The following is a 115,343-nucleotide window of genomic DNA, read 5'->3' on the forward strand; positions in this document are numbered from 1 at the left end:
TGCTCCCGTTGCTCCTGCTGGACCGGTTGCTCCCGTTGCTCCTGCTGGACCGGTTGCTCCTGTTGCTCCCACTGGGCCGGTTGGGCCTGTCGCTCCTGCTGGACCCGTTGGACCCGTTGCTCCCGCTGGACCCGTTGGACCCGTCGCTCCTGCTGGGCCGGTTGGGCCTGTCGCTCCTGCTGGACCCGTTGCTCCCGTTGCTCCCGCTGGACCCGTTGGACCCGTTGCTCCTGCTGGACCCGTCGCTCCTGCTGGGCCGGTTGCCCCTGTTGCTCCTGCTGGACCCGTTGGACCCGTCGCTCCTGCTGGACCGGTTGCTCCCGTTGCTCCTGCTGGACCGGTTGCTCCCGTTGCTCCTGCTGGACCGGTTGCTCCCGTTGCTCCTGCTGGACCGGTTGCTCCCGTTGCTCCTGCTGGACCGGTTGCTCCCGTTGCTCCTGCTGGGCCGGTTGCTCCCGTTGCTCCTGCTGGACCGGTTGGACCCGTCGCTCCTGCTGGACCCGTTGGACCCGTTGCTCCTGCTGGGCCGGTTGCCCCTGTCGCTCCTGCTGGACCCGTTGGACCCGTTGCTCCTCCACCTGGTCCTGGTGGGCCTGTTGGACCCGTTGGACCTCGAAGTGTAGGGATATTCGCTGCCGCCTTCATCTTAGATTCTAAGATTAACTCCTTCTTAAAAATCGTTTCTAACATCGACTGTGTACTTTCATTAACCGATAATATCTCTTGCAACGAAGAAGGTGGACCAGTCATACCAGGTAAAGTACCTAAAGCATATTGGATTTTCTCACCTTCTGCATTGATAATATGAGCTAATCCCATCTCTTCCATTGCAATAGAAGTCAGCAAAAGATTCACTACATCTTCACGAGTTAGTGAAATAGTCGGTGTGATATTCGGCATGTTCGGTTGCGACAATAGAGTTTCCTCCTTTTCTAGATATTTTTCAGATAAGGATCAGTCATTCCATCTTCTATAAAAAAGAAGCACCAACAACTTCTCCGGAATGGTTTTCCTATCTTCAATATGCTATGTGTACCATAATTTTTTTGATTGGGGATACGTCTTGATTCCGCGAAGTCGGGGTTGGTCACTTTTTAAACCTTATTATATTTGCACCAATATATATTTCTGAATAATATATATAGAATACAAATTGAAAGGAGAATTATTCTATTGTCACAGCCAAGTATTCCAAATATTACACCGAACATAACGTTAACTAGAGATGATGTCGTAAATCTTATGTTGGCCTCTATTGCATTAGAGGAAATAGGTTTATCACACATTATTAATGCTGAAGGAGAAAAAATACAGTATGTCTTAGGAACGTTGACAAATAACCCAGGTCAGCACGCTTCCTTAAAAGAAATACTAGCAATTAACGAAAGTACACAATCCATGTTAGAAACCATCTTTAAAAAAGAAATTGTACTAGAATCTAAATTAAAGAACGCTTTAAAGATCCTTAACTCCTGACATATCAAACGGGCAAAGTAGATTCCTTACACATAACTTTGCCCTTAAAACGAACAACTTTCCAATCGGATACGAAATAAACATACTCGCTAATTCGTTAACGAGTGCACTCCTGCTTCGAAGCCGACTGGAAAGATTGTTATACATAACGCTGATAATAAAACTCTCCAAATCTCGACTAGTGAATCCCTCGAGATTGGGAGAGTTTTTATAGTTTTTTATCAAATGTTTACCATCTTCTGGTGAATTCATTAGGTCTTATTACGAAGAATAATTACGATTCTTATTGTAGCTTTTGTAAACATTTTTCTTTTAAATCAACAGCTCGGAAGCTCCCTGTTCCTTTCAAGATCAAATAGTTATGGTTTTCCTCACCTAGTAGCAAACAGTGGTCTAACACCTCAACTGCTTCTTGATATTTTCCCAAATGAAACAGTACGGTAGCCTTTAAATAATATAAATCAACATAATCTGGATATAACTCAATCGCTTTATTAATACTTGGCCATGCGCCCTGATAATTTTCAGATTCTACGATAATCGAATATTTCAATCGATATACAATTGCAGGTGGTAATACACCTTCCTCCACAAATTTCAAAATGGCATAATTAACAAAGTGAAATGCCTTTTCATAGTCTTTGGCGTTATAATATTCTGATGCCACATGATAATCAATCCATGGACTATGCCCTTCCGACTCTAATTCAAGCTTGAGTATATCTAAATTACGTTCATGCTTATTCTTCGTTTCGATTTCAGCATTAAGATAGCCATAATGCTTAATTAGTGAAGGAAGAATCGCATATTGAAAATCCTCAACAGGGATATGGATTTGCTCATGGATTTTATTCTGGAAGGTTATCCCTTTATTATTCTGAAATATTCGCGCCTGAAAAATCGTATACACATCATGTTCAGAAATAGTATCACCTATATAGTTTCGTACAGGTACATAAAGAAAGGTTTCTTTTTTATGCTGTAATACTGATTTTAAATCTTCAAATGTAGTGCGGTCGAATTCCTCATCTGCATCTAACCATACAATCCAATCTCCCGTGGCAAATTGTAAACTGTAGTTTCTTGCTTTTGCAAAATCATTCTCCCAATCGACAAGATGGATATGATTCGTGTACTGTTTACAAATAGATAGCGTGTTATCCGAACTGCCTGTATCAACAATAATTATCTCATCCACTAAATCACGGACACTTTTTAAGCATCTCTCAATGGATGATTCCTCATTTTTTACAACCATACACAACGAAATCGTAGCATCCGCCAATTATTTCACCTCTTACCGTTTAATTTCATCTCTATCTAAAGCTTCCGGTCAGGTTTCTCCCCCATTTGTTGTACGAATCCGTCACATATGTTTGTCTTTTCCATGATGTTTATGTTTGTCATGGTGTTTGTCTTTATCATGATGCTTCTCCTTGTCATGATGTTTTCCAATCAATTTACCAATTTCATGTTTATGGGGATCCTCATGACATTGATTCTTGTCAATTCCATGGTCATGCTCTTTTTTAGTACCACCACCTGGAATAGAAGCTGTTTCCTCTAGCTTTAGTGAAAGAAGAAGTTGTGATTTTACTACTGTTTTCAAAGTATCATTGATACTTTTATTAATTAATAAAAGCTCTGACAATGATGCATGCTTCATTTTTAGAAAGCTTTGTATTTTTTCTCCTTCAGCATTAAGGATGTGAGACAAACCTATTTCTTCCAAGGCGATAGAAGAAAGAAGCAAATTAATTGTTTCATGTCGTGTTAAGGATATGTTTGGGGTAATATTAGGGATATTTGGTAAAGACATAACGTACCTCCTTCTTTGAGATATCACTGAATACCTCTCGTTTGTATTATTGCTTTTTTTCAAAGCATCAGCTTGAGTGGTTATCTGTACACTTTTAAGATATACATCAACATGGGTACTTGTGAGCCATTTAGTTAAAAAACTGGGTATTTTTATTAAAATAGTTATTAGAACCAACGTTCGTTAGAATAACAAAGTATTATTACTTCAGCATAAGCCTATTTCCTGAAATGGCGTTATTAGCGGATATCGAATCCTCCTTATTTTTCATACCTTAAACTAGATGGATCAAGATTTGGATTAAGGAGAGAAAAGATTATGGAAAAAATAGTAGGGATAATCGGATTAGGATATGTAGGGTTACCTTTGGCAATCCAATTCGTTAAACAGGGCTTTACGGTTATTGGGATAGATGTCGATCACCAAAAAATAAATTCCTTACAGCTAGGTACATCCTATCTCCAAACAATTACACACTCTGAAATCAAGCAACTAATTCAATCTGGAAAATTTACACCGTCGGATGATTTCACGAAGCTCAAGGAGTCAGATGTTATCATCATCTGTGTGCCAACTCCATTAAAAAACGAGAATGAACCAAATTTGAGTTATATTCAATCAGCTGTCACATCCTTCCTACCTTATTTAAAAAAAGGACATCTTATCATTTTAGAGAGTTCAACCTATCCAGGAACTACCGAAGACTATTTAAAACCATTGCTGGAGGATAGTGGTTTGGTGATTGGTCAAGATATCTATTTAGGATATTCCCCAGAAAGAATAGATCCAGGTAATGAGTACCTCCTAACCTCCATTCCAAAAGTAATTAGTGGAACAACAGATAATTGTCTCGAGCAAATCCGACTTATTTATGAGCAAGTATTTGAAACACTTGTCCCAGTAAAATCACCTAAAATAGCCGAGATGACCAAATTACTAGAAAACACACAGCGTTTCATTAATATCTCCTTTATCAATGAAATGGCAAGAATATGTGAAAGGATGGACGTTGACATTTGGGAGGTTATTAAAGCAGCAAGCACCAAGCCATTTGGATTTACTCCTTATTATCCAGGTCCAGGAATTGGTGGTCACTGTATTCCTGTTGACCCACTTTATTTAAAATGGAAGGCTCAACAAGAGGGAATTGATACATCCTTTATCGACCTCGCCAAAAAAACCAATGATGAACAACCTGCTTATATTATTAGTCGAATGGAAAAGCTGCTGACAAAAAACTCTAACGTGACTAATCAACCAAGAAAAGTCCTCTTAGTCGGTGTTACCTATAAACCAAATGTGAATGATACCCGCGAATCAAAAGCAATTACAATCTTTAATATGCTAGAAACTTCTGGCTACCTAGTCGATTACCATGATCCATATGTAGATGAACTGGCAACTCATACTCGTCTTCACATATCTGTACCACTAACAAAGGAAACTTTAAGGCAATATGACTGTGTCATCATCATAACGAACCACACTAATATCGATTATGCATTGCTCTTGCAGCATTCCTCCTTACTATTCGATACTAGAAGAAGTTTTGATGAGAATCATCCACATGTATTTCGATTATAACTACTACCCGGAAAAGATATGAGACGTCAAAAAGGAGGATATTATGATTACGATAAGTTTGTGTATGATTGTAAAAAACGAGGAGGAAGTACTAGCACGTTGTTTAGATTCGGTAAAAGACTATGTCGATGAGATAAACATTGTTGATACTGGATCAACAGATACTACAGTGGAAATCGCCAAACAGTATACAGATCGCGTTTTTTTCTTTGAATGGACCGGAAATTTTGCCCAAGCAAGAAATGAATCATTTAAATATGCGACACAGGATTATATTTTATATCTTGATGCAGATGATGTCATACTCGAAGAAGATCAGCAAAAACTAGCACAGCTTAAAGAAACATTAGATCCAGCTGTTGATTCTGTATCGATGTACTACAATGCTGGTGTGGACGCATTTGGAAATATCACGTTACGCTACCGAAGAAATCGGTTAATCAAACGCACACGCAACTTCAGGTGGGTCGGGGACGTGCATAATTATTTACAAGTGTATGGCAATGTCATCAATTCCGATGTTGCCATCACTCACAAAAGCACCGAGCACGCAGTCGGCAGAAATCTAGCAATCTATCAGCGAAAAAAAGAGCGCGGCGACACATTTTCAACACGGGATTATTTTTATTATGGAAACGAGCTGCGGGAAAACAACCATCTTGAGGATGCAATTGAAGCCTATAATCAAGCAGTAGCTCAGGAAACAGGCTGGGTAGAGGATAAATTTTATGCGTGTATATTCCGTGCAGACTGTTATCGATCCTTGGATAAATCGGATCAGGAACTCGCTTCATTGCTTGAATCGATCCGCTTTACAAAATCACCTAGACCAGAAGCGAGTAGCCGGATTGGAGATTATTTTAAACGAAAAAAAGAATTCCGTCATGCCATAGTCTGGTATGAATTAGCAATTGCAGCCAAGCCCGATGCTAACCAGTGGAGCTTTAGCTATCCCGCCTATTCCACATGGTACCCACATCTGCAATTGTGTGTCTGCTATGACATGCTTGGCGATAGCCAAAAGGCATACTATCATAACGAAGAAGCACGAAGCTATCGCCCAGAAGATCCTTCCGTTATTCATAACCAGAAGTATTTAACTAAAAAGCTCGGATTGGACTCTCTTACTACCTCTGCCACCGACTAAATTTTATTATATGGATCACTCACTTCACTATTGAATAGTTATCCTGGGTGTATTATTCAACTATTGATTAAACCAATCCATTCCATAAAAATTGGAAGACCTTTTCTTCGTGAATTTCAATCAAAACTGAAATTACGTTGAAAAGGTCTTCCTTATAATTATCGCTTCCCGTTAGTTACCACCTTAGACTAATACCGGGTTTATCCAGGGCGGATTAGCATTTTGGTTATCTGTATGCATTGTATCCACTACTGAAATAATTTCTTGATTTAATAACTCCTGTAATAGTAAAGTACATTTTCGATGGTACTTCCGGTCAAAGAATGGTTCCTCGCAAAATGCCTTATACATTTTTTCTAAACAACTTTTAGTCGTATAGGCTAATCGGAGTAATTCTAAATTAGTTAGATCGTCTTTAAATTTCGGAGATGCTTCGACATGTAATAGTTCCAAATGGTTAACGATAAATTTAAATAGATACAAAGACTGGTACAGACTTTTTTCGATTTGTTTTACGTCATTTGGTTTTAGATTATCTGATGTCGCGTATGAAAGTAGCTCCAGCAGAAGTAAACTGTGATGCTTTAAATAAAAAAGATAGCGCTCCAATAATAATTCTGTTTGTAGCTCTTTTTTATGGTTTTCAAAGTAATTCACCCATACACCTCCTTACCCATTCCATCCTGTTCGGCTTGTTATAATCTGCTCGCGGGGTTTCCTACTACCGTTTCATTAGCAGGAACAGATTTGGTTACGACCGCCCCTGCTCCAACAATCGCTTTTTCACCAATTTCAATATTCGGCAACAGGGTTGCATTATTCCCTATCTTTGCACCCTTTTTAAGGATTGGGCCTGTATGAGTTCCTTTTCCACTTGCCATATATTTATCATTAGACATCGAACAGCATGGGCCTATGAAAACACCATCCTCAATTATAGTATCCGCCGTTATATACGAACTTGTTTGTATTGTCACGTTTGAGCCGACGGTCGTACTCGGTTCTATCATAACGTTCCGTCCTATTATCGTATGACTACCGATAGTAACCTGTTCACGAATACTCACATGATCTGCTAGATAAGCACCATCTCTTATCCCTGTTCCAGCATACAATGTTACATGACTTCCAATGACACTACCCGGTCCAATTTGAAGTGGTCCAAGATTTGTTGCTGGTTTCCTAGCCATCTGGTTATTCGTTGTCGGCAATTTACCGAGGATAACGAAATCCCCCATCTTCACTCCTTCTCCAATAATCGTTCCTTTTTTTATTACACAATGACTTCCGATTTCTACGTCATTTCCGATGACCACATCCGCTTCAATGATTGTATAATGGCCAATCGTCACATTCTCTCCTAATGTAACATCTTCATGAATATGCACTTCATCTCCTCCGATTACGACTCATTGTTCCATTGTTTCATTAACCCTGAGGAAAAAGAGGACAATGGTAATGAGACTTTCTTTTTTTGCAAAACAGAGGCATAAAGAGCAAAAATTGCTTCTAATGCCTTTTCCGATTCCTGGCCATCGACTGGGAAGCCCTGTTCATTTCCTTTAATTTTTGTAATAATTTCTTGATACATGGTTAGGTGCTCCATTCGATCATTCTTCAGATCATCTAGCTCTTGATCAGAATATGTTTGGCCACTTATTTCGAATCGTTCAATCTGGTCCAGCTGCTTACCACTAATGATAATAGTTCCTTTTTCCGCAAATAATCTAATCGAGTAACCGAAATTCTCTGGTAGTGTAATAATATTTGCCTCAATTAAACCCTTTGCACCATTTTTGAATGTGAGTAGCCCTAATGCGATATCCTCGGTTTGTTTTTGGTTATTCACCCGGGTAATTTCGCCATAAATATTCTCCAAATCACCTAAATACCATACTAAAAGGTCAACAAAGTGAATACCTTGGTTAATTAACATGCCACCATCATGTTCCCATGTTCCCCGCCAGGATGCTTGATCAAAATAGGCTTGAGAGCGATTTATAGCCATCGTCACAATCCCATAATGTACTGTACCAAGTAACTCACTATCAATTAATTCTTTTATTTTCAGCATCAGCTTTCGATACCTTAGTTGGTAACAGACAAATAAATGACGTCCCACTTGATTAGCTAGAGCAGTTAACTTTCGAGCTTCTTCCAGTGAGAGTGTCAGGGGTTTTTCCACGATAACATGTTTTCTAGCACGTAATGCTTTTTCGGCTATTTCGGCATGTAAACCTGACGTAGTTGTAATTAGAATGATATCAATCGAATCCAGCTTTAGCATTTCCTCGTAATTAGTGTGCATCGAGATAGCTGCTGCATTAGACGATATCAGATTATGAACATGACCCATCCTATCCGTTGAAATATCACTTAAGGCGATAATGGTTATGTCATCTAACTGTTGAATTGTCTCGATGTGCTTTTCAGCCATTCGTCCACATCCGATTATCCCGATTTTGTTCATAGCGAATTTCCCCTGTATGCTTTTAGAACACGAATCACTTCTTGCTGTTCCTCAGCTTTAAGAGATGGATGCATTGGCAGTGCCAGTAGGCGGCTTGCTTTTTCTTCCGCAACTGGAAAATCACCCAGGTGATACCCTAGATGCTTATATACTTCCTGACGATGTAACGGGAGGGGATAATACGCCCCGCTTGCTACCCCATTTCTTTCTAAATAAGCCATTAGATTGTCTCTTTCAGCATGTTCAACACAATACAGATGATATATATGAGAATGTCCTGGTTTACGAAATGGTATCTGTAGTCCATTTACACCTGCCAATTCATCATATCCATACGCCTTTTGTCGACGTTCCTCGTTCCAAGCATCGATATAAGCTAAACTAATTCGAAGAATCGCTGCATGAATCTCATCAAGGCGACTATTATAACCAATCTCAGCATGATAATACTTTTTAGTAGAGCCATGATGCCGTAATTGTTTTAGCCGCTTCGCAAGCTTCTCATGCTTGGTTACAATCAATCCACCGTCACCAATCGTAGATAAATTCTTTGTTGGAAAAAAAGAAAAACAACCAATGTCACCGATTGTGCCTAATTTAACACCATTTTCTTCTGCCCCGAAGGCTTGACAGGCGTCCTCGATGACAAAGAGCTTATATGAATCTGCCAATTCCATTAATTTATCCATATCACAGGACTGGCCAAATAAATGAACTGGCAAAATTGCCTTCGTTTTGCTTGTGATTTTATCCGCAATTTTTGAGACATCAATCGTATACGTTTTGGGGTCAATGTCCACAAATACAGGCGTTGCCCCTACTCTTGAAATCGCCTCTGCTGAAGCAAAAAAAGTAAAGGGCGTTGTAATGACCTCGTCTCCTGGACCAATATCCAACGCATCCAGACTTAATACTAAAGCATCAGTCCCATTGCCAACCGAAACGGCGTAAGGACTAGATAAATAGTCACTCACTTCTTTTTCAAACATGCTACCTTCTTGACCAAGAACATATTGACCACTAGTAATAACACGATCAATTGCCTCAAGTATTTCATTTCGCATTTCTTGAAATTGTCTACTAACATTTATCAATGGTATCAAGTACATCACCTGTCTCTACATATAGTAAATTGTTCATCTGTTTTACTAATCTATATATGTAAGGACAACTCTCATCGTTCACTTTTTATCCAATTTACAAAAGTAATCGATGCAGTTTTGTCCTTACCTTTTTTTGTTGCCTATGCTTGTTTTTCAGTTAGATAATCCGTAACAAAAGTAATAAATTGTTTTGCACGCACTTGATTCGTATGGTGCTCGTGAATAAATTTATACCCTGCCTTTGTAATTTTTTCCCGTTCCGCTTCGTTCTCAAGGTAGTACTGTGCTTTCTCATAAAAATCCGTTCGATTACACGCCACGTAATTAACCCCATCCTGGAACCCTAAGTCCTCAATATCCCTATTTGGCTCTGCAAGTAATAAGGTATGACAACCAGGTGCTTCGAAGAATTTCAGTACTGCAAATCCACCCGTTTTGTTCGTACTGCCACATGTAAAGAATATCTTCGAGCGGTTTAATTCCTTCGCATACCTCTCATTTATTCGCAACCTAGCTCCCTTCGCAAAATGCCCCGGATGTGGATAAAACACAAATCCTGGTTCATCCTTCATTCTTTTCAAAACCGCATCCCGAAAAGCATATCTTCCTTTTTGTGATTTAACTCTTAATTTCAAGCTAGGATCATCAGAATAAACCAAACCCATTAGCAAATAATCAATATTCTTCTCTTGCTTCCAGTCTTTAATCACATTAGGATCAACAGACCATGGTAACCAGCGCATTTTATCCTCGAACTTCGGAAAGGTTGCTAAAAACGGGTATTTACTTACAGAAAAGATTAAATCAATCTTGTTTTTCGTAAAGTAAGCTGCTCTTTTTTTGTTATTCCAGTGCAAATCAATCACGAAACAGCCTTTAGGAATATCTATTTGATCTAGTCCTGTAATATTTGGTGCTAACGCATATTTATCCCAAGCAATGTCGTAATGAAAGATAAAATCAGGTACAATATTTAATTTTGTTAAAATATCGTGAATATCTCCATTTTGATGCCAATAATATACATCGGCGTATTCCTCAATTGCTCGAATCATATCCATTTTTGGCTTGTGTTTCGGATAGGTCTTATCGAAGCGTCTGATTAAGATTAACACCTTTAATCGATCACTCATGTCCCTCACCTCAACTAGAATTTTCAAATCCATGATTACTTAATCAGCACTACATCCTGACTCTAAAGCACCGATCATACCTTATCCTATGATAGACACAAAATCACTGCCTGTGCTTATGGTAAGCAACTCCGTCTAAATCGGTGTATAGTATAGGCCTTCATTTTCTCCATAAGAAAAACCCCTATGTGCAACATTATGTTGACATAAGGGTTTGAAAGAAATATGTTTATGCTTGATGCTCTACCTTCACGCGTTTAATAAATATCGAGATTATTAAACCGACAACTGATACAACAATCGCAAACACAAATGCTCGCTGAACGCCTTCTGTAAAGGCAAGTACTTGATTAACCGGATCTAGTGGGTTTGCCACTTTTGCCAAATAATTATTCATGCCAGATGAAAGAATTGAAATCGCAACCGCAGTACCAATTGCTCCAGCAACTTGTTGCAATGTGTTCATAATCGCTGTTCCATCTGGATACAGCTCCCGTGGTAATTGATTTAGTCCATTCGTCTGTGCAGGCATCATAATCATGGAGATACCAACCATCATTACAATATGCAGTCCGATAATGAATGCTAAGCTAGTCTCTGTATCAATGGTCGAAAAACCAATCATACTCCCAGTTGCAATAATTATCCCAATCGTTACTAACCATTTTGGTCCAAATTTATCAAATAATCCACCCATTACTGGCGATAGGAAACCATTAATAATTCCGCCTGGTAATAGCATTAGACCAGCAGCAAACGTGCTAAGCGCCAGCGACGTCTGTAAATATAAAGGTAATAAAATCATGGAAGAAAGAATAAGCATCATGCACACTGTAACCATTAATAAACCAACCGTAAACATTGGATATTTAAAAGCACGTAAATTTAATATCGGTTGCTTCATTGTTAATTGTCGAATAGCGAACAAGAGTAATCCAATTCCACCAACAATTAGGGACGTGATAACTATTAGACTTCCCCAACCTTCACCTGCATTACTAAATCCAAATACAATTCCCCCAAAACCAATCGTTGATAAGATGATAGACAATACATCAATTTTAGGTTTCGTCGGCTTGGTCACATTCCCCATAAAGATAATTCCATAGGCAAGTGATGCTATTAATAAAGGAAGCGAAATCCAAAAGATCCAATGCCAAGACATTGACCTTAAGATCAGTCCTGAAATTGTTGGTCCTACTGCAGGAGCAAACATGATTACCAGACCGATGATTCCCATTACTCTTCCACGTTTATATGGAGGAATAATAACCAGAATCGTGTTAAACATGAGTGGAAGAAGTAAAGCTGTTCCTATTGCTTGTACCACTCTTGCGATCATTAAAACACTAAATGTTGACGCAATCCCTCCAATAAAGGTCCCGATAATCGAAGCGATTAACGAAGCAATAAATAATTGTCTTGTCGTAAACCATTGTAAAATAAGTCCTGAAACTGGTACTAGAATACCTAATGTAAGTAAATAACCTGTTGTTAGCCATTGTGCGGTAGTCTCATCTATTCCAAAGCTTGTAATTAGATTATTTAGCGCCATATTTAAGGCTGTTTCACTAAATAATCCAATAAAACCCGCCACAACAAAAGATATGATGATGGGAACGGTTTTTAAATTTGTCTCTGTTCCCTTCATCGATTCATTCATACTCATATTGTATTTCCTCCTGATAGTTATCATTCATGAATACAGGTTAACATCCCTGTCGTTCATGTAGTTTTTTATGAAAAATAATTCCTTTCAAGCGAAAAGTGCAAGTATTCACTGTTACCGTGAATTTCCTTGCACTTTATCATACCCTATTATTTGTTAGAGTATATCAAACGCCGCTTTTCACATAGAGTTAAATATACTGTTTATTATCTTAATCGTCAATCAAATAGTTCTTAGCTATAATTTTTTTACTATAATCAGAGTATATATTGAAATAACACAAGTACAATAGCTAATGCAGGACCAAGTATACATACACCAATTAGTAAAGATTTTATTATGTCCCACAAAATAGTAGATGGTTTACCTTCTTGCTCGCTTGCGCTTCTTGCATTTAGTTCTTGTAATGATTGTTTAATCTCCTGTAGATCCGATAAAATTTGCTCTTCTGTATTTTTTTCCAATCCCAAACACCATCCTTACTTAAGAGATTAAAAAGTCTCCCCTAACACCTTACATATCTCCGCTTAAATCCTAACCGCCCTCTATCTAAATCCTTTTGAATACTCTCAGAAGCATTTAAAATACTGTTCTTTTTATTATCTCGTTTTATTTCAACTAGTCCAATTGCCTTTGCGGTTTCCACTGCCTTCTCATGGAGAGGAACATAGGAAATTGCTGCTGTGTAAACAAAGTTATTCATCGATACTTTTGCCCGTTCTGGAGCATCGTGAATGGTATCTCTCACTTGATCTAGCATATCGGAAATCTTATCCGGGGCAAATTCCACGTCTTGTCGATTACCGAATAGCCAGCAATAACAACTCCATCCCGCTGACATCCGCAGTTCTTCCCCACTTGCAATCCATTTATCAGAAATCTCTTGTGCAATTTCAGTTTCAGCCAATGTAACGGCAACAACATAATCGGATAGCATATAGAAATAAGCATCATCCATCCAGCGTTCGAAATCCTCTTCTGTCATAATTGTCGGATCAGCAATTACGCCCGCAAAATACATGGCATCATAGTTTCCCGTAGCATAAAGCTGTTCTGCTAAAGGTTGATTGCCTTTTACTTTTTTAGAAAGTGGTTTCATTGCACCTGTTGCCACCCCAAACACTGGCTCATGCGCTCCATTATTCATGTACATCTTCTTTAATCGCTCTTTACCAAGTGCTTCTAGTTCTTGCATAATAGTTTCAAAATCCACGGTCTACACTTCCTTCCATTTCAAACATTTATTAAATCCTATTCTCTCATTTGATAGCAAAGTTGTACAACACCCGAGGAAAAACTTCTAGTATTCACCAGCACAAAATTTTTCCGCTCCATAATTTCACTAAACAATGGTTTACCTTCACCTAATATAACTGGATGGACACTTAATCGCATTTCATCAACCAGACCTAAATTTATAAATGACGTAATTAGGCTAGAACCACCATAGAGCCAAATATCTTTACCCGGTTTATTCTTTAACATATTTATTTCTTCGGCTATATTATCTTTTATAAACGTAACATTAGTGTCCGTACTTTTATAGAATCTGGAGAAGACATATTTATCTTTACTATGTACGGCCTTCCACATTTCTTTTTCGGTTTCTGATTCCTCTTCTTTTGGTACATATTGTCCCCATATATCATAACTCTTTCTACCGTAAAGAATGGTATCAATCTGATCCAGAAATTTAGTAAAGTCCATTTCCGGTTCCATATTACACCAATCAATTTCACCATTTTTCCCTTCAATAAATCCGTCCAATGTAACAGCTAAATCTAATATAACTTTTCTTGCTGCATTCATTGTATCTCCTCCTCAAGGCATTCAAACCGAAATGAGCTTCTTGATTTATCCCCATACCTTTTGTTAGTGGTGCATCTAGTAACAAATTATTACCTTCACTCGCTTCTATTAATTCATTTAAATCATATGTAGCCTAATTAAAGTATTTACAATAGACTAGTTTACTAATCTCTCATCTTGTACAATTTCATAGAAAGTTGTAAACATCATAAAGTTACTCATAAACTCACCATGAAGATTATGGAATTGTATCCTTAAAGATTTTCTAGAGTCAAAACTGTTTGTTTTTAAATCTGTAAGAAATTCCTCTAGAGAAATTATATTTTCAATACTTGATATTAAATACTGCCTTTGTTCGCTAGAATAGTCCACTTGCTTTACTAAACTCATCAATGTATCTATAGTATTTTTCACCTCAAATAACATTTTCTCTAAATCTGCTTTCTTCATTTTAAGTGTATTTTTACTTACCAACCAATCCTGCTCGAATAAGGGTAGAATATATTGCGCCCTATCCACTGTTAAATCGATTGTTCCTTCGGTATATATTCCCTCCATATCCGACTCAAAAGATTCCTTAAATTCATTTAAGTCACGAACATAACCGTCTACCATTACAGGGTCAGGATTATAATAGTACGTTTTATGCAAACTGAAAATCGAATACGGATAAAGCCAAGTCATTATAAGAATAAAGAGTATCATTAAACCCACAAAAATCATAATCATTCTTTTTCTTGTATTCGTCACACTTAGTCCCCCACTGTTTATTCCAATACTATCCTAAAACTACATTATAATACTACCATAATCTTCCGAATACACATGGCAGTATTTTTCCTAACGTTATCGAAAGGTTCCACTCTGTTTTTCTTCGTTAAATGATAAAGCTATAAAAAAACCAGTCTCCCTTTATCAACAATAGGGAGACTGGCCTTTATCTTTTCAATTAAAGCATCCTTATATCATCAATATCTCACGAATATCCGCTTCTGTTAATGCATTGAGTGTTTTTTCGTCTGAATCAACAATTTCTGCAATAAGATTTCGCTTTTTCTCTTGTAGGGCATTTATCTTTTCTTCAATCGTCCCACGTGCAATAAGTTTAATTACTTTCACTTCATTTTTTTGCCCCATACGGTGTGCTCTGTCTGCTGCTTGTTCCTCTACGGCTGGGTTCCACCATAAGTCATAGAGGATAACAGTGTCTGCACCTGTCAAATTGAGTCCTGTGCCGCCAGCTTTTAATGAAATTAAAAACAAATCCTGTTCGCCATTATTAAAACGATTGCATAGTTCTACTCGTTCCTCGGGGGGTGTTTGTCCGTCTAGATAAAAATAGGTTCTCCCATCATTGGTCATCTCCCTACCTATCAGCTCCAGCATTTTCGTAAATTGTGAGAAAATCAATACTCTTCTTCCAGATAGCCTGGATTCCTCTAGTACCTGCAAGAGCTGTTCAAATTTCGCCGATTTGCCTTTGTAGTCATCTACAAACAAGGCAGGGTGACAACAGATTTGGCGTAATCTTGTTAAACCTGCCAATATTCGAATCCGATTTTTCCGGAATGTATCTTTATCAAGATGTTTTAAGGTTTCTTCACGAAGCTTTGCCAGAAATGCCGCATATAGTTTCTTCTGTTCGGGAAGCAGTTCGGATACTTCAAGAAATTCCTGTTTATCTGGTAACTCTCCCAGTACATCTTCTTTTACACGACGAAGTAAAAACGGCCGTACTCTTCTTGCAATAGCTTTTCTTGGTAAATGGCGATACTCCTCTAATCCTTTAAATAGCTCAGGGAAGATCACATGGTAAATCGACCAGAGCTCTTCCAACGAATTTTCCATAGGTGTTCCCGATAGCCCAAAGCGATAATTCGCTTGTATTTTTTTAACTGATCTCGCAGTTTGTGTATATGGATTTTTGAATGCCTGTGCCTCGTCAAAGAATACAGTATAAAAGAGTTGGTCTTTGTACCATTCAATATCCCGACGAAGTAGCGGATATGATGTAATCAATACATCAAATTCATTTGCCTGTTGCTGCAGTGCATTTCGTTCCGTCAAATTTCCATCGACGACAATAGTTTGAAGCTCAGGTGCAAATGTCAGTATTTCATGTAACCAGTTATAGGTTAATGAAGAAGGGCAAACAATGAGTACGGGACATTTCTGCTCACGAATCGTTGGAAGTTCTGAAACAATGAATGCAATACTTTGCAATGTTTTCCCAAGTCCCATATCATCAGCCAGAACCCCTCCAAATCCGTATTTAGCAAGTAGCTTCATCCAGTTGTATCCATCGCGTTGGTAATCTCTTACAATAGAAGCTAAACTTTTTGGCACCTTGAAATCGAGGGTGCCTGGATGTAGCAATTGATCTAGAAACTGTCGAAACGATTCCTCCGGTGCAAAAACCGGGCTATCCTGTATCAAATCAAGAAATTTAAGACTATCTAAGATCGGTCTGTCTAATGTAACTTCATAGTTATCATCTTGGATCGGTCCTGCTTGTAAAAACGCACGGATTTCTTCCATTTCCTTTGTTTCCAGCGAGAATAATGACCCATTTGGAAGCCGATAAAATTTCTGTTTTAATTCAAGTGCCGCTAGTAATTCTTTAATCTCTTTATGTGGAATTCCATCCATTTCAAATTTAAACTCTAGCCAATTGGTTCGTTCCTTTTGAACTCTAACGCGAATTTTTGGAAAGACGGATTTTTTCACAATCCGATTTCGGACAGCAGTTGTCGTATAAACTTGAGCGACTTTTTGAAGTTTTGGCACGGCATGCATTAAGAATTCATACTCCAACTCTTCATTCTGCATGAAATAGCCGCCTTCGGTTGATGTGAATCCACTTTCTTCCATTATTTGGAGGATTTCTGCTTCTTTTTCAAAATCTCGTATAACGATCGGAGTTTGTAGATTTTCTTGGTTCTCCAATGGTTGAATAACAATGTGATTATAATGAAATTCCAATCCTGCGAGCAGTCGGTTACGCAAGCGGTCCAAATAAATTTTCGCAACAAGGGGGGTTTTCTTCATTTCGTTCGTTAATGCTGGTGAAAGCCTCACATCACCAATTCTTTTTAAACCTGGCACCACTTTTTCTAAGAAAAAATTAAGCTGGTTAATGGGAATCGGGATATAAAACTTACTAGGACTTGCAATCATTTGTTTAAGTTCTGTTAATCGTTCCATATCTTGCATTGCTAAAGGATAAATTTTCCCATCACATAATACCGAATGATAGCCACTAAGCACCACCATTTGGTTAAAACCGTTCATCATCAGCCTAAAATCCCTGCTATCACTTTCTTCCACACGAAACTGTATCGGTGGTGTTTCCTCCACAATTTCTACTTTTTCATAGACTCGTCCGTTCATTACAAGAGACATGAAGGACACTTTATTCACTATTTTCGCAAAGCTTGTCCATGCAGAGGGTGGAATTAATACAATATGTGACTGCTCTTTATAGTCAGATTGGTTAGGTAATACGTCGAACAAGACCTGTTCATCCAATACTATCCGTATCAGGATATGAAGTAATGCATCAGCATCATTAGAAAAACAGTGCCGCTTCGGATCATACGTAATTCGAGGAGCTATACTAAATGCTATTCCTTCATTCACCGCATTCAAAAATCCTCGAATATCGTCAATGTGCGTCTGAGCAAGCTTTACCTCTATTCCGACTAAATGCTGATCTTGTCCAATTGCAAATGGGATCAGTTTAAAATGCACGTCCAGTACTTCTCTATTTTCAAAATGAAGTTGTTGACCACTTGAGTGCGCCACTCTATTTTGAAAAAGGGATAGAAATTCTGCCGGCAATCCTTTTTCATCTGTCGGTATTTGCTTTTCTCCAGTTACCATTGTTTCTTGACGCTTTTGTTCATAAATGGCGATTAGAACAGCTGCCACATGCTGGCAGGATTTGCTGTAATTTGCTAGTGTTGGACAGCTGCAGGTTGTCTGAATGTTGCCGGATGAGTCCTTTTCAATACTGACTTGAAAAAGGTCTGTTCCTTGTACAGTAGCATTACAAATATCTGAATGATATTCATGAATTACTACTTTATTCGCTCGATAAAAAGAGTCTCCTCGTTTGAAGGAGACAGTTCCACACATTTCTTTGATGATTTTCTGACTAAGTTTTATGTTCATGGTTAACTGCTCCTTTACTCAAAGACTCTTTCATCAACTACATTCTTTTTCTATTGTCAGTTTATCATTTTTTTAAGTTCGTATCGAGATTTTGGTTTGGTCCACTCCAGTTCGTTCTAATAGAACAATTCTTAACCAAAAAAAGAAACTAACCTTTAGGCTAGTCTCTTTATCACACACGAATTATTTTCCAATAAATTGTTGTGTCCAATAATTTCCTTGTTCCACATAACCAACACCAATATGTGTAAAGTTACCATTTAAAATATTTGCTCGGTGTCCTGCACTATTCATCCACGCATTCACGACTTGTTCAGGAGTGCTTTGACCTTTAGCAATATTCTCACCCGCTGTACGGTATGTGATTCCAAAGCTCTTCATCATATCAAACGGAGAACCGTAGTTTGGACTATTGTGATCAAAATAGTTATTTGCTGCCATATCACGGGATTTTTCTTTGGCTACTTTACTTAGCTCGGTATCCATTTGTAATGGTGCCAAACCATTTTTCTGTCTTTCTTGATTCGTAAGTTCTACTACTTTTTGTTCAAACTGGCTTAAAGCAGATTGCTGTGATTGACTATTGTTTTCTTCTTTTGCTTGATCATTTGGTTTCCCTTGACCTTGTTCAGGCGCTGGTGTTGGAGCTGGCGTTGCTACTTGTTCCGGAGCTTTTTCTTGCTCCTTTTCTGGTGCTGTTGCTTGTGTTTGCTCCTCAGCTGGATCTTGGGCAACCGGCTCTTTTACTGTTTCTTCTTTTTGACTAGCTTGCTCATTTTGAGCAGGCTCTTCTTTTGCAACAGGATGTTCTTTATTAACTTGCTTATCATTTAACTCTGGCCAATTTATAGTTATATGATACTTCTCCATCAGTTGATGAATTAGATCATTAATTTTTGATTGTGCGTCCTTCCCAATTAAACTACCATTTTCTCCATTAATAGAATAGTAGAATTTATGGTTCATTGAATTAGTTGCTTCAACATCCGCTTTATCAAAACCAGTTCCAAAAATCATAGCTGTTGATAAGGCAGTGATTATACCAATTTTCTTAAACATGTATCTTCCCGCTCCTTTTCGGTTGAAAGTTTGTAAATTAACTTACGTCCACATCATAGCACGGGATTTTTGTAATATTTATGGGGTATTTTTCCATTATTATTGAAGGAAATTGTTCGATGATAACCAAAAAGGTATTCAACCCTTGACTAGTATCAAAATTCGTAAGAAACACATGATATAAATTGATTGGAACGAAATTCATCATCTGGTATAAATTTCATGATAAATCGTATTGACAACTTTTTATTGACCAGGATTTTGTTACAAACGTAACCGGATTGTCACTATTCACGTTCAAGTTTTTTACTAACTATCATAAATAAGTATTAGCATATTCCACTTCAAATAGATTCGACTCCTCTAGAAATTGGTTGACTGTATGAAGATGATCACATCACATATATATATTTATTGCCTCAATAATAATACAATATTCAAAATATAATTCCATAACTTGTATAAGCTATGAAGATTTTTGTTTGGTTTATATTTTTCCTACCTCAGACCACTACATAGCCCACAATTTTCTAGACGGATTACATACAATTTCTATAGAGGTGATGCAAAGTGGCAAGAGTAAAATATACAGATAAAGATGTTGATTTAGTTGCAAGGATGATGCGAGCTGAGGCAGAAGGTGAAGGAAAGCAAGGCATGCTAATGGTTGGCAATGTCATTGTAAATCGATTAAAAGCGGATTGTTTAGATTTTGGCGATTTACGATCAATATCAGACGTAATCTATCATGTGCAAGGTGGAAATTACTCATTTGAAGCAGTTCAAAAAGGTAATGTTTTCTATAATAGAGCGAGAGAATCAGAAAAAAGATTAGCAAAGCAGACGTTGGATTACTGGAGAGAACATCCATCCAAGTTTGCACTTTGGTATTTCAATCCTTACGGGCCATGTCCAGCAACATGGTATGATCAACCACATTCTGGTCAGTATAAACAGCATTGTTATTATGAACCAGCACCGAATTCATGTGAAAGTGTTTATCTTGGGTAAGTCGAATCATTTAAATTAAACTGCACCACAGTGTGTGCAGTTTAATTTTTGCAATCAAAATCAAAAAGTCGCATACCTATTATTATAGGATATCCGACTGCCTGCTACCTTTATTATCGTTTCTAACGTCTATCCTTTACCAGCTTCAAGGTCGCCACAATAAGAAAACTTACAATTACTAATAAAAGCCATGAACTTACTTTTCCTAGATGAACCAGACTCCATGCCTCTGATTGATTTGGATATTCCCATGCTCCAAAAAACGTTGCTATATTTTCCGCTATCCAAATAAAAAATCCAATCAGCACAAATGAAAGGGCAAGCGGCATGCGGTAAACTGTTCCATTAACGACATATTTAACCCATGAACGCCAAAAGATAATGATGACAAGCCCAGCAAGAATCCAACGTACATCAACCCAATAATGATGAGTGAAAAAATTCAAATAGATCGCAGCCGCCAGTGGTACAGCAAGCCAAAACGGTGGCCATTTAATCAGTTCTACATTTAATCTTCTCCACGCTTGGCAAAGGAAGCTCGCTACACTTGCATACATGAACCCACTATACAATGGTACGTCAAACACCTTGAAATAACCATTGTCAGGATATGCCCATGAACCCATATGAACTTTGAAAACTTCAAGCGCGAGACCGATAAGGTGGAACAATGTAATTACTTTAAGTTCATCCTTCGTTTCTAGTCCAGATCGCACCATGACCCATTGCATGAAAAGGCAGATGATGAGTAGCCAATCATAGCGTGGTAGGAAAGGAAGCGGTATGATTTGAGTAATAGCCAAAGAGGTAAAAATAACAACCGGAAACAAACAGGACAAGCCCATTTCCCAGCCAAAACGCACGAGCTGCGTTAATGCTCTTGTAGTCCGTACTATCGATTCATTTAACAAATGGCTACCTTCCCTGTATGAATCCCCCTTAAAACGACTACTTCCATTCTCCTCATCAACTAATTCGCCCTTATTCATACTGAGTACCTTCATCATGTCGGTATTCTAAAATATCACCTGGTTGGCATTCCAGCGCCTGGCAAATGCCCTCTAATGTAGATAAACGGATTGCTTTTGCCTTCCCATTTTTCAAAATAGAAAGATTCGCCATCGTGATTCCAACTCGCTCTGAAAGCTCCGTTACACTCATCTTTCTTTTCGCTAACATCACATCAATATTAATAATTATCGCCATTGTCCTCACCTCAGACCGTTAAATCATTTTCCGATTTTATAGCAATTGCTTCTTTTAGAAGCTTCTCTAGAACTGCCGCAAACACTGCAATTACAGCCGAAGCAAATGGAACAAGCAATCCGACAAAGATCACACCAGGTGCGTCGTCAATCTCCGCAAAGCTATAAAAGAGTGGCAGTAATAGAACTTGCAAAGAACTAATCGTTATTGCACAATATTTGATTCTCTTTAACGCATCGACGGAAATTTGTGAGAAAGCCTTATTTTTATCTATATAACGCAAAAGTTTGAATGCCTGATATAAAGCAATGTAAAAGGGTATTGCAGATGCATAAAAAATCAAAGGAACGAGATAATTTATATAAGGAAAATCCGGAAGTAATTCACCTGCGACATTCCCGATTTCTGGCACCAAAAAGATACACATAACCAAAACCGGAACTCCAATTAACATAACCGTCACTTTTAAAAAGAGCGTTGATACTTGTTTCATAAAAGCACCTCACTAAAATATTTTCTATTTGAATTTAGCACATTATTTATCGTTTTACAATAAATATTTATTCTTTTGTTTATTTTTTTTATTGTTTTGCACAAAAATCACTCCTCATGAAATATCTGCTTGGTTGATTACCAAAAAACAAAAGAAATCTTGGTACTAAATTTTCCATATAAGGAATTACTTCGAATCTTCTGTCAGAAAAAATCAAAGTGTTTCCAAAAAATTATTATCTGGTCTTAAAGCCTGATTCTAACTAGCTTTCTGTGGACAAAACGGTATTAATACGATGTTTCAAGAGCGCACATTTCTTTTCTTTTTTATTTTGGTGCCCTATAATGTGTCATTGTAATGATACTTCAGATTTGAAGGTATCCATCTAAGAGAACCATCATTATGAATAAAAGGAGATTGTATATGACAGCAAAGTCGAATGCATCAACGTATAAGTTTTTTATAAACGGAGAATGGCGTGAAAGTAAATCTGGTCAAACAGTTGACATCGTTTCCCCATATCTACGTACTTCCGTTGGACAAGTACAAGCAATTACACAAGAGGAAGTAGATGAAGCAATTAAATCTGCTCAGGTGGCCCAAAAGGAATGGGCACAAACATCGCTTCAAGATCGTGCTAGCTATTTATATAAATGGGCTGACAACCTATTGGACATGCAAGAAGTAATCGCAGAAATTATCATGAAGGAAGTCGGAAAAGGGTTCCAAGATGCAAAGAAAGAGGTTGTTCGTACAGCTGACTTTATTCGCTATAGCATTGAAGAAGCACTTCATATGCACGGAGAGAGCATGATGGGTGATAGCTTCCCTGGTGGTTCCAAATCGAAGCTTGCCATTGTTAGCCGTGTACCACTAGGTGTCATTCTAGCCATTTCACCTTTCAACTACCCTGTAAATTTAGCAGCAGCTAAACTAGCACCAGCACTAATGGCTGGTAATGCCGTTGTCTTTAAACCAGCAACAAACGGTGCTATTAGTGGTACGAAAATGGTTGAAGCACTAGCTAAAGCTGAACTTCCAAAAGGACTAATAAGCTTAGTTACAGGACGAGGCTCTGTAATTGGCGACTATTTGGTAGAACATAAAGGAATCAACATGATTTCCTTCACTGGTGGTACGAAAACAGGTACACATATCGCAAACAAAGCAACTAAGATCCCACTTGTACTAGAACTAGGTGGAAAAGATCCTGCGATCGTACGTGAGGATGCGGATTTACAAGATGCAGCAAAGCATATTATCAGTGGTGCATTCTCATACTCTGGACAACGTTGTACCGCAATTAAACGTGTCTTAGTAAACGAAAAAGTTGCAGATGAACTTGTACCATTGTTAAAAGCAGAAATTGAAAAATTATCAGTTGGTTCTCCTGAAAAAGACAGTGTCATCGTTCCATTAATCGATGACAAATCAGCTGACTTTGTACAAGGTTTAGTGGATGACGCTGTTGATAAAGGTGCTACTGTAGTTCTAGGGAATAAGCGTGAAGATAACTTAATTTACCCTACACTACTTGATCATGTAACAGGTGACATGCAAGTAGCTTGGGAGGAACCATTTGGACCAATTCTTCCAATCATTCGTGTTTCTTCTGATGAAGAAGCAATTGATATTACCAATGAATCGGAATTCGGATTACAGGCAAGTGTCTTCACTAAAGATATCAACAAAGCTTTTAACCTTGCTAACGTAATCGATGCAGGATCTGTTCAAATTAACGGCCGTACTGAGCGTGGACCAGACCACTTCCCATTCATCGGTGTAAAAGGATCTGGTATGGGTGTACAAGGTGTGCGTAAGAGTATAGAGTCGATGACTCGTGAGAAAGTTACTGTATTGAATATCGGGGAGTAATTTTCTTTAATTCCATTTAGAATTGTAGTATGAATAAAGTAAAGGAGTAAATCTAGTTGAATAGGTTTACTCCTTTTATGTTTTAAAAAGAACTCGCCTAACGATAAAAATTTATTCGAGCAAACATTTTTTGATTTATAACAACAAAAAAACCACCAACATATGTATTGGTGGAGACGGTGGGAATCGAACCCACGTCCAAAGGTATCGGCACTCAGGCTTCTACACGTGTAGTTGGTATATTATCATTCGCTAGCTCTACAGCCTACCAACAGGCTTTCGAGTAGCTAGTCTGATTAATTTCTACGACCATCCACAGACGGAGGATTGCCGTAAGAGCCCGCTATAGTTGAGACCCTTCAATCCACTCCACGGGCGAGTGTGGGAAGGATCCTTCAGCTAGCGCTTACGCAGCTGCTAAAGAGTAATTGTTTTCTTTGCCAGTTATATTTAGGCGAGTAACGTTTTACGAGTCGTAACCTCGACGCGCAACCTGAGCTCGACCTACCCCTGTCGAATCCGTAACGTCCCCATAAAGGAAAACGATCGGGTATGTCAATCGAGCACAATTATTATTTAATTGTTGTCACTTCGTAGCGACATGTTTCATTATAACATACTACCATACGATATCAAGTAGCCATCACGTGGGATGTTTTGCCATTGTAACAAGCGATTTCCATATAAGGACACCAACCTATTCCTTAGCGATTATAATCCTTTATCGCACGATCAATCTCACGCTTCACTTGCTTTTTCTTCAAGTCCTCACGCTTATCATATTTCTTCTTCCCTTTACCAAGACCAAGTAGAACCTTTGCAAAGCCATTTTTAATATAAATCTTTAATGGGACTAGGGCAAACCCTTCTTGTTGGGTTAAGCCAATTAACTTATCAATTTGCTGGCGATGTAGCAATAGTTTGCGAGTTCTTGTTGGGTCATGGTTAAATCGATTCCCTTGTTCATATTCTGAAATATGCAGATTTATTAATTGAACCTCACCACGACGATCAATACGCGCATGAGAATCCTTTAAATTCACACGTCCTGCCCGGATCGATTTAATTTCTGTTCCTTTTAGAACAATTCCACATTCATATGTATCTTCTATAAAATAGTCATGTGACGCTTTTTTATTTTGTGCAATTACTTTACCTTCACCTTTAGGCATTTTTAGCCCTCCTACAACTTCCGTGACATTCATTTTATCAAATATTCACCTGTTATTAAAGCGAAATACGATACCACAGGCTAAAAAAGAAAATGGAATACCAGAGGCACTCCACTTTTCTCCCTTATGCTAACAATAATAAACTAACCGCCATTAATGCCATCCCACTGATTAACCCATAAATCGAAACATGTGCTTCATCATACTTTTTCGCTGCTGGTAATAATTCATCTAATGAAATGAATACCATAATTCCTGCTACACCAGCGAAAATAACACCAAACATTAAATCATTTAAGAACGGCATTAGAATTAGAAAAGCAACAATGGCACCAACAGGCTCTGCTAGACCAGATAAGAACGATAATTTAAATGCACGTTTCTTATCATTGGTTGCATAATAGATCGGTACTGACACTGCAATTCCCTCTGGAATATTGTGAATCGCAATTGCAATCGCAATGGCAAATCCTAAGGTAGGATCTTCAATTGCTGACATAAACGTTGCGATTCCTTCTGGAAAATTGTGAATGCCGATAGCGAGAGCTGTAAATACACCCATCTTTAATAATTCTGGGTTCTGCGTTACAGCACCATTCTTTTCCATATCCTCTACTTTTTTCAGTTCATGAGGATTAGATTTCGACGGTACAAATCGGTCAATAAGCGCAATGAGTAACATCCCCGCAAAGAAAGAGCCCACGGTTAACCACTGTCCGCCGTGCTTACCCAACTCACTAACAAGCGAATCCTGTGCCTTCACAAAAATCTCGATCATCGACACATAAATCATAACACCTGCAGAAAAACCTAAGGCAAACGATAAAAATTTTGTATTCGTTGTTTTGGCAAAAAACGCTAGTAAACTCCCAATCCCAGTTGCCAATCCGGCAAACAGCGTAAAGAGAAATGCAATTATTACTTCATGAGACATAGGACTTCTCCCTTTCTTAGTTGTACCAATTAACTTATTTTTCCTCGGGGAAACTTTTTTAGTTATTGTTATATTTTATTTGAAAACTAATAAAAAAGCAATTATTTTTTTCTGCAATATTGGGACTTCCTACCTATTGTTAATTCCTTATACAAGAATAGACTAATCCTGCTGATAAAAGACAGAATTAGTCTATGCAAAAACCACATGTCATACGCCTATTTTCTTTTTCGTACAGGCGGTTTCTTTGATTTGGTTGATCCTTTTGCCGCTCTATTTTGTTTCGATTTCTTATCGTTATTCGTTGGCTTAGGCTTACCTGGTTTGCCTTGCTTTCCGCCACCAATGATTTCAAAGTCTATCGCATGCTCGTCCATATTGACACTTGTGACACGAACCTTCACTTCTTGTCCGATACGATAAACCTTACCAGTTCGTTCCCCAATCATCGCATAATGTCGTTCATCGAAATGATAATAATCATCGGTTAGATAACTTACATGGACTAATCCTTCGATAGTATTCTCCAATTCAACAAATAGTCCAAAGCTTGTCACAGAGCTTATCACACCAGTATATTCTTCCCCAATTCGTTCAAACATGTACTCTGCCTTTTTCAAGTCATCTGTATCTCGCTCGGCATCCACTGCTGTTCGCTCCCTCTCAGATGAATGACGTGCAATCTCTGGCAGTTTATCCTTCCATGTACCAATTGTTTTGGCATCTAAGCTTTTTTCAATTAAATAGGTACGAATCAAGCGATGAACAATTAAGTCTGGATAACGACGTATTGGCGAAGTAAAATGTGTATAAAATTCTGTCGCAAGCCCAAAGTGACCAATGCCCTGTGAATCATATTTCGCCTGCTTCATAGAGCGAAGCATTAGTTTGGAAATAATCATTTCCTCTGGTTCGCCTTCAGCCTCTTCCAATACCTTCTGCAAGCTCTGTGGATGAATCTCATTAGCCGTTCCTTTCACCTTATAACCCAATCCAGCTAAAAATTCAAAGAAGTGCTGTAGCTTGCTTTGGTCTGGATCCTCATGAATACGATGAATGAACGGAACTTCCATCCAGTGAAAATGCTCTGCGACTGTTTCATTCGCTGCCAGCATAAATTCTTCAATTAAACGTTCTGCAACAGATCGCTCCCGAATGACAACATCCGTTGGCTTCCCTTTTTCATCAACAAGGACTTTTGCTTCTTTAAAATCAAAATCAATAGCACCACGTCCCATGCGCTTTCCTCTTAAAATAGAAGCTAGCTTTTCCATCTGTTCAAACATTGGAACTAACGGACGATACTTTTCGCGCAATTCTTCGTCTTGATCGACTAAAATTTTATTCACATCACTATAGGTCATTCTTTCCGTTGTCTTGATAACGCTTTGGAAGATTTCATGGTTGACGACTTTACCCGTCGTATCAATCTCCATCTCACAGCCTAATGTTAGCCGGTCCACTTTTGGATTTAAGGAACAAATCCCATTCGATAATCGGTGTGGAATCATCGGAATAACACGGTCAACTAAGTAGACACTTGTCCCACGCTCTAATGCCTCCTTATCGATTGCTGAACCTTCTTTTACATAATAACTAACATCGGCAATATAAACACCAAGCTTATAGTTGCCATTGTCTAATCGTTTCACAGTAACAGCATCATCAAGGTCTTTCGCATCTGCACCATCAATTGTCACAATGACTTCATCTCGAAGATCACGTCGGGAACCAATTTCCGATTCGTCAATTGTTTCTGGTGTGTTCATTGCTTGTTCTAGTACTTCAGGTGGGAAGTCCATTTTAATACCGTGCTTATATATAATGGAAATAATATCAATTCCAGGATCATTTTTATGTCCAAGAATTTGAACGATTTCTCCCTCAGCACTTTTACGGTTCTCTGGATACTTGGTGATTTTAGCAATAACCTTATGCCCACTTACAGCACCATTAATACTGCCCTTTGGAATAAAGATGTCATTCGGAATACGTTTATCATCCGCAATAACAAAGCCAAATGCTCGATTATCTTCAAAGGTACCAACGACCTCGGTAATTGCTCGTTCTACGATACGAATCACTGTACCCTCTGGTCGGCTACCAGTAGCATCACGCTTTTCAATTCGCACTAGCACCGTGTCATTATTCATCGCAGAGGCTAGATCAGAATGATGAATGTACACATCCGTCTCATTTTCATCATCTGGGATTAAAAAGGCAAATCCTTTCGCATGCATTTGAATCCTACCACGAATAAGATTCATTTTCTCTGGTAGGCCGAATCGGTTTTTCCTGGTTCGAACAAGCTCACCGTTATGCTCTAATTCATTTAGTGCTTTTACAAGTTCCTTAAAATCAACCACATCAGTAATTTCTAGAATCTCTTCTAGCTCTTCAACAGCTAATGGCTTCGAATCATATGTTTTAAAAAATTCTCTTACTTTATCGATCATTATTTCACTCATCCTAACACCTTCTTTCACTTTCCATTGTAAACCTTTTGTTAATCAGCATTATTCTTCCCAATCTAATGATTCTAAAAACTGATAAATATCTTCATGAAGCTTTTCTTTCTCTTTATCCAATGTAATAACGTGTCCGGATTCCTCGTACCATTTTAGTTCTTTATGATCCGCTTCCACATTTTCGTAAATATATGTAGCACTTTCTGTATTTATCATCTTATCTAACCTAGCCTGCACAACCATTGTTGGCGTGTAGATCGTGTCGATATTTTGCTGTACATCTTTAATCAGCTTACCTAATTCCGTAAACATCGGACTAGAATTTTCCATCAAAGAAGCAACCTCTTCGCTTATGACTTCCGCTTCTTTTCCTTCTAGCTGCTTGTATTCCTTTGAAAAGACTTGGAAACCAGCCGTTAATTGTTTTTCATTATCAAAAAACATCGGTGCGCACATTGGAATTACTGCTTTTACATTTTCCGAATAAGATAGCTTTAAGCTCAGTACGCCACCAAGTGATAATCCACAAACAGCAATTTCCTTATATCCTAATGTTTTCAACTGTTGAAAAGCTTCCTGAACATCGCTCCACCACTGGTCTGGTCTTGTTTGAATTAATTCCTCGGGCGGCTTTCCGTGACCACGATAAATTGGAGCATGTGTCGTATACCCCTTCTTCTCTAAAAAACGGCCAAGCATGCGGACATCAGCTGAATGACCTGTAAATCCATGTAATAATAGAACTGCTCTAGGTCCTGCTTCAAATGTAAATGGTTTTGGTTGAATAACTCTCATCTTACGAAAACTCCTTTTCCCCACTATGATAGGATTACATCTTTTGATTAGTTAATTAAAGTCCCTATCAGGTTTATAACTATTATATACTGTCCCCCTTATACAGGAAAACTACACGATTATAAAATAAAAAACCCTCACCACGATTCATGTGATAAGGGTTACGCTTACTATTGTAAAACGTATGCACTAAGAAAAGCTAGGATAAAGAACAATACGCCTGTCACAACGGTTGCACGGTGTAGGACTAAGTCAATACCTCTTGCTTTTTGTTTACCGAATAACTGCTCTGCACCACCAGAAATCGCTCCTGATAATCCAGCACTTTTACCACTTTGTAATAAAACTAAAACTATCATTATAATTGCGTCAAGTACTAGTAAAACATTTACAAAACTAGCCATGTTACCATGACACCTCCTGAACATATGCAGACAAATACTATTCTTACTTTAGCATAATATTGAATACGATATCAAGCAATTTTTCTAAAAACGATAGAATCGATACACCAGTCATCCATATTCGCAATTTCACAAGCATTCATCTATGATAAAAATAACAGAATAAACGAGGGAGTGATACTATGAAGACAACATTTTGGCTCAAAACGATAGATAACGTTGAAATCTATGTTGAAAAATGGACCGACCCAGATAAACAACCAAAAGCTATTCTTCAACTCGCTCATGGAATGGTCGAACATATTCAACGCTATCATGATTTCACCCAATTTTTAGTAGAACACGATATTTTCGTCTATGGTAATGATCATCGTGGTCATGGAAAGACAGGTCAGAAACAGGGGTTAATGGGTTATTTAGCAGAGCAAGATGGTTTTACAAAGGCGATGAATGACCTATATCACATTACAAAGGTTATTCAGGAGGAATACCCATCGATACCTATCTTCTTACTTGGCCATAGTATGGGCTCATTCCTCGCTAGACACTATATTCAGGAGCATGGTGAAGCGATTAACGGTGTTATCTTATCTGGAACTGGCTACTACCCAAGTCTTTCAACTGCGTTTGGTAAAGCACTTTCAGCTAGACTTTCCCCTAAGAAAAAATCACCTATGATGAATAAACTTGCCTTTGGCGCATTCAATCGAAAAATAACAAATCCAAAGACACCATTTGATTGGCTATCACATGATGAATCTGTCGTCCAAGCGTATATGCAAGATCGGTTTGCCGGCTATATCCCAACTGCACGATTTTTCTATGATTTAATGTGCGGACTCCAGTTTATTCATAATCAACAAAGAAACAACAACATACGGAAGGATTTACCGATGTTATTCATTAGCGGTAATGCTGATCCAGTAGGTAATTATGGAAAAGGAATTCAAAAGACGGTATCTCTCTATAAAAATGTCGGTATAAAATCAATAGAAACAAAACTTTTCGAGGATGGTCGACATGAGATGCTAAATGAAGTAAATAAGTCGGAGGTTTATCAAGAAATCGTACAATGGATTTTTCAATATTTACCAGACCATCACCAATAAAGCGTTTTCATTGTGAATAATTTATTTCAGTTCGATGAATTGCTTGAATCAATGACCTGAAACGGTTAACATGGAATAGTAATAATTGATTATATTATGTCGAAGGGTTGGTACAATAGTATGACAAACATCCAAGGAATTGCCGCATCTTCTGGAATTGCAATTGCAAAGGCTTACCACCTTGTAACGCCAGATTTAACGTATACGAAGACAACAATTGAAGATCCATCTAAAGAGATCGAGCGTTTAGATAGTGCACTTGCCATTTCCAAGCAAGAATTAGAAAAAATTAAAGCGCATACGCTAAAAGAGCTAGGTGAAGAACATGCAGAAATATTCTCCGCTCATTTATTAGTGTTAGGTGATCCAGAACTTATTAATCCGATTAAAGATAAGATTCAAAATGAAAACGCTATGGCTGAAGCTGCGCTTGAAGAAACCGCTTCAATGTTTATTCAAATGTTTGAAAGCATGGACAATGAATACATGCGTGAACGTGCTGCTGATATCCGTGACGTAACAAAACGCGTGCTTGCTCATTTGTTAGGGGTATCCTTCCCTAACCCAGCATTAATTGACGAAGAAGTTATCGTGATTGCAGGGGATTTAACCCCATCAGACACAGCACAATTGAATCGTCAATTTGTTAAAGGGTTTGCAACAGACATCGGTGGACGCACATCACACTCTGCCATTATGGCAAGATCATTAGAAATTCCAGCAGTTGTTGGTACAAAAACAGTAACGACAACCGTTGCGAAGGATGATATCGTTATTATTGATGGTATTGATGGAAACGTAATCGTTAATCCTTCAGAAGCAGACATCAAGGCTTACGAAGAAAAACAAGCTAACTTTGCCAAACAACAGGCACTATGGGCTGAATTAAAGGACGAGCCTACGCTTACTTCCGATGGCGAACAAGTAGAGCTTGTCGCAAACATCGGTACACCAGATGATGTAATCGGTGTTCTTAACAATGGTGGCGAAGGTGTTGGATTATACCGCACAGAATTCTTATATATGGGTAAAAGCGAACTTCCAACAGAAGATGAGCAATACGAGGCATATAAGTCCGTGTTAGAACAAATGGGAGAGAAGCCAGTTGTTGTGCGTACCCTTGATGTAGGTGGCGACAAAGAACTTCCATATCTAGATCTTCCAAAAGAATTAAACCCATTCTTAGGCTTCCGAGCTATTCGCTTCTGCTTGGAAAATGAACATGTCTTCCGTCCTCAACTACGTGCATTACTACGCGCTAGTGTACACGGAAATCTAAAAATCATGTTCCCGATGATTGCAACACTGGAAGAGTTCCGGAAAGCAAAAGAAATTTTACTAGACGAGAAAGCAAACTTGACGAAAGAAGGACATCAAGTATCAGATTCAATCGAAGTTGGTATCATGGTCGAAATCCCGTCAACAGCTGTTATTGCAAAACAATTTGCAAAGGAAGTTGATTTCTTCAGTATTGGGACGAATGATTTAATTCAATATACAATGGCTGCTGATCGTATGAATGAGCAAGTATCCTACTTGTACCAGCCATACCATCCGGCTATCTTAAATTTAGTGAACAATGTGATAGAAGCCGCTCACCAAGAAGGCAAATGGGCTGGAATGTGTGGAGAGATGGCTGGAGATCCAATCGCCATTCCAATCTTACTTGGACTTGGTTTAGATGAATTTAGTATGAGTGCTACATCAATTTTACCAGCACGTACACAATTAAAAGGCATCTCTAAGAAGGATCTTGCTTCCTATAAAGAACAACTACTATCTATGTCCACAGCAGAAGAAGTAGTAGCATTTATAAAAGAAAAAACTGAATAAAAATAACAAATGCAAAGCTCCGTTTGGTATCAGACGGAGCTTTTTTTGATAACATATGTTAATGCCATTTAATCTAGTTTAATCCCATTACAAGAAATGTCCATCACTGTTGGGTAAAATTTTGCCCTGTCATTGTACTCATGAAATCATTAAAAAAACTAGGATAGTCGAAGTCAAATGCTATTCGGTGGGTTTTAACTTCCTGTTCTGTCTCCTCTTCTAAGCTTCCAAAGGGTCTAATATCTGCAATACTTTGACCACGTTCTGTCCCTTGGGTCGCTTGGACAATATACACCGGTAAATCCCGAAACGTAAACATATCCTCGCGATCAACAGCCATTAGTGTTAACACGTCATGTAGCGGACTCCCTTGGATACTAGGATCACGTTCTTTATAATAATTAAAGTAATAGTCAATCAATGGCTTAACGATGTCAATCGGTCCTAATTGGTCTATATAATCTACCATCTCGGGAGTAGCAATCGCGTATTCTGTAACATTAAGCGGTATGATCGTAATATTTTCACCATAGGTCATTACAATCTGTGCAGCCACAGGATCTCCATGAAAATTCGCCTCCGAGACTGCTGTTACATTGCCCGGGACCCAAAATGCTCCACCCATAATATAAATCTCCTTCACCTGCTCCATTGTACTTGGGTAAAGCAGATACATGGTGGCTAGAGAGGTTAATCTTCCTATATTTACAATGATTAACTCATCTTTATTTTCTTCAATAATTTCAAGAATCCGAAAGAAATTTTCAAAAGAAACATCCTCTCCCGCTGTCGGTGGTGTAATTGGACCAAGCCCATATTCACCATGTATTTCAGGAACAAAATCAGGTCTATCCGATGTCATCGGGTTTCGTGCCCCTGCAATTATTTCGATATCACTTTCCCCAATAGAATTAAAGATATTCCGCAAATATTGTGTCGTAGCCAAAGCGTTCTCTCGGGGTATATTTCCGTAATCAGAAACAATCCCGACTATATCAATACTTTCCTTTAGAAAACCATAAATAAGGGCAATTGAATCATCTATTCCAATATCAGCAAAAATCAGTACCTTTTTACTCAACATGTATCTTCCTTTCAAAGTCATGTTTTGTAGTCATTTCTATAGCTTAATGCAAAATGGACTTGTCCTGTGAAGAAGTTAATAGTAGTTTCACCACTAACACCAAAAATAAGGAATAAAAATGAGAACGGCATTTAATAAAATGGAAAAAGAGAGCGAAACAAAAAATATACCCTAAATTAACATAAAAAAACGCTTGGAAAAATAATCCAACCGCTTTATAATTCCTGCTATTCTTCTTGCTCAACTAAACACTTTTTTAGGGTGCTTTTGCATAAGTTGTTTTTTGTAAAACTACCTATACTTTAACCATAAAATCCGATGATGTTTAGGATTAAAACGCCAATAATAGTAACTCCTATTCCAGTAGCAAACACAATCCCGCTTGTTTTAACTTCTTTTGTATCAAACCATACAACAAGAGTTAGTATCACTGAAAATATCAGACCAAAAAAAATGGAGGCAAAAGGGTTAGTAGGCTGAATCCAGTCATACCAGTTTAGTAAATCCATTAAATCACTCCCCTAAACATTAGTAACTAAACTTTTTGTTATTGACGAAAGTACAATTTATCACGTTTTAAATTTTAATACGAATAACACATAATCTTGGTTTCAAAAATACACTGATTCTCTTAGTTATAGTATGATTCCTCTGTGAATTTCCGGTATTTATTCATATAATCATTGATTTAACGACAAAGAAAAAATGTAGTGCTAAACTCTTCAAGAGTTAGCACTACATTTAACTTGTCATTATGAAATTTTCGTCACAACAACAACAACTGAATTACTTACGATAAGAATCATCGCAGCCTTTTCAACATTTATTACTTATTTTTTAAGTTATAAAATGAATTTAGCCCACCATATTCACCCATGCCAGCTAATTCATCTTCAATGCGAAGTAATTGATTGTATTTCGCTACACGGTCTGTACGAGATGGTGCACCAGTTTTGATTTGACCAGCGTTAGTTGCAACAGCAATATCAGCAATAGTTGCATCTTCAGTTTCACCAGAACGGTGAGAGATTACTGCAGTGTAACCAGCACGCTTCGCCATTTCGATTGCATCAAATGTTTCTGTTAATGTACCGATTTGGTTAACTTTGATAAGGATAGAGTTTCCTACACCTTGCTCAATACCTTGTGCAAGCTTTTTCGTGTTTGTAACGAATAAATCGTCACCAACTAACTGTACTTTGCTGCCAAGACGCTCTGTTAATAATTTATGACCTTCCCAGTCATTTTCATCTAAACCATCTTCAATAGAGATGATTGGGTATTTGTTTACCATTTCTTCGTACCAATCAACCATTTCTGCTGAAGTACGTGTTACACCTTCACCTTTAAGAACGTATTTACCATCTTCATACATTTCAGAAGAAGCAACGTCCATAGCTAATCTAACTTCTTCACCTGGCTTGTAACCAGCTGCTTCGATTGCTTCTACGATTGTTTGTAAAGCTTCTTCATTAGAGCTTAGGTTAGGAGCAAATCCACCTTCATCTCCAACAGCAGTATTGTAGCCTTTAGCCTTCAATACATTTTTAAGAGAATGGAAAATTTCTGCACCAGTACGTAATGCTTCTTTGAATGTAGGAGCTGCAACTGGCATGATCATGAATTCTTGAATATCAACGTTGTTATCAGCATGCTCACCACCGTTTACAATGTTCATCATTGGTGTTGGAAGTGTTTTACCGTTGAACCCACCTAAGTAGTTGTATAATGGAACTTCAAGGAAGTTAGCTGCTGCATGGGCTACCGCCATAGATACACCAAGGATTGCATTCGCACCTAATTTACCTTTGTTTTCTGTTCCATCAAGGTCAATCATTAGTGAATCAATAATGTTTTGACGAGTTACATCAAGACCTAATAGTTCTGGAGCAATAATTTCATTTACATTGTGTACTGCTTTTTCTACACCTTTACCAAGGTAACGACTCTTGTCGCCATCGCGAAGCTCAACTGCTTCATATTCACCTGTAGATGCTCCACTTGGCACCATAGCTGAACCGAAAGCCCCTGATTCTGTAAAAACTTCTACCTCAACTGTTGGATTTCCTCGTGAGTCTAATACTTCACGTGCATAAACGTCTGTAATGTATGGCATTAATAATCTCTCCTTTTACTTTTTAATTAATGATGAACCTGTCATCTCTTTTGGTTTTTCAACTTCTAATAAATCAAGCAATGTCGGAGCTAAGTCTGCTAGAATTCCGCCATCACGTAATTCGATATTATCCTTTGTAACAATTACTGGTACTGGGTTAGTCGTATGGGCTGTCATTGGATTACCCTCAAGTGTTACCACTTCATCAGAGTTCCCATGATCCGCAGTAATAATCGCACTACCGCCTAACTCGACTATTTTATCCACAATTTTGCCAAGACATTCATCAACTGTTTCAATCGCGTCGATAGTTGGCTGTAACATTCCAGAATGCCCAACCATGTCAGGATTTGCAAAGTTTAAGATAATGGCATTTACTTCACCAGCATCTAATTCATTTAGCAATGCATCGGTTACTTCATATGCACTCATTTCCGGTTTCAAATCATAGGTTGCAACCTTAGGTGAATCAATTAAAATTCGCTTTTCACCTGGAAATTCTTTTTCACGTCCACCACTCATAAAGAAGGTAACATGTGGATATTTCTCTGTTTCAGCGATACGCAATTGCTTCATATTGTTTTGTGCCAGTACTTCCCCAACTGTATTATCTAGGTTTACTGGTTCATATGCAACAAAACCGTCTACTGATTCACTAAATTGGGTTAACATAACGAAATCTAGATTCTTCGGTACGCCTGGTCCTCGGTCGAAATCACGGAAATCTTCATTGGCAAACGTACGTGAGATTTGAATGGCACGGTCTGGTCGGAAGTTATAGAAAATAATCGAATCATCATCCTCCACTTTACCAACTGGTGTACCAGATTCATCGGTAATCACGGATGGAATAACGAATTCATCATAGATTCCATTTTGATAAGAATCTTCTACAACCGCTTGTGCACTTGTATAGCTTGGTCCTTCACCATAAACCATCGCATCATACGCTTTTTTCACGCGATCCCATCGTTTATCACGGTCCATCGAATAATAACGTCCTGAGACTGTTGCAATTTCACCAACACCAAGCTCTTTCATTTTCACTTCGGTTTGTTCGATATAGCCTTTTGCAGTCTGCTGACCAACATCACGACCATCTAGAAAAGCATGTAAATATACTTTTTCTAGTCCTTGGTCTTTTGCTAGCTTCAATAGGGCAAATAAGTGTTCAATATGACTATGAACACCACCATCTGATAAAAGGCCAAAAATATGTAGTGCTTTATTTTTTTCCTTCGCACTAGCAATCGATTTTAAGAAGGCTTCCTTTTCAAAGAAATCTCCTTCACGAATGGACAAATTCACACGAGTTAGACTTTGATAAACAATACGTCCAGCTCCGATGTTCAAATGTCCTACTTCTGAATTACCCATTTGACCTTCTGGTAGTCCAACTGCTTCCCCACTAGCAATTAACTGGTTGTGAGCATATGTTTCCCAGTAACGATCGAAATTAGGCTTCTTCGCTTGCTTGACTGCATTTCCTTTTACTTCATCTCGAATGGCAAACCCATCAAGAATAATTAACGCAGCTAGTTTGTTTCCACTCATTTTGCTCCAGCCTCCACAAGCTGTAAGAATGAATCAGCTTCTAAGCTAGCGCCACCAACTAATGCTCCATCAATATCCGATTGTGCTAATAATTCATCAACATTAGAAGGTTTAACACTTCCACCGTATTGAATAACTACCGCGTCAGCAGTTGCCGCGTCTGTAACAGATTTCACGACATTACGGATATGTGCACAAACTTCATTAGCATCCTCGCTTGATGCAGTCTTACCAGTACCAATTGCCCAAACAGGTTCATACGCAATGATTGTTTTAGCAACTTGATCATTAGATAGACCAGCTAAACCTTTTTTCACTTGCGTTTCTACTAATGACATTGTTTGATTCGCTTCACGTTGCTCAAGTGTTTCACCAACACACACAATTGGTGTTAGACCATGATTAAATGCAGCATGAGTTTTCTTGTTCACAGTCTCATCTGTTTCTGCAAAATACTCACGACGCTCTGAGTGACCTAATACAACATGTGTTACGCCTAAGTCTTTTAGCATTACAGGGCTAACTTCACCTGTATAGGCACCATTATCTTCAAAATGCATGTTTTGCGCACTAACTTTTAAGTTAGTACCTTTACTTTTCTCTACTAAAGTAGCTAGATATGGAAATGGAGCACAAACAATTGCTTCTGCTTTATCATCGGCAGGAATCTTACCAACAACCGCATCAACGAATTGGGTAGCTTCTGCAAGTGTTTTGTTCATTTTCCAGTTACCTGCAATAATATTTTTACGCATGGTATTCACCTCTATCGTTAATTTCCACTTTTTCTTGAAGTGGGGTCTTACTAGGAGAAACGCTGAATTAACATCGGTTGCTGCTGAAATATCTCGAGAAACGCTGAAATCCCACGAGTTCCCGCTGAATTATTACTGTGCTTCGCTGAATCATTCACGTGTACCGCTGAACCATTCGATTTCTACAATTTCCAGCGAACAACCATTAAAAATTACTTATCGCTTAATGCCTCAACACCTGGAAGTACTTTACCTTCCATGAATTCTAGTGAAGCTCCTCCACCAGTGGATACATGATCCATTTTATCAGCTAAGTTGAATTTTTCTACAGCTGCAGCAGAATCTCCACCGCCAATTACGCTGTATCCTTTTGTTGTTGCTAGTGCTTCAGCAACAGCTTTTGTTCCATTTGCAAAAGGAGTTAATTCAAATACACCCATTGGTCCGTTCCAAATGATTAGCTTGGAATCTGCAACAAGTTGGCTATATTTTTCACGGGTTTTTGGACCAATGTCCATTGCTTCCCAATCAGCTGGAATTTCAGAAATAGCTACTTCTTTTGTATTGGCATTCTCAGAGAAGTCATCACCCACGACAACATCCTCAGGTAATACAAAATTAACACCTTTTTCTTCAGCTTTTCTCATGAATTCTTTTGCTAATTCAATCTTATCCTCTTCTAATAGAGATTTTCCAATTTCATAGCCAAGTGCTTTCACGAATGTGTAAGCCAATCCACCACCGATAATTAAGTTATCAACTTTATCTAATAGGTGATCGATAACACCGATTTTATCTTTAACCTTAGCACCACCGATAATAGCAGTGAATGGACGGTCAGGATTTTCTAGTGCTTTACCAAGTACAGATAGTTCTTTTTCCATTAATAATCCTGCAGCAGATGGAAGTAATTTTGCAATACCTGCTGTTGAAGCATGGGCACGATGTGCTGCGCCAAATGCATCATTGACATAAAGATCAGCTAGGCTTGCAAGTGAGCGAGCTAATTCTGGATCGTTTTTCTCTTCACCAGCTTCGAAGCGAACATTTTCAATCAATAGCAAATCGCCTTCATTTAACTGAGCAATAGCTTCTTCAACTTCTGCACCATAGACAGCATCTGTTTTCACAACTGCTTTCCCAATTAAATCGCTTAAACGTTTTGCAACAGGATCAAGGCGTAATTCTTCTACCACTTCACCATTTGGACGTCCTAAATGACTTGCTAGAATTACTTTAGCACCTTGTTCTGCTAAATATTGAATTGTTGGCAATGCTGCTCTAATTCTTGTGTCATCCGTAACTTCTCCGTCCTTCATTGGAACGTTGAAGTCAACACGACAAAATACTTTTTTTCCTTTTAAATCAAGGTCTTTCATTGTCTTCTTGTTCATTGGATTCCCTCCCGAAATGTATGTAGGCATTACATACTAGGTTTCCCTAGTCCTGTATCATTACTCATGATACAAAATATTGAAAGGACACAATTTTCATGATGTCTTATCTGCTAATTTACATGAGAAAAGGAGGAGAATTCTTCCTCCACCTTCTCATGTTTATTTGCCTAAATCTGTATCTTATAGTCCTTTTTGACCCATGAATGCAACTAAGTCTACAACACGAGTAGAGTAACCCATTTCGTTATCATACCAAGATAATACTTTTACCATGTTGTCTTCCAGAACCATAGTTGAAAGACCATCAAGGATTGAAGAATGTGTGTTACCAACGATGTCACTAGATACTAATGGTGCTTCACTGTATTCTAGAACACCTTTCAATTCACCTTCAGCCGCTTCTTTGAACGCTTTGTTCACTTCTTCAGCTGTTACGTTTTTGTCTAACTCAGCAACTAAGTCTACCATTGATCCGTCTGGAACTGGTACACGTACTGCCATACCGTTTAATTTACCTTTAAGTTCTGGTAATACTAACGCTACTGCTTTTGCAGCCCCAGTAGTTGTTGGGATAATGTTTTCAGCAGCCGCACGAGCACGACGGTAGTCTTTGTGTGGTAAGTCAAGAATTTGTTGGTCATTAGTGTAAGCATGAACTGTCGTCATTAGACCACGCTTAATTCCGAATTTATCGTTAAGCACTTTCGCAAATGGTGCTAAACAGTTTGTTGTACAAGATGCATTTGATACTACATGGTGTTTGCTTGGATCGTATTGATCTTGGTTAACACCCATTACAACTGTTAAATCTTCGTTATTAGCAGGAGCAGAGATGATAACTTTTTTCGCACCAGCATCAATATGTTTTTGAGAAGAATCACGATCAACGAAACGACCAGTAGATTCAACTACTACTTCAACACCAAGTTCACCCCAAGGAAGGTTAGCTGGCTCGCGTTCAGCAATTACTTTAATTTCTTTTCCACCTACAACGATATTTGAACCATTTACAGATACTTCCTCTTCAAGAACACCATGAACTGAATCATATTTTAATAGGTGTGCAAGCATATTAGCATCTGTTAAATCGTTAACTGCTACTACCTCAACATCGTCTCTTTTTAACGCTTGACGAAATACATTACGTCCAATACGTCCAAATCCATTAATACCAATTTTTACTGCCATTGTATATTCCTCCTATTTTTAAAAACTAACTATATTTATTTAAAGGGAAGTATCCCTTAAAATCTGTTCCGCTGCTGCCTCATCTGTAATCAGCAGATTACTTTTCGCGCGTTTGAAGTATGATTCAATCGCTTTAGCTTTTGACTTGCCACCTGCTACAGTGATGACATATTCCATTGTTTCCAAATCCTCTAATTGTAGACCTACTGTTCGAACCTTATGAACAACATTACCTTCTTGATCAAAATAATAACCAAATGCTTCACTAACCGCTTTTTTCGCTTTTAGCTTTTCCATTGTTTCACCGGACGTTTTACGGCGCTGAGCCATTGTTTGTGCATCACCTATACCATGCAAAACAATATCGGCATTTTTGATAAGCTGTAAAATCTCGATAATGGACGGCTCCTGAATAATATTATGATAAGAAGTTTCACTTAGCGGATCTGGGACATACAGTAGGCGATAGTCACCCTCTGCTTGTCTGGACATTTGCGCCGCAATCGTGTTGGCTTGATTCTCTACCTTTTCACCAATTCCACCACGCGCTGGGACAAAAAGATAATGTTCTGCTTTTTCAAGTGGCGTCATTTCATTGGCTACTGATGCCATCGTTGTTCCACCTGTTACGGCAATTGTTGCATTAGATGTAATGATCTTATTTAGGTAAGAGACACAAGTTTTACCCATCTCCTGTTTAACCCATTCAGATTCATCACTATTCCCCGGTACAACAATAACATTCTCTAGTTGTAATTTATCCTTAATTTCTTTTTCTAAAACACTTATCCCCATCATTTCACTCATGAATTCGGACAGTTGCTCCAGTACTAGCTTTCCTTGCTCGGTAATAAGCATTCCCTTTGTAGTAACTTCTAGTAATCCTTGTTCATGCAATAAATCAATCTCGCTACGAACCTGTCTTTCCGTCAAACTACTACTATCGGCAAGCCCCCTTCTACCTATGGGTTGATGAAGGTTAACAGTGTGCAAAAGAGAATATCGCGCCTGCATGATAGTTAACAGGTCAGGAATTAGTTTTTTCTGTAAATCAATTATTCCTCTCATGCCATTGCCCCTTCATCGGGAACAAAAACGTCCCGCAACTTCACAAAATGTCCCACGTGTTTCAAAAAAATACACATAGAATGCTATGTACATTATTATCATACCATAATGAATGAAATATACAAACAAAATGTATTCTTTTTTGGTGTATTTTTACTTACTCGAGACGTTTGTTTTTAAAAGCTTTTCCAATGCATCATAATCGAGTTGCTCACAGTCCAATTGATTGCCATTTACTTCGATAACTGGGATGACCAAATGATAAGCCTCTAACCATTCATCCTTCGAATAAATGTCACGTTTCTCCACTTCGAATTTATATTGCTGTTGAAACATTTCTAGTAAAACCTCTGCCTCATCACAAAGTGAGCAAGATTCTTTCGTATAAAATAATAATTTTTCCATAAGGCACCTTCTCGTTAATAATTAGAACGTTTTTTAGTATACAGAAATCAACCGCCTGATTCAAAAAGAATCGTTATGCGCCAAGCTTTTTCTGAATTGGTCCAGCTGATAATATATTCTGCTTGGTAAACATTCTTATTTTCTTCCGCCAATAACAATAAGCCATAATCGTATGTTCATCCATCCGAATCACGCGAACGTATCGCTGTGTTACTCGCTCGTACTGGTCCATGTATATGATTACGATTTTTTCTTTCTTTTCGATCGAACGTAGAAATAAACCTTTCATGTGCAAGGATCACCTCGTTAGAACATTTGTTCTTATTTTATCACATAGTAAGAATTTGCGCAATTTACATATTCATTTTATAAAGTGCGCTATCAACTATTCATTTCCACAGGCACCAACCTATTACGAGACACATATTCTGGCTATATAATTATAGGAGGTGTTTCCACATGCCAGATAAACTTGACTATACTTCTCCATCAACAAAATTTACGTTTGATGTTAATAAAAGCCATCTGTTTGTGAAGGATAATCAAAATCTCATTAATGTATTAGGAAAAGATCAGTTGAATACATTGGAAAATACATCACTACTTGATATTTTTCTAAGTGTGAACAATATAGTAGAACCACACTATCATCAGAATGCAGCTGAATTAGTTTATTGTATTTCTGGAGCAGCCACGGTTTCGATTTTAAACCCATTCACAAAAGAAATTATGAATTTCCCCATTACCCCTGGCCAAGTAGCGAATGTGCCACAAGGCTGGTGGCATTATGAGGTAGCTACCACGGACAACACACATTTATTAGCAATTTTTGACGCACCAAATCCTGAGGTGATTTTAGGCTCCGATATTTTAACATTCACACCAGCCAATGTGATGGCACATACGTATTGCCTCGATGAGAATCAGTGGAAGGCCGTCACCAGTCCAGTAAAGCCAAGCACTTATATTGGACCGTATACGGACTGCCAGAAACCTTTAAATACACCACAGCAGTATAGAACTTTCCCTCCATATCCGTATTATCCGTATTAAATTTAAAGCCACTATAAGAGACAAGAAATAGATGCTTCTTATAGTGGCTTTTCTTACTTTTAATTATTATAAATCTCCTTGTAGGCAATAACCTTCAAGGCCATTATTTCCTCTTCGGTAAAATTCTCTTCAATTTCTTGTAGGATTTCATTTCTCGTAATGTCTCCTGCCTGAACTTTGGATTGGATATCTTGAATTCCGGATATCCCTACCTTTTTCACAATCATTCTTGTAGCTTCTTCTTTCGTGGTAAAAGGTAACGTTCGCTCATCGACGGTTTCTGCGCCCTCTAAGAAACCTTTAAGCTGTGGATCATTTTCAATAGCCTGTTTAATCGTTTCCATTTGTCCACTATTCTCTAACTCCGTTGATACCACTTCCATTAGCTTATCTGAAGCTACCTTTGTCCCAAAATAATAGACACCATATCCGATTACTCCTAGGAAAACAACAATAATCAGTAACCATTTTATAAGTTTCATATGCTTTTCTCCCCCTTCCACTATTACTATACAATAAATCTTGGCTAAAAGATTAGTGAAATTCGAATTAATCAAATTCTTCTCTTTTTGACGCTATAATGGACTTGATACTCACTTCGTCTGTTTCAATAGCTCCAAATAAGGATTCCTCGTCATCTTCTATTCCCAAAACAAAAAGCAAGGGCAGAAAAAACATTCTAGCCCTTGCTTTCGTTTATTTGAATGGACGCGCCCAGAGGGATTCGAACCCCCGGCAAACCTGGTACCGGAAACCAGTGCTCTATCCAGCTGAGCTATGGGCGCATTTTAAAGAAAAGCCTTCAGTCCATTTAGGACACATAGGATATTATAACGTCTGAAGAATGATTAAACAAGTATTTTTAGTACGGAAGGTTTATTTCATAGGGCTTGCGGGTATGATGGAAAGTGTGTTTTATAAGGAATGGACAAGGTGCATTATTCGTCGAACGTTTTTGTTTGACCTTAATTGACCATTGGTATATCATAAAATTATCCAAAGATTGGATATATCCATAGAAAAAGTCTCAAGGAGGAATTCCAATGAATTTAATACCTACAGTTATTGAACAAACAAACCGTGGCGAACGCGCATACGATATCTACTCCCGTCTGTTAAAAGACAGAATCATTATGCTAGGAAGTGCTATTGATGATAATGTTGCAAACTCCATCGTGGCCCAGTTACTATTCCTAGAAGCTGAAGATCCAGGAAAAGATATTTCGTTATACATTAATTCACCCGGTGGATCGATTACAGCTGGTATGGCAATTTATGATACAATGCAATTTATAAAATCCGATGTTTCTACTATTTGTACTGGTATGGCAGCATCAATGGGTGCCTTCCTATTAGCTGCTGGTGCAAAGGGTAAACGCTATGCACTACCAAACAGCGAAGTGATGATTCACCAACCACTAGGTGGAACACAAGGGCAAGCAACCGATATCGAAATTCATGCAAAACGTATTCTACAAATGAGAGAAAGCCTAAACAAAATTCTTTCTGAGCGTACTGGTCAACCAATCGAAGTAATCAACCAAGACACAGAACGTGATAACTTCATGACAGCAGCTGGTGCTGTTGAATATGGTTTAATTGACAAAGTGCTTGAACGTAAACCTGATTAATGATACAGGAAAGAGGTTGAATCAACATTCAACCTCTTTTCTTTTTGTTATTATTTTCACATAATTAGCTGCATAACTATTTATTCGTTACAAATGTAGTCAAATGATTTAATGCAATTTCCTCATCAGATCCATCTGCAATAAGCTTGATGGACTCTCCATTAGTAATTGCCAAACTCATGAGACCCATGATACTCTTTGCATTTACGCGTTTTCCTTCTTTTTCTAGAAATAAATGTGCCGCATAACGATTTGCCTCTTGAACGAATAGTGCAGCAGGTCTTGCTTGTAAACCGCTTTCTAACTCAACCGTAACAACTCTCTCAACCAATTACCTCACCCTCCCCCATTCGTAAGCGGTACCAAAATATCGTAACATTTGAAATAAAATAAAAAACATCCATGATATATTATATCACGGATGTTAATTTTTTTAAACGAAGTTATGATAAAATTTCGCCTTGTTTAATTTTTTCTGCAAATTCATCAATTTTCTTCAAACGATGGTTAATTCCAGATTTAGAAATTTGTCCACTTGAAACTAATTCTCCTAATTCCTTTAACGACACATCTTCATGCTGCACACGCAAAATTGCAATTTCCTTCAATTTCTCTGGCAGTGCATCGAGTCCAACCGTTTTTTCGATTAGTTTAATATTTTCTATCTGGCGAAAAGCAGCACCAATGGTTTTATTCAAATTAGCTGTCTCACAGTTAACCAAACGATTTACCGAGTTTCTCATATCACGAACAATTCTTACATCTTCAAATTTAAATAATGCATTATGCGCACCGATAATATTTAGAAATTCAGTTATTCTTTCTGCCTCTTTCATATAGACAATATACCCCTTCTTGCGTTCTAGTTCTCGCGCATGAAGGTCAAAGGAATTCAACAACTCACATAAAGCAGCATTATGTACTTCATGTGTATTAAAAATTTCTAAATGATAAGAAGAAGTTTCTGGATTATTAATCGATCCACCTGCTAAGAAGGCGCCTCGTAAATAAGCACGTCGACAGCAATCCTTTTTTAAATAACGCTCAGAGATTTCTCGAACAAAGGAATAAGAATCCTTCATGATTTCCAACTCTGTCAGCATCTCATGGACATCTTCTTTTAAGCGAACGATATAGACATTATTTTTCTTAAGCTTCATCTTTTTCCGCACTAATAGTTCCACTGGAAGTGATGAAAAGCTAGCTTTAATTAATGTATAAATACGTCTCGCGATTGCTGCATTCTCCGTTTGCACATCCAATGTGTATCTGAGCTGTGACACGGATACTGTCCCGTTCATTCGTATTAAAGCAGCTAACTCTGCATAGTTACAACAATCCTCATGTTCAATGGAAGTTAATTCCTTTTTTATTTCCGAAGCAAAGGACAACTTACTCCCTCCCTTCCCTAATTATTTCTCAAGCAATGAATATAAGAGCTTCGCAATTTTTTCTGTATCGTGGCGAATCGTTGACTTCGTATGATCAATGATATCCCCTTCTATGATTTGCAAGCCCATATCTAACAATCGATCAATGTCAAACTCTACCGGTTCGGCATTTTCTCCTGCATAGGCATCTCGAATTTCTGGATCAATTTTTTCATTATGAACGACAATAGCATCAATAATGGTTTCTCCTACATGGTTTACGATAGCTTGGACATGATCACTTGCTGAAAAACCAGTCGTTTCACCAGCTTGTGTCATGACATTACACACATAAACAACCTTCGCAGCTGTATTCCGCAATGCCGTGTCAATCTGTGGGATGATTAAATTTGGCATAATACTCGTAAACAAACTACCTGGTGAGATTACAATTAAATCTGCTGATTCAATCGCTTTAATCGCATTCGGTAGTGGCGCAACATCCTCTGGTTCTAAATAAACACGCTTTATTCGTTTATTCGCAAGTGGAATATTGGATTCCCCTTCAACAATCGTCCCATCCTGCATTTCTGCATGTAAGGATATATTTTCATTCGAGATTGGATAAATCTTACCCTTGACATTTAAAACTCTCGATATTTCTTTAATCCCTGTGTAAAAATCACCAGTTATAGAAGTCATTGCTGCCAAAAGTAGATTCCCCATAGAATGGCCGGACAAATCATTACCATCAGAAAATCGGTGTTGAAAGAGCTGCAACAACATGGGCTCAACCTCTGACATAGCAGCAATAACATTTCGGATATCACCTGGAGCTGGAATTGCCATTTCATTTCGCAATCTGCCGGTACTTCCACCATCATCTGCGACGGTCACCAATGCGGTTAGTTGCACCGGATAATTTTTTATGCCTCGGAGAAGAACTGGCATCCCAGTTCCACCACCGATTACCACAACACGTGGTTGTTTCTGTACTGACATTAGTTAATGACCCTTTCTCTTGTCGATATCACGATGACTGACATGCGTAATATAATTGGTTGCTAATTTCTTTGCGAAGTATTCTGCTAAAGCGACAGAGCGATGCTGTCCGCCTGTACAACCGATTCCTACCACGAGCTGGGATTTGCCCTCTTTCTTATACTGTGGAAGCATAAATTGCAATAAATCTAACACCTTTTCTTGGAATTTCTGTGTTTCTGACCACTTGAATACGTAGGAGGACACATCTTGGTTTAGTCCTGTTAACGGCTGCAAATGTGCTACATAATGTGGATTTGGAAGAAAACGTACATCAAATACTAAATCAGCATCAATTGGTATACCATACTTAAATCCAAACGAAACCATATTTACAGAAAAGATTTCCTGTTTTTCCTCGGCATATACCTTCAGGATTTTCTCACGCAATTGAATAGGCTTCAATGTTGTCGTATCAATTACACGATGAGCGCGTCCACGCATCTCATCTAAAATCTTCCGCTCTTGTTTAATTCCCTTCAGTGGTAAATCACCAACGGCAAGTGGGTGGGAACGTCTTGTTTCTTTATAACGGCTTACAAGCTTCTCATCCTTCGCATCTAGGAATAGAATATGCTCATCTAGCCACTCTTCATCACTCAATAAGTCTAATGCTTCAAATAAAGAATCAAAAAACTCTCTACCACGTAAATCCATTACAAGGGCTACTTTATGGATATTATTAGTTGAGTCACGCATTAGTTCCAAAAACTTCGGAAGTAATGCTGGTGGTAAATTATCCACACAATAATAACCTAGATCCTCAAAGCTCTGGATAGCAACAGTTTTTCCTGCACCAGACATCCCCGTTATAATGACCATTTTGGTCTCTTGTAGTTTTTCAGTCATTCTAGTCACCTCTCGCCATTCGATTAACGAACACGCATTTATCGTTAGCTTTCTAACCATCAGGTTATCCCGATCCTTAGAAAGAAATGGAGTCTATTTCCTATAACCATTATACATGGAATCATTTTAATGCCACAAGAAAATGATTATTTTTCCTGATCGAAGCAAAAAAAATGCGCAGATTAGAAAATCTGCGCCAAAAACTAATCTATTTATTAAAAAGGGGGTCAATTAGTTAACCTTATTGTAACTGATTTATATTTCGTGCGTGTTACAACAACGTTAAGATGCCTTTACTTTCGTAAAATTTTAAGAATTTGCTGTTTTTAATTTATCATGTAACTCTTCGATATAAGCTTGTGCTGCTTCTGCAGCGATTGACCCATCCCCAGTAGCGGTAACAATTTGCCGTAATTTTTTCTCTCGAATATCACCAGCTGCAAAAATTCCAGGGATTGTTGTTTCCATATTCTCATTTGTCACGATGTAGCCCTCATCATTGGCAATACCTAATGACTGGAATGGTTCGCTTAATGGTACCATACCGATATAAACAAATACACCGTCTGCAGGTTTTTCATATTCATCACCAGTGCTAACATCTTTTAATGTGACACTACTTACTTTTCCTTCTGGTCCATTGATTTTTTCTACGGTTGTATTCCAGATGAAATCAACCTTTTCATTATCAAAAGCACGTTGTTGAAGAATTTTTTGTGCACGTAATGCATCACGTCGGTGTACGATTGTTACTTTGCTAGCAAATTTAGTTAGGTAAACTCCCTCTTCTACAGCAGAATCTCCTCCACCAATGACGATAAGCTCGCGTTCTTTGAAGAAGGCACCATCACATACTGCACAGTACGATACACCTCGTCCACCTAGTTCTGCCTCACCAGGTATGCCAAGCTTCTTATACTGTGCCCCTGTTGCAATAATTAACGTTCTTGTTTTGTACGTTTTATTGCCTGCAATGACTGTTTTAACATCACCATGATCTTCAATGGACTTAATATCACCAAATGCATATTGCGCTCCAAATTTCTTCGCGTGTTCAAACATCTTATTCGATAAATCTGGTCCTAATATGTTTTCAAATCCTGGGTAGTTCTCAACATCCTCTGTATTTGCCATTTGGCCACCAGGAATACCGCGTTCAATCATTAACGTTTCTAAATTCGCACGAGAAGCATATACTGCGGCTGTCATACCAGCAGGCCCTGCTCCAGCTATAATTACATCATAAATTTTCTCTTCGGACATTATAAACGCCCCTTTCTAAAAACAATTATTACCTTCTTGTTAAGCGTAAAAGATTTCCCCTAAATTCGTCTAATTATATGCTCAAGAGGTCCACGGACCATCCTCTTCCGACAATTTAGGAAACCGGCGACAGCCTTCTTCCCATAACGACAATGCTTTGGATGGTTCACCTAGTCGAAAAGCAGTCATACTATACCAACGAAAATAAGAAATATGACTATTTACTGCAGCTTTATCTAACATACGGAAGCGAGCATATGCTTCTTCTAAATAACCCGTTCTTGCTAATGTGGTCGCAATTCGTAACTTTTGTTGTTCATGAATTGGATATATATTTAGTAATGCACGAATATGCAGTTGGTATTCTTGTTCCGACTGTATCTCATAATAAAATAAGGCCAAATTGGTATGGCTAAATAAATTATTTGGATCCGCTTCAACCAACTCAAGCTCTTTTTGAATTGCCTCTTCTTTTTTTCCAGAAAAGAACAATGCATGTGCATATTCATGTTGTGCAGTTTTGTGATCTGGAAATAATACCAGCATTTCCTCTAATAATGTTAATGCTTTATCCCATTCTTTATTTTCCAAGTGATGAAAAACGGTTTCCTGAAAGACGAGTAGTTCATCCTCATCCTCAAAATCCCAATCTTCATCATCAAAATCATCATCGATTTCAATTAATTGCAATAACGTTTTGGCATCTTCACTAAAATCACCATTTGGTTCCTTATCAAGATAGGATACGGCAAACTTTTTCGCATCGTTAAGTAGTCCCAAATGGGCATAATTATTCGCTAATAAATAATAACAATCAACATATTGATCACCTGTTGCTTGCAATACATTGGTCAGAATTTGATTTGCTTTATGAAAAGCACCGGTCTCGGTATAAATGATGGACATTTGACATTGATATAATGGATTCTTTGGTGCAGATTCTACAGCCTTAGTTAACCATTTTAAAGCAATATCAAATTTTCGCTTACGAAAAGATTCAACACCTTTCGCAAAATAAAAATCGCCATCTGGAATAAAAGGGATAACATTATTTAATTTTGCTAATTTGTTTTTGTTATCAACTTGTTGCATGCATATCCCCCTATTTTTTCACATATTGAAGAAAGTATACCATACTTAAAACTAGAATTATATAGCTGATCACGAATTGATGATAAGGCTGATATACAAGTTTATTAATAAGTTCTGAGCTTGTGCACACAATACCCATCACTTATTCCTCTTGCAACGTCAACAAAATTCTCCTATGTTACATTAGGGATTTGATTATTTTTAATAGTTTTCATTATCCTTCTACCACAGCATTTAGCTTTTAATCGGTTGGATTGACTGCTTGTTCTAGTAATATATCTAATTCCTTGGTGTACCGAATTTTTTGTTCTGCTTTCCAGTTTAGTTGGTTATTCATGCTCGCTATAACAGTTTCTTTATGTGCTCGGACCCAATCAATATCGAAATAGAGGGCGCCTGTTCTACGAATAAAGAAGTCTGTGGGATGGTAAACTAGTTCATACGCAACCCCATATCGTAACTGGGCATAGACTACTGGATCAAGATTTGATTCTTGCGCCTCTTTCCTATGCATCTCATATAATTCAAATACTTTTGTAACATTTGCGCCGTACCGTTTTACTAGTTTTTTGGCGTCTTTTTCTGACATACCAAGTGCAACACCAGCTGCCGTTTTTTCTTCCATATATGTTCTAAACCCCTTAGAACCGCCAACCTCCCCACCAGAAATTGCTAAATGCATCGTTTCCGATTCGGAATAGTGTTTTCCTTTTTCTTGCCTCCACTGTTCGACTACTGTATCTACTGCTTGCTCAGCCATTTTCCTGTAGCCTGTCAATTTTCCACCCGCCATAGATATTAAGCCTGATTCCGCTATGAAAATTTCATCTCTTCGTGAAATTTCACCCGGATTTTTTCCGTCCTCTTCGATTAATGGTCTTAGCCCCGCCCAGCTTGATTCGACGTCATCTGCTGTAATGGCGAGCGAAGGAAACATATAGTTAATCGCATCAATAATATAGTCACAATCGGCTTTGGTCATCGTTGGGTGTGCGATATCACCCGTATAGGTTGTATCTGTCGTCCCAACATACGTCTTATCCTCACGCGGAATCGCAAAAACCATCCGTCCATCTGGTGTATCAAAGTAAATGGCTTGTCGCAGTGGAAAACGTTCTTTCGAAAAAACAATGTGAACACCTTTGGTTAAGTGCAGATGCTTTCCTTGCTTCGATCCATCTAGTTCCCGAATTTCATCTACCCATGGACCACCCGCATTAATAATTTTGTCTGCATAAATTTCATATGTCTTACCATTCGTTTGGTCTTCAACAAGAGCCCCCCGTAATCGTTGATTGTCATCATATAGAAAGGAAACTACCTTCGTATAATTAATGGCTTGAGCCCCTTTTTCCACTGCTTTTTTGATGACCTCAATGGTCAACCGCGCATCATCCGTTTTATATTCTACATAATAACCTGCCCCTTTTAATCCATCTGGCTTTAGCAATGGCTCTAGCTCTAATGCGAGTTGTGCCGACAACATCTTCCGTCGCTCAATCCGCTTTACACCTGCTAAATAATCATAGGCACGCAACCCAATATTAGTCGTAATAGGACCAAATGTTCCACCTTCATGAAAGGGCAATAGCATCCATTCTGGTGTTGTAACATGTGGTCCATTTTCATAAACGATTGCTCTTTCTTTTCCGACCTCTGCTACCATTTTTACTTCAAATTGTTTCAAATACCGAAGCCCACCATGCACCAATTTTGTCGATCGGCTCGATGTTCCAGAAGCAAAATCCTGCATTTCCACCACAGCTGTTTTTATGCCTCTTGTCACCGCATCTAAGGCAATTCCCGCTCCCGTTATACCCCCACCAATTACTAATAAATCCAATGTCTCTTTTTGTAGATTCGCTACGATTTCATGCCTTCTCCTGCTTGAAAATGTTGTCATCAATTATTCCCCCTCAAAATAGTTTGTTTATTATTAATACTATTGATAGGTTCATATGATTTAGAATCAATTCTAGTAGAAAAATCCTAGCTGAGAAATGAACGACAAAAAAACCACTACCAGTATTTTTTACTGCTTAGTGGTTTTTGCTTCATCTTTTGCTTCATCTTGTATATCAGGAAATACGTCTTGGTCATTTCTTGCTTGCATTTCCTCTTTTGTGTAAATTAACTTCATAGGATTTCCCCCAACAAACGTGCCGGGTTGAACGTCTTTATGAACCAATGTCCCCGCTGAAATGATTGCACCGTCACCAATCGTTACGCCTGGAAGGATCGTACTATTGGCTCCAATTAGAACCTCATTTCCAATCTGTACTTCTCCAAGGCGATACTCCTTTATTAAGTATTCATGGGCTAATATTGTTGTATTGTAGCCAATTACCGAATTATCCCCAACCGTTATCTTCTCTGGAAACATAATATCGGGCATTACCATTAATGCGAACGATGTTTTTTGACCTACCTTCATACGTAGGAATACACGATACAACCAATTTTTCACACTTAAAAAAGGGGTATATCTAGCAATTTGGATAATGATAAAATTTTTCATCACTTTCCAAAACGACACCGTTTTATATATATGCCAAAGTGAATTCGCGTTTGGGACAGGATGACGTTCAGTTTTTCGCACGGCTTACACCTCAATAAGTTTTAGTAAATCATGCATATCATGAAGCATATAGGTTGGTTGATAGCTTTTTAATACTTTTTCTCCCTTAAGTGACCAGGCAACACCTGCCGTTAGCACCCCAGCATTTTGACCGGATTCAATATCATGAGAATTATCTCCGACCATTAAGGTCGTCTCTCTTTCCGCATTTAGAGCCTTCATGGCCTGCAATACTGGTTCAGGATGTGGTTTCGCATTGGTAACATCATCAATTGCAATAATCGTATCAAAATAAGAATCAATTCCCGTAAATTTTAATCCTCTTATGGCAGTTTTACGCATTTTTGTAGTAACAATTCCGAGTGAGATACCGTTGTCTTTTAACAGTTGCAAAGTCTCTTTCACATTCGGAAATGTTTTCACATACTCATCATGATGGGCTAAGTTATGCGACCGATATGTTGTAATCATGGCTTCCGCTTTGTCTAAGTCAATTTTTTCAAATGTCTCCTTTAATGGTGGTCCATTAAAGGCCAAAATTTCTTCATCGCTAAAGCGCAGTCCATATTCATTAAATGTATGGAAAAAAGACGCATTGATTAATTCATTTGTATCAATTAAGGTTCCATCTAAATCAAATAGTATTGTACGTATGTTCATTGGTGATTTCCTTCCGTTTTCGTTGATCCATTCGTTTCCAAACAAAAGCAATTGTCATTGTTAGGATAATTGCTGTCAGTAATCGAATCATAAGAAGTGGCCAAACCGGAATGCCAAGTGGAATAAAGATTAACGTGTCTTCTACTACCGCATGGCATGCGACTAGGAAAATTAACGCTAATGTCATATCACGTTTTGATACACCATCTTCTTTTACCGCTTGTATCATTAAACCAGCACCATAAGCAAGACCAATCGTTAGACCCGCCACTAATGTCATTGACGTATTCTTCTTCATTCCTAGTATGCTTGTTACTGGCGCAAAGCCATTGGAGAGCTTCGTTAGCCAGCCTTTTTCACGAAGAAATTGCATGATTACCATTAATGGGATGACAATCAGTGCCAGCTGAATGATGGCGATAATTGCTGTTTGTAATCCATGTAGACTTATTTCTCCCCAACCGGTGTATGTAGCACCAGTTTGTGAAATCATCCCGTATTGGGCTGCCTCAGATCCGCCACTCCAAAACAGATTTATCATAATAGCCGCAAGCACTGCTAACAGTATGCGAATCCCAACAATCAACCACCATTTTATACCTACCTTTGACGCAACGGCAGATTCCACAAATAGATTGTGAGAGAAAGAAAGCATCATAGCCATTATAAATACTTCTTTTACGGAAAAGTCAAAGGAAATAATGGCTGCAATTCCAGCATAGAGATTCAACACATTTCCCAGAACCATTGGTACCGCAGCCTCACCTGACAAACCAATGAGCTCCATTAATGGACTTACTGCTTTAATAATCCAAGGTAATACTGGTGTATATTGTAAAATCGTGACCAATAACGTGATTGGAAAGATAACCTTACCTAAAGTCCACGTTGTATGCAGTCCCTGAATTAATCCCCTTTTTCCAATTGCAAGCATGCTGTGTCCCTCACTTTTGTAGGTAGATTATTTCTTTTTCTTACCTGACTTCTTCTTCGTATCGACATCTTCATAATGCTCTGATACTGTTTTACGACGATAAAATATCAGGATAATAGCACCGAGAATTAATAGGATGGAAATCAATTGTGCAGTACGAAGATTCCCTACTACATACAAGCTGTCTGTACGCATTCCTTCAATGAAGAATCTTCCGACAGAATAGGTTGCTAGATACGTTAAAAATATGGTACCTCGAATCGGATTTTTCCTGCGTAACCATAATAATAAAATTAGAACTAAAATATTCCACACAGATTCATAGAGAAATGTTGGATAATATACAGTACCGTCAATACACATTTGATTCATAATAAAATCAGGAAGCAAGGCATTGTGCATATCTAAAATCCCTTGATCTGTAATTGGCCCGCCATGAGCCTCTTGATTCATGAAATTCCCCCAGCGTCCGATTGCCTGCCCTAAAATCAAACTAGGTGCTGCAACATCAGCTAGCTGCCAGAACTGTATTTTCTTGACACGTGCAAAAACAACCGCAGTAAGCACAGCACCAATTAGTGCTCCGTGGATGGCAATACCGCCTTCCCATACGGCGAATACTTTCCACCACGGTCCTCCTGCATAACGATCCCACTCAAACGTTACATAATAAATCCTTGCGCAAATAATAGAGATTGGGATTGCAAATACAACCAAATCAACAAATAAATCTTTTTTTATCCCTAATCGATCTGATTCCTTCATCGCTAGGTACAACCCAAGAAACGCCCCAACCGCAATGATGACACCATACCAGTAGATGGAAAACGTGCCAATATGTAATAGCTCCCTAGGAAGAGCCGGTGCAGCACAACTCATATTCCTTCACTCCTATTCGAAATCTTCTTTTTCTTGTACAATCATCGTTGATAATCGTTCTGAGAATTCTTCTGCTGCATTGACGCCCATCCGTTTTAATCGGAAATTCATTGCTGCAACCTCAATAATGACAGCAAGGTTACGACCGGGCCGAACTGGAATCGTTGCTTTTGGAAGCTCCACATCCATAATCTTCATTTTTTCTTCATCAAGCCCTAAACGGTCATATTGCTTTTTGGAATCCCATATTTCCAGATCCATTATCATCGAGATCTTTTTATTACTTCGAACCGAACCCGCACCAAATAACGTCATCACATTAATAATTCCAAGTCCGCGTATCTCCAGTAAATGTTCAATTAATGGTGGCGAGTTTCCGATTAACGTATCATAATCTTCTTGTCTAATTTCAACGCTATCATCCGCAACTAGACGGTGGCCACGCTTTACTAGTTCAAGTGCAGTTTCACTTTTACCGACACCACTTTGACCAGTAATTAGCACTCCTACACCGTAGATATCGACTAATACCCCATGAATCGCTGTAAATGGCGCAAACTTTGCCTCTAAATAATTCGTAAGTCTACTGATGACCCTTGTAGTCTTTCGTGGGGAATGCAGAATCGGAACACCTGCTTTATTCGCCACATCAATCATTACCTGCGGAACAGCCATGCCTCGTGTTACGACAATCCCAGGGGTCAAATCCGTGCAAAGACGCATAATCCTGTCATACTGATCCTCTACATTCAATTCCAGGAAATATGTCATTTCCGTTTTGCCAATTAATTGCAACCGCTCTTTTGGATAATATTTAAAATAACCCGTCATTTCAATTCCGGGACGGGAGATATCACTCGTTGTAATCTCTCTATGTAAGCCTTCTTCGCCAGCAACTAATTCCAAATTAAAGTTTTCCAATAAATCTTGCGTTCGTACAATTGTTGTCATTTGGTTTTCCCTCCATACCAGCCTAACTGCTTCCCATTGTAGCATATTTTACAGAGCATGTAACTTGCAGTAAATCTCACTTTATTAGTATAACCTAACTTAAACCAGAGGGCAGAATATAAGCTTGGCTGGAAGCACTAAAAAAGGCGAGTCAAAAGTATTTTTAAAAAAGCAAGATAAAATCCACTCATCGTGTCCACCCCTAATAAAGGTAGTAACTTGGTATTTTTCACTTGCTTAGTTAAGCTTTTGCCCGCCTGCAATTATTTAGAGGTTAGCGTGTCCTTGACTAATCGATTCAATAATAAATTCAATATCGAAAGGATAACCGCTGCCAAGACCGCTGTTCCAAATCCGTTTATAATAAACGAATCACCAATCACACCCTGCGTAATCATTAACGTTATGGCATTAATAACAAACAAGAATAGACCTAATGTAAAAATTGTTAATGGCAACGTAAAAATAATTAACAGCGGTTTAACAATTATATTGAGAATGGCTAAAATTAAACTTGCTAACAGCGCCGTTCCGAATCCCTCTAAGTGAAAGGAATCAAATAATTGTGCAACAGTAATCAACGCCACTGCGTTCAATACAATCGATAAAACACCTCGCAATAACAATACATCCACCATCCTTCCAATATGCTTTCTACTCATAGTATTCGACATAGTAGTGAAAATTCCTTCCCATTCGAATGTTCCATCCAATTAAATACTATAGTAAAATCCCTGCACATTTCGGTACAGGGATTTCACTATCATTAATATTTCCAAGTATAAAATTGTTCGATGCCTAATCGCTGTTTGGCTTGCTTTTTTAGGTCCTCGGTGTATTCATCGTTCTGACTCCAGCTTCGAATTACGCCGCTCGCCTGCGATTTATGACAAAGTATTGCTTCCATTTTTTTATCGAATAAATCTGTTACATCATTTACAACATCTGGTTGACCAAGATCATCGATGTATGTATTCGTGATTGCTTGTGCCCAAACAGTTGGGCGCTTATTGGGATCCATAAGACGTACTGCTTCTATTGCTGCAGCACCTAAGGCATTATGATCAGGATGTACGGCATGATCAGGATAATGGGTAATTACTAAAGATGGATCAATTTCTTCTAGAATCCGTTTTAAATTCTGGGCAACTTCATTGCGATCCTCATATTCTAAGGTTTTATCCCGATAACCTAGTAAACGTAATTCCATATCAAGCACCTTACAAGCATCAATAATTTCTTGCTTCCGAATTTCCGGTAATGTTTCACGATTCGCAAAGGTTGGAGTACCCATATTGCGTCCCATTTCTCCTAGTGTTCCACATAAATAAGTAACGGGTACACCTTGTGCGCGGAATTGAGAAATCGTTCCGGCTGCTCCAAATGATTCATCATCAGGATGTGGATATATAACAACGACATGCTTTTTCATTCTACTCACCTATCTTTCTCATCTCATTAATACTTAAAAGGGGTTTCACTGATTTGTAGGGCGACCATCAATCGCCCTTCTCGATCATGACCAGCCATCAGTAATTTTTTACCTTCAAAAATTTCCCAATCGGTTAGGCCTTCTGCATAAATCCAACCCATATCCATTTTCAAGCCTGCACGATAAGACTTTCCATCGCCAACAATCTTTGCCTGTGAAAAACGGACCTTGGCATTTCGAATATAAACACCGACATTATATGCCTTTTCATTGACGTGTGATGCGTATGCGCCGTTTGTTGTTTCTAAATGCACGTAGACATCTTTATTTATATAGCCTTCAAGCTTTTCTTGTACTTTTTCCAGTGCGATTGGTTTCATTCTATTTCCTCCTTACACTTCTACTTCTAACATTACCGAATCTAACAGAATGCGTCAAAAAGTTTGAACCGAAAAAAGACAGCAAGAATAGTCATCCCTGCTGTCTACGTTACTTACTTGGACGTAACTTTTTCCTTTGCTTTTAATGCTTCCTTCTGTCTTTTCGTATCCCGTTCTAATAATGGCTTTAAATATTGACCGGTATAGGAAATCGTTTGTTCAGCAATTTTTTCCGGCGTTCCAGATGCAATAATCTGTCCACCACGCGCTCCTCCTTCAGGGCCTAAATCCAAAATATAATCCGCTGTTTTGATAACATCTAAATTATGTTCAATAATAAGGACTGTATCCCCATTATCCACTAAGCGCTGAATCACTTTAAGGAGCCTGCTGATATCATCAACATGAAGTCCTGTTGTTGGTTCATCTAAAATATATAATGTTTTCCCATTGGAACGACGATGAAGTTCACTTGCCAGTTTAACCCGTTGTGCCTCACCACCAGATAATGTAGTTGCTGGCTGCCCTAGTTTAACATATCCCAATCCTACATCATAAATTGTTTGTATCTTGCGTTTGATTTTAGGAATATTGGCAAAGAACTCTAGTGCTTCCTCAATGGTCATATCGAGTATTTCAGCAATACTTTTTCCTTTATATTTAACTTCTAAGGTTTCTCGATTATAACGCTTCCCGTGACAAACCTCACAAGGAACATAGACATCTGGTAAAAAGTGCATCTCGATTTTAATAATACCATCTCCACGACAAGCCTCACAACGTCCACCTTTAACATTAAAACTAAATCGTCCCTTTTTATACCCTCTAATCTTCGCTTCGTTTGTTGATGCAAACACATCACGAACATCATCAAATACTCCGGTATAAGTAGCTGGGTTGGAACGAGGCGTACGACCGATTGGTGATTGGTCGATATCAATTACTTTATCAATATGCTCGATTCCTTTTAATTCTTTATGCTTCCCTGGACGATGCTTTCCTCGGTATAACTCTTTTGCAAGCCCCTTATAAATAATTTCGTTAACAAGGGTACTTTTTCCAGAGCCAGATACACCAGTAACCACTGTCATCAAACCAATCGGAATTTTAGCAGAGACATTTTTCAAATTGTTTGCTGCTGCACCAACTACTTCAATAAACCGCTTATCCGCTTTTCTACGCTTCGGGGGAAGTGGGATATATTTATTACCAGATAGGTATTGTCCTGTGAGTGATTTCGGATTTTTCATCACTTCTTCTGGTGTACCACTTGCTATAATTTGTCCACCATGCTCCCCAGCACCTGGACCAATATCAATCAACCAGTCCGCTGCAAGCATTGTGTCTTCATCATGTTCCACTACAATTAATGAATTATCTAAATCTCGCATATTCTTTAACGTCTCAATCAACCGATCATTGTCACGTTGATGTAGTCCAATTGATGGCTCATCCAACACATACAATACTCCGGTTAATGCTGATCCAATTTGCGTCGCCAATCGAATACGCTGTGCCTCACCACCAGATAATGTACCTGCTGCCCGTGATAAGGTTAAATAATCCAAGCCAACATTATATAAAAACTCCAACCGATTATTAATCTCTTTTAAAATTAAACGAGCAATTTGTTCTTCCTTTTCCGTTAGGTTTAAGCTTTGGAAGAAATTCATCGCCTCTGTAATAGAAAATTCGGTTACCTTACTAATATGAAGATTATCAATTAATACTGCTAATGCTTCTTCTTTTAATCGATATCCTTTACAGGTAGGACAATTTTTTTGGGACATGTACTTTTCTAATGTCTCCCGGATAAAGTCTGAAGAAGTCTCTTTATAGCGACGCGCTATATTATGTAGCACACCTTCAAATTCAATCCTATTGTCTCGAATATTTCCAAATTCATTTTCATAGTGAAAATGTATTTTTTCTTTCCCACTACCGTGTAATAGCTTATCCATTTTATCCTTTGGAATATCCTTAACTGGTATATCCATATTGATATCGAAATGATCACAAACACTCTTGAGTAGCTGCGGGTAATATTGCGAGCTAATAGGCTCCCAAGCGACAATTGCATGTTCGTTTAAGGATTTAGACCAGTCAGGAATGACCAAATCAGGATCGACCACTTGATTAGTACCTAGACCATCACAGGTTGGGCATGCTCCGAACGGGCTATTGAAGGAAAATAATCTTGGCTCTAATTCACCAATCGAGAATCCACAAATTGGACAAGCATGATTTTCACTAAATACTAATTCTTCTTGATCGATTATATCGACGATAATCTTTCCTTCACCGAGCTCTAAAGCCGTTTCAATCGAATCACTAAGCCGACCAGCTACACCATCCTTCACGACAATACGGTCAACTACAACTTCTATTGAGTGCTTTTTATTTTTTTCTAGTTTTATGTCCTCTGTTACCTCGCGCATTACTTTATCAACACGAATACGAACATAGCCCTCTTGCTTTAGCTTTTCAAAAACCTTTACATGCTCACCCTTACGACCCGATATAATCGGTGCTAGAATTTGAATTTTAGTTCGTTCTGGGTATTCTAAAATCCGGTCAACCATTTGCTCCACGGTTTGTGATGAGATTTCTGTTCCGTGTATGGGACAGGTTGGTCTGCCGACTCTAGCAAATAGCAATCGTAAATAATCATAAATTTCCGTTACCGTTCCAACTGTTGAACGAGGATTTTTACTCGTTGTTTTTTGGTCAATGGAGATAGCAGGTGATAACCCGTCAATTGTATCAACATCAGGTTTATCCATTTGACCTAAAAATTGGCGGGCATAGGCTGATAACGATTCTACATATCGTCTTTGTCCTTCTGCATATATAGTATCAAATGCTAAGGACGACTTACCCGAACCGGATAATCCAGTTAACACTACAAGCTTATTTTTTGGAATAGAAATATCAATATTTTTTAGATTATGTGCTCGTGCACCTTTAATGTTAATCATTTTACTTGGCATTCACAGGTCATCCTTCCGCTTTTAGTTCAAATAGAACATCACGAAGCTCTGCCGCTTTTTCAAAATCAAGCGACTTTGCAGCCTCTCGCATTTCTTTTTCCATTTGTTCGATAACTTTTTGTTTTTCTTTTTTGGTTAGCTTTGTAAAGCTTGTTGTTTTCTTAGTATCGTACGCTGTCTCTTCCTCTGCAGCAACCGTTGCGCGAATAACATCGCGTACTTCCTTCTTGATTGTTCTAGGAGTAATGTGATGCTCAACATTATAAGCCATTTGTATTTCACGACGGCGCTCGGTCTCCTCAATCGCTTTTTTCATGGAATCAGTAATCTTATCTGCATACATAATAACGCGACCATTCTCATTACGGGCAGCACGTCCCATCGTCTGAATAAGTGATCGTTCGGAACGTAAAAACCCTTCCTTATCCGCATCCAAAATAGCGACCAATGACACCTCTGGAATATCCAGACCTTCCCGTAATAAGTTTATACCGATAAGCACATCAAATTTTCCAACACGAAGATCACGGATTACCTCAATCCGCTCTAATGTCTTAATTTCGGAATGTAGATAGGCAACTTTTATGCCTACCTCTTTTAAATAATCCGTTAAATCCTCAGACATCTTTTTCGTTAAGGTTGTCACTAGCACGCGCTCTTGGAGGTCCACACGTTTGTTAATTTCACCGATTAAGTCATCAATCTGCCCTTCAATTGGACGGACTTCTACTTCCGGATCTAATAATCCTGTAGGACGGATAATTTGCTCGGTCATAATTGGTGTGTGTTCTAATTCATACGGACCTGGCGTAGCCGAAACAAAGATAATTTGCTTCACCTTTTCATCAAATTCGTCAAATTTAAGTGGTCGGTTATCCAAAGCACTTGGTAATCGAAACCCATGGTCTACTAATACTTGCTTCCTTGCTTGGTCCCCATTATACATCCCGCGAATCTGTGGTAAGGTTACATGTGATTCATCTACCACCACTAGAAAATCATCAGGAAAGAAGTCTAGCAACGTATATGGTGTTGCGCCAGCTTCTCGTAATGTTAAATGTCTGGAATAGTTTTCAATTCCAGAGCAAAATCCCATTTCCCGCATCATTTCCAAATCATAATTCGTACGCTGTTCTAATCGCTGGGCTTCTAACAATTTATTTTGACTTCTGAGTTTCTCAAGTTGTTCCTCAAGTTCCTTTTCTATATTGGCAATTGCTAGCTTTAATTTTTCTTCTCGGGTAACGAAGTGAGACGCTGGGAAAATGGCTACATGCTCCCGGTCTCCTATAATTTCACCAGTTAATGCATCCACCTCACGAATCCGATCAATTTCATCCCCAAAGAATTCAACTCGAATACAATGTTCTTCATGAGAAGCAGGAATTATTTCAACAGAATCTCCACGCACACGGAACGTACCACGCTGAAAATTAATATCATTTCGTGCATATTGAATATCCACTAATTCGCGTAATAACTGATCACGATCCTTCTCCATTCCCATCCTTAACGATAAGACCTGGCTGCTATATTCTTCTGGTGACCCTAATCCGTAGATACACGATACACTCGCAACAATCAACACATCATTTCGTTCAAATAGTGCAGATGTAGCCGAGTGACGTAGCTTATCAATTTCATCATTGATACTGGCATCTTTTTCAATGAAGGTATCCGTAGAAGGAACATATGCCTCTGGTTGATAATAATCATAATAGCTTACAAAATACTCTACCGCATTATTAGGGAAAAATTCCTTGAACTCACTATATAATTGCCCAGCTAACGTTTTATTATGGGCTATTACTAATGTTGGTCGATTTATTTCTTTTACCACATTAGAAACCGTAAATGTTTTCCCAGTACCAGTTGCGCCTAGTAAAGTTTGATGACGCTGACCGGCTAGAATTCGTTCAACCAATTCCGCGATCGCCTTCGGTTGATCTCCCTGCGGTTCGTATTTAGAAACTAATTCAAACGTATTATTTTCCACAGACTTCCCTCCAAATCATTTCCTATTATTAGTGTATCATAATTATAGTACAATTTTAACATAAATGCGAACGAACATTCGATTTTTTTGCCTTTTACATGTAATCTATTAGTTTAGTATACCCGTAACACACGTCCTGCTAGACAAATGGTAAGAAAAAACAACTGCCGATATTATTAGCAGTTGCTTCAGGATGGACTCGGGCAAACCTCTCGCAAAATTTCAGCTAATGGCTTCTCATCCAGGTGATGATGATAGCTTTCCCATTGCTTTGCATAGTTTTCTTGTAATGGCTGATTCGAAAAAAAATAGTTCAATTGCTCTTCAACAGGCTGTTTAATTGGATTAAGTGGTAGTACGACACCTAATTTTTGAAGCTCTAACTCATTTACTTTTTCCTGACCAGGTAATGCGTTACAAGTAAAAATTGGCTTATTTTTTTGTAAGCATTCACTAATGGTTACCCCACCTGGCTTTGTGATAACTGCATCCACAGAATCATATAGGGCATTCAGTTCCGCCTTGTCATGAACATAGGAAATTGGCGTTATTGATGGATCATTCCGTTGGAGCAACCGTTTGTATAACCTATCGTTTTGACCACACAGGACAGAATATTGTAATTCGGGATAATCCGGAAGAATTCTTTCCATAGCACCAACCCCTAAACTGCCACCTGTAATTAAAATATGTTTCTTTTCAGTTGTTGCCGGTGCATGCTTGCTTCGTGTATGAAAAATTGGATGAACTGGGATTCCTGTTACAAATATTTGTGCTTCCTCTACACCAATGCCCAGGAGGAACTTCTTCACCGTAATAGATGGCACAAAATGATAATCAATTCCACGTATCCCCCAAATCCGATTTATAAAATAATCCGTATAGACATTTACCGTTATAGCGTTTAGTTGCCCCTTCTGTTTTAAGACACTCGCAATATTAGAAGGAAGCGCATGCGTACAAAATAGAATACTCGGCTCATTCTCCTTCAATAATTTTTTAAAAAAGGATGTAAACATAGCCTCATATAAAATCTGCCTAGAGCGCTTAGATTGTTGTTTCACGGCTAAATACTGATAGAGTAAATCATATGCTTTTGGCATGTAATGTATCCATTTCAAATAAGTCGCTGAAATAAGCCGCTCAATTCTGCCATAACTATAGGAAAGAATATCGACTTTTTCACAATGAAATGATTGAATCGTATCCTGCAATTCTTCCATAACCGCATCTGCAACATGATGGTGACCAGTCGGAATTTGCATAAATGGTAAAAAGAGCGCTTCATCCTTATGATTTGCTTCCATTAGTTACACTCCCTCATCCGCACAATTGAATCCCTTGAATTACCAATGCTACAAAGGATAGAAGCATGTTATAATCCTTCTCGAGGAGGAATTTAATTGGTTTATATCATTTCTACGATACTATTAATCGTTATTAGTTTTTTCCTATACAAAGCAAATCAAAACACGAAAGATATTAAAATAAATAAAATCCAAATACCATCTAAGCAGCATGTCCATCAATCTACCTTATCGATACTACATTTATCCGACTTACATCTTGAAAATATATCGATTACCCCATCAGAATTAGCCGTTAAATTACAGGAAGAAAAACCAGATATCATTGCATTGACTGGTGACTTTCTTGACCGAAAGCGTACCATTCCTAAATTAGTCCCCTATCTAGAGGTTTTGCAAAGCATGAAACCGACACACGGAATTTTTGCTGTCCTAGGCAATCATGATTATGTCCTTCATGAGGAAAATTTAGTGAAACTAAAAGATCTGTTAACACAATACGGCTGCCATGTTATGCAAAATACAAGTATTCCAATCAAATTTAAGGATCAAATGATAAATGTTATTGGAATTGACGACTACAGCACCAAGCGAAGTGATTTGCAACTGGCTTACCAAAACGTACAGGATGGCTTAAATATTGTCCTAACCCATGATCCCAATGTCGTATTGGAAATGGATTCGTATCGATTTGACTATTTACTTGCTGGTCATTTTCACGGTGGACAAATTCGCTATCCGAAAGCATTTCATCTCGTAAAAATGGGCAAGCTCCCTCGCCTTAACATGGTAAAAGGCTTGCACATTCATAATGACTCACCATTTTATATTAGTGAAGGTCTTGGTCAAACTGGTGTTAACATTCGTATCGGTAGTCGACCAGAAATCACGTTACACGATGTTGCGATTTAATTTGAAATAGAGCCATATCTAGTTACTAACTCATCCTTCGACATAAATAGGTACACAGGCTCCACCTGTCGAGGTGAGTTAGCTAGATAATTGATTGGTGCGAACGTTAAGCGCTTATAAGCTCGGTAATATGAATTTTTTATCATGACATTCTCAAAACCTAGCCGTGAGGATCCTTGATAAAGGGTGGTAATGCCGATAATCCCTTTTATCTCCTGTGACCGCTTATGCTGTTGTACATACTCCGCTAGTAAAGGCAACGCTCGTTTTACCATATGATATATATATACTGCCCGCTTCGTATCACTTGTAACCGTAAATAATTCATTCATTATTTTCACATTATGTAGGTGAATTTTCAGCAATAGATCATCCTTATGAATCACCGTACCATCCTTAAGAACTGTCTTCCTCCCCTTATATCTCGTTAACCGCACGCGAAATAACGAACGTTCTTCCTGTGCATCTGCCACATACCGTAATCTCGTACAGCTGTAATACACCGGATCAAGTGCATTCCAAACCCCTAACAAATAACTTTTCATCCATATAATTATCCTTCCTGTAAATATTTTGCATTCCTTAGTTTGCTTGAAATCACAAAAAATAAACGAAAAATCCGCATCACATAAAAAATATGATACGGATTTTTTGATAGCTATCTGGATACAGATGTTGGACTACTAGAATACAACATCCGTGTCTAACTCAACTTATTTCATACAAATTTCACTTCATTGCTCGATAAGGATCCCCGACAAAAATGAGTCCTAACTCATGATGATCTCCTTCATACATCGCACTTTGTACAAAGCGGATTTCACCATTTTTATCGATTAATTCAATCTTAAAGAATGATCCAGTCTGTTGAAGTGCTTCATACAGCTCTTCTACACTATGAACTTTTTGTCCATTTACCTTGGAGATGGTTTCCCCAATCAAAATCGCTAGTCGGTCAGCAGGGGATCCCGGAATAATGCTTAATACCTTTAAGCCATCATTTGTATGATTAAAATAAGGACGTTTTCCATGATCATACATTAGGATGCGGTAATTAAGCATCTCTCTTCCGAATATAGCAATAATTATGGCTACAATAGACAACCAAGGGATATATACACTACCTATTGCAATCACAAGAACTAAAACACCTAACAGAGAAATTGATTTTGCCAATCGTTTCGCAACAAGCTGTGGCAAGTGGCCTTTCACCACATGTTCAAAGCCAATCAAGAACGGAAAAAGCACAATACCATACTGTTCTTCCCCCATGGATAACATTGGCCAATAAGGGGCAATCGGCTCAATTAAGCCGGCTGGAACGAAAATAAAAAATGGTATGATTGCAAATTTCTTGATAAAATGTCTTCCGATCCAGCTACCACGCTCACCTAGGACCAATGAGGGATATGTATCATTATGTCTTGTTCTCTTTAATAATAAGGCTTCAACAAGTAAAAACAAGCCAAGTAAAATTGTTAATGCTACGAAATTTGTATTATCCTGGACCGATAAAAAATCTACGTATTCCGTTACCATCGGTAAAAGTAATAAAATAATGCTCGTTATACCAATCGTATAACTCGGTGAAAGCATGGTAAATCGCAATGACAAGCTTACTAATATCATAACAATCCCTAGTACAAGTAACACTTCATAGGAAACTACCATTCCAACCCCTAACGATAGTAACGATACTATCAAACCAATACCAAGCGATAAACCGAATGTATCTTTCCATTCCGAAAAAACATCAAAAACCTTCGTACCAAAGTAATTGCGCTCTCGTTTAACCCGTCTTACACCTGCCAAAATTACTAGAGCAATCGCCCAATATAAAAGTGGATTTAGGAATAACCTACCAATCCCTTTTCCTAGCTCCACTAACCAATCCTCAACCATAATCCTAATCACCTTCCACCATGCAATGCTGTCTATCCTTTTAATTATAACCTTATATATTCGCCATTTGTCGATTTTTTTCCTGCTTTTCCAATAGAAAAGTAAAAAAGGCAAAAAAATGCGGCTGGGACTAAAAAGATAAAAGGAAGTACAATGCACGACGCCCGAAATGGCTAGTATGCAACCATATTCGGCTTTATCTTGATTTATATCCAGCCGCTATTTTTTTAGAAACATTATGTCTTAATACAGAACCTCTAATGCTTTTTCTAACTGATTATCATCGCTGCCGCTACGGATTTTTTCAACGAGCTTTGCTTCTAATGTAGCTGCGGTTTCCTGGTCTACAACACCTGATGTCTGAAGATCATTGTCCTTTTGAAAAGCTTTAACAGCATTTTCTGTTGCTTTACTAAAGTAACCATCCGTTCTATCAGTGTCATATCCTAAGCCATTTAACATTAATTGGACATTACCAATTTTTTCATCTGACTGATCATATTGAAGTGATTCCTCAATTTGAATCGGATTTGCATAGAAATATGCTGGCTGATCGATTTCAACGGTTGGCTCTACCCCAACCTCATGAATCCAATTCCCTTCCGGTGATAACCACTTAAAGAATGTTAATTTCACAGTACTTCCATCTCCCAGTGGCACAGCCTGCTGTACGGTTCCTTTTCCAAAGGAGGCCGTACCAACTACATCATAGCCAATTTCTTTCATTGCAACAGCTAGAATTTCAGATGCAGAAGCACTTCCTTCGTTCACAATGACATTAATTGGGTAATCCTTCTTCTTCTCTAACGTCGAATAATATGGTGTCTTCTCTCCATTTTGATCCTCAATTTGTACATATGGAACATCCTTTGGAACGAAATTCATCAATATTTCCTCCACAATATTGAGAAGTCCTCCTGGATTTCCACGTACATCTATAACTAAACCTTCCATCCCATCGTCTTCTAATGCTTTTAACTGGGTGTTAAAATCATCTGCAGTTGTTTCTGAAAAACTGGTTATTTCAATAACACCGGTCTTTTTACCATCGACCGTCTTCATTTCTGAATAAACTGTTTCAATAGGGATGGTATCTCGTACTATGGTAATTTCAAAAGGCTCTGTTGCCCCTGCACGAAGAATCGTTAAGACAACCTCTGATCCTTTTTCCCCGCGAATTTTTGCTACTGCTTCATTCAAGTCATAGCCTTCTAATGACTCACCATCTACTTCTAAAACTTGGTCATTTGGACGTAAGCCAACTTTTTCTGCGGGTGAATCTTTAATCGGAGCAACAATCGTTACCATGCCATTGACCATACTAACCTCAGCACCAATTCCTTCAAACTCAGATTCAATTTGTTCATTGAATTGGTCCATAGTTTCTACATCCATGTAGGTACTATAAGGATCTCCAAGGGTTGCAAGCATCCCTTCAATTGCGCCTTCGATTAATTGTTGTTCATCTGCACCTTCTAAATAGTTGTCTTTGATTAGGTTATAGGCTTGAGCAACCTTTGACCACTCAGCAGGTACATTCGTTTGCTGCTCAATCGCCTGCCCTTCCTTCGCATCATCATCTACAGAAGCATTGCCATTTAATCCTTGTTCTGGATTGTCTGTATGCGCCATAGTCACACCTAAGTAAGCTCCTAAAAAGCCTAACACTAGAGCTCCAGCTAAAATAAGTACAATATGTACCTTTGTTAATTTCATTTTCTTCACCTCTAGTATATGTTATATGTTTGAAAGTGCACGTGAACGCAAAATAAGCTAGAAATATTTCACGATCGGGAAATTATTTTAGTTATGGATAACCTCTTACTAAATCCTATTCTCTAATCATAACGAAAAAAACTTCTTCATGCCAAACTTTTGTCTAAAAAGAATTCACTCATCCTGTTTATGGAATAAAAAAAGTATTACACGACATGTGTAATACTTTTTGAGAAAACAAAGGTTATGGTAAGTAATTTAATGGATTTACGACATTTGAATTCGGTGGATAAAATCCTATCCAACCACCTTTGTGAACTTCAAAGTGTAAATGTGGTCCAGTACTATTTCCAGTGGAGCCCATGTAGCCAATTAAATCACCTTGTTTAACAACTTGTCCATTTTCAATCGCAAAGCCATTTAAATGAGCGTAAAGTGTCGTAAAATCATCATTTACGACTAGGATATGATTTCCATATGTCCAAGAGAGATTCCCTTTTACAGCTACTCCAGAGGTAGCAGCATAAACAGGTGTCCCAACTGAATTCGCAATATCAATTCCTAGGTGGAAATCACCTGGAACCCCAGTAACTGGGTCAACTCGATAGCTAAACTTCGATGATAATCTACCATTTGCCGGCCAAATCATCGTTCCATTTCCGGCAGCTGGTTTAGAAAGCTGTTGTAACTCGCTTTGTGCTAGTTGCTTAGCTTTTTCCTTCGCCTGAGCCTGTAAATTTAACATTGCTTGCTCATCTTCTAATGTAAACATATATTCTTCTAAATGATGATGTTCTTCTTCAAGCTGAGCCATTAATGTTTGTCTTTCGGCCTTTTGATCATCTAATTGATTTTCCAAAGCCACCAGTTCTTTTTTCTGATCCTCTAAGGCTACTTTCTGATCTTCCACTTTTACTTTTTTATCTTCAATTTCTGTTTTATTATCTTCTACTGCTACTTTTTTACTTTCCACCTGCTGTTTATCATTTGCTAATGAATCCATGATTGCTTTATCCTGATCCATCATAATATTAACAGCAGCGGTTCTCGTAATAAAATCTGAAAAACTAGTAGAACCCAATAGTACTTCTAAATAGACCATTGAGCCTCCACTTTTTTGAATAGAACGAAGACGGTCGGCAAGTAGTGCTTCCCGTTCCTTAATACGTTCCATTAAAACCTCAATCTCATCCTCTAATTCTGCAATTTGATTGGTAAGATCCTCAATTTTAACTTTCAACGCATTAATTTCCTTGTTCGTGGCGTCAATTTCGCCTTGTTTTGCTTGAATTGAATTTTTTGTGCTCTCTAACTCTTGATCAAGCGCATCAATTTGCTCCTGAACACTTGCTTGCTTATTCAAGTTTTCATTAATCTTCTGCTCAGTTTCATTCTTAGAGCCTTGAAGCTTTTCTTTCTCTTCATTCAGTTGTAATTGCTCTTTTTCTAATTCCTTAATTTCTTGTTGAAGTTCCTCTTTACTCTGTGCGGAAACAGTACTCCAATCAATAGAGACGGAGCTCAGTGTCAAAAGACCAATCAATAAACCTATTCCTACCTTTTTTTTCATCGATTATCCCCTGCCTTCACGTAAACTAGCAATTGTTCCGTCTATTAAACTTTCAAGAACTTACGAACACTCATCAAACTACCCCAAATTCCAATTCCAGCACCAACTACTAAGATTATTAACGCTAACTGCCAAGCAAATGGATTAAATGGCAAAATTTCCACAAACGCAATCGAGTTCATTCCACCAACACTAGCTTCAATTACTTTATATCCAGCTAACACACCAATAATTGGGATAACCGAACCAAGTACTCCAAGTAACAATCCTTCTACAAAGAATGGCCCGCGTATGAAACCATTAGTTGCACCTACTAGCTTCATAATTCCAATTTCTCTACTTCTAGCCATGATAGTAAGCTTAATTGTATTAGAAATTAAGAATATCGCTGTTAACACAAGTCCAGCGATTAAAACAATTCCAATCGTTCTTGCTAGACTAGTAAATTTAAATAAATTCTGTGCTACTTCTTGTCCATAGGTAATGGAATCAACAAAGTCCAAATCAGCCACTTCCTCCGCAATCACTTGCGTATCCTGAGGATCAACAGCCTTAATAATATAAGCATGGTTTAACGGATTTTCTTGCTCATATAACTCCCAAACTTCGCCGCCTTCACCCATACTAGCAATCAAACTACTTAACTCGTCATCTTTAGAGGAGAAAATAACCGATTCTACACCTGAAATCTGTTCAATTTCATCTCCAAGTGCAAGTACTTGTTCATCATTAGCCGTGAGATCAATTAGCACCTTCACCACGACATCTTCTTCTACTTTACTTGCCATATGGTTTAAATTTAGTATCAACCCTAAAAAGGCTCCCACTAATAATAGTGTCATGGTAACAGCACCAACAGAAGCAACTGTCATCCAACCATTACGATAGATGTTTTTTAATCCTTCACGAAAATGTCTTTTAATCGTTCTAGCCTTCATAGCCGTATTCACCTCGATGCTCGTCTCTAACAATCAAACCGTCTTCAATGGCAATTACACGCTTTTTAATCGTATTAACAATTTCTTTACTATGTGTTGCCATAATAATGGTTGTCCCACTGTTATTAATTTCTTCAAACACACGCATAATGTCCCATGAAGTATCTGGATCTAGGTTCCCAGTAGGCTCGTCCGCAATCACAATCTTTGGGTGATTAACAATGGCACGTGCGATTGAAACACGTTGCTGCTCACCACCAGATAATTCACTTGGTAAGAATCTAGCTTTGTTTTTAAGACCAACTAAATCCAATACTTCCATTACACGCTTTCGGATATTGCGTGGAGATTCCTCAATAACCTCTAATGCAAACGCAACATTTTCATAGATTGATAACTTCGGAAGCAAACGGAAATCTTGGAAGATAACGCCGATATTTCTACGCAACAACGGAACATCTTTTTCTTTTATGTCATTTACATCTTTATTATTGATGTATAAACTTCCCTTTGATGGTTTAATCTCTCGGTACATTAGTTTAATAAATGATGATTTACCTGCACCACTTGGTCCAACAATATATACAAATTCACCTTGACCTATTTCTACGTTGATACCATTCAAAGCAGTTACGCCATTATCATACGTCTTATATACGTCCTTCATTAATATCATGTCTAATCACCTTTATAGTTTAATAGTCAAAAAGTCTTATAATACTCAAGTTTCCTATACATTATAACATTATTCAACAATTTTTTTAGACAAAAAAATATTACATTTATGTTTCAAACGTAAATATTATCTGTCATCTCAGTGATATTCTGCTTAAACATGAAATATATAGTAAAATTGTACGATACTCTATTTGTCGAATTTTATTTTTCAGGGGAAAATGTGGCAGGTTAATGGATCGGAGGAATTAGTGGGGGTTCGGGTGGCTGGCTCTGGTTCTTTTTCTAGTAATTTTGGGCTATTCGTGTACTTGATAAACGTTATCATAGACATTTTCACCTGGTTTTCTACTCAAAGTGTCTCTGATACACGCTATCAGTGACATTTCCATCTGCTTTGTTATCCAAGGTGTCTCTAATAAAAGAAAAAAGCCTTAAACCTCCCGCGGTTTAAGGCTCTTCTTACTTTATTAAATACGTTATTTCTTCTCTGCTAACCAATCTGCAATCTGTTGTGCATCTTCATCGCTTACTCGGCTGCCTTGTGCTGGCATACTACCTGTACCATTAAGGATGATATCCTTAATTTCTTCGGAAGAGTAGTCAGCTCCAATTGTTTGTAGATTTGGTCCAGCACCACCTGATAAATCAGCTCCATGGCATGCTGCACATGTTGCTTCAAACAAATCTTCTGCTGAAGAAACAGTCTCATTACCGTCCGTTTGACCGGCATCGTTTGTTGCCCCGTTATCATCAGCTTCATCTTCACCACCACATGCACCAAGTACTAGTGCTGATCCAAATAGAATGGCAAATACCCATTTTTTCATCTGAAACTCCCCAATCTAAATTGTGATAATACTATCCATATCTTAGTATACCCATTATTTAGCATGATACTAGTCACAGAACGGACAAATTTTGGTTGAACATACTTCTCCCTCTACCTCGGTGGCACTTTTTGACAAATTTAAGAACTTCGAAAAACTTATAGCTGTGATCTTAAGTACGCATCAATAAATGGATCCAAATCGCCATCCATTACAGACTGTGTATTTCCAACCTCTACATTTGTACGATGATCCTTCACCATTGAATATGGATGGAATACATACGAACGAATCTGGCTACCCCAGCCAATTTCCTTCTGTTCACCTCGGATAGCGGCTAATTCTTGCTGTTGCTTTTCAATCTCTAATTGGTACAGCTTTGATTTTAGCATCTTCATTGCCGCTTCACGGTTTTTAATCTGTGAACGTTCGTTTTGACAAGTAACGACGGTATTGGTCGGTAAATGGGTGATTCGCACTGCCGAATCGGTCGTATTAATATGCTGCCCACCAGCACCACTCGCACGATACGTATCTACTTTAATATCCTCCGTGCGAATTTCAATATCCACATCATCTGACATTTCTGGTGTTACATCACAGGATACAAATGATGTATGGCGACGACCTGAAGAGTCAAAAGGTGAAATACGAACTAAGCGATGGACACCTTTTTCTGCCTTTAAGTACCCATATGCATTATGCCCTTTAATTAAAAGTGTGACACTTTTAACGCCAGCTTCCTCACCCGGAAGATACTCAAGAGTTTCAACGGAAAATCCTTTCCGTTCCGCCCATCGTTGATACATGCGCAACAGCATACTTGCCCAATCCTGAGATTCTGTCCCACCTGCACCAGGATGTAATTCTAACATTGCGTTATTCGCATCATATGGTTCACTTAGTAGCATTTGTAATTCAAAATCATTAATACGCTTTCGAAGTATTGCAAGGGCTTCAGCTAGTTCTTCAAAAAGCTCTTCGTCATTTTCTTCTTTTGCCATTTCAAAAGTTACTTCTAAATCTTCTAGTTCGCTGGAAATTTCCTCGAAACTAGTGACAAAGCCTTTGATTCCATTTACTTCATTAATGACTTTTTGTGCTTCGCTCTGGTCATCCCAAAATCCTGGGGCTGTCATGTCATGCTCTAGTTCTTGAATACGAGCCTTCTTTGTATCTAAGTCAAAGAGACCCCCTAAATTCCGCAATACGGTTATTCATCTTATCTAATTCGTTTCTAATTTCTGCTATTTCCATTCCATTCACCTCAAGATATCATTTTGCTTTATACTAGTTGTTCATGAAAGAACTTGGGACAAAAGTGTATATGGTTAGATAAAATCCGAACATCGGTGCATGTACCTGCTCCATGAACAATCCTAGAAGAGGTGCTGCATCATTGTCTTTTATCTTCACATTTTACTTATGTCCCAAGCTCTTTCGCTAAATTTATTGTCCGTGACAGTTTTTATATTTCTTTCCGCTACCGCATGGGCATGGATCATTTCTTCCTACATCTTCTGATTTCACGAACGGCTTACGTGCCTTTTTCTTTTCTTCACCGCCACCAGATACGGCTTGGGTATTTTTCACAACTGCTTGACGCTCAAGATTTTCTCTTACTTGCGCTTTCATGATATATCGTGCAACTTCATCCTCGATATTTTCAATCATGCTTTCAAACATTGCAAATCCTTCAAATTGATATTCACGTAACGGATCATTTTGACCATAGGCACGTAAATGAATACCTTGACGGAGCTGATCCATTTGATCGATATGATCCATCCATTTCGTATCAACTGTTCTAAGCAGAATAACCTTCTCAAATTCACGCATTTGTTCTGGCGAAATTTCCTGTTCTTTTTCATCATAACGTGTGCGCACTTTTTCCATGATAATGGCAAGAATTTCTTCCGCTTCTTTCCCTCGAAGATCCTCTACTGAAATATGTTCTTGCTCAAGTAGGTTACCTTGAACAAATTCCATAATCGCCTGTAGATCCCAATTATCTTCGTCATCATCCTGGGTATGTGTTTGAATGACGCGCTGTAGGGAAGACTCAATCATTTTCTCGATGATTTCACGAAGATCATTACCCTCTGCATCGATTACTTCAAAGCGTTGTTTGTAGATGATTTCACGTTGTTCACGTAATACATCATCATATGATAAAACGTTCTTACGTGCATCATAGTTATTACCTTCTACACGTTTTTGAGCAGATTCTACTGCACGGGATAGGAATTTATTTTCAATCGGCTGCGAGTCATCCATACCCATTCGATCCATCATGGTACGTAAATTATCAGAGCCGAATCGGCGCATTAATTCATCTTCCATGGATAGATAGAACTGTGACATACCTGGATCACCTTGACGTCCAGAACGACCACGTAGCTGATTATCAATACGTCTAGATTCATGGCGCTCAGTACCAATTACAGCAAGACCACCTAGTTCTCTAACACCCTCGCCAAGTTTAATATCAGTACCACGACCTGCCATATTTGTTGCAATCGTAACAGCTCCTTGTTGACCTGCCTGTTCAATGATTTCGGCCTCACGATAATGATTCTTCGCGTTTAAGACATTATGTTTTACACCTGCTTTTTTCAGTAACTGCGAGATGACCTCTGATGTTTCAACAGCAACCGTACCAACTAGAACAGGTTGTCCCTTCTGATGACGCTCTTTAATGTCTTCCACTACCGCTTTAAATTTACCCTCAATCGTTTTATAAATCTTATCTGGTCGATCATTACGTTCTACTGGTTTATTAGTAGGAATTGCGACCACATACATATTATAAATGCTTCTAAATTCCTCTTCTTCAGTCTTCGCAGTACCAGTCATACCAGCTAATTTATTATACATGCGGAAGAAATTCTGGAACGTAATGGAAGCGAGCGTCATGCTTTCATTCTGAATTTTCAAGCCTTCCTTCGCTTCGATTGCTTGATGCAAGCCATCACTATAGCGACGTCCCTTCATTAAGCGTCCTGTAAATTGGTCAACGATTACTACTTCGCCTTCTTCCACCACATAGTCGGTATCGCGATGCATGGAGACATGGGCACGTAAAGCCTGACCAATATGATGAGTTAGGGTTACATGATTTAAATCAAAAAGATTTTCGACAGAGAAATAACGTTCTGCTTTATTAATACCTTCCTCTGTTAATTGAACACCTTTTGTTTTTTCGTCATAGGTATAGTCTGCTTCTCTTTTTAGCGTATTAACAAAGCTATTTGCTTGCGTATAAAGGGAGGCAGATTTTTGCGCCGAACCAGAAATAATCAATGGTGTTCTTGCTTCATCAATTAAAATCGAATCGACCTCATCAATGATGGCAAAATTTAATGGACGTTGTACCATCTGTTCTTTGTACAACACCATGTTATCTCGCAAATAATCAAAGCCAAATTCATTATTCGTTCCATATGTGATATCCGCTTGGTATGCAGCACGTTTTTCTTCCTTAGACAAACCATTTGTATTCAAACCGACTGATAAACCAAGGAATTCAAATAATTGACCCATTTGCTTTGAGTCACGATCCGCTAAATATTCGTTTACCGTGATCACATGTACACCTGTTCCAGCAATTGCATTAAGGTATGCTGGCATAGTGGAAGCCAAGGTTTTACCTTCACCAGTTTTCATTTCGGCAATATTACCTTCATGAAGCACGACCGCTCCCATTAACTGAACAGGAAATGGACGCATATGTAATACACGTTTCGCAGCCTCACGAACGACAGCATAAGCTTCTACTAATAAATCATCCAAGCTTTCACCGTTCTCATGTCGTGTTTTAAATTCTTCTGTCTTCTCTCTTAATTGGTCATCAGATAAGCTTTCCATATCCCCTTCTAATGATTCAATTTGATCGACAATAGTTTGAATGCGACTTAACTGCTTTTTATTACCATCAAACATCTTTTTTAAAAAACTAGCCATATGTTACGCTCCTCAGTCCTATAGTGAAACTTTTTGATGAGATTAAGTATCTCCCAAATTGATTGGTCCTTATTGCTTCGTACATACTAATTCGTTCACTATTTTTATTCGTTAAATCATTCATCTTATTATAGTTAAATAATAACACTACTTAATTCTATATGCCAACCACAGTGTTATAATACGACACATGAACTTAAAAAACGGAAAAGGCTGAGCCTAAAGTAATTACGGTAAGATAAAATCCGAACGGTGGTGAAGCACACTATCTACACTAGAAATAGTGTATTGCTCGTCTTTTAGCTTACGCGTTTTACTTTTGACTCAACCTCAATATCGTTTATTAAATTATGCTTAATTATTTGGTTCTATTAAACCATATCTTCCATCTTTACGGCGATATACTACATTTGTATCACCAGAAGCTGCATTTTGGAAAACGTAGAATTCATGTCCTAGCATATCCATTTGCAATACTGCTTCTTCGGAATCCATAGGTTTTAGATCAAAACGTTTAGTTCTAACAATCTCAATATCGTTTGATTCTTCAACCTCTTCTTCAATATCTTCCGCAAGGCTTGAAAGTATTGGCTTGAATGACACGTTTTGTCGGAATTTACGATTTACTTTTGTTTTGTATTTTCTAATTTGTCGTTCTAGCTTATCGACTACTAAATCGGTTGCTGCATACAGGTCTGTATGCTCCACCTCTGCCCGAAGTAAAAGACTTGTCATCGGGATCGTTACTTCAATACGTTGTTTCTCATTATAGACACTTAAATTCACATGCACATCTGATGCTGGGGTGCTTTCAAAATATCTTTCTAGTTTACTAATCTTCTTTTCTACGTAATCCCTGATAGCTTCAGTAACCTCAAGATTTTCACCACGAATGTTGAATTTCATAAAGTGTCCTCCTTTTTACCTTTGTATATATTATACTATGTTTTCCATTAAAAATCCCGTATAAACATGCTTATTTTGTAAATTTCTTAAAACTAAAAGTTGCTTAATCCCTGTCTAGGCATAGTTCAAAGATAGTTACATTAAATTCATATTACATTAACAAAAAAGAAGCTGGGACATAAGTGTTAATGGTTAGATAAAATCACGAACGTTGGTGCACGATACCCGCTTCGGGAATATACTTCGCTGAATCAGTGCATTGTTCGTCCTTTTATCTTCTCATTTTACTTATGTCCCAGCCTGTTAATTTCTATTTCTTTTTATCCATAAACATTCCATCTATTGTTTGGATGTTTTCATATGGATTAACGTATTTTCGGTTGGAATTTTTTTGCTTCTTAATTTGCTTCATCTCGGTTTTCAAACCCGTGAACAACATTTCCATTTTTTTCTGGATTTGCTCGTTCAATGGTAACAGTTTCTTCCCAAGCGCGAGCTCCTCATTTGAGAAAGGTTCCGTTGCTTGAAGCATTGCCTTCTCTCTCTTTTGGAGAAGCGAGTTGATTTCTGTTATAACTTCCGGTCGGGTCGAAGAATTAATTTCACTGTTTAATAGCTGTTCGATCTGTACCGTCATTTCATATATAGGCTCAACACGATTCATTATACATGCTCACCCTGTGCATATTGTTTTTGTCTCGTCTTTAAAATTACTTGTTTCCACGTATCTCGAAAATCGGTCACAAAACCAAGCACCTCTTCTAAAATACTTGGATCATTTTTCATATTTGCTTCCATCAAACGCTGGTGCATATAGTCATATAAGGGCATAATTTGCTTCGAAATCTCTACCCCTTGATCCAAGGTTACCATTAGTTCCTGGATAATTCGCTGCGCTTTTTGGATGTTCGTATTTTTTGCTTCTATATTATGATCCTGCACGTCTTTTATCGCTTGCTTGATAAACTTAATGCAGCCATTATACAGCATCAATGTTAATTCTCCACCTGTTGCAGTGTTAACAGCATTATTCTGATATGCTTGATATGGTTTATTTAAAGCCATACTGGAAAGCTCCTTTGTAGAAATTTTTCACTATTGGATTTATGCTCCACCAAATTGAGATAGTAATTGGGACGATTGATTATTCAAACGTGATATCGCCTGTTCCATCGCATTGAACTGGCTCCAATAACGACTTTCTACTTGTAATAAACGATCCTCAAAATTTGAAATTCTTGTGTCTAAATCCTTGATACGCTTACCCAATGTGTACGTGTCTAAAACGTTTTTAGTTGTACTACCAGCTCGTTCTTCGATGCTTTTCATCATGGATTCCATCGAATCTTCTAATCGATTAATTAGTCCACGACTAGGATCGTTTTTATCGGTTGTCGAGTTTGAAAATAGCTTGTTAACTGCAGCTGGATCTTCTCGTAAAGCCTCTTTTAATTTATCCTCATCTACGACCAGCTTACCACCATTCATGTAGTCAGCGCCTGTTGAAATTCCCACTTGTGTTAAAGAGGTTATTTCACCACCGGTTTCAACGTTGGAATACCACGTTTGACGTAAATCAAACATACCAGAAGTAAGAATTGATTCTCCGCGAAGAATACCACTTTTTGCTTTTTCTTCCCAAAGCTCAATTTCTTTATCGCTCATCTCTTTCTTTTGTGCTTCTGTTAATGGCTTGTAATCACGATAGCGTTCTTGTGTTTGGGAGCCATTAATCGATTCTACGATTTCATTATATTTATTAACAAAATTCATAATAGAGTCAAAAGCTGCATCCACATTATTATCAACGGTTAAGCTAACCGTTTGGCCAGCCGTAACATTTTTAAAGGAGAAGGTCACATTGTTTAATGTGTACGAATTCTGCTTTGAAGTAAATTCCACACCATTATACGTGAAGGTTGCATCTGTTCCATTTACTTCATTTTCCTGTGACAATTGAAGTGTGGTTGCGAAAAACGAATCATCTGCAAATTCTATTTCATTACCTTCCGTATTGTAATTACCAGTTCTAGTGCTTTCTAAAATCACTTTATTGGAGGTTCCATCATAAAATGCTCGAACATTATTATCACCATTAGTGATTTTCTTCAATACATCATTTAGTGAGTCGGTTTCTGCTACTTCAACCGTATGTTCTTCCATTGCTTGCGTCTTTTCGTTAAATGTTGAAAATCTTACCGTTGTCGCTTGATTTAATGCTTTTGACGGGTCGAAGTCTTTACCTAAATCAGCTCCAACATTGATTGCTGAGGTGGCTAAGCTATCTACTTTGATTGAGTATGCACCATTTTGAGCACTTGACGTTGCGGTTGCTGTTACAGCACTCTCCATGGAAGAACTTACAGTTTTCGAATTGTATGTGCTACTTAATTTCATATCGAAAATTAAGTCATTATCCATTTCGTATAACTTTTGATAGATTTCACGGTATCCATCACGTTGCCATTCTAGAAGCGTTCGGTCTTGCTCCATACGATCTAACGGCATTCTTTCAGCCGACATTAGTTTTTCAATAATTTCATCTGTATTAATACCAGAAGCTAATCCACCTATTCGCATTACCATTTATAACACCTCTTTATATCTTTTTATCAATTAAAAACCCCATATAGTCTGCCATAGCAGCATACATATCTAGAATTTTTTTCGATGGTATTTCTTTGATTACTTCATTTGTTTTCGGATCGACAATTGTCACATAGTATTCATTTAATTCATCGTGTAACTCAAATTTAAGATTAGTTTGAAGTGGTTCAACAAAATCGTTAAGCTTTTGAACTGCCGTTTCCACTTCACTCTTTTGCTGTTTTGGATCAAGTGTACCGAATTCCTTCGGTTGTCTATCTTGCACAACAGTTCTCACTTCTGCTGCTACTCTTTTGCTGTCACTGTTTTGCAAGGGCTGTGTATTGTTTGATAATGAATCTAATCGCATCCCCATGCATCTCCTAACACGTTTTTTCTTATATCGGATAACGAATGAAAAAGTTAAGTGTTTCTATGCGTAGTTAATCGTTTTTTACAGGAAGTAGCTTCACAAGGTCAACCGATACATTGGCAGCCTCGCTATTTTGATTTTGAATTTCGGAGTAAATTTCTTTGCGATAAATTTCAACTGACTTCGGTGCAGCAATGCCTAATTTAATTTGGTCACCTTCAATCGCCAGCACTTTAATTTCGACAGCATCACCAATTTGAATTGCCTCATTGAGTTTTCGCGTTAGCACTAGCATTACTACACCCCTTTCTCAACGATGGATTGAATCGAAGCAGTACTTGGATACTCATCCAAGTTTAAAATAAACTGTTTACCAAGCATTTTCTTCTGATTAATGATTAATGGTGCCCGCAAATTAATCGTGCTGGATTCAAATGGATCCTTTAACGTAACAATAGTTGATACAAATACATCATCTTCACTCGCAATTTCTAATGCTGCTACGGTTGAATCGTCTAATTTAAAGGTATAATCCTTATAAAACTGATACGGATTCGCAACTACAAATGCTAGTTGAGCCGTTTTAACCGATTGTAAAAATTGAAATACCGGATTACCAGGGATATCTAATAACACAAATTCTGTCTCTTCAATAAAACCCGGTAGACCAGCAGCAAATTTTACAATCTTGTCCTTTTCTATTGTCACATCACCTAGATATTTCGTTTGAATTATCATGTGTATCACCTCTTGTTATTTAGCTTGGGCTGTAGTAGGAAAGAGATTTACAAAATCAATTTGTAAATCCTGATAATTTGCCATTGAAACTGTTACATCTCCTGGTATGTAATTCACCTCAGGCTTATTGACACGTGCTTCAATAATTGGCTTGTTTGGTTTCACATCAATTTGTACCTCAGATGGTTGATAGTGTATTTTCACGGCAAAGGCAGATGGAATAAATTTAATTCCTAATGCTTTCATTGGTTCATGTGCATTTTGAACTGCTTGACTTATTAAAGGATTACCCTTGTTTTCAATTTTCATAAGTTCTGTTCCTTCAGCAGCCCTTCTCCCTATTCCCTCTAAGGCAGCTTGTTTACCATCTTGTGCAATTTTCTCATTTAATCGCTCCACCGATCGTAAATTCATATCCTCCCAGGCTTGTGTTTGATCTATTGTTAGCTTGGCAGGTGTTGTTTGCATCGTCATTTCTGCACGAGGCTGTTGAATGGAGAGGTCTGCTTTAGGTTGTATCATCTCTTGTCTTGCTGGTTGTGTATCAATCGCGATTCTTGCTTGCTGCGACTGCATTCGTATTTGTGGTAATTCCATAGAGATCTCCCCCTATTTAAAACTAAAACCCTGTACCCTTAACGGGCCAGGGTTTTTACCGTAGAAAATCAATCAAAGATGGTTGAATAATGCGTGATCCAGCTGAAAGCGCAGCACGGTGCACGCTCTCCTGTGTCATTAATTTTGTAATAACCTCTTCGTAATCAATATCTTCATTATTAGACATCATTTGTGTTGCGGAAATTTCTTGTGTACCTAGTCGATTTTCGATTAATTCTAATCGGTTCATTCTCGCTCCTAAATCAGCACGTGCATTAATGACGTTTTCAATATTTTCATCAATTGCGCTAATGCTCGCTTCAATATCTTCCTGACTATCACTTTCAAGAGCAGTGATGAAGGAATCCACTCGATCAAATGCATCACTACCAAATATCTTATTAGCATTTACATTTGACTGAATTTGAATACCACTTGATACTTCAATATAAACTGGTGATTCATTGATGTCTCCAGGTGTCCCTGAAATTGGAGCTTGGTCTGTTTTTGTACCATTAAAAATATATTTTCCATTCACTTTTGAATTAGCAATATCAATTAAATGTTGTTTTAAGGATAATGCCTCTTCTTTAATATTTTGTCTTTCCGCCGCATCATACGTATCATTACTAGCTTGGACAGCTAATTCACGTAGTCGTTGTAAGGTCTGAGTTGTCTGGTCTAATGCTGCATCTGAATTATCCATCCAGTTATGCACTTCATTTGTATTACGTTGATACTGTTCTACTTGTTGTAATTGGCTACGATAATCCATTCCTTTAACTGCTACAACTGGGTCATCAGAAGGACGGCTGATTTTCTTTCCAGTCGTTAACTGATCCATGTACGTACCTAAATTCGAATAGCTATTGGTTAAATTTCGCAGCATACTATTTGATAGCATTGACTGTGTTACGCGCATTTAGAATCCCTACCTTCCTACTAATCCCATATTATTTATAATACGATCCAAAATCTCATCCGTTGCCGTCATACTTCTTGCAGCGGCATTGTATGCATGTTGAAACTTAAGCATATTTGTCATTTCCTCATCAAGTGAAACAGAACTTACCGATACACGCTGTTCTTCTACTTGTGAACGAAGGATATTCGTGTTTTGTGCCATTCGGTTTGCTTCTTGTGCTGCAACACCTAATCTACCAATTAACCCTTCATAAAATCCTTTGATAGACGCTCCGTCTCCAAGAGGATTGCCATTAATTAGTTTATCCATTACTTTGGCTAGTTCCCCTGCATTTTCACCATTCCCTGAAGCATCTTCCTCAGAGCTTGCTGCAATTAATGCAGGATCATCTTGAATTTCCTCTGAAACCGTCACGTTTCCATTTTCATCTATCTGGAAAAATTTAAGTTCAGTGTCTTGAACACCATTATAGTTATAGCCTTCTTGATGGACACTATTAAACTCTGAAACAAATGTTTCCGCTAGTTTTGCAAGATTTGCTTTCATATTTTCATAGGAAACAACTTTATCACCTGAACCAGGATACCCATGTGCATCCACTAACGACTTAAGAGATCCTGATGATAGGTCGATTGTATTTCCACCAAAAGTTATTTCATTTACTTCAGCATCTTCTGCAAGATCAAATTCTTGGTACGTAGGCTCTCCAGTTGGATCTACCAAGTATACCGGTCCAGATGCAAATGATTTTCCGCTATCATCTACTAATTCAATTTTAGCTAGACCCGCCGCGATATCTTGGGCACTTTCTGCACTTTCCACTCGGTGAACTTTAATATTAGCAATACTAGATAGTTTATCAATTAAACGATCACGCTCATCATATAAGTCATTCGCCAAATAGCCATGTGGCTCAATTTCCTTAATTTGATTATTGATTCGGTCAATTTGACGTAATATGCTGTTTGCATCATCAATCGTTACATCAATTTGTTTCCGGATATCTGTTTGCATGGATTCGATATTATTAGATAGATAATTAAATGTGTCTGCAACTGCAATACCACGTTGAACAACTACTGATCTAGCACTCTCACTCTGCGCATCTACTGATAAATCCTGTAATGATTGCCAAAATTGGTCCATCGTATTGGCCAAACCACTCTCAGATGGTTCGTTTAATAGACTTTCCATCCGATATAACGACTCTGACATGGTCTCCCAATAACCTGTTTTACTATTTTCCGCACGATACTGCATATCAAGAAAACTATCACGAATACGTTCCACGGTTCCAGCCTGTACACCAGTACCGATTTGCCCAGGGATTTGTGGACGATTACGAGAACCAGTTGGGAAGGCAGGAGTCGTTTCAAAATTAACACGCTGTCTTGTATACCCTTCTGTATTCGCATTTGAAATGTTGTGTCCTGTCGTATATAAAGCTGATTGTTGTGTAAATAGCGCTTGTTTCGCCATCTCTAAGCCATGGAATGTACTCACGTAAGATTCTCCTTTTTAAAAAATTATTCTTATGCCTTCGAATCAAATACCGAACGCCCTACAGATGATTGCTCACTCTGTGTCTTATTTCCGTAATTCATACTCTTTAATGTCGGACTTAATAAATCGATGGAAAGCTGAACAAATTGCATGGACTGTTGAATCAAAGCCATATTCAATTGCTCCTGTTGCTTTAACTCCACGATTGCTTCTGTTAAACGAACAGCGGCCGCTTCAACCGCTTCTTTTTCTTCCTCAGCTGTCAACTGTTGCAACATAGTTGTTACGGTAGCTTCTGCTAGTGGTAGCTTATTTTCCTCAAACCATGCTTCCACTTCAGTTCTTCTGCTTTCTTCCGCCTGTTCCAATTGCTGCACGTATTTCCGTTCCTTGACTAAAACGGCTTGTAGCTTTTCGACAGCACCTTCTTTAATGACGGTAGTTTTTTCTTTTGATAACTGTACCAGCTGCTGATGAATTCCCGTAAGCTTGTCCAGCTTTTTAATAATTGCTTGTACGGACATTTATATGTGTCCTCCTCTTATTGCTTTGACCAAAAGCCGATCATTTTTTGTGCCGTTTTTTCGTAATCAATCTTATACTGACCAGATTCAACCTGATTCTTTATTTCCTGCACATACGCTTCACGCTTTGGATTTACTTTTGTGTTTTCCTGTAGCTTCATTGCTTGTGTTGAAATTTCAAGCTGATCCTGTTGTTGTACTGACTTTTTATAATCCGCTTGTTTTTGAATTTGATTTTTATAGGGATTAAAGTTTGTTTGATTTGCTCCGTTAATTTTCATCAAATCACCTCATTTATTTCCGAACGATTGTTTATCTATATCGAACTTAGTGTTATCTATACTATCGGCTAATATTTATAAATTTGTAGTGTTATCTCCGATGTTTATCGATTGTGTAATAAATTTGTTTCTTATCGTCGCTCAGAAGCTTGTTTCTTTCCGTGATTTTTTCTAACTGCTCCACTCGATCCAAATCGTGTTTCAGTTCTTCTGCACAATTCATGCAAAGCTTCCCAGAGGTTATTGGTGTCCTACATTTTTCACAAGGATAGCCTAATTTTGGAAACATGGTCGTTCGTAATCGATTTTCTTTAATAAATTTCGTGATCAGCGCCTCATCGACTCCTGTAGCCTCCACCACTTCGATAAGTGTAGCTTCTCTATTTATTTGTTTCCTTAAAAAATCATAAACAATTTGAAAAGCAGCTTCTTCTTCTTTATAACAATCCCGACAAACATCTCGTATCTGTTTTACAAAAACCTTTCCACATCTGACGCAATTTGCTAAATCTGCCATCTATCCTTCTTCTCCTCAATTCAATATAGTACGATTAATTTATCCCCGAACTAATGTGTACGTGTAAACGCTTGGGCAACCATGAAGTTTTAATAGCTTCGCTGCATGACGTAATGTAGTACCCGTTGTATATATATCATCGACTATTATAACAGGATTGTTTAGGTTTTGCTGAAGGATAAATGGATTATTAGACGTAATTCTTTCATGTCGTGATTTTTTTGATTGTTTTTCCCCATGAACTCGGGTTAACACCTCTTTTGTTTCCAGTGGTAAAAATTCCGCTAGCATTTTTGCTTGATTAAAGCATCTTTCGTGGATTCGCTCGTCACTTAAAGGAATCGGAACAACTACGGCATCCTTTACCTTTGCAAACACGGTTTTATAGTGCGTTAAAAAGCTTTCACGAAAAATATAACCTAGCTCATAATCTCCTCGATACTTCCATTTGGCAATAATTTCTTGCATTTGATTCGAATATGGAAAAACCGAGTAATTAAATTCGATACTGTCATCCCCGTGCAGATACTCTTCCCACCATAAGCAATCCTCGCACACTCGTTTCGTTGACAGTCTACTACATTTTCGACAGCGAGAGCCTGTCAGTTCCTGAACACCTTCTGCACATGTATCACATATTGGTTGTGCTTTTGGTGGCATAGCGATTGTTGTCCAATCAATCGTCACATGAATTTCCTCATCACACCATAGACAATTCATTTGGAAAAGCCTCCTCGTTTATTCATCGATTGAATCGATCGGATCGACTTCACCATGGCATTCGTTTTACCATTGTGTACAAAAAGCACCTCACCAGTTGGATCATCCATGCTTCTACCTGCCCTACCAGCAATTTGCACTAATGCCGCATCATCAAATACCATATGCCCAGCATCTAGTACGATAACATCCACAGAAGGAAAAGTAACTCCACGCTCCAATATCGTGGTTGTAATGAGTAACTGAATTTCCCGATTACGAAATTGAATAATCTTTTCTACCCTCTGCTCATCCTCTGAATGGGCAGAAACAATAGATTGAAATGGGAGTGTAGAACCTTCTCTAAGTTTTTCCGCCAATTCCTCAGCTAAGGCAATCGTTGGGACAAAAATAAGCAACTGACGATTGGGATTCTTACGTTTTTTTATCCAGGTTAAGACGGAGTTAGGAAGCTGACGCTCTTTTATCGCTTTTTTTAAGGAAATACTCATATGCAAGCGAGGAACAGGCAAAGGATGACCGTGGTACCTAACAGGGACAAACACATATGGGAGTTTTCGCAGTGTCATTTTCAAACGAAGGTCTTGACGAGGAGTTGCGGTAACGTAAATCATGGTATGTCTATCCTTCTTTGCGCGATTGACGGCATATGGCAAGGTAGCATCATTGTGAAAAGGAAATGCGTCAACTTCATCAATAATGACTACATCGAAGGTTTTATGAAAGCGGAGGAGTTGATGCGTCGTAGCAATTATCAGTTGGGCACTACCTTCCTTTTCATCACTTCCTCCATATAACGCTTGAACGGGTACAGTCTGAAATGCTTCCTTAAACCGAGGCTGTAATTCCCGAACAACATCTGCTCTTGGTGTTGCAATACAAACTCTTTTGCCAAGCTTAAGTGCCGCTTCTATCCCACGAAATAACATCTCGGTTTTTCCAGAACCACATACCGCCCAAACGGCTAGTTCCTTTTCCTGCTGTTGGATCGCTTGGACAATCCGATTTGATGCATGCAGTTGGGCATCCGTAAGCGTCCCATCCCAGCTTAACGGGGATTCATGTGACTGCCACACAGGCACTTCACCAGACCAAACATAAAGGGATTCACACTGCATCACTCTTCCCATTTGAATACAGTTTCGGCAATAAAAATGAGTTGTATGACATTTTTCACATGGAATTTTGCCAAATAATGAGGGCTTTTGATTTCCACAGCGAACACATTGCAGATAGCCAAACTTACGACTAATTGTGGGGATTTTAGAAAAACAGTGCTTGTAGCTTGCTAAATCAGGGGCGAATTCTTGTTCAAGGAGTAGTTTACCAGCATAACGAAAGACAAATTCTGCTTGAGGCTTTGGGAGATTGTGTTGAGGAGAATGTACTGGATAGAGCATTCCATCACTCACTTTCTATTAAATATAGAGGAGAATCGACTGCCAGTTGAACTGAATGCTTACTGGCAGCCAACAATAAATAGTAATAAAGTATAATTGCTTATTTATAATACCAACAAACGCCGATAGCACCTTCCCCAACATGGGTTCCGATTACCGGGCCAAAATAGCTGATTAATGCTTCTGTATCAGGATATTTCTCATTAAATTCTTCTTTTAATTCCATTGCCGCTTGCTCATCATTGGCATGAACAAAGACAACTTTTGCTACTTTACCTTCTTGCGCATCCTCTTCCAGCATCCCAATGATACGATTCAGCGCTTTCTTACGTGTACGAATTTTTTCAAAAGGTACAATTACCTTATCCACAAAATGCAGGACCGGCTTCACCTGTAGCAAACTACCAACAAGTGCTTGTGCACCATTCAATCTTCCGCCACGGTGCAGGTTAGTTAGATCATCTACCATAAAATAACCGTGCATGGTTTTCTTCATTTCTTCCAGACGAGCAATAATTTGTTCTGGCGTTTTATTCTCTTTCGCCATTTCAGCGGCTTCCAAAGCATAAAACCCTTGAGCCATACAGCTGATCTCAGAATCAAATGCATAGACGTCTATACCTTCAACCATATCACCAGCACTAACAACTGCTTGATACGTGCCACTTATACCACTCGATAAATGAACCGATACAACCGCATCATATTCATCACGAAGCGCTTCTAGTTTTTCGGTAATTAATCCAATCGGCGGCTGTGAAGTCGTCGGAAGTTCTTTTATATCTTTTATCTTTTGGTAAAATTCTTCAGTTGTTAAATCTACTTCTTCTTGATAGGTTTCATCACCGAAGATAACACCTAGCGGCACCATATGAATCCCATATGCATCACGCATCGCTTTAGGAATATACGCCGTGCTGTCTGTCATTACAGCAACCTTCATCGTAACCTTCCTCTCCTGTTTATTTTTGTCTGCTCCTTATATTTTACATGAATGTCTCAAAAAATGCATCATGATAGTCTGCGACTAGGGCAGGAGAAGGTGATTCACTAGATGCCAAATATACCCTTTACCCATATAAAAACAAAAATAGCTTTAGTACATTTTCCTCTGTACTAAAGCTATTAATTATGCGTTTATCAAATTTTACAGTACTTCAACCCAACCCTTACGGATAGCTGAGACAACTGCTTGTGTACGGTCATTAACATTCATTTTTTGTAAAATATTGCTGACGTGATTTTTGACTGTCTTTTCACTTATATACAACGCTTCAGCAACAGCGCGGTTACTTTTTCCATCAGCTAAAAGCTGTAGAACTTCACACTCACGCTTCGTTAATAAGTGTAGTGGGCGATGGTATTCGATACGACTTCCAATTCCTACAGACACTGTTTCTTTCGCTAGTCTCCGATATTCCTGAACAAGGTTATTCGTAACCTTTGGATGCAGGTATGATCCGCCTTCACTCACTACCTTGATTGCTTCAATTAATGAATTAGAATCCATTTCCTTCAGCAAATATCCTTGAGCTCCAGTTTTCAATGCGTGCGTTACATAGTTTTCATCATCATGGATAGATAGTATGATTACTTTTGATTTAGGATGATTTCTAACTAACTCCGCAGTAGCTTGTACACCATTCATGTTTGGCATGTTTATGTCCATTAAGACAACATCCGGATTATATTCTTTCACTAATTTACTAGCAATAATACCGTCATCGCCTTCTGCCACCACATCAAATGATGGTTCGAATTCTAAAATACGTTTTACCCCTTCACGGAATAATTTGTGATCATCAATTAAAACAATTGAAACTTTCTTATCTAAATTCATTGTCTTTTCCTCCCCAAAACGTAATATTTACCCTATTACGTGTACCATGACAGACAATAATTATATCTCTATTTATTAGACAAGAGCCCTTTCATAGGGTACTCGTATAATTATTTTTGTGCCTTTTCCGATAGTAGAATTAATTTCCATTGATCCATCAAACATTTCAACACGCTCTTTCATCCCCATTAACCCGAATGATTTGTCCCGCTTTAATGTTGGGTCAAAGCCTTTTCCATCATCGGCAATCGTTAAATTAAGGTTATTCGAGCAAATTTCAATCTTTACTGTAATTAGGCTAGCTTCTGCATGTTTGACAGCATTTTGTATTGCTTCTTGTGCTAATCTAAAAAATGCAATTTCGTACTTCTGGTTTATTCGTTTAACTTCACCAATTGATTTAAAATCAATCTTCACTTGGTTATATTCTGCTGTTGTCGTTATATATTTCTTAATTGTAGGGATAAGCCCCAAATCGTCCAGTGCCATTGGTCTTAGATCATATATAATACGACGTACTTCATAGAGTGATGTTCGCACCATTTTACGGACATTCTTAATCTCAGTTAAAGCATCCTCTGGACTACCCTCACGGAAGGTTCGATCTACTAATTCAGAGCGCAACAATATATTAGCTAACATTTGAGCAGGACCATCATGGATTTCCCTTGAAAGACGTTTTCGCTCTTCCTCTTGCGCCTCGATAATTTTCAGACCAAATTCTTGCTTTTCTTTGGCCTCTTCTATCATTTCATTAACCTGTCTAAAGTCATCAGTCAGATATGTTAATATAACAGCAATTTTATTTGCGAGGTTCTCTGCGCGTTTTATCGTCGAATCTAAATTTTGTAGCCTTCTTTCTAAATCATCACGCTTTACACGTAGAACTCTTTCCTCTTGGCGAAGCATTGCAAGCTGCGTTTGTAACTCATGAGTAGATTCATAGATTTCACGAATTTCATCTTCTGTATAGCGATCGAAGTATTTACTCACTTCTGATAAGCGCCTTCTTGAATAACGAACATTTTGATCCAGCTTGTCACCATCTTCTATGTAACGTATGACCTTCTGCTTTGTGACTTCGAGCTCTCGTAATAGTTGCTCATATTCAGACCGGGCTTCCTCACTAATATGAAAAATTTCATCTTTACTATTTTCAACGACGTCAACCATTTCATCGAGAATAAAATCTAAATCTTTTTCCCTAGTTTTCACAGCCATCGGCACTCACCAACCTATGGTATAATTATACGTGGTTTTGATTAATTTTTATAGGGTTATTCGTAAAATATTTAAAATAAATAGTGGAAACCAATCAAACGTTAGTTATGAATACCCATTTTGTCATTTATCAAAACATGCTTTTTACTTATTTATATATGAAAAAAGATTCATAAGGGGGAAATATACCAGTGTTATCAAACTATTTCACCGTTAAAAAAGATGGAGGATCCCATGAAATTGTCATTCAAAAGTCAAGGTTCATTGGTACTATCAAGCGAGTTGAATCAGAAGAAGAAGCCCAAGCCTTCATCCAGGAATTAAAGAAAAAATATCATGATGCAACTCATAATTGTTCTGCCTATATTATTGGGGAGCATGACCAAATTCAAAAAGCGAATGATGATGGAGAACCAAGTGGTACGGCAGGTGTACCTATGCTAGAAGTACTAAAAAAACAACATCTAAAAGATACTGTTGTGGTTGTTACGCGTTATTTTGGTGGAATAAAATTAGGTGCTGGTGGTCTAATACGCGCATATGGTGGGGCAACATCTCAAGCTATTCAGAACATCGGTGTCGTGAAACGCCAACTAATGCAAGGATTCTCTATCACCGTAGATTACAATCTCCTAGGAAAACTAGAGAACACCCTCCGAAACTCTGACTATATGCTAGAAACAATCAATTACTTGGAAAATGTTGCGTTCATCGTTTATGTAGAAGCTGGTAAGGAGTCCAATTTCCAAGACTGGATGATTGATGTAACAAACAACCAAGCAAACATCCAACCAACAGAGGTAAAATATATAGAAATTGATGTTGATCGCACTCATTAACCTAGCAAATTCTGTGGTTGGGACAGAAGTGTTTTAGAAAGATAAAATCCGAACGTTGGTACACAATATCCGCTTCGGGAATAGGTACATTGTTCGTCTTTTATCTTCTCATTTTTTCTTTGTCCCTTCCCTACTAACTTAATTTATCATGTGATTGTCTTTTGTTATGATTTTACTACCATTTAATTCTTTTATAAGTGTTTGAATTAATTCCTCGGAAGAACGAATTTTATTCTTCTCGGTATCATCAATCACTTTCTTCATCATATTTTTAAAAAATTCGCGTTCAACCATTTCATTACCGCCCTAATCATTTTAATCTAGCTTCCATTATCTTAGCATATTTCCAATGATTTACTTCTTTACAATCGTATTACGTTTGTATTTATTTCTAGCTAACAGAAGTAAGCATGCTGCTATTGCACCAATTGCATCAATTAGCACATCTCCAACAAAAGGCGTCCTGTTTGGTGTCATTCCTTGATGTAATTCATCCACCATAGCATATGCAAGGGTAAGGAAAAATGAAACCACGATAATCTTGCGTATCGTCCAGTTAACCGTTTTTCGAAATGCTGCATAAAATAAAATTAATAATAGAAAGAACGCTCCAAAATGAGCTCCTTTACGAATGAAAAATTCGATAAATCCTTCCATTCCCAGTGCTGCAATACTAACCTCTGACTGATGATATGTGAATGAAATCCAATCTAAATAGACTTCTAGAAAGGATAAGTCAATATTACTAGATAAGAATGGCTTAATATTTTGTTCTTCATAAGGTTGAGACGATGAATAAAATAGACATCCCATCCAAGTAATTGGCATTAGCCAATTCATAAGCAGTCGCATGTTTTCACCCTGGCCCGTCCTATTAAACCGCATACATATAATACTACTAAAAAACAAAGTTAAACCGTAGATTAGCTACGGTTCTAGTTTTGTTTCTTCCATTTATTAAATTCTAGAAAATCTTTAAATTCTTCTTTTGAAACACCAGATTCCATTGCTTCTTTAACAATATGAAGCCATTCACCATCTAAATCCTCCAGTTTTATAGGATCGCCAGTATTTATTAATTCATTAACTGAAACACCTAATACCGCGCTTATTTTCTCGATAAACTGAATAGATGGATTTGACTGGAGGTTTCGCTCGATGGAACTTAAATACGATTTCGCTACATTTGCTTTTTCAGCAAGTTCCGATATAGACATTCTTTTTTCATTGCGTAATTGTTTAATTTTTTCACCGATCAAGAAGCCTCACCTCTTTACAGGAGATTATATCATAAACAGGTGAGTGGTTCTATATAAAGTACATTTTTTTCTACCATCTGATTATGTAGTTTGTTTTGCCTCTATCAGAAAAAGTCGTACTTCCTCCACAGACATACCTAAGTCCTTTGCCTCTTTGATTAACAGCACCCATTCGTAATCAAGATTGACATCCTTAACGACTTTATCCAAATTCCCGTCCCCCATTTTGCATCCACATGCAATCCAGCCATCATAGCCCGAAAAGCTTTAGCTTTAGACCTGTGACTTTGCGTCCCCACTTTTCAATGAGTTTGCCCTTTTTAGGAAGATTATTTTTTTCTAAGACTATTATACTAAATGCCTAAGTCTTTTTGGGTGTCTTGTTTTGTCAAATCAAAACTAGTTTTGTAATTTTCAGGCAGAATCTAAACCCCTTTAGACTAGTTTAGGTAAAATGCTTTTTCTGTTTAAGTTTCTTTATCGCATTAATCGTTGCAAGTAAAACCGTTATACCAAGAATAATACTTCCTATAAGTAAAAAATTGAACATATTCGTTGCGGTGCTTGGTAATAAAGATCCTGTATTAGTTGGATCATCTTCACCACTTCCAACAGAACCATCTATACTATCTTCATCTTGAACATCTGTATCTCGTGTTCCCTCGGCAGTGTATATAAAGGAAAATTGCGAATTCAATCCTTGAAAATCATTCCCTAAATATTCTGGAAATCGAACAATTATATTTAACACTTCTTCCTTACCTGCCGCTAATTCTTTCATTTCAAGTGTATCAAATTCCGAAAGTTTTCCATTATACAATTTCCCATCGGCATTGTGAATTTCTAACAAGAACTCATTGAACAGCTTTTCATCACCATCATTTCTTAAGCTCATGTAATAATTGAAATCCTTTTTACCATCATTTTTAATTGTTATACTTCTTTCTATCCAATCTCCAGGCTTCAACTCATCAACTTGAAATAATACGTCGCTTGGGGAAAGGCTGATGTCAATTTCTGCTTTATTATCAGAATTAACATCTGATTCCTCCGAAAATATAACAATTGGCTGTTCCAACACGAGGAAACCAATTATAATTATAGAGCAAACAACCATAAACCGTTTCAATTCGACGCCCCCTTATTAGGCAAGGTTCCTAACTTCAATTATGAAGTAGCACTTTTATCTTGTATTGTATTCAACTTTTCCTTTTCACTTCTATCTATTTCTCTAATCGCTTGAAAAATTACATATCCAGCATACCCGAGCAATATAATTCCTGGTATCAATAAAAGAAACGCTCCATTTTGCGATTTGGCAATGTTAACGATATATCCTAGAAATGGAATGCTAAACCCAGAATATTGTGCAACAATATTTTCAGCGAGCACTAAATTACGATCAGGTGATTGATTGTTATCACCTTTCGTTTGATACATAACCCGCTCTCCATTAGAAACAACATCAACCACTCGATGCGTAATTAGCTTCCCATCTTCCTCCAGAAATGTAATAACATCACCCTTATTGAATCTCTCCGAATCCCCAACTGGCTTAACGACAATTACAGATCCCGTATCAAACTCTGGTTCCATCGATCCTGACAGAACTGTCTTAAACTGAAATCCAAACATTTCTGGTTCTCCGCCAGATACTTTTGAAGTAACCACCACTACTGCCATAAAAATGATTGCTACCAACATGATGTAGGTAATGCCATTCCCTATCCACTTTTTATACTTGCTCCTCTTCATGGATTAACACCTTCCTTAGTTTCATCTGTGGAAGCTTGCTCACTTTGATTATTAATTACTTGGTTATTACTGTTAGTCCCTTCATCAGTTGCTTCCAAATTATCTTCTTCCGTCTTCACTTCCGGGTTTTCCTGTACTTCATTAGTAGGTTCCTCTTGTTTAGCTTCCTCTGCCATATTATCCTCAACCGTTGAATCTTCAACTGTTTGTTCATCAATGGTTTTATTCCCCTCAACGCTCACATCATTTTGCTTATCGCTATCTGAATCTTCAACTTGATCTTCATCTAATTCTTTCTCAGCATTCTGGTTACCAGAACATTGTACTTTTATTTTATGACTCCAAATCTGGCTTACATCTTCATAATTATTGTTGAACCCGATACGTTGATATGCTTTAAATTGGTACCAGCCTTCCTTCTCAGCTTTAAAAACTAAATCAGTAGATTCCCCTGATTGTAATGGTGCTATTTTACCCTCTGCTATTTTTTGCCCAAATTTTTCAGGATTCCCTTCCTGTTCCGAATAGTAAATTTCATATTTTGTTGATGATGTCATAGTTTCTTTATTATTTTTTATGGTGACAGATAAATCGACCTGTGGACAACTATGTATTACCTCAGTATTTTTTCTTACAAACGCAAGCTCACTTTTATCATACCAATCACTAGCGGTAGCAATGGTTGTACTTACTTGACTATCCTGGCTATAATAAGCAACTGTAGTTGATGTTAATAGTGATATAGAAACTAATAAAGCATAAATTGCTACTGTAAATTGAGTGAACATAATGTATCCCTTATATTTTTTCCTATATTTAGCTATACGAGACTGTCTCATTCCCATCCCCCTCATACCTAGCTCTTTATTTATTATCAGGATTATTCAATCCAATAACTTAATAATCCTGATAATAAATAAAGAGGTGGAAAGGTGAGCTGCCCTCACCTTTCCGATAATTCAATTACTTTTCTTCTCCGTCAGTTTGGAATCCTTCAAATGTCCAATTTAATTCAAGATTTAAATCTTGAAGATTATTTTGTGCTTCTCCTGTATCGTTAAAACGGAATTGAACATCAAAGTCATGCGAATCACCAGCCAGAATTCCAGTAACCTCTTCTGGTACATCTTCAAATACCGGATCTACAGTAACCCACTTACCAAAGATTGGCCAAATAATCCATTGCCAATATTCATATCCTTCTTCAACCATAATTTCCTCAATATTCACTTTAGTAGCCAAATCTTCTGGTGTTAAATCACGTAAATCTTTTAAAGAAACCTCAAATAATACTTCATACGGCTCATCACCAGTTGTATTTTTTAGGAATTGAACATATAACTGCTCAGCATATTCATCAGCCAATTCATTACTAACTGCATTTCCGTCACCATCAGTAACCGTATAGTCTGTTGTTAGATCAACATACTTAATATCAAGAGAACCATTATTTTGCAGTTCAAATGATCTTGGCATCCAATCACCAGGTTTTAAATTATTCATTGGAACTTGAACTACTGGATCCACAGCTAAATCAATTGTTCCAGACGTAAATGTATTCGATTGCTCTGCTGTATCACTAAAATATGCGAATGTCCCTCCTACTATTAATGAAATGCCTACTACCGCTGCCGCGATACCCATGCCTAATCTCTTTTTAATACTCATTCTCTTTTCCTCCCTAGTTTTTTTATATTTTGAACCTATGTAGGTCAAAAACTAATTTATGTGTTCTTCTTTAAGAACATCAAGCGTCATCAGGAATAGTAAAATAGTTTCATATAAAACGCATTGATTAGTTCTTTTTAACGAACACATATTGAAGTATAGATTATTGTATACGGCTTTCAAAACGTCAAAAACAGCCAAAATTCTTTATTATGAACGCTATTGCTTTGGTTTTCCCTGTTTTTCTTTATTTTACTTAAAATTTCATTATTAAGAACAATTATGTTCTTTTTATGAACCAACCAAATAAGGAAGTAAAGGAAAAAACGGAAATGATAATTTGTAAAAAAATCACCCATTATAGTAATTAAACATTTTCTTTACCAATAGATTTATCTATATTACTATGTAATAAATCAACCATTAAGGAGAATGACCAATGAAAAAATTAATCATTCTATTATTAATCATTGGATTCATTTTTTTAGGAATTGGTGGTTATCAACTCCTAAAAACACACCTAGAACAAAACAAAAGTTTAGTTGAAGCTCGCGCATTATTGGATAACGAAAATCCAACAACGAAAGTTAATTTCGATACCTCTCCGCAAAATCCATTAGTATCCATGGATTTCAATCCCGCTACCGGAGAAACCATCGGAATCCTATATATCCCAAAACTCGGTGAAGAGCTTCCCATCATCGAAGGGACAGATGCTGACGAGCTTGCCAAAGGAGTTGGACATTACAAAGGAACTGCCTTTCCAACACAGCATGATCAAATTGTCCTATCCGGACATCGTGATACTGTTTTTCGCCGAATGGGAGAATTAGAGCTTGGAGATATTCTTACTGTTAAGCTTCCCTATGGTTCGTTTTCCTATGAAATTGTACATACAAAGGTTGTAGATGCAGATGACCGCACCGTGATTGTTCCGACTGCTCCAAATGAAGTATTAACCGTCACTACCTGCTATCCATTTAACTATATCGGTGACGCACCAGAGCGTTATATAATTACTGCCATGCCAATATCAACAGATAATGCATATTAATCTGAGGAAGTATTAGACTAAATGGTATAGATTCGATATAATAATTTCCAATAGTTAACAATTTTTTCAATTTCTAATTGAGGAGAAATTAAATTGGCAGAAACCAGAGCAGATTTCAAGAAAAAGAAAAAGCGAAAATGGCCATATTGGGTTGGTGGAATTCTCATCGCTATTCTTCTCATTGGAGGAGGATATGCATGGTATGTTTGGGATAAGATCCATGATACCGTGGATGACATGCATGAACCATTAGCTCGAGATGATGACCCAGAACGTAAACAGGAATTAGATAATATTTTCAATAAGAAAAAATCATTAAATGTATTATTATTAGGCGTAGATGAACGAACGGGAGACCGTGGACGATCTGATACGATGATACTGATGTCACTAAATCCGAAAACAAACTCGATGACGATGCTTAGCATCCCTCGTGATACGTATGTAAATATTCCTGGCCATGGTATGGATAAAATTAATCACGCATATGCCTTTGGCGGTGTAGAATTATCGGTCCAAACTGTGGAAGAGGCATTCGATATACCCGTTCATTTCTATGGTAAAGTGAACATGGAAGGATTCAAACAAGGGGTAGATGCAATCGGCGGGGTCACCATTACAAATGACAGGGAATTTACACAAGATGGCATTACCTTTGGAGTTGGCGAGCTTCACTTACAAGGTAATGAAGCATTATCCTATATTCGCATGCGAAAAAATGATCCTAGAGGCGACATGGGACGTAACGAACGGCAGCGCCAAGTCATAACTGCTGCCATAAATGAAGCAGCTAGTTTCTCCAGTATCACCAAGGTTGGCGATATTTTAGGGATACTAGGTAATAACGTTAATACAGATTTAAATATGAAAAATATCCAAAATCTTTTCTCGAACTATTTAGGAACTAGAGCCAATGTAAAGACACTTGAAATTTCAGGTAGCGGACAAACTATCGGTGGTATTTGGTACTATATTGTCCCTGACTCTGAATTCACACGGCTATCGACTGAAATGAAAAATCACATGGAAGCAAAGTAAGCACTAGTGCAAAGCACCATAGCACTGCTTCGCACTAAGAATCGTTAACCAACTAGAAGGTCACCTGATCCACTCAGCGTGACTTTTTTTAATTTTTATAAAATATAATTGATGTTATAATGATACATATAGAAAATTCTTATCAGGGGGATGAAAATGAAGCGCCTTTTACTACTAGTAACAAGCATTTTGCTCATCTTGATTGCAGGTTGTTCAGAGGATGAAATAACACCACATGAACGTTTCGATACATATATCGATTTATGGAGTGAACAGGATTTCACTCAAATGTATGAGATTCTTACACCTGAATCTAAAGAAACATACGCAACCGATCAATATATTGACCGCTATAACAAAATATATGAGGATCTACAAATTAGTAACATTGACATTACCTATACTAAATTATCTGAGGAACAATTAGAGAAGGCTTTAAAAGAAGGAACAGCAACATTACCATTTTCGATTACGATGGAGTCACTTGCTGGACCAATTTCATTTGATTACGAAGCAACTCTTGTCCAACAAGGAGAGGAAGAAGAAAAGGATTGGTTCCTTACTTGGGATCCAGGCTTTATTTTTCCGGAAATTAAAGATGGCGGCGAAATTCGTATTACCACAACTGAACCAACTCGTGGTGAAATACTAGACCGAAATCAATTACCGTTAGCACTTAATGGAGAAGTGCTTGATATCGGGATTGTTCCTGGTAAGCTTGGTGACAATCCGGATGCAAGTATTGAGAAAATCGCCTCACTGTTAAATTTGTCCGTTGATACGATTAATAATTACCTAAATGCAAGCTGGGTGCAGCCTGACTATTTTGTGCCATTGAACAGACAAGTACCTGAATCTAATGAAGAACTTCTAAATCAATTATGGGAAATTGGTGGTGTTATGGGTCAAACTGGATTAGGTCGAGTATATCCATTAGGAGAATCTGCCGCACATTTAGTTGGTTATGTCGGAAACGTAACGGCAGAACAACTAGAGGAATTAGACCCTAGCCGTTATTCAGCCAATGACATAATTGGAAAAGCAGGTCTTGAGCGTTTATATGAAGACCGCTTAAAAGGTGAAAAAGGTGCCAAAATTTACGTTTTAAAAGAAGACGAAACAGAAATTGTCTTAGCCGAAAAAGAAGTGCAGAACGGGGAAAATATTCAAACAACAATTGATAGTACAGTGCAAGAAGAAATATATCATTCTCTTGATGGTGCCCCTGGAACAGCTGCTGCTATTCACCCTAAGACTGGGGAAACTTTAGCATTAGTAAGTAGCCCATCATTTGATCCAATGAAAATGGTTTATGGAATTTCACAAACAGAATGGGATGAATTACAAAACGATCCTAATCAACCAATGTTTAACCGTTTTGCTGCAACCTATGCTCCTGGCTCCGTCATTAAGCCGATAACTACTGTCATCGGACTTCAAAATGGCACAATTAAACCAGAAGAAAAAATTGAAATTGACGGGAAAACATGGAGTAATGGAGAGGGATGGGGAAATTATGCTGTTACCCGTGTTACCGAAGCAAGTCCAGTTAATCTATTAACCGCATTAACCCTTTCTGACAATATTTATTTTGCCATGAAAGGTGTGGAAATGGGTGGAGATGCTTTAGCGACTGGATTAGAACAATTCGGTTTTGGAGAAGAATTACCAATTGATTTGTCCATCACAACATCGAGCATTTCTACAACTGGTGCATTAGAGGATGAAGTATTAACTGCCAATACAGCCTATGGACAAGGTGAAATTGAAACAAGTGTCCTCCATATGGCAAGTATGTTTACGACGTTTTTAAATGATGGTGCAATGATAAAACCGACCATCCTAAAATCCGACGAAACCGGCCCGTACTGGAAGGAAAACCTTGCAACAACTGAGGAAGTAAGCATCATCCAAGAGGCATTACGAAATGTTGTATTAGAAGGAACGGCAGGCTATGCCAAAAACGCCCCCTTCCCTATTTCTGGAAAAACAGGAACAGCTGAGTTAAAACTTACATTAGATGAAAAAGATGGAGTGGAAAATGGCTGGTTCGTAGGCTACCCTACTGATGACCAGGATATCCTCATCGCCATGATGATGGAAGGTGTCCAAGATATTGGGGCAAGCGGCTTAGTAGTCGAAAAAGTGACCAATATACTAGAAGCAGTCAAGTAGTTCTTATTAACTCAATAAAATGATAATGAGGCTGAGACATAAGTAAAATGAGTTAGATGAAAGGCGAACAAAGCACTGATTCCCGGAGCGGGTATCGTGCACCCACGTTCGAACTTCATCTAACCGTAAATGCTTTTATCTCATCCTCATTTTTTTACAACATCGCCAGCAAATCATAAAACGCTTCTTCATTACGCTCATCCAACGCCCTATCAATTAAACGCTTAACATTCAGATGCTCCAACTCATCGATAATCACATCTATATTGTCATTAATATTCTCAGTTCTTTTCATATCTAAATGCGGCTTCGTAATAAAATACAATTTAATCAAAAAATCCGGTAAGTTGATTAGCTCATTCATTGTTAAATAAAATAATTTATTATCCTTTTTAAAAGCAAATGTCGCATCCAGATTTTCGATTTTCTTTGTACGTCGATTAATTACAAATTCCTTTGCCTTCACCGGTACAAATTGATATATTTCATTCTCGATTGAGATAGTAAAATACTCCTGTTCCAACAGAACATGAATATGGTCTAGTTCTGTTTTAATACAATAGGGCTTTAATAATTTTACCGTTACCATTGATTCTCCCCCTCAATCTACTTTTCGCACAAAAAAGTTGTTAGCAGTGAATTACCCTGAATTATTCTCACTAAAACATTCTGAACGAAAAATGAATCAAAAGGAGCATGCCTAGGACCTTTTTTAGGTCGTAAAGCATGCTCCTTTTGATTCATAATAATTTCACTAGTTCACGAAATGTTTCCTCATCATGTTCATCTAATGCTTGATCAATCAATCGCTTTATATTTAATTTCTCAAGTTCTTCCATGATTTGATGTGTATTTTCCGTTTGAAAACTAACCTCTTCCATACCGTCATAATAAGCTTTGGCAATGTTGTGTAACTGTGTCATGAAATCAGGAAGTGAAATTAATTCCGTCATGGTCATATAAACAATATCCTTGCCTTTTTGAAAAGCAAAACGGGTTCCGATGTTCTCTACTTTTCGTGTTCTGCGGTTGATGCGGATTTCCTTGCCTTCTATCGGAATAAATTGGTAAACGCTATCATTTATTAGCACTGAAAAATACTGATACGCCAAAATGATACGTACATAATCATCATCAGCCTTAATGTAATACGGCTTTAGCATCCTAACAGATATCACCCAGTCCACCTCCATCGGTTGGTAAACTCTTAATTTTCAGTTAATTAATTTTACATTAACTACTTGCAAAAAACAAGTGCTAAATTATGTCAAATTTTACGTTTATACATACTATCCCATTTTTCTTAAGCATCTCTGACTCTTAAACTAGTAAACTATTTCCAATAATCGTAAAACTACGTTACAATTAATCTAAGCACTTTTTGTCAGTTTTAATAGAAAAATGTCGCGTCTACGGACAAGAAATTACTACTAATTTCGAATAAATAATAATGTACTAGTTTTTATATAGTCATAGCCGGGTATTCATAAAAAAACACGCGACATAAAAGAAAGGATTTTGACGATGCAAGATTACTATATATTAGTTGTTCTTCCCTCATCTAAAATTCATCAAAGTCAAACAAACCTGCTCCACTCCCATGTAACCAAGGTAGGTAACTGCCCATGAAGCAATTAATGATTGGATTAGTTGGAATCACAATGGTCGTATCTGGATGTGCGCAGATAACTGTAACCGAGTCTAGAGAAGAAGAACAAATTGCCAATGAAAAAGCGAAAAAAAAATGAAGCCACTAAAATTGAAGTCAGCTATCATGATTTAGATGACGAACCACTAATGATTGATGCTGTGCTTGCTGAACGTGATAAACAGGAGCGAGAATTACGCTTAGAAGCAGAGCGAAAGGCGAAAGAAGAGGAAGAACGTAAATTAGCTGAAGCAAAGGCGCAAGAAGAAGCTCGAAAAAAGGCTGAGGCAGAGGCTTTGGCAAAAGCTGAAGCAGAACGAAAAGCAGAAGAAGCCGCAAAACAAGAACTAACAACATTAGCAGCTGAGGAACAAACAAGTAATGTATACATAAACGTACCTACCATCATGCAACAGCCAGAGCTACCAAATGGATGTGAAATCACCTCGCTCACTGCTGTCTTAAACTATTATGGCCAGCAAGTATCGAAAACAACGATGGCGGATGTTTATTTACCGAAGGAACCTTTTACCTATAAGGAAAATAAACGATATGGACCAAATCCTTATGAAGCATATGCTGGCAATCCTAGATCATCCTCTGGGGGTTGGTTTAGCTACGCACCACCAATAGTCCAAGCTGCACAAGGATATGCTGCAAATGCAGGGGCAAATTTAACGGCAACAAATCTAAGTGGAAGCTCCAAGGAAACACTATTAGCGAAGCTTGATCAAGGTATTCCAGTTGTCATCTGGATCACACTCGATTTAAGCAGTCCAAAAGTGAATTCATCCTGGTATTTCAGTGATACCGGTGAATATTTTGCAGCACCAGTCAATCTTCATGCGGTTGTCTTAAATGGCTATCAAGGCAATAAAGTCCATGTTATGAATCCGTTAAAAGGACAAGTAACCTACAATATGGATGCGTTTTTTAATAGCTACCGCGCACTAGGTAGCCACGCAATGATCGTACAATAACAAATTAGATTTTAGCACTTTTATATTATTTATATGTAGGGGCATTCTCAAGTAGAGTGCTCTTTTCCATACATACTCTTATGTATTTTATGCAAAAAAATAATCCTAGTTCTCAAAAAAAACTAGGATGGGTTGAAGCTGTTACGCTTCTGTTTATCATTCAGTTTTATTTTACTTCTGGCAAAACGCGTACCTCTTGTGTCATTGAGGCAGTGCATAATGGGCATTCCGGCTCTTTTTCGAAACTAAATGACTCTCGCATCCAGCCATTACAGTCCTCACTTGAACATACCCATATTGTTGTTTCAACTTCCGGGACTGGCTCTTTAGGTCCTCTTGAAAAAGACATGACAGCATCCCCTTTCAGCGTTGTACTTTTATTATACTCTTTTTTGGTACACAAAGAAAGGGACCTTCGATTTAGGTACAAACTGTCTATAACACAAAATGTTCAATCGCTTTGACAACCCCGTGATTTTCATGAGAATCGGTCACATGGTTTGCCACTTTCTTGATTGCTTCTTGTGCATTTCCCATTGCCACTCCAACACCAGCTTCTTGAATCATCTTGATATCATTAAGACTATCCCCAACAGCCATAACATTATCCATCGTAATTCCTAACTCATCACAAACACGATGTAATGCCGATGCTTTACTAACACCCTTTGGATTAATTTCAATATTTGTAGGAAGAGAATTGGTAATTTCTAAATCAGCAAAGTAGGAAAGCTCCTTTACTAATTCATCCAGCTTATCGGTATCCTCCGAATCACAGCCAAATTTCAACCACTTATAATCATAAAAACTTTCTGGTCGCTCTCCTTGCAGGAAGCCCTCAGTTGAAATCATCCACATATGCACGCCAAGCGAATCACCTAGGTGCCAGATTTTCTCAACAATTTCTGTATCGAGCAAATGCTGCTCCAGTAACTCTTTTTTCATTGTCCAAATTTCGCCACCATTACAAGTGACCAGATAAGATGTCAAGTTCAGTTCCTCTGCATATGGATAACAGGTAGCAAGTGATCTGCCTGTACTAAGAACAACCTGTACTCCTTTTTCAAGTGCACCATGAATCGCTTCTTTTGTACGATCTGTAACTTCTAGTTCCTTCGTTAATAATGTACCATCCATATCTAATGCAATTAACTTAATCTCAGACATCGAAAAACTCCTTTTTTATTATTTTTCAGTGGCTTGTTCTACTTGAATTCCTTTGTCGTATAGCTTCGTAGTAAAAAACGGAATTACTAACAATGCTAATAATAAGTAGAATAGTAGTTGAATATCAAATAAATCGACCACTAAACCTCCAACCAATGGACCTATCATTCTACCAGCAGCTGCAACACTATTGATAAATCCTTGATAGAACCCAGCACGACCATGTGGTGCTAATTCATTAGCTAATGTCGGAATAGCTGGCCATACAAGCATTTCCGCTATTGTTAAGATAACCATCGCAGTTGCAAACATTGTAAAATCCTTTGCAAATGTTGCAATGACAAACGAAACAATAAATATCCCTAACCCGACATAGATCTGATGCTTCATTGCCGTAATCTTATTCGTAACCAGTTTCAACAGTGGCTGCCCTAAGACAATTAAAAAGCCATTGATAGCCCAAAGCGAACTATACTGCTCTAATGGCACACCAATTATTTGTGTATAGGAAGCAATTGTTGATTGCCACTGACTATAAGCGACCCACACAACAAAAAATCCAATACTTAAACTAATCAACGCGATAAAAGCTGGTTTGTCTTCAATTTTACCACTTTGTTCAATGACAGTTGTATGCATACGTCGATCTTTTTCAGCATCCATCCCCCGAAAGGCAACTAAAACAATTAGGAAAAAGACAACAAACAGTGCTGCATTGGAGATAAAAATATAATCAAAGGAGACACTTGCAACTAATCCACCAATCATAGCCCCTAACGCAACCCCTAAATTTTGGGCAACATAAATCGCATTAAAGGCACGTCTTCCACCCTCTGGCCAAACAGAACCTGCCATTGCAAACATTACTGGTCCAGTAATTCCTGAACCAAAGCCAATGACAATAAGCATGAGTGAATACGGTAAAATAGCATGATTAAAGGAAAGGAAAATAGCAGCACTCATCGATAAAAAAGTTCCAAACAGTATCGTTTTATATGCACTAAATTTATCAAATAAAATACCGCCGATTAGATTCCCAACAATATTTGCACCTTGATTAAACATTAATATAAACCCAGCAAATGCTAATGTCTTCCCTAATTCATTATGCATGTAAATCGTGTTCAGTGGCCATAAAAAAGAACCACCGGTAATATTTATCGTAGTAGCTATTACTAATAGCCAGATATATTTCGGCATCTATAATCATCTCGCATTCTAGTTTTCGTCAACCAGCTAATTTTAATACAAACACTAGCTTTAAGCAATGGAGATTATTCATTATTTATCGATGCCCTCTTACAAATATTCTAGCATGTTTAATTTAAACGATTCCCACTCTATAACGGTTACGCTAAACAACCAATTGCTACTGAAATTGCTGCTTCTAAATCACGCTGCGACCAGCTAGGCATAGGCTTTTCCACTGCTAATTCATGTGATGCAGGAATATGGATAAACCCAGCAGGACGATCTATATTTTTTTCCTTCCAGTAATGCAAGCCATGGTACATCACATTATTACATAAATACGCCCCAGCTGTATTAGATATTTTTGCAGGGTATCCTTCTTTTTGAAGCTTCTCTACCATGTCATAGATTGGTAGCTTCGTAAAATATGCATCTGGTCCTTCCTCAAAGATTTTTTCACCATTTGGCTTATGCCCATTGTTATCCACCGGACCATCATTACAGTTAATGGCTACTCGTTCTGGCGTAATACAATTCCTTCCCCCAGCAAGCCCTAAAGAAACAACCGCATCAGGGTTATACTGTTCCATTAAGGCTACCAGTTGCTTACCAGATTGGTGAAAGTCTACCGATAACACTTCTCCAATGACTTCATAGTCGCCAATGACTTTACCTTGTAACGCTTTAATTATTTCTGTCGTTGGATTAATTGGAAACGCTAAGAATGGTTCGAATCCTGTTAGTAATAATTTTTTCATGTTAGCACCTCACATACTTCTTATTATAATAAACCCCAATTAGACATACTTATCACGTCCAGCACCAAATCCAAAAACAGCTACTAAAATTGCAATCCCAATTAATATATATAAAGGAACCGTCCAAGCATGTGTCACATCAAATAAAAACCCGATAAACATCGGACCAATGGCGGCTAGCAAATAACCTAATGCCTGTGCCATGCCCGATAACTCTGCAGCTTGCTTTGCATCTCTTGCACGCATTCCTAAAAAGGATAACGCTAATGCAAATGTTCCACTAAGTGATAAGCCAATCAAAATAATACTTATCACCATCGTAGCAAAGGTAGTCCCTAGTAGCAATCCAGCATATCCTATTACAGATAAAACACCAAGTATCATCACGATCAAACGTTGCGATGCAAACTTACTCGCAATAACTGGTACTAAAAAGCTAGCAGGTAGCCCAATAAACTGGACAAACGATAGCATCCAGCCTGCTGTCTCTAAACTCATACCAGTGTCATGTAAAATTTCAGGTAACCAGGCAACTGTTACATAAAATAAAAATGACTGTAGTCCCATATAAGCAGCCACCTGCCAGGCAAGTGGTGATCGCCAAACTCCATTTCCCGATTCGCCAATAAAATTCGTATGCTGTGTAGCATGCGAATTGTTTTTCCGGGCTAAATAGAACCAAATAATAATCCCGATCACAACAGGAATCGCCCATATTAATAAGGCAAATTGCCAGCCTAAATCCAGGCCAGAAGCTAGTGGAATACTAACCCCAGAAGCAATTCCAGCAAAAACACCCATTGCCGTCGAATAGACACTTGTCATCAAGCCAACCTTTAATGGAAACTTATCCTTTACTACACCAGGCAATAATACATTACAGATTGCAATCCCAATCCCAATTAATAATGTTCCTACAAATAATAATATAATGGCTGAAATCGAGCGTACTGCAAACCCAATTAGCAAAAGGCACAGCCCCCAAAGAATGGCACGCTCATTCGAATACCGATTACCAATTCTTGCAACGATCGGTGACATTATGGCAAAAGCAATTAGTGGTAGACTCGTTAATAAGCCTGCACTCCAGTTTGATAAGCCAATATCATCTCGAATCGTACTAACAAGTGGTCCTATTGAAGTAATTGCTGGTCGCAAATTAAAAGCAACCAAAATAATTCCTGCAATAAGCAAAAATTTATAAAACTGACTTTCTTTTGTACGTGATTGTTCCACTTTCAATGCTGTATCTCCTTCCACGTTATATCTAAGTTCACTATAGCACACAGAAAAGTTTGAGGGAAAAGTAATGAAACGTCCATTAACCATCCCCGCCCCTTTTGTTTTTTTGCAATAATCAGTTTTGTTTTACGGTAATCTGGTTTTGCTTATCGCTCCATTAAATAACATCCTTATTCTTACCTCAATATCCTTTCGTATCCACAAGATACTATTACATCTATCCACTATTTATTTCCCCGGAAATAGTCAACAATTGTCGACTATTTTCGCGCACATAAATGAAAAAATGATGAACATTTCGTCCATCATTTTCGTTAATTATAATGTGATCCAGTTGTTTTTTACCGCAACGATCACTGCATTCGTACGATCAGATACGTGTAATTTTTTAAGAATCGAGCTGACATGATTATTGACAGTTCTAGTAGAAATAAATAATTGCTTGGCAATACTATCGTTATTACGACCTTTACCTAATTCTTCAAGGACCTTCCATTCTTGATCAGTTAATACACCCATTGGTCGAACAGCTTGTTTCCGGGTAAGCTTCACATAGTCATCTAATAAAATTGTTGAAAGCTTGGGATGTATATATTGCTGATCATTTAACATCGACTTAGTTGCAAATACCAACTCACTAAGTTCCATTCCATTATAAAAATACCCATGAAGACCAAATCGGAATAGTTCACGTAATAAATGATTATCTAAATCTGTTGCCCACACAGCAACACGGATATTTCGCTGTAAAAACCTCTCAATTGTATCTGTAATGTTTATTTTTGCATTTAAATCAATAATAATTAATTCGCTTTGCACGGTTGATTGATCAAGTTTGTTAAATTCTACGGAATCAAAAGCTCTCCACGTATGCTCAGGAAGCTTCTCTTCTAATTTCTCTATTATGATATTACGAACTAAGTCTTTTTCTTTAATTATTGTAATCTCACTCATAGCATCTTCTCCCATCTAAAATATATCTTTTTCCCTAGTACTAATGGTAGAATTGTAAATTTAGTGCCAAATGAATAATTTCCAATAATAAAAGCTATCCTAAATTAGAATAGCCAAAGAAAAGATGTATAGATACCATCCATTTTGGCAACTAGGCTATCATAGTCATATATGACCTTAGACCCTCAGCTTTGCGTCCTATCTTTTCAGATAGTTTGCCTTTTTCACTTGATGTGCACCGAAGTACAAAAGTAATAGTAACGAAATTAACACGAAAAAGCAATACTTTTGTCATATATTTTTAAAACAACATAATTGGATAAAAGGATTTATAGTATAATTTTCCTAGTTTACTCATCCGTTTTTTCTCTATCTATTGCATGAATCCACCAGTATTTTCCTTTTACTAGTTATTGTACAAAAAAAATCCTCATCTTGCAAGGATTTTTTTCTTCTTATCTTATTGATTAAAGACTTCTTGACCTAAGATGTCTGGTAATTGTAGTAGCTCGAACACTTCTAATACATCAGGTGCAACATCCGTTATCGTAATGGTTGTATCATTTTCCTTTAACGTATTCACCAAATTTATTAGTAGGCCCATTCCTGATGAATCAACAAATGGAACTTGTTCCATGCTTACTTGAACTACTTTATGTTCTAATAATTTCGGTAGTAGCTCATCATTCATTATTTCGGTACCTTCTATATCCAAATCGCCTTGTAACGTTACTTTTACAGCTGACGATACATCTTCTACTGTATATTTCAGCATGAAAATTCTCCTATTCTACTCGATATATCTTATTGAAAGATGATGGCATCATTATCATCCAATCGTGCTAAAATATGTTTGCGATCATCCTTCAAAATGGTGGTGATATTACCAATTTTCAAAATAGTACCTTCAAACGCTTTTTTGATTTGTATCGTTTGATCCTTGGGAACGGCAACAATTGTTTTCACACCACTAATTGCCCCAACTTCATTGATGGTAACACCTAAACGGCCGTATACCTCACCACCACGAACAACGCCTTTGACTTGCAATTTACCACCAGCATGTACTTTTGAACTAATACAGCCTTTGCCAATAATACTAATATCACCACTACAATATAGTTTGCTGTTGATCGTATCCGATATGGTAATATACGCATTTGGTTCTACTGGTAATTGACTTAAATCCGCTAATTCCTTCATTGTTTTTTGTAAGTTATTCAGCCGATCTAATGTAGTCACTTGATTAGATAGCGATAAGAAAATTTGTTTAATGGATAATCCTACTTGTACCCACTCTTTATCCTCTAAATAGTCTTGGCCCTTTTCGACTACCTCTTGGTAATTCTTTGCATATGGTAAAAAGTTTTTAAATCGTTTTTCCAGCAGAATCATAATTAATGGTTGTAGCCCACTAATTGAAAAATCCGTTGATTTAAACGCGGGACTATTCATAAGTTGTTTAATAACCGATATCATTTGTTCCAATTGGGAATTCATGATTCCCAATAAATGGCCTAATTCCACGATAAGCATGTTATTCTTACCAGCCGCAAGATCTGAATTAACCACATTACCTTTTACGACAATCGATTTTAATGTAGTTAACGTCGCAATACTAGCTGATTTGTGAACGATAATATCGCCTTCCGCTTCTACCAGCATATTTTCTTCTACTTCACCGAGAATTTCCACATCACCATGGAAGCGAATATTTCCAGTAGCAATACTTACATTATCTTGATGGATAAGCTTCGGAACAATTTTAACCTTTGCTAATTGGCCACGCTGTTCAACCGATGGCCTACCAGATTCTGTTGCCACTAACTTATCATCAACTACTTCCATCCCTTTACCCGCCACAACTTTAAGCGGATGTGTTTGCTTTGCTAGTAATGGTTCATTTGTTACTGTAACCCCTGGTGTTCCTGGTAGTGGGGGATGAATTATCCCGATGATGCTTCCCTTTTCCACCGTAGGGATATGCTTACTATCACGGAAATTCACATTTCCTGACTGATCCTCTACAAGACCATTCATCGGATTTATTTCCACTTTCAATTCAATCCAACCATTTTTTCCCGGCTCTGGATTTTTCCCAGTGGCAATCGTGTAGTCTCCCGGCTCTGTTGCATTTGCCGCTTCCACAATACTACTATGATTAAACCCATATACCACGCGTAATTCTTCTAGTTTCGCTAACACATCTTTATATTGTAAGGTATTAAGATTTTCCATATTCTCGATGAGTGTAAGCTCAATATGGTCGCTAGGCTCTACTTCTTCTAATGTTCTCGTAATGCGATAGCCTGGTTCAATCGAAAGTACCGCATTTAATTTGCTTGAATCTAACGTTACCTTCCACTTTGTCACGGCTTCACTAGTTGGTTCGAAATAGACTTCCAGATGATCCTTCTCAGAAATAACAGTAGATTTCTGTTTAACAGGCTGATTGTTTTTAATTAATTGAATACCTTCACCAATTGTTACGGTTGGGAGCTGGGTAGGTGAATCCTTTACTACTAATTTACCTTCCGTTACCCATGCCATACCTGCTAGCTTATCAGATATCTCCTCATCGTTTTCTGTAACAACCGCTTCTATTTTAGTCTCATTCTTCGGGTTAGATGCTGGCATGTCATCTAAATAAGTCTCAATTGCATCAATCGTACTTCTACTCGTAGTAGAAGACGGTTGAGTACTCTCTTGTGCGTTAGTCAGCGTCATTTTTACAATAGCTTGTCTCTTCCCAACTCCAATAAAGCCTTGCTTTTCCTGTTGAATAATCTCAATATCAACTTCGCTCTTCTTAGCATCCAGTTGGTCTAATCCTAAATATATAGCTTCTTCAACCGTTTTACCTTTTGAAATTATCGATTGCATTATTTTCACCCCCTAGGAATTTATTACTGGGGAATTGTAGCTCGTAAGCTTCGCTGAATCATGTATTATTTTCAACATAACCATCGTAATGTCATCTTTTTGAGGAGTATTTTCCGTATACTCATTTAGTGATTGAATTACAGATTCCTCAAGTTCATGAACATCCTTCGAAAAATTGGCAATCAATGTGTCTTGCAATCTTTCAATTCGGTACATTTCTCCATTAGAATTTGCCGCTTCTGTAATTCCATCTGTGTAAAAGAAAGCAAGATCATCATTTTGCAATGAGATACGTTGCTCTTGATAAATTGTCTCAGGGAGACCTCCAAGCATAACTCCTTTTGTTTCTGGAATTGTGACAATTTCCTCGGAACGTACCACTAACGGTAAATTATGTCCAGCAGTTGAATACGTTAAGATACTCTTATTCGGATCCCAGTCAGCACATAATACCGTGACAAACGAACCTAAGGTACGCAAATCTTGGTATATGGCTTTATTCATAGCCGTTAGCGTCTTCGCTGGCCCTTGTGTACTCTCAGATGCACTTCGAAATGCCCCGCGCGTAAGAATCATCAACATCGCAGCAGGGATTCCTTTTCCCATTACATCGCCTATGACAATCCGCAATTTCCCATTAGGTAATACGTAGAAATCAAAATAGTCTCCGCCGATTAAACGAGCAGGAATGGAAACGCCTGAAACCTCACCACTATCTAGCTCAGGCTTTTTTCCATTTAACAGCTTCATTTGAATATTACGAGCCATTTTAACCTCTCGTTCTAATGTTCGTGCTAATTCCTTGTCCTCTTGTACACTTTCATAGGATAACTCTCGTTGAAACATTAGTTAGCCCCCTTTTGCAAAGATTGCATAATTTGGTAAACTCCAATCGTTTCAAACAGTTCTTCAATTTCCGTATTTATACCAACCAACTCAACAGCGAACTCCTTAGCGTTTGCTTCATGAACTAGATTGATAATCGCACCAATTCCAGTTGAGTCGATGAATTCCAATTCAGTAAAGTCAATGATTACCTTAGTTGTTCCAACTTCAATCGCCCGAATCTCTTCAATAAATGGATCCATCGTTGCATAATCTAACACGCCATTAACTGCAATGGTACAGATCGAGCCTTCTACCGTTTTCGATAATTTGATCATATCTTCCACTGCACTCACTCCTCGTTCTGACTAGTTTCCTTTAATTCAAATTTATCCAGGTTACGCAACAGCTTCTTCGAGATTTCGGATAAAGATGAAGACTGGCCGTGTAGTGATTTCAACAGGTCAGACAATGTAATCGTCATCTCCGTTGTAGAATTAGATTGGTTTTGCACTAATTCACGAACCTGTGTAAGTCGTTCTAATACATCCTTCTCTTGGATATTTCCTTCTACCAATAGCTTCTCAATCTGCTCAATAATATAGTAGATTTCATCTGTCTTTTCACGTGACTCTGTTGTTGCTTCCATAGACATCGTATACACTTTTTCTACCGAATTATTTGCTTCCGATTCTAGCATATAAGCATGTCGCTCAGTTTGAACAGCCTGCTCCTTCGTCTGTCCTAATACTTCATTTAATGTATCAGCCATTCGGTTGGTACTTTGAGACAATTGCTCTAATTCTCCACCATCTTTTACATCACTACGCTTCGTAAAGTCACCAGTTTCCAGTGATTTAATCTGGGTGATGATTTTAGCGATATTCGTATAAATCTTGTTGAAGAATTGCGTAGTCGTTAAGAACAACACAAGTAATGCAACAAAACCAAATGCGATTAATAGCAAGGAATAGCTTGTAAATGGTGCTGCCATTTTTTCATAATCCATTGCAACATATATAACTTTCCCTTCATCGTAAGGGATAAACATTTTATAAATATCTTTTCCATCGTGCTTGTCTATCATTGTAACTTCTTTTGGATTATCAGCTAAACCAATTAAAACATCTTCATCTGTTTCATAGTTATAGTTACCATATACAACTTTTTGTAATGGTGGATATATCGCTTCTGCTAAGCTCGGATCAGCAAAAACACGCGGGTCTAAAACAGCGATTTCTTTTGCATATTCGTGCTCACTTAACACATTTTCTATCCACGCACTTGGCCCTACTTGTTGTGTGAACTGGTATACTTCATTTGCTTCAATAAAAATACTAATAAAGTATTCTGCACCTGGCTCATAATAATACGCGTATTTAAAGAATTGTGGTTCCTCTCGGGAGCCCGCTTGCGCTGTATACAGAACAATAATATTATCTGAGTAGTAACTTGCTAGTCCTTCTACATCCATTTCCTGACCTGTATAGAGCCCTTCCTGTACGGCATAACCTTGATCATTAATCCCTTTAAAGGTAAAGCCTAGCTCATCAGGCTCTGTTGACTTAATAACACTAATGATCCCTTCATCATCATAGGAAAAAATATCAATACCAGCGATTTCATTTGCCTGTTGTAGCTCACTTAACTGTTCGTTAGTGATATTGTCTAATTCTCTCGGCAACTGATCATTAATTCGTTTCAATATACTTTCTAGTTTAAAATCAATTTGTTGCTCGATTGCTCGAGACGCTAAATCCGTTTCTGTGATTCCTTGTTGAATACTTTCACTAATCATTCTAGCATCTCGTTCAACATTCTCTTTTACTTGTTTATTAATAACGAAAACTTGTACGAGGCCAGAAATCAGTGTGATACTAATTAGGATGATAAATAGCCTAATATTAAATTGGCTTCTTAATGTCCGTTTCTTTTTCATCTTGTTTACTCCTTAAACTGTTCCAGAATGTATTTTTTTAAGCGTGATTTTGTCCACTTTACCTTGTGTAACCGGGAACTCATCAATGAATTCGATTTGGTCCGGTACTTTGTAAGCTGCAATTCGTTGCGAACAGTAATAGGTAAGCTCTTTACTATTCACTTCTCCATCCGGAACAACAAATGCAATAATTTCTTCCCCATAAATAGCATGCGGTACTCCAAAAACTGCTGCTTGCTTCACTTTTTCATGATGAATCAGCGTTTGCTCAATTTCCCCTGAAAATACAGCTTGTCCGCCTTTTTTTATCATTTCTTTTTTACGACCAACGATGTCAAACTTACCGTCTGCCTTTATGTCAGCCATATCACCGGTATACAGCCATCCCTCTTCATCGACTACTTCACTTGTAAGGGTCGGATTTTGATAATATTCTTTAAAAGCAGTTTGTGATTTAACCAATAACTCCCCATCTTGAAGCTTATATTCATTACCTTCTACGATTGAATATTGGCTAGTTTCACGGAAGTTATTGTAGGCAATTGCTCCACCCTCAGTACTTCCATAAAGTGTCATTACCTGACAATCATCGGTTAATGCAATTTGTTCTAGGAAA

General features: G+C 37.9%; 116 protein-coding genes, 1 tRNA gene, 1 other RNA gene, 1 pseudogene and 2 riboswitches (1 of these 121 running past the window's edge). Of the genes and pseudogenes, 16 read left to right on the forward strand and 103 right to left on the reverse strand.

Annotation, left to right across the window (positions count from 1 at the left end):
* A pseudogene (locus tag JF53_RS04065) lies at positions 1-915 on the reverse strand (collagen-like protein); the annotation flags it as partial.
* 258 nt (positions 916-1,173) lie between these two features.
* On the opposite strand from JF53_RS04065, the gene JF53_RS04070 reads away from it, so the two are divergent.
* Positions 1,174-1,476 (forward strand): hypothetical protein, encoded by a 303-nt coding sequence (locus JF53_RS04070; protein WP_047980762.1) that lies wholly within the window; start codon positions 1,174-1,176, stop codon positions 1,474-1,476.
* A gap of 283 nt (positions 1,477-1,759) precedes the next feature.
* On the opposite strand, the gene JF53_RS04075 is transcribed toward JF53_RS04070, so the two are convergent.
* Together JF53_RS04075 and JF53_RS17835 are read right to left on the reverse strand one after the other, a co-directional pair.
* Complete coding sequence (locus JF53_RS04075) at positions 1,760-2,761, reverse strand: glycosyltransferase (RefSeq protein ID WP_047980763.1); 1,002 nt, start codon at positions 2,759-2,761, stop codon at positions 1,760-1,762.
* An 81-nt stretch (positions 2,762-2,842) separates the two neighbouring features.
* A complete protein-coding gene (locus JF53_RS17835) occupies positions 2,843-3,295 on the reverse strand; it encodes a hypothetical protein (protein ID WP_236686903.1) in 453 nt (150 codons plus the stop codon).
* A gap of 318 nt (positions 3,296-3,613) precedes the next feature.
* Here JF53_RS17835 and JF53_RS04085 point away from each other — a divergent pair, with 318 nt between their 5' ends.
* Positions 3,614-4,879, forward strand: coding sequence for a nucleotide sugar dehydrogenase (locus JF53_RS04085; protein WP_047980764.1), 1,266 nt, complete (start codon positions 3,614-3,616; stop codon positions 4,877-4,879).
* Positions 4,880-4,922: 43 nt separating this feature from the next.
* Positions 4,923-6,026 carry a glycosyltransferase gene (locus tag JF53_RS04090; RefSeq protein WP_047980765.1) on the forward strand — a complete coding sequence of 368 codons (1,104 nt, stop codon included), beginning with the start codon at positions 4,923-4,925 and terminating at the stop codon, positions 6,024-6,026.
* Between the two features lie 183 nt (positions 6,027-6,209).
* On the opposite strand, the gene JF53_RS04095 is transcribed toward JF53_RS04090, so the two are convergent.
* The 12 genes from JF53_RS04095 to JF53_RS04150 form a co-directional block, all read right to left on the reverse strand.
* The gene (locus tag JF53_RS04095; protein WP_047980766.1) at positions 6,210-6,683 is read right to left on the reverse strand and encodes a hypothetical protein; all 474 of its coding nucleotides are present in this window, start codon (positions 6,681-6,683) and stop codon (positions 6,210-6,212) included.
* A 38-nt stretch (positions 6,684-6,721) separates the two neighbouring features.
* Complete coding sequence (locus JF53_RS04100; RefSeq protein WP_047980767.1) at positions 6,722-7,414, reverse strand: N-acetyltransferase; 693 nt, start codon at positions 7,412-7,414, stop codon at positions 6,722-6,724.
* A 14-nt stretch (positions 7,415-7,428) separates the two neighbouring features.
* The gene (locus JF53_RS04105; protein ID WP_047980768.1) at positions 7,429-8,496 is read right to left on the reverse strand and encodes a Gfo/Idh/MocA family protein; all 1,068 of its coding nucleotides are present in this window, start codon (positions 8,494-8,496) and stop codon (positions 7,429-7,431) included.
* Positions 8,493-9,599, reverse strand: coding sequence for a DegT/DnrJ/EryC1/StrS family aminotransferase (locus tag JF53_RS04110; RefSeq protein ID WP_047980769.1), 1,107 nt, complete (start codon positions 9,597-9,599; stop codon positions 8,493-8,495). Before JF53_RS04110 ends, JF53_RS04105 begins: the two co-directional genes overlap by 4 nt.
* Positions 9,600-9,739: 140 nt before the next feature.
* The gene (locus JF53_RS04115; protein ID WP_047980770.1) at positions 9,740-10,732 is read right to left on the reverse strand and encodes a glycosyltransferase family protein; all 993 of its coding nucleotides are present in this window, start codon (positions 10,730-10,732) and stop codon (positions 9,740-9,742) included.
* Between the two features lie 229 nt (positions 10,733-10,961).
* Positions 10,962-12,395: a DHA2 family efflux MFS transporter permease subunit gene (locus tag JF53_RS04120; RefSeq protein WP_047980877.1), complete on the reverse strand. Its 1,434-nt coding sequence runs from the start codon at positions 12,393-12,395 to the stop codon at positions 10,962-10,964.
* Between the two features lie 263 nt (positions 12,396-12,658).
* Complete coding sequence (locus JF53_RS04125) at positions 12,659-12,871, reverse strand: hypothetical protein (protein WP_157052458.1); 213 nt, start codon at positions 12,869-12,871, stop codon at positions 12,659-12,661.
* Positions 12,872-12,906: 35 nt separating this feature from the next.
* Positions 12,907-13,614: a DNA alkylation repair protein gene (locus JF53_RS04130; RefSeq protein ID WP_047980772.1), complete on the reverse strand. Its 708-nt coding sequence runs from the start codon at positions 13,612-13,614 to the stop codon at positions 12,907-12,909.
* Positions 13,615-13,652: 38 nt separating this feature from the next.
* Positions 13,653-14,210, reverse strand: coding sequence for a dihydrofolate reductase family protein (locus tag JF53_RS04135; protein WP_047980773.1), 558 nt, complete (start codon positions 14,208-14,210; stop codon positions 13,653-13,655).
* Positions 14,211-14,366: 156 nt separating this feature from the next.
* A complete protein-coding gene (locus tag JF53_RS04140) occupies positions 14,367-14,960 on the reverse strand; it encodes a hypothetical protein (RefSeq protein WP_047980774.1) in 594 nt (197 codons plus the stop codon).
* 210 nt (positions 14,961-15,170) lie between these two features.
* Complete coding sequence (locus JF53_RS04145) at positions 15,171-18,383, reverse strand: DEAD/DEAH box helicase (RefSeq protein WP_047980775.1); 3,213 nt, start codon at positions 18,381-18,383, stop codon at positions 15,171-15,173.
* A 183-nt stretch (positions 18,384-18,566) separates the two neighbouring features.
* Complete coding sequence (locus tag JF53_RS04150) at positions 18,567-19,442, reverse strand: CAP domain-containing protein (RefSeq protein ID WP_047980776.1); 876 nt, start codon at positions 19,440-19,442, stop codon at positions 18,567-18,569.
* A 570-nt stretch (positions 19,443-20,012) separates the two neighbouring features.
* Between JF53_RS04150 and JF53_RS04155 the strand changes: the two genes are divergently transcribed.
* Positions 20,013-20,453: a cell wall hydrolase gene (locus JF53_RS04155; protein WP_047980777.1), complete on the forward strand. Its 441-nt coding sequence runs from the start codon at positions 20,013-20,015 to the stop codon at positions 20,451-20,453.
* A 122-nt stretch (positions 20,454-20,575) separates the two neighbouring features.
* Here JF53_RS04155 and JF53_RS04160 read toward each other — a convergent pair whose 3' ends face one another.
* Genes JF53_RS04160 through JF53_RS04170 form a run of 3 tightly spaced genes read right to left on the reverse strand, consistent with a single transcriptional unit; the run spans position 20,576 to position 22,152 of the window.
* Entirely contained in the window at positions 20,576-21,442 is an 867-nt protein-coding gene (locus JF53_RS04160) for a DUF817 domain-containing protein (protein WP_083443539.1), read from the reverse strand.
* Positions 21,435-21,659 (reverse strand): helix-turn-helix domain-containing protein, encoded by a 225-nt coding sequence (locus JF53_RS04165; RefSeq protein ID WP_047980778.1) that lies wholly within the window; start codon positions 21,657-21,659, stop codon positions 21,435-21,437. Before JF53_RS04165 ends, JF53_RS04160 begins: the two co-directional genes overlap by 8 nt.
* A gap of 10 nt (positions 21,660-21,669) precedes the next feature.
* Positions 21,670-22,152: a DUF2975 domain-containing protein gene (locus JF53_RS04170; RefSeq protein ID WP_047980779.1), complete on the reverse strand. Its 483-nt coding sequence runs from the start codon at positions 22,150-22,152 to the stop codon at positions 21,670-21,672.
* A 423-nt stretch (positions 22,153-22,575) separates the two neighbouring features.
* Between JF53_RS04170 and JF53_RS04175 the strand changes: the two genes are divergently transcribed.
* The gene (locus JF53_RS04175) at positions 22,576-24,027 is read left to right on the forward strand and encodes an NADP-dependent glyceraldehyde-3-phosphate dehydrogenase (RefSeq protein WP_047980780.1); all 1,452 of its coding nucleotides are present in this window, start codon (positions 22,576-22,578) and stop codon (positions 24,025-24,027) included.
* 168 nt (positions 24,028-24,195) lie between these two features.
* On the opposite strand, the gene ssrA is transcribed toward JF53_RS04175, so the two are convergent.
* From ssrA to secG, 6 genes are all read right to left on the reverse strand, one after another.
* Positions 24,196-24,559: a transfer-messenger RNA gene (gene ssrA / locus JF53_RS17055) on the reverse strand.
* Between the two features lie 172 nt (positions 24,560-24,731).
* Complete coding sequence (smpB, locus tag JF53_RS04180; RefSeq protein WP_047980781.1) at positions 24,732-25,199, reverse strand: SsrA-binding protein SmpB; 468 nt, start codon at positions 25,197-25,199, stop codon at positions 24,732-24,734.
* Positions 25,200-25,323: 124 nt separating this feature from the next.
* Positions 25,324-26,133: a zinc transporter ZupT gene (gene zupT / locus JF53_RS04185; protein ID WP_047980782.1), complete on the reverse strand. Its 810-nt coding sequence runs from the start codon at positions 26,131-26,133 to the stop codon at positions 25,324-25,326.
* Positions 26,134-26,351: 218 nt separating this feature from the next.
* On the reverse strand, positions 26,352-28,601 hold the full coding sequence (rnr, locus tag JF53_RS04190) for a ribonuclease R (protein WP_047980783.1): 2,250 nt from the start codon (positions 28,599-28,601) through the stop codon (positions 26,352-26,354).
* A gap of 48 nt (positions 28,602-28,649) precedes the next feature.
* Positions 28,650-29,396: an alpha/beta hydrolase gene (locus JF53_RS04195; protein WP_047980784.1), complete on the reverse strand. Its 747-nt coding sequence runs from the start codon at positions 29,394-29,396 to the stop codon at positions 28,650-28,652.
* A 170-nt stretch (positions 29,397-29,566) separates the two neighbouring features.
* Positions 29,567-29,800 (reverse strand): preprotein translocase subunit SecG, encoded by a 234-nt coding sequence (gene secG / locus JF53_RS04200; RefSeq protein ID WP_047980785.1) that lies wholly within the window; start codon positions 29,798-29,800, stop codon positions 29,567-29,569.
* Positions 29,801-29,982: 182 nt separating this feature from the next.
* Here secG and JF53_RS04205 point away from each other — a divergent pair, with 182 nt between their 5' ends.
* Both JF53_RS04205 and ptsP read left to right on the forward strand, forming a co-directional pair.
* Positions 29,983-30,909 (forward strand): alpha/beta hydrolase, encoded by a 927-nt coding sequence (locus tag JF53_RS04205; RefSeq protein ID WP_047980786.1) that lies wholly within the window; start codon positions 29,983-29,985, stop codon positions 30,907-30,909.
* 120 nt (positions 30,910-31,029) lie between these two features.
* Positions 31,030-32,742: a phosphoenolpyruvate--protein phosphotransferase gene (gene ptsP / locus JF53_RS04210; RefSeq protein WP_047980787.1), complete on the forward strand. Its 1,713-nt coding sequence runs from the start codon at positions 31,030-31,032 to the stop codon at positions 32,740-32,742.
* Between the two features lie 103 nt (positions 32,743-32,845).
* On the opposite strand, the gene JF53_RS04215 is transcribed toward ptsP, so the two are convergent.
* The 10 genes from JF53_RS04215 to JF53_RS04260 all read right to left on the reverse strand — a co-directional run bounded on the left by JF53_RS04215 (position 32,846) and on the right by JF53_RS04260 (position 42,598).
* Complete coding sequence (locus tag JF53_RS04215; protein ID WP_047980788.1) at positions 32,846-33,823, reverse strand: nucleoside hydrolase; 978 nt, start codon at positions 33,821-33,823, stop codon at positions 32,846-32,848.
* Positions 33,824-34,128: 305 nt separating this feature from the next.
* Positions 34,129-34,335 carry a hypothetical protein gene (locus JF53_RS04220; RefSeq protein ID WP_047980789.1) on the reverse strand — a complete coding sequence of 69 codons (207 nt, stop codon included), beginning with the start codon at positions 34,333-34,335 and terminating at the stop codon, positions 34,129-34,131.
* A 317-nt stretch (positions 34,336-34,652) separates the two neighbouring features.
* The gene (gene eno / locus JF53_RS04225; RefSeq protein ID WP_047980790.1) at positions 34,653-35,942 is read right to left on the reverse strand and encodes a phosphopyruvate hydratase; all 1,290 of its coding nucleotides are present in this window, start codon (positions 35,940-35,942) and stop codon (positions 34,653-34,655) included.
* Positions 35,943-35,957: 15 nt separating this feature from the next.
* Positions 35,958-37,496 (reverse strand): 2,3-bisphosphoglycerate-independent phosphoglycerate mutase, encoded by a 1,539-nt coding sequence (gene gpmI, locus JF53_RS04230; RefSeq protein WP_047980791.1) that lies wholly within the window; start codon positions 37,494-37,496, stop codon positions 35,958-35,960.
* Complete coding sequence (tpiA, locus tag JF53_RS04235; protein WP_047980792.1) at positions 37,493-38,251, reverse strand: triose-phosphate isomerase; 759 nt, start codon at positions 38,249-38,251, stop codon at positions 37,493-37,495. The genes gpmI and tpiA overlap by 4 nt, the downstream gene beginning before the upstream one ends.
* 212 nt (positions 38,252-38,463) lie before the next feature.
* Positions 38,464-39,645 (reverse strand): phosphoglycerate kinase, encoded by a 1,182-nt coding sequence (locus JF53_RS04240; protein WP_047980793.1) that lies wholly within the window; start codon positions 39,643-39,645, stop codon positions 38,464-38,466.
* 183 nt (positions 39,646-39,828) lie between these two features.
* Positions 39,829-40,836 (reverse strand): type I glyceraldehyde-3-phosphate dehydrogenase, encoded by a 1,008-nt coding sequence (gap, locus tag JF53_RS04245; RefSeq protein ID WP_047980794.1) that lies wholly within the window; start codon positions 40,834-40,836, stop codon positions 39,829-39,831.
* A 39-nt stretch (positions 40,837-40,875) separates the two neighbouring features.
* A complete protein-coding gene (locus tag JF53_RS04250) occupies positions 40,876-41,904 on the reverse strand; it encodes a sugar-binding transcriptional regulator (RefSeq protein ID WP_047980795.1) in 1,029 nt (342 codons plus the stop codon).
* A gap of 153 nt (positions 41,905-42,057) precedes the next feature.
* Positions 42,058-42,309, reverse strand: coding sequence for a glutaredoxin family protein (locus tag JF53_RS04255; protein WP_047980796.1), 252 nt, complete (start codon positions 42,307-42,309; stop codon positions 42,058-42,060).
* 73 nt (positions 42,310-42,382) lie between these two features.
* Positions 42,383-42,598 carry a hypothetical protein gene (locus JF53_RS04260; protein ID WP_047980797.1) on the reverse strand — a complete coding sequence of 72 codons (216 nt, stop codon included), beginning with the start codon at positions 42,596-42,598 and terminating at the stop codon, positions 42,383-42,385.
* A 170-nt stretch (positions 42,599-42,768) separates the two neighbouring features.
* Here JF53_RS04260 and JF53_RS04265 point away from each other — a divergent pair, with 170 nt between their 5' ends.
* Positions 42,769-43,362 (forward strand): cupin domain-containing protein, encoded by a 594-nt coding sequence (locus JF53_RS04265; RefSeq protein WP_047980798.1) that lies wholly within the window; start codon positions 42,769-42,771, stop codon positions 43,360-43,362.
* 59 nt (positions 43,363-43,421) lie between these two features.
* Here the strand turns inward: JF53_RS04265 and JF53_RS04270 are convergent, their stop codons facing one another.
* Together JF53_RS04270 and JF53_RS04275 are read right to left on the reverse strand one after the other, a co-directional pair.
* The gene (locus JF53_RS04270) at positions 43,422-43,844 is read right to left on the reverse strand and encodes a hypothetical protein (RefSeq protein ID WP_047980799.1); all 423 of its coding nucleotides are present in this window, start codon (positions 43,842-43,844) and stop codon (positions 43,422-43,424) included.
* 227 nt (positions 43,845-44,071) lie between these two features.
* A tRNA-Arg gene (locus tag JF53_RS04275) sits at positions 44,072-44,147 on the reverse strand.
* A 258-nt stretch (positions 44,148-44,405) separates the two neighbouring features.
* On the opposite strand from JF53_RS04275, the gene clpP reads away from it, so the two are divergent.
* Positions 44,406-44,993, forward strand: coding sequence for an ATP-dependent Clp endopeptidase proteolytic subunit ClpP (gene clpP, locus JF53_RS04280; protein WP_047980800.1), 588 nt, complete (start codon positions 44,406-44,408; stop codon positions 44,991-44,993).
* Positions 44,994-45,069: 76 nt separating this feature from the next.
* Here the strand turns inward: clpP and JF53_RS04285 are convergent, their stop codons facing one another.
* The 18 genes from JF53_RS04285 to JF53_RS04370 all read right to left on the reverse strand — a co-directional run bounded on the left by JF53_RS04285 (position 45,070) and on the right by JF53_RS04370 (position 64,715).
* The gene (locus JF53_RS04285) at positions 45,070-45,324 is read right to left on the reverse strand and encodes an HPr family phosphocarrier protein (protein ID WP_047980801.1); all 255 of its coding nucleotides are present in this window, start codon (positions 45,322-45,324) and stop codon (positions 45,070-45,072) included.
* 112 nt (positions 45,325-45,436) lie between these two features.
* Positions 45,437-46,384, reverse strand: coding sequence for a DNA-binding protein WhiA (gene whiA / locus JF53_RS04290; protein WP_047980802.1), 948 nt, complete (start codon positions 46,382-46,384; stop codon positions 45,437-45,439).
* Positions 46,385-46,405: 21 nt separating this feature from the next.
* On the reverse strand, positions 46,406-47,365 hold the full coding sequence (locus JF53_RS04295; protein ID WP_047980803.1) for a gluconeogenesis factor YvcK family protein: 960 nt from the start codon (positions 47,363-47,365) through the stop codon (positions 46,406-46,408).
* A gap of 3 nt (positions 47,366-47,368) precedes the next feature.
* Positions 47,369-48,253 carry an RNase adapter RapZ gene (rapZ, locus tag JF53_RS04300; protein ID WP_047980804.1) on the reverse strand — a complete coding sequence of 295 codons (885 nt, stop codon included), beginning with the start codon at positions 48,251-48,253 and terminating at the stop codon, positions 47,369-47,371.
* Between the two features lie 309 nt (positions 48,254-48,562).
* Entirely contained in the window at positions 48,563-49,516 is a 954-nt protein-coding gene (gene trxB, locus JF53_RS04305; RefSeq protein WP_047980805.1) for a thioredoxin-disulfide reductase, read from the reverse strand.
* Between the two features lie 81 nt (positions 49,517-49,597).
* Positions 49,598-50,608, reverse strand: coding sequence for a tetratricopeptide repeat protein (locus JF53_RS04310; protein ID WP_047980806.1), 1,011 nt, complete (start codon positions 50,606-50,608; stop codon positions 49,598-49,600).
* Between the two features lie 241 nt (positions 50,609-50,849).
* On the reverse strand, positions 50,850-52,511 hold the full coding sequence (locus JF53_RS04315) for a glycerol-3-phosphate dehydrogenase/oxidase (RefSeq protein ID WP_047980807.1): 1,662 nt from the start codon (positions 52,509-52,511) through the stop codon (positions 50,850-50,852).
* 129 nt (positions 52,512-52,640) lie between these two features.
* Positions 52,641-53,207 (reverse strand): acyltransferase, encoded by a 567-nt coding sequence (locus JF53_RS04320; protein ID WP_047980808.1) that lies wholly within the window; start codon positions 53,205-53,207, stop codon positions 52,641-52,643.
* 3 nt (positions 53,208-53,210) lie between these two features.
* Positions 53,211-53,846, reverse strand: coding sequence for a pyrophosphatase PpaX (gene ppaX, locus JF53_RS04325; protein WP_047980809.1), 636 nt, complete (start codon positions 53,844-53,846; stop codon positions 53,211-53,213).
* Positions 53,821-54,780 carry a nucleoside recognition domain-containing protein gene (locus JF53_RS04330; RefSeq protein WP_047980810.1) on the reverse strand — a complete coding sequence of 320 codons (960 nt, stop codon included), beginning with the start codon at positions 54,778-54,780 and terminating at the stop codon, positions 53,821-53,823. Before JF53_RS04330 ends, ppaX begins: the two co-directional genes overlap by 26 nt.
* 27 nt (positions 54,781-54,807) lie before the next feature.
* Entirely contained in the window at positions 54,808-55,659 is an 852-nt protein-coding gene (lgt, locus tag JF53_RS04335; RefSeq protein WP_047980811.1) for a prolipoprotein diacylglyceryl transferase, read from the reverse strand.
* Positions 55,660-55,671: 12 nt separating this feature from the next.
* Complete coding sequence (gene hprK / locus JF53_RS04340) at positions 55,672-56,610, reverse strand: HPr(Ser) kinase/phosphatase (RefSeq protein ID WP_047980812.1); 939 nt, start codon at positions 56,608-56,610, stop codon at positions 55,672-55,674.
* 263 nt (positions 56,611-56,873) lie between these two features.
* On the reverse strand, positions 56,874-57,248 hold the full coding sequence (locus JF53_RS04345; RefSeq protein WP_407944456.1) for a phage holin family protein: 375 nt from the start codon (positions 57,246-57,248) through the stop codon (positions 56,874-56,876).
* Between the two features lie 128 nt (positions 57,249-57,376).
* A complete protein-coding gene (gene bshB2 / locus JF53_RS04350; protein ID WP_047980813.1) occupies positions 57,377-58,042 on the reverse strand; it encodes a bacillithiol biosynthesis deacetylase BshB2 in 666 nt (221 codons plus the stop codon).
* A gap of 26 nt (positions 58,043-58,068) precedes the next feature.
* Entirely contained in the window at positions 58,069-58,422 is a 354-nt protein-coding gene (locus JF53_RS04355) for a YojF family protein (protein ID WP_047980814.1), read from the reverse strand.
* A 113-nt stretch (positions 58,423-58,535) separates the two neighbouring features.
* Positions 58,536-61,412: an excinuclease ABC subunit UvrA gene (uvrA, locus tag JF53_RS04360; protein ID WP_047980815.1), complete on the reverse strand. Its 2,877-nt coding sequence runs from the start codon at positions 61,410-61,412 to the stop codon at positions 58,536-58,538.
* 7 nt (positions 61,413-61,419) lie between these two features.
* Positions 61,420-63,408, reverse strand: coding sequence for an excinuclease ABC subunit UvrB (gene uvrB, locus JF53_RS04365; protein ID WP_047980816.1), 1,989 nt, complete (start codon positions 63,406-63,408; stop codon positions 61,420-61,422).
* A gap of 188 nt (positions 63,409-63,596) precedes the next feature.
* A complete protein-coding gene (locus tag JF53_RS04370) occupies positions 63,597-64,715 on the reverse strand; it encodes an MGDG synthase family glycosyltransferase (RefSeq protein WP_047980817.1) in 1,119 nt (372 codons plus the stop codon).
* A 96-nt stretch (positions 64,716-64,811) separates the two neighbouring features.
* Between JF53_RS04370 and JF53_RS04375 the strand changes: the two genes are divergently transcribed.
* Complete coding sequence (locus tag JF53_RS04375; RefSeq protein WP_047980818.1) at positions 64,812-65,627, forward strand: metallophosphoesterase; 816 nt, start codon at positions 64,812-64,814, stop codon at positions 65,625-65,627.
* On the opposite strand, the gene JF53_RS04380 is transcribed toward JF53_RS04375, so the two are convergent.
* The 27 genes from JF53_RS04380 to JF53_RS04510 form a co-directional block, all read right to left on the reverse strand.
* Entirely contained in the window at positions 65,624-66,172 is a 549-nt protein-coding gene (locus tag JF53_RS04380; protein WP_047980819.1) for a YkoP family protein, read from the reverse strand. The genes JF53_RS04375 and JF53_RS04380 overlap by 4 nt on opposite strands.
* Positions 66,173-66,356: 184 nt before the next feature.
* The gene (locus JF53_RS04385) at positions 66,357-67,529 is read right to left on the reverse strand and encodes a PDZ domain-containing protein (protein ID WP_047980820.1); all 1,173 of its coding nucleotides are present in this window, start codon (positions 67,527-67,529) and stop codon (positions 66,357-66,359) included.
* A gap of 243 nt (positions 67,530-67,772) precedes the next feature.
* Entirely contained in the window at positions 67,773-69,245 is a 1,473-nt protein-coding gene (locus JF53_RS04390) for a S41 family peptidase (RefSeq protein WP_047980821.1), read from the reverse strand.
* 244 nt (positions 69,246-69,489) lie between these two features.
* On the reverse strand, positions 69,490-70,815 hold the full coding sequence (locus JF53_RS04395) for a murein hydrolase activator EnvC family protein (RefSeq protein ID WP_047980822.1): 1,326 nt from the start codon (positions 70,813-70,815) through the stop codon (positions 69,490-69,492).
* A gap of 44 nt (positions 70,816-70,859) precedes the next feature.
* Entirely contained in the window at positions 70,860-71,753 is an 894-nt protein-coding gene (ftsX, locus tag JF53_RS04400; protein WP_047980823.1) for a permease-like cell division protein FtsX, read from the reverse strand.
* Positions 71,743-72,429 (reverse strand): cell division ATP-binding protein FtsE, encoded by a 687-nt coding sequence (gene ftsE, locus JF53_RS04405; RefSeq protein WP_047980824.1) that lies wholly within the window; start codon positions 72,427-72,429, stop codon positions 71,743-71,745. The genes ftsX and ftsE overlap by 11 nt, the downstream gene beginning before the upstream one ends.
* 478 nt (positions 72,430-72,907) lie before the next feature.
* Positions 72,908-73,258, reverse strand: a complete 351-nt coding sequence (cccB, locus tag JF53_RS04410; RefSeq protein ID WP_047980825.1) for a cytochrome c551 — start codon at positions 73,256-73,258, stop codon at positions 72,908-72,910.
* Positions 73,259-73,416: 158 nt separating this feature from the next.
* Positions 73,417-74,515, reverse strand: a protein-coding gene (prfB, locus tag JF53_RS04415) for a peptide chain release factor 2 (protein ID WP_201777893.1) whose coding sequence is annotated in 2 segments (ribosomal slippage) — positions 73,417-74,451 and positions 74,453-74,515 — 1,098 coding nt in all. Because the reading frame shifts where the segments join, the coding sequence is not laid out codon by codon here.
* A 192-nt stretch (positions 74,516-74,707) separates the two neighbouring features.
* Complete coding sequence (secA, locus tag JF53_RS04420; protein ID WP_047980826.1) at positions 74,708-77,221, reverse strand: preprotein translocase subunit SecA; 2,514 nt, start codon at positions 77,219-77,221, stop codon at positions 74,708-74,710.
* Positions 77,222-77,575: 354 nt separating this feature from the next.
* Positions 77,576-78,127: a ribosome hibernation-promoting factor, HPF/YfiA family gene (gene hpf, locus JF53_RS04425; RefSeq protein ID WP_047980827.1), complete on the reverse strand. Its 552-nt coding sequence runs from the start codon at positions 78,125-78,127 to the stop codon at positions 77,576-77,578.
* Between the two features lie 310 nt (positions 78,128-78,437).
* On the reverse strand, positions 78,438-78,791 hold the full coding sequence (locus JF53_RS04430; RefSeq protein ID WP_047980828.1) for a flagellar protein FliT: 354 nt from the start codon (positions 78,789-78,791) through the stop codon (positions 78,438-78,440).
* Positions 78,791-79,192, reverse strand: a complete 402-nt coding sequence (gene fliS, locus JF53_RS04435; RefSeq protein ID WP_047980829.1) for a flagellar export chaperone FliS — start codon at positions 79,190-79,192, stop codon at positions 78,791-78,793. The genes JF53_RS04430 and fliS overlap by 1 nt, the downstream gene beginning before the upstream one ends.
* A 39-nt stretch (positions 79,193-79,231) precedes the next feature.
* Positions 79,232-80,713 carry a flagellar hook-associated protein 2 gene (locus tag JF53_RS04440; protein WP_047980830.1) on the reverse strand — a complete coding sequence of 494 codons (1,482 nt, stop codon included), beginning with the start codon at positions 80,711-80,713 and terminating at the stop codon, positions 79,232-79,234.
* Between the two features lie 13 nt (positions 80,714-80,726).
* On the reverse strand, positions 80,727-81,083 hold the full coding sequence (gene flaG, locus JF53_RS04445) for a flagellar protein FlaG (protein WP_047980831.1): 357 nt from the start codon (positions 81,081-81,083) through the stop codon (positions 80,727-80,729).
* Positions 81,084-81,156: 73 nt separating this feature from the next.
* Entirely contained in the window at positions 81,157-81,381 is a 225-nt protein-coding gene (gene csrA, locus JF53_RS04450) for a carbon storage regulator CsrA (protein ID WP_047980832.1), read from the reverse strand.
* Between the two features lie 2 nt (positions 81,382-81,383).
* Entirely contained in the window at positions 81,384-81,824 is a 441-nt protein-coding gene (gene fliW / locus JF53_RS04455) for a flagellar assembly protein FliW (RefSeq protein WP_047980833.1), read from the reverse strand.
* A gap of 15 nt (positions 81,825-81,839) precedes the next feature.
* A complete protein-coding gene (locus JF53_RS04460) occupies positions 81,840-82,421 on the reverse strand; it encodes a DUF6470 family protein (RefSeq protein ID WP_047980834.1) in 582 nt (193 codons plus the stop codon).
* A 55-nt stretch (positions 82,422-82,476) separates the two neighbouring features.
* Positions 82,477-83,343, reverse strand: a complete 867-nt coding sequence (flgL, locus tag JF53_RS04465) for a flagellar hook-associated protein FlgL (protein WP_047980835.1) — start codon at positions 83,341-83,343, stop codon at positions 82,477-82,479.
* Positions 83,344-83,352: 9 nt separating this feature from the next.
* A complete protein-coding gene (gene flgK, locus JF53_RS04470) occupies positions 83,353-84,849 on the reverse strand; it encodes a flagellar hook-associated protein FlgK (protein ID WP_053071879.1) in 1,497 nt (498 codons plus the stop codon).
* A gap of 29 nt (positions 84,850-84,878) precedes the next feature.
* Positions 84,879-85,373 carry a flagellar protein FlgN gene (locus tag JF53_RS04475; protein ID WP_047980836.1) on the reverse strand — a complete coding sequence of 165 codons (495 nt, stop codon included), beginning with the start codon at positions 85,371-85,373 and terminating at the stop codon, positions 84,879-84,881.
* Positions 85,374-85,390: 17 nt separating this feature from the next.
* Positions 85,391-85,654 (reverse strand): flagellar biosynthesis anti-sigma factor FlgM, encoded by a 264-nt coding sequence (flgM, locus tag JF53_RS04480; protein ID WP_047980837.1) that lies wholly within the window; start codon positions 85,652-85,654, stop codon positions 85,391-85,393.
* A gap of 91 nt (positions 85,655-85,745) precedes the next feature.
* A complete protein-coding gene (locus JF53_RS04485; RefSeq protein WP_047980838.1) occupies positions 85,746-86,171 on the reverse strand; it encodes a TIGR03826 family flagellar region protein in 426 nt (141 codons plus the stop codon).
* Between the two features lie 39 nt (positions 86,172-86,210).
* Positions 86,211-86,891 (reverse strand): ComF family protein, encoded by a 681-nt coding sequence (locus tag JF53_RS04490; RefSeq protein ID WP_047980839.1) that lies wholly within the window; start codon positions 86,889-86,891, stop codon positions 86,211-86,213.
* Entirely contained in the window at positions 86,888-88,009 is a 1,122-nt protein-coding gene (locus JF53_RS04495) for a DEAD/DEAH box helicase (RefSeq protein ID WP_236686904.1), read from the reverse strand. The genes JF53_RS04490 and JF53_RS04495 overlap by 4 nt, the downstream gene beginning before the upstream one ends.
* 382 nt (positions 88,010-88,391) lie before the next feature.
* Positions 88,392-89,234, reverse strand: a complete 843-nt coding sequence (locus JF53_RS04500) for a DegV family protein (RefSeq protein WP_047980840.1) — start codon at positions 89,232-89,234, stop codon at positions 88,392-88,394.
* A gap of 204 nt (positions 89,235-89,438) precedes the next feature.
* Positions 89,439-90,131, reverse strand: coding sequence for a response regulator (locus JF53_RS04505; RefSeq protein ID WP_047980841.1), 693 nt, complete (start codon positions 90,129-90,131; stop codon positions 89,439-89,441).
* 75 nt (positions 90,132-90,206) lie between these two features.
* A complete protein-coding gene (locus tag JF53_RS04510; protein WP_047980842.1) occupies positions 90,207-91,352 on the reverse strand; it encodes a sensor histidine kinase in 1,146 nt (381 codons plus the stop codon).
* Between the two features lie 191 nt (positions 91,353-91,543).
* Between JF53_RS04510 and JF53_RS04515 the strand changes: the two genes are divergently transcribed.
* A complete protein-coding gene (locus JF53_RS04515) occupies positions 91,544-92,191 on the forward strand; it encodes a YigZ family protein (protein ID WP_047980843.1) in 648 nt (215 codons plus the stop codon).
* A 138-nt stretch (positions 92,192-92,329) separates the two neighbouring features.
* On the opposite strand, the gene JF53_RS17675 is transcribed toward JF53_RS04515, so the two are convergent.
* From JF53_RS17675 to JF53_RS04545, 8 genes are all read right to left on the reverse strand, one after another.
* On the reverse strand, positions 92,330-92,485 hold the full coding sequence (locus tag JF53_RS17675) for a hypothetical protein (RefSeq protein WP_169750780.1): 156 nt from the start codon (positions 92,483-92,485) through the stop codon (positions 92,330-92,332).
* A gap of 60 nt (positions 92,486-92,545) precedes the next feature.
* On the reverse strand, positions 92,546-93,043 hold the full coding sequence (locus tag JF53_RS04520) for a VanZ family protein (protein WP_047980844.1): 498 nt from the start codon (positions 93,041-93,043) through the stop codon (positions 92,546-92,548).
* 83 nt (positions 93,044-93,126) lie between these two features.
* Positions 93,127-93,450, reverse strand: a complete 324-nt coding sequence (locus tag JF53_RS04525) for a helix-turn-helix domain-containing protein (protein ID WP_047980845.1) — start codon at positions 93,448-93,450, stop codon at positions 93,127-93,129.
* Between the two features lie 81 nt (positions 93,451-93,531).
* The gene (locus JF53_RS17175) at positions 93,532-93,660 is read right to left on the reverse strand and encodes an anti-repressor SinI family protein (RefSeq protein ID WP_083443544.1); all 129 of its coding nucleotides are present in this window, start codon (positions 93,658-93,660) and stop codon (positions 93,532-93,534) included.
* Between the two features lie 24 nt (positions 93,661-93,684).
* A riboswitch (cyclic di-GMP riboswitch) is annotated at positions 93,685-93,776 on the reverse strand.
* A gap of 119 nt (positions 93,777-93,895) precedes the next feature.
* Complete coding sequence (locus JF53_RS04530) at positions 93,896-94,579, reverse strand: TasA family protein (protein ID WP_047980846.1); 684 nt, start codon at positions 94,577-94,579, stop codon at positions 93,896-93,898.
* A gap of 38 nt (positions 94,580-94,617) precedes the next feature.
* A complete protein-coding gene (gene sipW / locus JF53_RS04535; protein ID WP_047980847.1) occupies positions 94,618-95,205 on the reverse strand; it encodes a signal peptidase I SipW in 588 nt (195 codons plus the stop codon).
* On the reverse strand, positions 95,202-96,044 hold the full coding sequence (gene tapA / locus JF53_RS04540; RefSeq protein WP_047980848.1) for an amyloid fiber anchoring/assembly protein TapA: 843 nt from the start codon (positions 96,042-96,044) through the stop codon (positions 95,202-95,204). The genes sipW and tapA overlap by 4 nt, the downstream gene beginning before the upstream one ends.
* A gap of 124 nt (positions 96,045-96,168) precedes the next feature.
* Positions 96,169-96,873 (reverse strand): TasA family protein, encoded by a 705-nt coding sequence (locus tag JF53_RS04545; protein ID WP_047980849.1) that lies wholly within the window; start codon positions 96,871-96,873, stop codon positions 96,169-96,171.
* Positions 96,874-97,312: 439 nt separating this feature from the next.
* Here JF53_RS04545 and JF53_RS04550 point away from each other — a divergent pair, with 439 nt between their 5' ends.
* The 3 genes from JF53_RS04550 (at position 97,313) to JF53_RS04560 (ending at position 101,140) form a co-directional block, all read left to right on the forward strand.
* On the forward strand, positions 97,313-97,927 hold the full coding sequence (locus JF53_RS04550; protein ID WP_047980850.1) for a class D sortase: 615 nt from the start codon (positions 97,313-97,315) through the stop codon (positions 97,925-97,927).
* Positions 97,928-98,020: 93 nt separating this feature from the next.
* Positions 98,021-98,965 (forward strand): LCP family glycopolymer transferase, encoded by a 945-nt coding sequence (locus JF53_RS04555; protein WP_047980851.1) that lies wholly within the window; start codon positions 98,021-98,023, stop codon positions 98,963-98,965.
* A gap of 156 nt (positions 98,966-99,121) precedes the next feature.
* Positions 99,122-101,140 carry a penicillin-binding transpeptidase domain-containing protein gene (locus JF53_RS04560; RefSeq protein WP_047980852.1) on the forward strand — a complete coding sequence of 673 codons (2,019 nt, stop codon included), beginning with the start codon at positions 99,122-99,124 and terminating at the stop codon, positions 101,138-101,140.
* A 154-nt stretch (positions 101,141-101,294) separates the two neighbouring features.
* On the opposite strand, the gene JF53_RS04565 is transcribed toward JF53_RS04560, so the two are convergent.
* Complete coding sequence (locus JF53_RS04565) at positions 101,295-101,729, reverse strand: IDEAL domain-containing protein (protein ID WP_047980853.1); 435 nt, start codon at positions 101,727-101,729, stop codon at positions 101,295-101,297.
* A gap of 151 nt (positions 101,730-101,880) precedes the next feature.
* Positions 101,881-102,318: an IDEAL domain-containing protein gene (locus JF53_RS04570; protein ID WP_047980854.1), complete on the reverse strand. Its 438-nt coding sequence runs from the start codon at positions 102,316-102,318 to the stop codon at positions 101,881-101,883.
* Between the two features lie 447 nt (positions 102,319-102,765).
* Between JF53_RS04570 and JF53_RS17945 the strand changes: the two genes are divergently transcribed.
* Positions 102,766-102,888 (forward strand): hypothetical protein, encoded by a 123-nt coding sequence (locus JF53_RS17945; RefSeq protein ID WP_269083296.1) that lies wholly within the window; start codon positions 102,766-102,768, stop codon positions 102,886-102,888.
* The gene (locus JF53_RS04575) at positions 102,866-103,768 is read left to right on the forward strand and encodes a C39 family peptidase (RefSeq protein WP_053071880.1); all 903 of its coding nucleotides are present in this window, start codon (positions 102,866-102,868) and stop codon (positions 103,766-103,768) included. The genes JF53_RS17945 and JF53_RS04575 overlap by 23 nt, the downstream gene beginning before the upstream one ends.
* 166 nt (positions 103,769-103,934) lie before the next feature.
* On the opposite strand, the gene JF53_RS04580 is transcribed toward JF53_RS04575, so the two are convergent.
* From JF53_RS04580 to JF53_RS04635, 12 genes are all read right to left on the reverse strand, one after another.
* Positions 103,935-104,117, reverse strand: a complete 183-nt coding sequence (locus JF53_RS04580; RefSeq protein WP_047980855.1) for a cold-shock protein — start codon at positions 104,115-104,117, stop codon at positions 103,935-103,937.
* 86 nt (positions 104,118-104,203) lie between these two features.
* Positions 104,204-104,935 (reverse strand): Cof-type HAD-IIB family hydrolase, encoded by a 732-nt coding sequence (locus JF53_RS04585; RefSeq protein ID WP_047980856.1) that lies wholly within the window; start codon positions 104,933-104,935, stop codon positions 104,204-104,206.
* Positions 104,936-104,953: 18 nt separating this feature from the next.
* Entirely contained in the window at positions 104,954-106,135 is a 1,182-nt protein-coding gene (locus JF53_RS04590; RefSeq protein ID WP_047980857.1) for an MDR family MFS transporter, read from the reverse strand.
* 149 nt (positions 106,136-106,284) lie between these two features.
* Positions 106,285-106,884, reverse strand: coding sequence for a pyroglutamyl-peptidase I (locus JF53_RS04595; protein ID WP_047980858.1), 600 nt, complete (start codon positions 106,882-106,884; stop codon positions 106,285-106,287).
* A 39-nt stretch (positions 106,885-106,923) separates the two neighbouring features.
* Positions 106,924-108,126: a CynX/NimT family MFS transporter gene (locus JF53_RS04600; RefSeq protein WP_236686905.1), complete on the reverse strand. Its 1,203-nt coding sequence runs from the start codon at positions 108,124-108,126 to the stop codon at positions 106,924-106,926.
* A 318-nt stretch (positions 108,127-108,444) separates the two neighbouring features.
* A complete protein-coding gene (locus JF53_RS04605) occupies positions 108,445-109,080 on the reverse strand; it encodes a helix-turn-helix transcriptional regulator (RefSeq protein ID WP_053071881.1) in 636 nt (211 codons plus the stop codon).
* Between the two features lie 143 nt (positions 109,081-109,223).
* Positions 109,224-109,310, reverse strand: a riboswitch (cyclic di-GMP riboswitch).
* Between the two features lie 230 nt (positions 109,311-109,540).
* On the reverse strand, positions 109,541-109,855 hold the full coding sequence (locus tag JF53_RS04610; protein WP_047980859.1) for an STAS domain-containing protein: 315 nt from the start codon (positions 109,853-109,855) through the stop codon (positions 109,541-109,543).
* Positions 109,856-109,884: 29 nt separating this feature from the next.
* Positions 109,885-111,963, reverse strand: a complete 2,079-nt coding sequence (locus tag JF53_RS04615) for a FapA family protein (protein WP_047980860.1) — start codon at positions 111,961-111,963, stop codon at positions 109,885-109,887.
* A 12-nt stretch (positions 111,964-111,975) separates the two neighbouring features.
* Positions 111,976-112,809, reverse strand: a complete 834-nt coding sequence (locus tag JF53_RS04620) for a PP2C family protein-serine/threonine phosphatase (RefSeq protein ID WP_047980861.1) — start codon at positions 112,807-112,809, stop codon at positions 111,976-111,978.
* Positions 112,809-113,126 (reverse strand): STAS domain-containing protein, encoded by a 318-nt coding sequence (locus JF53_RS04625; RefSeq protein ID WP_236686909.1) that lies wholly within the window; start codon positions 113,124-113,126, stop codon positions 112,809-112,811. The genes JF53_RS04620 and JF53_RS04625 overlap by 1 nt, the downstream gene beginning before the upstream one ends.
* 14 nt (positions 113,127-113,140) lie before the next feature.
* On the reverse strand, positions 113,141-114,727 hold the full coding sequence (locus JF53_RS04630) for a methyl-accepting chemotaxis protein (RefSeq protein WP_047980863.1): 1,587 nt from the start codon (positions 114,725-114,727) through the stop codon (positions 113,141-113,143).
* Positions 114,728-114,739: 12 nt separating this feature from the next.
* A protein-coding gene (locus JF53_RS04635; protein WP_047980864.1) for a class I adenylate-forming enzyme family protein crosses the window boundary here: on the reverse strand, positions 114,740-115,343 show its end. The gene runs 842 nt beyond the window's last position; the window shows 604 of its 1,446 coding nt (coding positions 843-1,446); its start codon lies beyond the right edge, outside the window — the gene reads right to left on this strand; it ends in the stop codon at positions 114,740-114,742.

It is taken from the genome of Ornithinibacillus contaminans, assembly GCF_001038425.2.
Taxonomy (GTDB): domain Bacteria; phylum Bacillota; class Bacilli; order Bacillales; family Amphibacillaceae; genus Ornithinibacillus; species Ornithinibacillus contaminans.

Coding starts and splice junctions, on each gene's coding strand:
- JF53_RS04590 (WP_047980857.1), bottom strand. CDS start 106,135: ATGCCGAAATATATCTGGCTATTAGTAATAGCTACTACGATAAATATT.
- tapA (WP_047980848.1), bottom strand. CDS start 96,044: ATGAGACAGTCTCGTATAGCTAAATATAGGAAAAAATATAAGGGATAC.
- trxB (WP_047980805.1), bottom strand. CDS start 49,516: ATGTCCGAAGAGAAAATTTATGATGTAATTATAGCTGGAGCAGGGCCT.
- flaG (WP_047980831.1), bottom strand. CDS start 81,083: ATGCGATTAGATTCATTATCAAACAATACACAGCCCTTGCAAAACAGT.
- JF53_RS04170 (WP_047980779.1), bottom strand. CDS start 22,152: ATGAAACAAGTATCAACGCTCTTTTTAAAAGTGACGGTTATGTTAATT.
- JF53_RS04220 (WP_047980789.1), bottom strand. CDS start 34,335: ATGGATTTACTAAACTGGTATGACTGGATTCAGCCTACTAACCCTTTT.
- JF53_RS04355 (WP_047980814.1), bottom strand. CDS start 58,422: ATGAAACCAATCGCACTGGAAAAAGTACAAGAAAAGCTTGAAGGCTAT.
- uvrA (WP_047980815.1), bottom strand. CDS start 61,412: ATGCCAAGTAAAATGATTAACATTAAAGGTGCACGAGCACATAATCTA.
- lgt (WP_047980811.1), bottom strand. CDS start 55,659: ATGAGTTGTGCTGCACCGGCTCTTCCTAGGGAGCTATTACATATTGGC.
- ppaX (WP_047980809.1), bottom strand. CDS start 53,846: ATGAACATACGTACAATACTATTTGATTTAGATGGAACCTTAATTGAT.
- JF53_RS04385 (WP_047980820.1), bottom strand. CDS start 67,529: ATGGTTGAGGATTGGTTAGTGGAGCTAGGAAAAGGGATTGGTAGGTTA.
- sipW (WP_047980847.1), bottom strand. CDS start 95,205: ATGAAGAGGAGCAAGTATAAAAAGTGGATAGGGAATGGCATTACCTAC.
- hprK (WP_047980812.1), bottom strand. CDS start 56,610: ATGACAACAATTGTACGAACGCAAGATTTATTGGAAAACTTTAATTTG.
- JF53_RS04580 (WP_047980855.1), bottom strand. CDS start 104,117: ATGTCTTTTTCAAGAGGACCTAAAGAGCCAGTCCCGGAAGTTGAAACA.
- ftsE (WP_047980824.1), bottom strand. CDS start 72,429: ATGATATTAATGAAGGACGTATATAAGACGTATGATAATGGCGTAACT.
- JF53_RS04315 (WP_047980807.1), bottom strand. CDS start 52,511: ATGACAACATTTTCAAGCAGGAGAAGGCATGAAATCGTAGCGAATCTA.
- JF53_RS04345 (WP_407944456.1), bottom strand. CDS start 57,248: ATGGTGGATGTATTGTTATTGCGAGGTGTTTTATCGATTGTATTGAAC.
- ftsX (WP_047980823.1), bottom strand. CDS start 71,753: ATGAAGGCTAGAACGATTAAAAGACATTTTCGTGAAGGATTAAAAAAC.
- csrA (WP_047980832.1), bottom strand. CDS start 81,381: ATGCTAGTGCTAACGCGAAAACTCAATGAGGCAATTCAAATTGGTGAT.
- fliW (WP_047980833.1), bottom strand. CDS start 81,824: ATGATAATTCAAACGAAATATCTAGGTGATGTGACAATAGAAAAGGAC.
- JF53_RS04105 (WP_047980768.1), bottom strand. CDS start 8,496: ATGAACAAAATCGGGATAATCGGATGTGGACGAATGGCTGAAAAGCAC.
- JF53_RS04605 (WP_053071881.1), bottom strand. CDS start 109,080: ATGAGTGAGATTACAATAATTAAAGAAAAAGACTTAGTTCGTAATATC.
- cccB (WP_047980825.1), bottom strand. CDS start 73,258: ATGAAAAAATGGGTATTTGCCATTCTATTTGGATCAGCACTAGTACTT.
- flgM (WP_047980837.1), bottom strand. CDS start 85,654: ATGAAAATTAACGGAGCAAATCAAACAAACTTTAATCCCTATAAAAAT.
- secA (WP_047980826.1), bottom strand. CDS start 77,221: ATGGCTAGTTTTTTAAAAAAGATGTTTGATGGTAATAAAAAGCAGTTA.
- bshB2 (WP_047980813.1), bottom strand. CDS start 58,042: ATGAAAAAGCATGTCGTTGTTATATATCCACATCCTGATGATGAATCA.
- JF53_RS04310 (WP_047980806.1), bottom strand. CDS start 50,608: ATGCAACAAGTTGATAACAAAAACAAATTAGCAAAATTAAATAATGTT.
- JF53_RS04120 (WP_047980877.1), bottom strand. CDS start 12,395: ATGAATGAATCGATGAAGGGAACAGAGACAAATTTAAAAACCGTTCCC.
- JF53_RS04625 (WP_236686909.1), bottom strand. CDS start 113,126: ATGATCAAATTATCGAAAACGGTAGAAGGCTCGATCTGTACCATTGCA.
- JF53_RS04505 (WP_047980841.1), bottom strand. CDS start 90,131: ATGAATTTAGATAAGAAAGTTTCAATTGTTTTAATTGATGATCACAAA.
- JF53_RS04440 (WP_047980830.1), bottom strand. CDS start 80,713: ATGGTAATGCGAATAGGTGGATTAGCTTCTGGTATTAATACAGATGAA.
- JF53_RS04460 (WP_047980834.1), bottom strand. CDS start 82,421: ATGGAATTACCACAAATACGAATGCAGTCGCAGCAAGCAAGAATCGCG.
- fliS (WP_047980829.1), bottom strand. CDS start 79,192: ATGGCTTTAAATAAACCATATCAAGCATATCAGAATAATGCTGTTAAC.
- JF53_RS04255 (WP_047980796.1), bottom strand. CDS start 42,309: ATGGAAAAATTATTATTTTATACGAAAGAATCTTGCTCACTTTGTGAT.
- JF53_RS04630 (WP_047980863.1), bottom strand. CDS start 114,727: ATGAAAAAGAAACGGACATTAAGAAGCCAATTTAATATTAGGCTATTT.
- JF53_RS04115 (WP_047980770.1), bottom strand. CDS start 10,732: ATGAGTGATCGATTAAAGGTGTTAATCTTAATCAGACGCTTCGATAAG.
- JF53_RS17835 (WP_236686903.1), bottom strand. CDS start 3,295: ATGTCTTTACCAAATATCCCTAATATTACCCCAAACATATCCTTAACA.
- JF53_RS04250 (WP_047980795.1), bottom strand. CDS start 41,904: ATGAGAGGAATAATTGATTTACAGAAAAAACTAATTCCTGACCTGTTA.
- JF53_RS04520 (WP_047980844.1), bottom strand. CDS start 93,043: ATGCGACTGCTTATGAATTGGCTAATGCCAATTACTTGGATGGGATGT.
- JF53_RS17945 (WP_269083296.1), top strand. CDS start 102,766: ATGAAGCAATTAATGATTGGATTAGTTGGAATCACAATGGTCGTATCT.
- JF53_RS04500 (WP_047980840.1), bottom strand. CDS start 89,234: ATGAAGGTTGCTGTAATGACAGACAGCACGGCGTATATTCCTAAAGCG.
- JF53_RS04380 (WP_047980819.1), bottom strand. CDS start 66,172: ATGAAAAGTTATTTGTTAGGGGTTTGGAATGCACTTGATCCGGTGTAT.
- JF53_RS04430 (WP_047980828.1), bottom strand. CDS start 78,791: ATGAATCGTGTTGAGCCTATATATGAAATGACGGTACAGATCGAACAG.
- gpmI (WP_047980791.1), bottom strand. CDS start 37,496: ATGAGTGGAAACAAACTAGCTGCGTTAATTATTCTTGATGGGTTTGCC.
- JF53_RS04595 (WP_047980858.1), bottom strand. CDS start 106,884: ATGAAAAAATTATTACTAACAGGATTCGAACCATTCTTAGCGTTTCCA.
- JF53_RS04135 (WP_047980773.1), bottom strand. CDS start 14,210: ATGAATGCAGCAAGAAAAGTTATATTAGATTTAGCTGTTACATTGGAC.
- JF53_RS04265 (WP_047980798.1), top strand. CDS start 42,769: ATGCCAGATAAACTTGACTATACTTCTCCATCAACAAAATTTACGTTT.
- JF53_RS04585 (WP_047980856.1), bottom strand. CDS start 104,935: ATGTCTGAGATTAAGTTAATTGCATTAGATATGGATGGTACATTATTA.
- zupT (WP_047980782.1), bottom strand. CDS start 26,133: ATGTCTCATGAAGTAATAATTGCATTTCTCTTTACGCTGTTTGCCGGA.
- rapZ (WP_047980804.1), bottom strand. CDS start 48,253: ATGACTGAAAAACTACAAGAGACCAAAATGGTCATTATAACGGGGATG.
- tpiA (WP_047980792.1), bottom strand. CDS start 38,251: ATGCGTAAAAATATTATTGCAGGTAACTGGAAAATGAACAAAACACTT.
- JF53_RS04145 (WP_047980775.1), bottom strand. CDS start 18,383: ATGAACATAAAACTTAGTCAGAAAATCATCAAAGAAATGTGTGGAACT.
- JF53_RS04090 (WP_047980765.1), top strand. CDS start 4,923: ATGATTACGATAAGTTTGTGTATGATTGTAAAAAACGAGGAGGAAGTA.
- JF53_RS04295 (WP_047980803.1), bottom strand. CDS start 47,365: ATGTCAGTACAGAAACAACCACGTGTTGTGGTAATCGGTGGTGGAACT.
- JF53_RS04510 (WP_047980842.1), bottom strand. CDS start 91,352: ATGGCTGTGAAAACTAGGGAAAAAGATTTAGATTTTATTCTCGATGAA.
- JF53_RS04270 (WP_047980799.1), bottom strand. CDS start 43,844: ATGAAACTTATAAAATGGTTACTGATTATTGTTGTTTTCCTAGGAGTA.
- JF53_RS04475 (WP_047980836.1), bottom strand. CDS start 85,373: ATGTCCGTACAAGCAATTATTAAAAAGCTGGACAAGCTTACGGGAATT.
- ptsP (WP_047980787.1), top strand. CDS start 31,030: ATGACAAACATCCAAGGAATTGCCGCATCTTCTGGAATTGCAATTGCA.
- JF53_RS04565 (WP_047980853.1), bottom strand. CDS start 101,729: ATGGTAACGGTAAAATTATTAAAGCCCTATTGTATTAAAACAGAACTA.
- JF53_RS04550 (WP_047980850.1), top strand. CDS start 97,313: ATGAAAAAATTAATCATTCTATTATTAATCATTGGATTCATTTTTTTA.
- flgL (WP_047980835.1), bottom strand. CDS start 83,343: ATGCGCGTAACACAGTCAATGCTATCAAATAGTATGCTGCGAAATTTA.
- rnr (WP_047980783.1), bottom strand. CDS start 28,601: ATGAGTGAAATAATGATCGATAAAGTAAGAGAATTTTTTAAAACATAT.
- secG (WP_047980785.1), bottom strand. CDS start 29,800: ATGGCTAGTTTTGTAAATGTTTTACTAGTACTTGACGCAATTATAATG.
- JF53_RS04150 (WP_047980776.1), bottom strand. CDS start 19,442: ATGTTTAAGAAAATTGGTATAATCACTGCCTTATCAACAGCTATGATT.
- eno (WP_047980790.1), bottom strand. CDS start 35,942: ATGCCATACATTACAGACGTTTATGCACGTGAAGTATTAGACTCACGA.
- JF53_RS04390 (WP_047980821.1), bottom strand. CDS start 69,245: ATGAAATTAACAAAGGTACATATTGTACTTATTTTAGCTGGAGCTCTA.
- JF53_RS04610 (WP_047980859.1), bottom strand. CDS start 109,855: ATGCTGAAATATACAGTAGAAGATGTATCGTCAGCTGTAAAAGTAACG.
- JF53_RS04205 (WP_047980786.1), top strand. CDS start 29,983: ATGAAGACAACATTTTGGCTCAAAACGATAGATAACGTTGAAATCTAT.
- JF53_RS04240 (WP_047980793.1), bottom strand. CDS start 39,645: ATGAACAAGAAGACAATGAAAGACCTTGATTTAAAAGGAAAAAAAGTA.
- smpB (WP_047980781.1), bottom strand. CDS start 25,199: ATGCCTAAAGGTGAAGGTAAAGTAATTGCACAAAATAAAAAAGCGTCA.
- clpP (WP_047980800.1), top strand. CDS start 44,406: ATGAATTTAATACCTACAGTTATTGAACAAACAAACCGTGGCGAACGC.
- JF53_RS04575 (WP_053071880.1), top strand. CDS start 102,866: ATGAAAAAGCGAAAAAAAAATGAAGCCACTAAAATTGAAGTCAGCTAT.
- JF53_RS04160 (WP_083443539.1), bottom strand. CDS start 21,442: ATGAATAAGGGCGAATTAGTTGATGAGGAGAATGGAAGTAGTCGTTTT.
- JF53_RS04085 (WP_047980764.1), top strand. CDS start 3,614: ATGGAAAAAATAGTAGGGATAATCGGATTAGGATATGTAGGGTTACCT.
- JF53_RS04195 (WP_047980784.1), bottom strand. CDS start 29,396: ATGAGAGTTATTCAACCAAAACCATTTACATTTGAAGCAGGACCTAGA.
- JF53_RS04560 (WP_047980852.1), top strand. CDS start 99,122: ATGAAGCGCCTTTTACTACTAGTAACAAGCATTTTGCTCATCTTGATT.
- gap (WP_047980794.1), bottom strand. CDS start 40,836: ATGGCAGTAAAAATTGGTATTAATGGATTTGGACGTATTGGACGTAAT.
- JF53_RS04545 (WP_047980849.1), bottom strand. CDS start 96,873: ATGAGTATTAAAAAGAGATTAGGCATGGGTATCGCGGCAGCGGTAGTA.
- JF53_RS04165 (WP_047980778.1), bottom strand. CDS start 21,659: ATGGCGATAATTATTAATATTGATGTGATGTTAGCGAAAAGAAAGATG.
- JF53_RS04260 (WP_047980797.1), bottom strand. CDS start 42,598: ATGAAAGGTTTATTTCTACGTTCGATCGAAAAGAAAGAAAAAATCGTA.
- JF53_RS04615 (WP_047980860.1), bottom strand. CDS start 111,963: ATGCAATCGATAATTTCAAAAGGTAAAACGGTTGAAGAAGCTATATAT.
- JF53_RS04620 (WP_047980861.1), bottom strand. CDS start 112,809: ATGTTTCAACGAGAGTTATCCTATGAAAGTGTACAAGAGGACAAGGAA.
- hpf (WP_047980827.1), bottom strand. CDS start 78,127: ATGAAATTCAACATTCGTGGTGAAAATCTTGAGGTTACTGAAGCTATC.
- JF53_RS04370 (WP_047980817.1), bottom strand. CDS start 64,715: ATGGAAGCAAATCATAAGGATGAAGCGCTCTTTTTACCATTTATGCAA.
- JF53_RS04330 (WP_047980810.1), bottom strand. CDS start 54,780: ATGCTTGCAATTGGAAAAAGGGGATTAATTCAGGGACTGCATACAACG.
- JF53_RS04495 (WP_236686904.1), bottom strand. CDS start 88,009: ATGCAGTGTGAATCCCTTTATGTTTGGTCTGGTGAAGTGCCTGTGTGG.
- JF53_RS04490 (WP_047980839.1), bottom strand. CDS start 86,891: ATGAATTGTCTATGGTGTGATGAGGAAATTCATGTGACGATTGATTGG.
- JF53_RS04175 (WP_047980780.1), top strand. CDS start 22,576: ATGACAGCAAAGTCGAATGCATCAACGTATAAGTTTTTTATAAACGGA.
- JF53_RS04395 (WP_047980822.1), bottom strand. CDS start 70,815: ATGAAAAAAAAGGTAGGAATAGGTTTATTGATTGGTCTTTTGACACTG.
- JF53_RS17675 (WP_169750780.1), bottom strand. CDS start 92,485: ATGGTTGAACGCGAATTTTTTAAAAATATGATGAAGAAAGTGATTGAT.
- JF53_RS04485 (WP_047980838.1), bottom strand. CDS start 86,171: ATGGCAGATTTAGCAAATTGCGTCAGATGTGGAAAGGTTTTTGTAAAA.